Source organism: Nonlabens sp. Asnod3-A02, from assembly GCF_045063755.1.
Classification (GTDB): Bacteria; Bacteroidota; Bacteroidia; order Flavobacteriales; family Flavobacteriaceae; genus Nonlabens; species Nonlabens xylanidelens.
In genome coordinates this window covers 463,874-579,216 of sequence record NZ_JBEFOC010000008.1, presented here as the reverse complement: position 1 = coordinate 579,216, position 115,343 = coordinate 463,874, and the positions used below count along the sequence as shown (strand labels likewise).

The 115,343-nt window shown below is 34.8% G+C and carries 111 protein-coding genes (2 of these 111 running past the window's edge); 59 read left to right on the top strand and 52 right to left on the bottom strand.

Annotated elements, in window-relative coordinates; genetic code table 11:
- The 4 genes from ACJJVN_RS12620 to rnr form a co-directional block, all read right to left on the bottom strand.
- Nucleotides 1-89: the beginning of a LysE family translocator gene (locus ACJJVN_RS12620; RefSeq protein WP_405370114.1), read on the bottom strand. Its footprint begins 685 nt before the window's first position; 89 of the gene's 774 nt are visible here — the first part of the coding sequence; its start codon is at nt 87-89; its stop codon lies beyond the left edge, outside the window.
- 123 nt (nt 90-212) lie between these two features.
- Nucleotides 213-893, bottom strand: a complete 681-nt coding sequence (locus tag ACJJVN_RS12615) for a head GIN domain-containing protein (protein ID WP_104514219.1) — start codon at nt 891-893, stop codon at nt 213-215.
- 495 nt (nt 894-1,388) lie between these two features.
- Nucleotides 1,389-1,853 carry a DUF6265 family protein gene (locus ACJJVN_RS12610; RefSeq protein WP_405378475.1) on the bottom strand — a complete coding sequence of 155 codons (465 nt, stop codon included), beginning with the start codon at nt 1,851-1,853 and terminating at the stop codon, nt 1,389-1,391.
- Between the two features lie 90 nt (nt 1,854-1,943).
- Nucleotides 1,944-4,142: a ribonuclease R gene (gene rnr / locus ACJJVN_RS12605; RefSeq protein WP_405378473.1), complete on the bottom strand. Its 2,199-nt coding sequence runs from the start codon at nt 4,140-4,142 to the stop codon at nt 1,944-1,946.
- A gap of 155 nt (nt 4,143-4,297) precedes the next feature.
- On the opposite strand from rnr, the gene ACJJVN_RS12600 reads away from it, so the two are divergent.
- The 7 genes from ACJJVN_RS12600 to ACJJVN_RS12570 all read left to right on the top strand — a co-directional run bounded on the left by ACJJVN_RS12600 (nt 4,298) and on the right by ACJJVN_RS12570 (nt 7,824).
- Nucleotides 4,298-4,462, top strand: a complete 165-nt coding sequence (locus tag ACJJVN_RS12600; RefSeq protein ID WP_405378471.1) for a hypothetical protein — start codon at nt 4,298-4,300, stop codon at nt 4,460-4,462.
- Nucleotides 4,463-5,134: 672 nt separating this feature from the next.
- The gene (locus tag ACJJVN_RS12595; protein WP_405378469.1) at nt 5,135-5,566 is read left to right on the top strand and encodes an RpiB/LacA/LacB family sugar-phosphate isomerase; all 432 of its coding nucleotides are present in this window, start codon (nt 5,135-5,137) and stop codon (nt 5,564-5,566) included.
- A gap of 262 nt (nt 5,567-5,828) precedes the next feature.
- On the top strand, nt 5,829-6,110 hold the full coding sequence (locus ACJJVN_RS12590) for an acetyltransferase (protein ID WP_104514215.1): 282 nt from the start codon (nt 5,829-5,831) through the stop codon (nt 6,108-6,110).
- A gap of 105 nt (nt 6,111-6,215) precedes the next feature.
- Nucleotides 6,216-6,476: a hypothetical protein gene (locus ACJJVN_RS12585; RefSeq protein WP_405378467.1), complete on the top strand. Its 261-nt coding sequence runs from the start codon at nt 6,216-6,218 to the stop codon at nt 6,474-6,476.
- Nucleotides 6,477-6,478: 2 nt separating this feature from the next.
- The gene (locus ACJJVN_RS12580) at nt 6,479-6,919 is read left to right on the top strand and encodes a GNAT family N-acetyltransferase (protein ID WP_405378465.1); all 441 of its coding nucleotides are present in this window, start codon (nt 6,479-6,481) and stop codon (nt 6,917-6,919) included.
- Nucleotides 6,920-6,921: 2 nt separating this feature from the next.
- Nucleotides 6,922-7,545, top strand: coding sequence for a Crp/Fnr family transcriptional regulator (locus ACJJVN_RS12575; protein ID WP_405378463.1), 624 nt, complete (start codon nt 6,922-6,924; stop codon nt 7,543-7,545).
- A gap of 72 nt (nt 7,546-7,617) precedes the next feature.
- The gene (locus ACJJVN_RS12570; protein ID WP_405370122.1) at nt 7,618-7,824 is read left to right on the top strand and encodes a DUF2892 domain-containing protein; all 207 of its coding nucleotides are present in this window, start codon (nt 7,618-7,620) and stop codon (nt 7,822-7,824) included.
- 69 nt (nt 7,825-7,893) lie between these two features.
- Here the strand turns inward: ACJJVN_RS12570 and ACJJVN_RS12565 are convergent, their stop codons facing one another.
- Both ACJJVN_RS12565 and ACJJVN_RS12560 read right to left on the bottom strand, forming a co-directional pair.
- Nucleotides 7,894-10,104: a TonB-dependent receptor gene (locus ACJJVN_RS12565; RefSeq protein WP_405378461.1), complete on the bottom strand. Its 2,211-nt coding sequence runs from the start codon at nt 10,102-10,104 to the stop codon at nt 7,894-7,896.
- A 52-nt stretch (nt 10,105-10,156) separates the two neighbouring features.
- Nucleotides 10,157-10,489: a DUF6660 family protein gene (locus ACJJVN_RS12560; protein ID WP_405378459.1), complete on the bottom strand. Its 333-nt coding sequence runs from the start codon at nt 10,487-10,489 to the stop codon at nt 10,157-10,159.
- A 223-nt stretch (nt 10,490-10,712) separates the two neighbouring features.
- On the opposite strand from ACJJVN_RS12560, the gene ACJJVN_RS12555 reads away from it, so the two are divergent.
- Nucleotides 10,713-10,856, top strand: a complete 144-nt coding sequence (locus ACJJVN_RS12555; protein ID WP_405378457.1) for a hypothetical protein — start codon at nt 10,713-10,715, stop codon at nt 10,854-10,856.
- Nucleotides 10,857-10,979: 123 nt separating this feature from the next.
- Here the strand turns inward: ACJJVN_RS12555 and arsB are convergent, their stop codons facing one another.
- The 9 genes from arsB to ACJJVN_RS12510 all read right to left on the bottom strand — a co-directional run bounded on the left by arsB (nt 10,980) and on the right by ACJJVN_RS12510 (nt 19,486).
- Complete coding sequence (gene arsB / locus ACJJVN_RS12550) at nt 10,980-12,011, bottom strand: ACR3 family arsenite efflux transporter (protein WP_104514202.1); 1,032 nt, start codon at nt 12,009-12,011, stop codon at nt 10,980-10,982.
- A gap of 4 nt (nt 12,012-12,015) precedes the next feature.
- Nucleotides 12,016-12,627, bottom strand: a complete 612-nt coding sequence (locus tag ACJJVN_RS12545; protein WP_104514201.1) for a protein-tyrosine-phosphatase — start codon at nt 12,625-12,627, stop codon at nt 12,016-12,018.
- 17 nt (nt 12,628-12,644) lie between these two features.
- Nucleotides 12,645-13,118, bottom strand: a complete 474-nt coding sequence (locus ACJJVN_RS12540) for a DUF6428 family protein (protein ID WP_405378455.1) — start codon at nt 13,116-13,118, stop codon at nt 12,645-12,647.
- Nucleotides 13,119-13,170: 52 nt separating this feature from the next.
- Complete coding sequence (locus ACJJVN_RS12535; protein WP_405370126.1) at nt 13,171-13,503, bottom strand: ArsR/SmtB family transcription factor; 333 nt, start codon at nt 13,501-13,503, stop codon at nt 13,171-13,173.
- A gap of 58 nt (nt 13,504-13,561) precedes the next feature.
- On the bottom strand, nt 13,562-14,650 hold the full coding sequence (locus tag ACJJVN_RS12530) for an OmpA family protein (RefSeq protein WP_405370127.1): 1,089 nt from the start codon (nt 14,648-14,650) through the stop codon (nt 13,562-13,564).
- On the bottom strand, nt 14,650-16,293 hold the full coding sequence (locus tag ACJJVN_RS12525; RefSeq protein WP_405378453.1) for a S41 family peptidase: 1,644 nt from the start codon (nt 16,291-16,293) through the stop codon (nt 14,650-14,652). Before ACJJVN_RS12525 ends, ACJJVN_RS12530 begins: the two co-directional genes overlap by 1 nt.
- A 120-nt stretch (nt 16,294-16,413) precedes the next feature.
- Nucleotides 16,414-17,073 carry a hypothetical protein gene (locus ACJJVN_RS12520; RefSeq protein ID WP_405378451.1) on the bottom strand — a complete coding sequence of 220 codons (660 nt, stop codon included), beginning with the start codon at nt 17,071-17,073 and terminating at the stop codon, nt 16,414-16,416.
- Complete coding sequence (gene rnpA / locus ACJJVN_RS12515; protein WP_405378449.1) at nt 17,060-17,455, bottom strand: ribonuclease P protein component; 396 nt, start codon at nt 17,453-17,455, stop codon at nt 17,060-17,062. Before rnpA ends, ACJJVN_RS12520 begins: the two co-directional genes overlap by 14 nt.
- 168 nt (nt 17,456-17,623) lie before the next feature.
- Nucleotides 17,624-19,486: a M1 family aminopeptidase gene (locus ACJJVN_RS12510; RefSeq protein ID WP_405378447.1), complete on the bottom strand. Its 1,863-nt coding sequence runs from the start codon at nt 19,484-19,486 to the stop codon at nt 17,624-17,626.
- Between the two features lie 278 nt (nt 19,487-19,764).
- Here ACJJVN_RS12510 and ACJJVN_RS12505 point away from each other — a divergent pair, with 278 nt between their 5' ends.
- The 5 genes from ACJJVN_RS12505 (at nt 19,765) to ACJJVN_RS12485 (ending at nt 29,700) form a co-directional block, all read left to right on the top strand.
- Nucleotides 19,765-21,909: a TonB-dependent receptor gene (locus tag ACJJVN_RS12505; RefSeq protein ID WP_405378445.1), complete on the top strand. Its 2,145-nt coding sequence runs from the start codon at nt 19,765-19,767 to the stop codon at nt 21,907-21,909.
- A gap of 208 nt (nt 21,910-22,117) precedes the next feature.
- Nucleotides 22,118-22,732 carry a hypothetical protein gene (locus ACJJVN_RS12500; protein ID WP_405378443.1) on the top strand — a complete coding sequence of 205 codons (615 nt, stop codon included), beginning with the start codon at nt 22,118-22,120 and terminating at the stop codon, nt 22,730-22,732.
- 383 nt (nt 22,733-23,115) lie between these two features.
- Nucleotides 23,116-28,641: an alpha-2-macroglobulin family protein gene (locus tag ACJJVN_RS12495; protein WP_405378441.1), complete on the top strand. Its 5,526-nt coding sequence runs from the start codon at nt 23,116-23,118 to the stop codon at nt 28,639-28,641.
- 78 nt (nt 28,642-28,719) lie between these two features.
- Nucleotides 28,720-29,046, top strand: a complete 327-nt coding sequence (locus tag ACJJVN_RS12490; protein ID WP_405378439.1) for a hypothetical protein — start codon at nt 28,720-28,722, stop codon at nt 29,044-29,046.
- 351 nt (nt 29,047-29,397) lie between these two features.
- Nucleotides 29,398-29,700, top strand: a complete 303-nt coding sequence (locus ACJJVN_RS12485; protein ID WP_405378437.1) for an antibiotic biosynthesis monooxygenase family protein — start codon at nt 29,398-29,400, stop codon at nt 29,698-29,700.
- Between the two features lie 270 nt (nt 29,701-29,970).
- Here ACJJVN_RS12485 and ACJJVN_RS12480 read toward each other — a convergent pair whose 3' ends face one another.
- From ACJJVN_RS12480 to ACJJVN_RS12470, 3 genes are read right to left on the bottom strand one after another with little or no spacing between them, the layout of a single operon-like run.
- A complete protein-coding gene (locus ACJJVN_RS12480; protein ID WP_405378435.1) occupies nt 29,971-31,002 on the bottom strand; it encodes a glycosyltransferase family 9 protein in 1,032 nt (343 codons plus the stop codon).
- Between the two features lie 3 nt (nt 31,003-31,005).
- Entirely contained in the window at nt 31,006-31,614 is a 609-nt protein-coding gene (locus ACJJVN_RS12475) for a DUF4254 domain-containing protein (protein WP_405378433.1), read from the bottom strand.
- A 42-nt stretch (nt 31,615-31,656) separates the two neighbouring features.
- The gene (locus tag ACJJVN_RS12470) at nt 31,657-32,553 is read right to left on the bottom strand and encodes a hypothetical protein (RefSeq protein ID WP_405378431.1); all 897 of its coding nucleotides are present in this window, start codon (nt 32,551-32,553) and stop codon (nt 31,657-31,659) included.
- 46 nt (nt 32,554-32,599) lie between these two features.
- Between ACJJVN_RS12470 and ACJJVN_RS12465 the strand changes: the two genes are divergently transcribed.
- Nucleotides 32,600-32,821 (top strand): DUF6341 family protein, encoded by a 222-nt coding sequence (locus ACJJVN_RS12465; protein WP_104514717.1) that lies wholly within the window; start codon nt 32,600-32,602, stop codon nt 32,819-32,821.
- A gap of 11 nt (nt 32,822-32,832) precedes the next feature.
- On the opposite strand, the gene purD is transcribed toward ACJJVN_RS12465, so the two are convergent.
- On the bottom strand, nt 32,833-34,101 hold the full coding sequence (purD, locus tag ACJJVN_RS12460) for a phosphoribosylamine--glycine ligase (RefSeq protein WP_405378429.1): 1,269 nt from the start codon (nt 34,099-34,101) through the stop codon (nt 32,833-32,835).
- 64 nt (nt 34,102-34,165) lie between these two features.
- On the opposite strand from purD, the gene ACJJVN_RS12455 reads away from it, so the two are divergent.
- Complete coding sequence (locus tag ACJJVN_RS12455) at nt 34,166-35,461, top strand: phenylacetate--CoA ligase family protein (protein ID WP_405378427.1); 1,296 nt, start codon at nt 34,166-34,168, stop codon at nt 35,459-35,461.
- Nucleotides 35,462-35,526: 65 nt separating this feature from the next.
- A complete protein-coding gene (locus ACJJVN_RS12450; RefSeq protein ID WP_104514187.1) occupies nt 35,527-35,973 on the top strand; it encodes a hypothetical protein in 447 nt (148 codons plus the stop codon).
- A 1-nt stretch (nt 35,974) separates the two neighbouring features.
- Here the strand turns inward: ACJJVN_RS12450 and ACJJVN_RS12445 are convergent, their stop codons facing one another.
- The 5 genes from ACJJVN_RS12445 to ACJJVN_RS12425 form a co-directional block, all read right to left on the bottom strand.
- A complete protein-coding gene (locus ACJJVN_RS12445) occupies nt 35,975-36,766 on the bottom strand; it encodes a glycosyltransferase family 2 protein (RefSeq protein WP_405378425.1) in 792 nt (263 codons plus the stop codon).
- Complete coding sequence (locus tag ACJJVN_RS12440; RefSeq protein ID WP_405370141.1) at nt 36,767-38,158, bottom strand: undecaprenyl-phosphate glucose phosphotransferase; 1,392 nt, start codon at nt 38,156-38,158, stop codon at nt 36,767-36,769.
- Nucleotides 38,121-39,110, bottom strand: coding sequence for a UDP-glucuronic acid decarboxylase family protein (locus ACJJVN_RS12435; RefSeq protein ID WP_104514185.1), 990 nt, complete (start codon nt 39,108-39,110; stop codon nt 38,121-38,123). The genes ACJJVN_RS12440 and ACJJVN_RS12435 overlap by 38 nt, the downstream gene beginning before the upstream one ends.
- Before the next feature lie 107 nt (nt 39,111-39,217).
- A complete protein-coding gene (locus ACJJVN_RS12430) occupies nt 39,218-39,787 on the bottom strand; it encodes an SUKH-4 family immunity protein (protein ID WP_405378423.1) in 570 nt (189 codons plus the stop codon).
- The gene (locus tag ACJJVN_RS12425; RefSeq protein WP_405378421.1) at nt 39,787-40,434 is read right to left on the bottom strand and encodes a peptidoglycan DD-metalloendopeptidase family protein; all 648 of its coding nucleotides are present in this window, start codon (nt 40,432-40,434) and stop codon (nt 39,787-39,789) included. The genes ACJJVN_RS12430 and ACJJVN_RS12425 overlap by 1 nt, the downstream gene beginning before the upstream one ends.
- 115 nt (nt 40,435-40,549) lie before the next feature.
- On the opposite strand from ACJJVN_RS12425, the gene ACJJVN_RS12420 reads away from it, so the two are divergent.
- The 3 genes from ACJJVN_RS12420 (at nt 40,550) to ACJJVN_RS12410 (ending at nt 42,519) form a co-directional block, all read left to right on the top strand.
- Nucleotides 40,550-41,251, top strand: coding sequence for a CoA transferase subunit A (locus ACJJVN_RS12420; protein ID WP_405379254.1), 702 nt, complete (start codon nt 40,550-40,552; stop codon nt 41,249-41,251).
- A gap of 176 nt (nt 41,252-41,427) precedes the next feature.
- Nucleotides 41,428-42,081, top strand: a complete 654-nt coding sequence (locus ACJJVN_RS12415) for a CoA transferase subunit B (RefSeq protein ID WP_405378419.1) — start codon at nt 41,428-41,430, stop codon at nt 42,079-42,081.
- A gap of 57 nt (nt 42,082-42,138) precedes the next feature.
- Entirely contained in the window at nt 42,139-42,519 is a 381-nt protein-coding gene (locus tag ACJJVN_RS12410; protein WP_104514180.1) for a hypothetical protein, read from the top strand.
- Between the two features lie 200 nt (nt 42,520-42,719).
- Here the strand turns inward: ACJJVN_RS12410 and ACJJVN_RS12405 are convergent, their stop codons facing one another.
- Complete coding sequence (locus ACJJVN_RS12405) at nt 42,720-43,406, bottom strand: phytanoyl-CoA dioxygenase family protein (protein WP_405378417.1); 687 nt, start codon at nt 43,404-43,406, stop codon at nt 42,720-42,722.
- Nucleotides 43,407-43,549: 143 nt separating this feature from the next.
- Entirely contained in the window at nt 43,550-44,593 is a 1,044-nt protein-coding gene (locus ACJJVN_RS12400; protein ID WP_405378415.1) for a 2Fe-2S iron-sulfur cluster-binding protein, read from the bottom strand.
- A 90-nt stretch (nt 44,594-44,683) separates the two neighbouring features.
- Between ACJJVN_RS12400 and ACJJVN_RS12395 the strand changes: the two genes are divergently transcribed.
- From ACJJVN_RS12395 to ACJJVN_RS12380, 4 genes are all read left to right on the top strand, one after another.
- Nucleotides 44,684-46,162, top strand: a complete 1,479-nt coding sequence (locus ACJJVN_RS12395; protein ID WP_405378413.1) for a DUF5687 family protein — start codon at nt 44,684-44,686, stop codon at nt 46,160-46,162.
- Nucleotides 46,163-46,236: 74 nt separating this feature from the next.
- The gene (locus ACJJVN_RS12390; RefSeq protein ID WP_405370151.1) at nt 46,237-46,977 is read left to right on the top strand and encodes an ABC transporter ATP-binding protein; all 741 of its coding nucleotides are present in this window, start codon (nt 46,237-46,239) and stop codon (nt 46,975-46,977) included.
- A gap of 39 nt (nt 46,978-47,016) precedes the next feature.
- Nucleotides 47,017-47,247, top strand: a complete 231-nt coding sequence (locus ACJJVN_RS12385) for a hypothetical protein (protein WP_405378411.1) — start codon at nt 47,017-47,019, stop codon at nt 47,245-47,247.
- A gap of 24 nt (nt 47,248-47,271) precedes the next feature.
- Nucleotides 47,272-47,499, top strand: coding sequence for a hypothetical protein (locus tag ACJJVN_RS12380; protein ID WP_405378409.1), 228 nt, complete (start codon nt 47,272-47,274; stop codon nt 47,497-47,499).
- Nucleotides 47,500-47,503: 4 nt separating this feature from the next.
- Here ACJJVN_RS12380 and ACJJVN_RS12375 read toward each other — a convergent pair whose 3' ends face one another.
- A complete protein-coding gene (locus tag ACJJVN_RS12375) occupies nt 47,504-50,962 on the bottom strand; it encodes a TraB/GumN family protein (protein ID WP_405378407.1) in 3,459 nt (1,152 codons plus the stop codon).
- 237 nt (nt 50,963-51,199) lie between these two features.
- On the opposite strand from ACJJVN_RS12375, the gene ACJJVN_RS12370 reads away from it, so the two are divergent.
- The 12 genes from ACJJVN_RS12370 (at nt 51,200) to ACJJVN_RS12315 (ending at nt 62,119) form a co-directional block, all read left to right on the top strand.
- Nucleotides 51,200-53,809 (top strand): tetratricopeptide repeat protein, encoded by a 2,610-nt coding sequence (locus tag ACJJVN_RS12370; RefSeq protein WP_405378405.1) that lies wholly within the window; start codon nt 51,200-51,202, stop codon nt 53,807-53,809.
- A gap of 9 nt (nt 53,810-53,818) precedes the next feature.
- On the top strand, nt 53,819-54,220 hold the full coding sequence (locus ACJJVN_RS12365; RefSeq protein ID WP_104514171.1) for a polymer-forming cytoskeletal protein: 402 nt from the start codon (nt 53,819-53,821) through the stop codon (nt 54,218-54,220).
- Nucleotides 54,221-54,385: 165 nt separating this feature from the next.
- Entirely contained in the window at nt 54,386-54,751 is a 366-nt protein-coding gene (locus ACJJVN_RS12360; protein ID WP_104514170.1) for a hypothetical protein, read from the top strand.
- Between the two features lie 124 nt (nt 54,752-54,875).
- Nucleotides 54,876-56,066, top strand: a complete 1,191-nt coding sequence (gene atpB / locus ACJJVN_RS12355; protein WP_405378403.1) for a F0F1 ATP synthase subunit A — start codon at nt 54,876-54,878, stop codon at nt 56,064-56,066.
- A 31-nt stretch (nt 56,067-56,097) separates the two neighbouring features.
- Nucleotides 56,098-56,295, top strand: a complete 198-nt coding sequence (atpE, locus tag ACJJVN_RS12350; RefSeq protein ID WP_104514168.1) for an ATP synthase F0 subunit C — start codon at nt 56,098-56,100, stop codon at nt 56,293-56,295.
- A 99-nt stretch (nt 56,296-56,394) separates the two neighbouring features.
- On the top strand, nt 56,395-56,889 hold the full coding sequence (locus tag ACJJVN_RS12345; protein ID WP_104514167.1) for a F0F1 ATP synthase subunit B: 495 nt from the start codon (nt 56,395-56,397) through the stop codon (nt 56,887-56,889).
- 5 nt (nt 56,890-56,894) lie between these two features.
- On the top strand, nt 56,895-57,431 hold the full coding sequence (atpH, locus tag ACJJVN_RS12340) for an ATP synthase F1 subunit delta (RefSeq protein WP_405370154.1): 537 nt from the start codon (nt 56,895-56,897) through the stop codon (nt 57,429-57,431).
- A gap of 95 nt (nt 57,432-57,526) precedes the next feature.
- Entirely contained in the window at nt 57,527-59,101 is a 1,575-nt protein-coding gene (gene atpA / locus ACJJVN_RS12335; protein ID WP_104514165.1) for a F0F1 ATP synthase subunit alpha, read from the top strand.
- A gap of 69 nt (nt 59,102-59,170) precedes the next feature.
- Nucleotides 59,171-60,046, top strand: a complete 876-nt coding sequence (gene atpG / locus ACJJVN_RS12330) for an ATP synthase F1 subunit gamma (protein ID WP_104514164.1) — start codon at nt 59,171-59,173, stop codon at nt 60,044-60,046.
- 177 nt (nt 60,047-60,223) lie between these two features.
- Nucleotides 60,224-61,066, top strand: a complete 843-nt coding sequence (locus ACJJVN_RS12325) for an alpha/beta fold hydrolase (protein ID WP_405378401.1) — start codon at nt 60,224-60,226, stop codon at nt 61,064-61,066.
- Nucleotides 61,066-61,566, top strand: coding sequence for an RNA polymerase sigma factor (locus ACJJVN_RS12320; RefSeq protein ID WP_405370156.1), 501 nt, complete (start codon nt 61,066-61,068; stop codon nt 61,564-61,566). Before ACJJVN_RS12325 ends, ACJJVN_RS12320 begins: the two co-directional genes overlap by 1 nt.
- A complete protein-coding gene (locus ACJJVN_RS12315) occupies nt 61,553-62,119 on the top strand; it encodes a hypothetical protein (RefSeq protein ID WP_405378399.1) in 567 nt (188 codons plus the stop codon). The genes ACJJVN_RS12320 and ACJJVN_RS12315 overlap by 14 nt, the downstream gene beginning before the upstream one ends.
- A gap of 69 nt (nt 62,120-62,188) precedes the next feature.
- On the opposite strand, the gene ACJJVN_RS12310 is transcribed toward ACJJVN_RS12315, so the two are convergent.
- From ACJJVN_RS12310 to ACJJVN_RS12300, 3 genes are all read right to left on the bottom strand, one after another.
- The gene (locus ACJJVN_RS12310) at nt 62,189-63,934 is read right to left on the bottom strand and encodes a hypothetical protein (RefSeq protein ID WP_405378397.1); all 1,746 of its coding nucleotides are present in this window, start codon (nt 63,932-63,934) and stop codon (nt 62,189-62,191) included.
- Between the two features lie 12 nt (nt 63,935-63,946).
- Complete coding sequence (locus ACJJVN_RS12305) at nt 63,947-65,101, bottom strand: ATP-binding cassette domain-containing protein (RefSeq protein ID WP_405378395.1); 1,155 nt, start codon at nt 65,099-65,101, stop codon at nt 63,947-63,949.
- Nucleotides 65,102-65,245: 144 nt separating this feature from the next.
- On the bottom strand, nt 65,246-66,145 hold the full coding sequence (locus tag ACJJVN_RS12300; protein ID WP_405370160.1) for a hypothetical protein: 900 nt from the start codon (nt 66,143-66,145) through the stop codon (nt 65,246-65,248).
- Nucleotides 66,146-66,232: 87 nt separating this feature from the next.
- Here ACJJVN_RS12300 and ACJJVN_RS12295 point away from each other — a divergent pair, with 87 nt between their 5' ends.
- From ACJJVN_RS12295 to ACJJVN_RS12260, 8 genes are all read left to right on the top strand, one after another.
- Nucleotides 66,233-66,868: a thymidine kinase gene (locus ACJJVN_RS12295; protein ID WP_104514156.1), complete on the top strand. Its 636-nt coding sequence runs from the start codon at nt 66,233-66,235 to the stop codon at nt 66,866-66,868.
- 2 nt (nt 66,869-66,870) lie between these two features.
- The gene (gene alr / locus ACJJVN_RS12290; protein WP_405378393.1) at nt 66,871-67,980 is read left to right on the top strand and encodes an alanine racemase; all 1,110 of its coding nucleotides are present in this window, start codon (nt 66,871-66,873) and stop codon (nt 67,978-67,980) included.
- 122 nt (nt 67,981-68,102) lie between these two features.
- The gene (gene mscL / locus ACJJVN_RS12285) at nt 68,103-68,513 is read left to right on the top strand and encodes a large conductance mechanosensitive channel protein MscL (protein WP_348114173.1); all 411 of its coding nucleotides are present in this window, start codon (nt 68,103-68,105) and stop codon (nt 68,511-68,513) included.
- A 187-nt stretch (nt 68,514-68,700) separates the two neighbouring features.
- Entirely contained in the window at nt 68,701-69,690 is a 990-nt protein-coding gene (locus ACJJVN_RS12280) for an aspartate-semialdehyde dehydrogenase (protein ID WP_104514153.1), read from the top strand.
- Nucleotides 69,691-69,755: 65 nt separating this feature from the next.
- The gene (locus tag ACJJVN_RS12275) at nt 69,756-71,060 is read left to right on the top strand and encodes a T9SS type A sorting domain-containing protein (RefSeq protein ID WP_405378391.1); all 1,305 of its coding nucleotides are present in this window, start codon (nt 69,756-69,758) and stop codon (nt 71,058-71,060) included.
- Nucleotides 71,061-71,062: 2 nt separating this feature from the next.
- Nucleotides 71,063-73,225 carry a prolyl oligopeptidase family protein gene (locus ACJJVN_RS12270; protein ID WP_405378389.1) on the top strand — a complete coding sequence of 721 codons (2,163 nt, stop codon included), beginning with the start codon at nt 71,063-71,065 and terminating at the stop codon, nt 73,223-73,225.
- A gap of 136 nt (nt 73,226-73,361) precedes the next feature.
- Nucleotides 73,362-74,312: an ABC transporter ATP-binding protein gene (locus tag ACJJVN_RS12265; protein WP_405378387.1), complete on the top strand. Its 951-nt coding sequence runs from the start codon at nt 73,362-73,364 to the stop codon at nt 74,310-74,312.
- A gap of 111 nt (nt 74,313-74,423) precedes the next feature.
- Complete coding sequence (locus tag ACJJVN_RS12260; RefSeq protein WP_405378385.1) at nt 74,424-74,897, top strand: LEA type 2 family protein; 474 nt, start codon at nt 74,424-74,426, stop codon at nt 74,895-74,897.
- On the opposite strand, the gene truB is transcribed toward ACJJVN_RS12260, so the two are convergent.
- The 7 genes from truB to ACJJVN_RS12225 form a co-directional block, all read right to left on the bottom strand.
- Nucleotides 74,894-75,601 carry a tRNA pseudouridine(55) synthase TruB gene (gene truB, locus ACJJVN_RS12255; protein WP_405370166.1) on the bottom strand — a complete coding sequence of 236 codons (708 nt, stop codon included), beginning with the start codon at nt 75,599-75,601 and terminating at the stop codon, nt 74,894-74,896. The genes ACJJVN_RS12260 and truB overlap by 4 nt on opposite strands.
- Before the next feature lie 90 nt (nt 75,602-75,691).
- On the bottom strand, nt 75,692-76,408 hold the full coding sequence (locus tag ACJJVN_RS12250) for a TerB family tellurite resistance protein (protein WP_405378383.1): 717 nt from the start codon (nt 76,406-76,408) through the stop codon (nt 75,692-75,694).
- 112 nt (nt 76,409-76,520) lie between these two features.
- Nucleotides 76,521-77,030, bottom strand: coding sequence for a DUF2480 family protein (locus tag ACJJVN_RS12245; RefSeq protein WP_405370168.1), 510 nt, complete (start codon nt 77,028-77,030; stop codon nt 76,521-76,523).
- 1 nt (nt 77,031) lies between these two features.
- Nucleotides 77,032-77,352, bottom strand: a complete 321-nt coding sequence (locus tag ACJJVN_RS12240) for an iron-sulfur cluster assembly protein (protein ID WP_104514142.1) — start codon at nt 77,350-77,352, stop codon at nt 77,032-77,034.
- A gap of 1 nt (nt 77,353) precedes the next feature.
- On the bottom strand, nt 77,354-77,779 hold the full coding sequence (locus ACJJVN_RS12235; RefSeq protein WP_405378381.1) for a SufE family protein: 426 nt from the start codon (nt 77,777-77,779) through the stop codon (nt 77,354-77,356).
- The gene (locus ACJJVN_RS12230) at nt 77,779-78,183 is read right to left on the bottom strand and encodes an META domain-containing protein (RefSeq protein ID WP_405370169.1); all 405 of its coding nucleotides are present in this window, start codon (nt 78,181-78,183) and stop codon (nt 77,779-77,781) included. The genes ACJJVN_RS12235 and ACJJVN_RS12230 overlap by 1 nt, the downstream gene beginning before the upstream one ends.
- Nucleotides 78,184-78,210: 27 nt before the next feature.
- A complete protein-coding gene (locus ACJJVN_RS12225; protein WP_405378379.1) occupies nt 78,211-79,458 on the bottom strand; it encodes an aminotransferase class V-fold PLP-dependent enzyme in 1,248 nt (415 codons plus the stop codon).
- A 71-nt stretch (nt 79,459-79,529) separates the two neighbouring features.
- Here ACJJVN_RS12225 and ACJJVN_RS12220 point away from each other — a divergent pair, with 71 nt between their 5' ends.
- Nucleotides 79,530-81,164, top strand: a complete 1,635-nt coding sequence (locus tag ACJJVN_RS12220; RefSeq protein ID WP_405378377.1) for a S8 family serine peptidase — start codon at nt 79,530-79,532, stop codon at nt 81,162-81,164.
- A 78-nt stretch (nt 81,165-81,242) separates the two neighbouring features.
- On the opposite strand, the gene sufD is transcribed toward ACJJVN_RS12220, so the two are convergent.
- The 5 genes from sufD to ACJJVN_RS12195 all read right to left on the bottom strand — a co-directional run bounded on the left by sufD (nt 81,243) and on the right by ACJJVN_RS12195 (nt 85,682).
- Nucleotides 81,243-82,556, bottom strand: coding sequence for a Fe-S cluster assembly protein SufD (gene sufD / locus ACJJVN_RS12215; protein ID WP_104514139.1), 1,314 nt, complete (start codon nt 82,554-82,556; stop codon nt 81,243-81,245).
- A 73-nt stretch (nt 82,557-82,629) separates the two neighbouring features.
- Nucleotides 82,630-83,382: a Fe-S cluster assembly ATPase SufC gene (gene sufC, locus ACJJVN_RS12210; RefSeq protein WP_298954755.1), complete on the bottom strand. Its 753-nt coding sequence runs from the start codon at nt 83,380-83,382 to the stop codon at nt 82,630-82,632.
- Nucleotides 83,383-83,387: 5 nt separating this feature from the next.
- On the bottom strand, nt 83,388-83,825 hold the full coding sequence (locus ACJJVN_RS12205; protein ID WP_405370174.1) for a component of SufBCD complex: 438 nt from the start codon (nt 83,823-83,825) through the stop codon (nt 83,388-83,390).
- Between the two features lie 28 nt (nt 83,826-83,853).
- The gene (gene sufB / locus ACJJVN_RS12200; protein ID WP_405378375.1) at nt 83,854-85,302 is read right to left on the bottom strand and encodes a Fe-S cluster assembly protein SufB; all 1,449 of its coding nucleotides are present in this window, start codon (nt 85,300-85,302) and stop codon (nt 83,854-83,856) included.
- 50 nt (nt 85,303-85,352) lie between these two features.
- On the bottom strand, nt 85,353-85,682 hold the full coding sequence (locus ACJJVN_RS12195) for an iron-sulfur cluster assembly accessory protein (protein WP_104514713.1): 330 nt from the start codon (nt 85,680-85,682) through the stop codon (nt 85,353-85,355).
- 169 nt (nt 85,683-85,851) lie between these two features.
- On the opposite strand from ACJJVN_RS12195, the gene thiL reads away from it, so the two are divergent.
- Nucleotides 85,852-86,895 carry a thiamine-phosphate kinase gene (thiL, locus tag ACJJVN_RS12190; RefSeq protein WP_104514135.1) on the top strand — a complete coding sequence of 348 codons (1,044 nt, stop codon included), beginning with the start codon at nt 85,852-85,854 and terminating at the stop codon, nt 86,893-86,895.
- Here the strand turns inward: thiL and ACJJVN_RS12185 are convergent.
- Nucleotides 86,886-87,131, bottom strand: a complete 246-nt coding sequence (locus ACJJVN_RS12185) for a hypothetical protein (RefSeq protein ID WP_405378373.1) — start codon at nt 87,129-87,131, stop codon at nt 86,886-86,888. The genes thiL and ACJJVN_RS12185 overlap by 10 nt on opposite strands.
- Before the next feature lie 91 nt (nt 87,132-87,222).
- A complete protein-coding gene (locus ACJJVN_RS12180; protein WP_405378371.1) occupies nt 87,223-87,978 on the bottom strand; it encodes an alpha/beta hydrolase in 756 nt (251 codons plus the stop codon).
- 94 nt (nt 87,979-88,072) lie between these two features.
- Here ACJJVN_RS12180 and ACJJVN_RS12175 point away from each other — a divergent pair, with 94 nt between their 5' ends.
- From ACJJVN_RS12175 to ACJJVN_RS12145, 7 genes are all read left to right on the top strand, one after another.
- Nucleotides 88,073-89,419: a cytochrome-c peroxidase gene (locus tag ACJJVN_RS12175; protein WP_405378369.1), complete on the top strand. Its 1,347-nt coding sequence runs from the start codon at nt 88,073-88,075 to the stop codon at nt 89,417-89,419.
- 54 nt (nt 89,420-89,473) lie between these two features.
- Complete coding sequence (locus ACJJVN_RS12170; RefSeq protein WP_405378367.1) at nt 89,474-90,073, top strand: TetR/AcrR family transcriptional regulator; 600 nt, start codon at nt 89,474-89,476, stop codon at nt 90,071-90,073.
- A 226-nt stretch (nt 90,074-90,299) separates the two neighbouring features.
- Nucleotides 90,300-91,289 (top strand): endonuclease/exonuclease/phosphatase, encoded by a 990-nt coding sequence (locus tag ACJJVN_RS12165; protein WP_405370185.1) that lies wholly within the window; start codon nt 90,300-90,302, stop codon nt 91,287-91,289.
- A gap of 252 nt (nt 91,290-91,541) precedes the next feature.
- Nucleotides 91,542-92,456: a type IX secretion system membrane protein PorP/SprF gene (locus ACJJVN_RS12160; protein WP_170034476.1), complete on the top strand. Its 915-nt coding sequence runs from the start codon at nt 91,542-91,544 to the stop codon at nt 92,454-92,456.
- A gap of 23 nt (nt 92,457-92,479) precedes the next feature.
- A complete protein-coding gene (locus ACJJVN_RS12155; RefSeq protein ID WP_405378365.1) occupies nt 92,480-94,348 on the top strand; it encodes an OmpA family protein in 1,869 nt (622 codons plus the stop codon).
- A 122-nt stretch (nt 94,349-94,470) separates the two neighbouring features.
- Nucleotides 94,471-97,200: a PD-(D/E)XK nuclease family protein gene (locus ACJJVN_RS12150; RefSeq protein ID WP_405378363.1), complete on the top strand. Its 2,730-nt coding sequence runs from the start codon at nt 94,471-94,473 to the stop codon at nt 97,198-97,200.
- On the top strand, nt 97,197-98,027 hold the full coding sequence (locus ACJJVN_RS12145; RefSeq protein ID WP_405378361.1) for an alpha/beta hydrolase family protein: 831 nt from the start codon (nt 97,197-97,199) through the stop codon (nt 98,025-98,027). Before ACJJVN_RS12150 ends, ACJJVN_RS12145 begins: the two co-directional genes overlap by 4 nt.
- Nucleotides 98,028-98,297: 270 nt before the next feature.
- Here ACJJVN_RS12145 and ACJJVN_RS12140 read toward each other — a convergent pair whose 3' ends face one another.
- Genes ACJJVN_RS12140 through ACJJVN_RS12120 form a run of 5 tightly spaced genes read right to left on the bottom strand, consistent with a single transcriptional unit; the run spans nt 98,298 to nt 103,739 of the window.
- Nucleotides 98,298-98,651 carry a DUF6686 family protein gene (locus ACJJVN_RS12140; protein WP_405378359.1) on the bottom strand — a complete coding sequence of 118 codons (354 nt, stop codon included), beginning with the start codon at nt 98,649-98,651 and terminating at the stop codon, nt 98,298-98,300.
- A 12-nt stretch (nt 98,652-98,663) separates the two neighbouring features.
- Nucleotides 98,664-100,841, bottom strand: a complete 2,178-nt coding sequence (locus tag ACJJVN_RS12135) for a PepSY domain-containing protein (RefSeq protein WP_405378358.1) — start codon at nt 100,839-100,841, stop codon at nt 98,664-98,666.
- A 10-nt stretch (nt 100,842-100,851) separates the two neighbouring features.
- Nucleotides 100,852-101,340: a DUF2271 domain-containing protein gene (locus ACJJVN_RS12130; protein WP_405378356.1), complete on the bottom strand. Its 489-nt coding sequence runs from the start codon at nt 101,338-101,340 to the stop codon at nt 100,852-100,854.
- The gene (locus tag ACJJVN_RS12125) at nt 101,340-102,830 is read right to left on the bottom strand and encodes an ankyrin repeat domain-containing protein (RefSeq protein WP_405378354.1); all 1,491 of its coding nucleotides are present in this window, start codon (nt 102,828-102,830) and stop codon (nt 101,340-101,342) included. Before ACJJVN_RS12125 ends, ACJJVN_RS12130 begins: the two co-directional genes overlap by 1 nt.
- 6 nt (nt 102,831-102,836) lie before the next feature.
- The gene (locus ACJJVN_RS12120; protein WP_405378352.1) at nt 102,837-103,739 is read right to left on the bottom strand and encodes a DUF6607 family protein; all 903 of its coding nucleotides are present in this window, start codon (nt 103,737-103,739) and stop codon (nt 102,837-102,839) included.
- 110 nt (nt 103,740-103,849) lie between these two features.
- Between ACJJVN_RS12120 and ACJJVN_RS12115 the strand changes: the two genes are divergently transcribed.
- From ACJJVN_RS12115 to ACJJVN_RS12085, 7 genes are all read left to right on the top strand, one after another.
- Complete coding sequence (locus tag ACJJVN_RS12115) at nt 103,850-105,931, top strand: TonB-dependent receptor plug domain-containing protein (RefSeq protein WP_405378350.1); 2,082 nt, start codon at nt 103,850-103,852, stop codon at nt 105,929-105,931.
- A gap of 19 nt (nt 105,932-105,950) precedes the next feature.
- A complete protein-coding gene (locus ACJJVN_RS12110; RefSeq protein ID WP_405378348.1) occupies nt 105,951-106,565 on the top strand; it encodes an HmuY family protein in 615 nt (204 codons plus the stop codon).
- A 133-nt stretch (nt 106,566-106,698) separates the two neighbouring features.
- On the top strand, nt 106,699-107,151 hold the full coding sequence (locus ACJJVN_RS12105; protein WP_104514119.1) for a Fur family transcriptional regulator: 453 nt from the start codon (nt 106,699-106,701) through the stop codon (nt 107,149-107,151).
- A gap of 125 nt (nt 107,152-107,276) precedes the next feature.
- The gene (locus tag ACJJVN_RS12100; protein ID WP_104514118.1) at nt 107,277-107,525 is read left to right on the top strand and encodes a hypothetical protein; all 249 of its coding nucleotides are present in this window, start codon (nt 107,277-107,279) and stop codon (nt 107,523-107,525) included.
- A gap of 165 nt (nt 107,526-107,690) precedes the next feature.
- A complete protein-coding gene (locus ACJJVN_RS12095; protein WP_405378346.1) occupies nt 107,691-109,025 on the top strand; it encodes an MATE family efflux transporter in 1,335 nt (444 codons plus the stop codon).
- A 105-nt stretch (nt 109,026-109,130) separates the two neighbouring features.
- Complete coding sequence (locus ACJJVN_RS12090) at nt 109,131-109,265, top strand: hypothetical protein (protein ID WP_405378344.1); 135 nt, start codon at nt 109,131-109,133, stop codon at nt 109,263-109,265.
- Entirely contained in the window at nt 109,262-109,714 is a 453-nt protein-coding gene (locus tag ACJJVN_RS12085) for a 6-carboxytetrahydropterin synthase (protein WP_104514116.1), read from the top strand. Before ACJJVN_RS12090 ends, ACJJVN_RS12085 begins: the two co-directional genes overlap by 4 nt.
- Before the next feature lie 302 nt (nt 109,715-110,016).
- On the opposite strand, the gene ACJJVN_RS12080 is transcribed toward ACJJVN_RS12085, so the two are convergent.
- From ACJJVN_RS12080 to ACJJVN_RS12070, 3 genes are all read right to left on the bottom strand, one after another.
- On the bottom strand, nt 110,017-111,924 hold the full coding sequence (locus tag ACJJVN_RS12080; protein ID WP_405378342.1) for a CocE/NonD family hydrolase: 1,908 nt from the start codon (nt 111,922-111,924) through the stop codon (nt 110,017-110,019).
- Between the two features lie 90 nt (nt 111,925-112,014).
- The gene (locus ACJJVN_RS12075) at nt 112,015-114,081 is read right to left on the bottom strand and encodes a M13 family metallopeptidase (RefSeq protein WP_405378340.1); all 2,067 of its coding nucleotides are present in this window, start codon (nt 114,079-114,081) and stop codon (nt 112,015-112,017) included.
- 192 nt (nt 114,082-114,273) lie between these two features.
- On the bottom strand, nt 114,274-115,343 hold the 3' end of the coding sequence (locus ACJJVN_RS12070; protein WP_405378338.1) for a T9SS type A sorting domain-containing protein. It continues 2,281 nt past the right edge of the window; 1,070 of the gene's 3,351 nt are visible here — the last part of the coding sequence; the start codon falls outside the window, past its right edge; the stop codon is at nt 114,274-114,276.

The window sequence follows — 115,343 nt, the reverse complement described above, 5'->3', positions numbered from 1 at the left end:
CTAGTTTCAAGTAGAGCAAAGAAAACAGGTCCTATAAGAAAAGCCATAACAAGGCCTAATGGAATGGCCTTTAATATATCGTCAAGCATTCAGAATTGTGTTGAACCTCAAAGGTAGGAAAACACATAGGGATTTCAAATACAGAACTTGAAATGTTATTTATATGCTTTAGGAATTATATTGAAGCCTTAGAACGCTTTTAATAATTTTAATTAATCATTATCAACGATCTTAATTCTACCACCGAATAGAGTTTTTTTCTTCACATCTTTAGGGTTACCATAAACCACAACATCACCACCAGCTCTAACATTTATATCCACAGATTGTGTTGCAAAGATCTCTACTTCACCACCGGCCTGTACTTTTACTTTAGAATAATCAGATTTAAGTTTTTCGTTTTCTACTTTTCCACCGGTGTTAACAACTAGAATTTGATCTTCTACCTGACCGCTTAATCTTACAATACCGCCAGTAACCGCTCTTACATCAAGATTCTTAACAGTTAATCCTGCTGTTACCATAGCACCTTCTTGTACTTTTATTTCTAATCTGTCCTGTTCAATTAATTCATTAGATAAAACTCTAGCGCCTTCATTTGCGTCGATTATATCTAATTCTTTGTAGTATACATGTACAAACGTTTTTGTACCGTCAAAAGTCTTCTCTGAGCGCATACGGACTTTTAATAATCCATTTTTTTGAACGTACTCGACGTCATCTGCATCTTTTCCAGAAATGATGATCTTATTTTCTGATGATTTTACCAGATTAACTGTGACTAGATCAAAAACTTTAATGGTATCAAAATCTGAGATGGTCATTTCAATTGGGTTTTGTGCTATAGAAAAGGCACAAAAAAGTATAGTTACTATAGATAATAATCGATTCATGATAAGAGTATTTTTATAAAGACTTTATTTATTAGGTGATGTTACAGTCCACGATAGGTTAAACATGAAAAAACGATGCTTATTGCTAAACATCGTCTTTTACTAACCAACCAAAAAACTTTATGAAAATTACTACTAATAACCTTCTCTATATATTATTCAAATCGTGTGCCAAAGTAGGATAACAGCATATAATGATACGTTAAGAAAACATCTTAAACGAAGAAATCCTAAGTATCAAAGACGACAACTTAGGATTCCCTACTAACCAACCAAAAAACTATACTAATGTTTCAATTTACTTCTCAAAAACCTTACAATTGAGAAGCTTTATAAAAATGAAACTATTATGAAAAATTGAATTAAAGTTTCTCACGCTCTAATTACAGTACAAATATCTAGCTATACCATTAATAAATTAAAAATGAATATTTTATAATTCTAATTATAGATAATATGTATAATAAATACGTTGTATTACATAAAAAGAGCATTTTATTGCTTTATAAATTTGAAATCAATATGTAAACTATCATTAGAAACTAGCGCTTTAAGTGTATCATTTTTATAAGAATACCTAATATGTGTAGGAAATTCATTCTCTAAGTTAACCGCTGTAAAGCTATTTACAGTAGTGTCTTCAATATTAAAAATAGTAGGTTCTTCATTAACTCCAGTAACTATTAGAACCCATGAAGATTCTTTTCCTTTAGATAATTTACTTAAAGGTTTTATGGATAAAAATTCTTCAAATACCGTATCTTTTTTATGAAGAGTAAAACCATGTCCGTTGTAATTACCATTAATAGTTGGTATCCATTTTTCATATGTTTTATTCTCTCCTGCTTCTTCTACTCTACTCCATGATCCTGATAACCATGAAAAATTTGTGGTATCCCCAGTCTCATTTTTACAAGACAGAAATAATAATGCTACAACTATTAATAAAATACTTTTCATGATCGGACCTATTTATAATTTGAATTTAAGGTATAAAAAAACGATCCATTTTATAAAAAATGGATCGTTTATAATTTAAAATAGAATAGTTTATTTTTCTACTGCTTCTCTACTACCTATCATCCAGAAATCTAGATGTTTCTTAACAAGGTCTGCATTTTTTACTTTTACATAAACCTCGTCACCTAGCGTATAAGTGTTCTTAGTCTTGCGACCTACAACAGCAAACTCTTCTTCTACATATTCATAACTATCGTCATCTAGGTCTCCTAGTCTTATCATTCCTTCACACTTGTTAGAAATGATTTCTACATAAATACCCCAATCAGTAACCCCAGAAATCACACCTAAGAACTCTTCGTCAGAGTGATCTTTCATAAATTTAACTTGCATGTATTTAATAGAATCACGCTCTGCCTTAGAGGCTAGAATTTCCATTTCTGAAGAGTGTTCTGACTTTTCTTCATATAATTCTTCACTTACTGTTTTACCACCATCTAGGTAATGCTGTAATAATCTATGCACCATAACATCAGGATAACGACGTATAGGGCTAGTAAAATGAGAATAATAATCAAACGATAGACCATAATGACCTATGTTATTTGTAGAGTAAACAGCCTTAGACATGGTTCTTATCGCAAGCGTGTCTACCATATTTTGCTCTTTATTTCCTTTTACATCACTTAATAACTTATTAAGCGACTTAGTAACCGTTTTACGATCTCTTAAATCTAGAGTATGGCCAAATTTTACAACTATATTCTTAAGTGCTCCTAATTTCTCATCATTAGGCTCATCATGAATACGGTAAATAAATGTCTTTTTAGGTTGTTGTTTACCTATAAAACCAGCCACCTTTCTATTAGCCAGTAACATGAATTCTTCTATAAGTTTATTAGCATCCTTAGATGTTTTAAAATAAACTCCTACAGGTTCTGACTTATCATTAAGATTAAATTTCACCTCTGTTTTATCAAAACTTAAAGCTCCATCTTCCATACGCTGTCCACGCATGATCTTAGCTAGTTCATCTAACTTTAAAGTAGCTTCTACTATTGCAGGCTGTATGGTTGTTTGCTTTCGCGAAAGCGAGATATCACCAGGAATCACTCCATTTCTAGTTTCTATGATATGTTGTGCTTCTTCATAAGCAAATCGCTGGTCAGAGTGTATTACTGTACGACCGAACCACTCGTCATGAATCTTACTAGAATTATCCATTTCAAAAACGGCAGAAAAACACAATTTATCTTCATGTGGATTTAAAGAACACACACCATTAGAAAGTACTTCAGGTAACATAGGCACTACTCTATCTACAAGATATACAGACGTCGCACGTTCATAAGCCTCGTCATCAAGAACAGTTCCTTCTTTTACATAATGAGAAACGTCTGCAATGTGAATACCTACTTCATAATTACCATTTTCTAGAACCTTAAATGATAATGCATCATCAAAATCCTTTGCGTCTGCAGGATCTATGGTATAAGTAAGCGTGTCACGCATGTCACGACGCTTTTCTATTTCTTGAGAAGATATAGATTTATCCAGTTTTTCTGTGTATTCCTCCACCTCTGCAGGGAATTCATAAGGAAGACCGTATTGAGCAAGAATGGCATGTATTTCTGTATCATGTTCTCCAGGTTCTCCTAGAATATCCTTAACTCTACCGTTAGGAGAATCTTGTTTATCATTCCATTCTACAAATTCTACTAGAACGACCTGTCCATCTTTTGCTCCATTAATCTCTCGACCTGGAATAAAGAAATCTGTTTGAATCTTAGGATCTGTAACGTTTACAAAAGCAAATTTTTCATGCACCTGTATCTCACCTACAAATTCAGTTTTCTTACGTTTAATAACCTTAGTTATCTCACCTTCTGGCTGTGAGCCTCGTTTTCTATTATAAACATACACTTCTACCTCATCACCATTAAGCGCCTGGCCTAGTGATCTTTTAGGTATCATGATATCTTCTTCTAGTTCTTCGGTAATTACATAACCGGTACCACGTGTACTTACATCTATTCTACCAGTGTAATAGTCGATAGCCTTGATAATTTTAAATTTACCACGGTCTATCTCTTCTATCTTTCCTTTAGATTTGAGTTGGTGTAATTTTTTTATAACCTGATTGCGGCCACTAGAATCTGATATTCCTAGGTGTGCACAAATTTGCTTGTAATTGTAACTTTTATTCGGATCTTGCTTAATAGCACTGAGTACCGACTGACTCAAATTCTGAAACTTAGTCTTTGAGCTTCTTTTTTTCTTTTTATTCATATTACTTACAAAGTTAAACTTTTAAAGTTGCTGTATATTAAATACGTGTGAAAACCAGTAATATAACCCTCTAGATAACATTCATTAACATTAAATTAAGAAATAAAGTTATCTTTGTACAACTATTTCTTCATAGAAATCGTTAAAGCTGTCATATGCGTGTAAAAAAACCACTCTTATCTACATTGATTTTTGCAGGAATTCTTCTTGTCGGGATAGTGGTACTATACATTTTAGTTTCTAAAGCGCTAGACACTACTACAGATGTTACTAATGATGGTAACCATACTAAGACTATTAAAGTAGAGGCTACCGTTTAACTACCTACTGTAATAAACCACTCGTTTTACCTTATTCCTTTTTAAAAATTACACTTTTCTATTTTTAATAGAGAACAATTACTCTGTTTTCGTTTTTTAAACGATGCCCTATTTTATTTTAATTGAGAATACCATGAGCTTGTATAACTCCTTCTTTGTTTTTTAATATTTACTGTTATCAACACATATAAACAATATCATTTTTCTTTTTTAAAATTTAAATAAAATATGTTGCTTATTATATAGTGTTAATAGCGGTATAACTTTTTAAATAAAAATTAGGATTAGGTAGAAATGGTAACTTATCTACAGTTATACACATGTTATCCTAGCGTTAACTCATTGTAAAGTAAATTGATACTCATTAATGGTTATGGTTATTCACATTTGTTGACAACCGTTATCCACATATAAATGTAGAGAAAATGACCTCTTTTTCATTGTTTATTTCTCACCATATGGGTCTGAAAAGTCATTAGAAAATTGATGAGTTATATTTTGGTTTTCTCAATTAAAAGTGGGTATGGACTATTCAAATCAATATTCCTAATATAACTTTTGCAATTCTATTAACAGGTTATCCTTTGTTTATGAATAGTGTAAAACCATCGATGTTAATAACCCTAAAATACGGTTGAGTAAGTGTAAATTTGTATAACAAACACACAACACATGAAAATCTCAATAGGAAACGATCACGCAGGACCAGATTATAAACAAGCAGTAGTAAAAATGCTTAAAGAAAGAGGTCATGAAATTAATAATCACGGTACTGATACCTTTGATAGCGTAGATTACCCAGATTTTGCTCACAAAGTAGGTCAGGATGTTGATAAGGCCGTTACAGAAATAGGAATAGTTATTTGCGGTAGTGCACAAGGTGTCTCTATGACTGTTAATAAGTACCAGAATGTACGTGGTGCAGTATGCTGGACTAAGGAAATAGCTGGACTAGCACGTGAGCATAATAATGCAAATGTTATTTGTATTCCAGCACGTTTCACTTCTATACCACAAGTAATTGCTATGGTAGAGACTTTTCTAGATACAGAATTTGCTGGTGGACGTCATGCTACTCGTGTTAACAAGATAGCTTGTTCATAAGTACGCTTTCGCGAAAGCGGAACATATAAAAGGTTCTATATGATGCTATTATCTGGTGGTTCTTTACAAGATTATTTTATCCTTTTATTCTCAATTTTTATTTTACCTAGTGTACTGATTTATCTAATCGTTAGATATTTATTATTTAGTCATGTATTTATAAATTTGAGGAGTAAAAGAAAAAGATATTTTTTTAGTTTTATCTTTTATATTCTATCGTTAACATTCACATTTATACTCATATTTGTTTACATTTTTTATAATGAATCTTAATAAAAGACAACAGTATCTGGATTTAGGTAATCAATTACCTAATAAACATTTACACCTAGATTTTGATAATCATTGTTACTGGCGCATTGCGTTAGATAATACTTTGTTTGCAAGATGGAAAGATGTGGTACCAGCTCCTGCCTATAGAAATATAACAGAAGACCAACTGGATTATGTCATTCATTTATTAAAAAGCTATTTAAAAGATGAGCAATTATTAATGGAACATAATAGGATTTCATTAGCATATCGAGAGAAGAAATCATTGTAAATTTGATGTAGTAAAAAGATCAATATTTTTCTACTGCGGTAGTAAATAGACAATAAATTTAAATTAGGTGCAGGTTTCTTAATGATTCTCACCTGTGTGGAATTCATGAAAAAAGAAGCAAGTATTATTATCCACCAGTTAAGAACTGCGGTGCATCCAGAGAAAAAACTTATGGAAATATGGCGTGAGCTAGAGTTATATGAAGAAGATGAAAAAGAAGAAACTCTAGAAGACCTAGATACAAGACGTCAAGAATTAATGGCCGCTGGTGATGAAGAATTCGGTAACATGCTAGAAAAAATTATCACAGATATAAGAATAGGTATTAAACCACCACAACCTAAAAATGTTCCTAAACAATTTTAAATATGGAGGTTTTTATAAAATCATTTAATGATTATTCTACCCTAGAACTATATAACGTCATGCAATTACGGTCTGAAGTGTTTGTGGTAGAACAAGATTGTGTCTATCAAGATCTAGATGGTAAGGATAAAGAAGCCATGCATATTTTAGGGTATAAAGATCAAGAACTTGCTGCATATACACGCATCTTTAAACCTGGTGATTATTTTGAAAAAGCGAGTATAGGTCGTGTAGTAGTAAGTCCTAAAATGCGTGGTCTTGCTTATGGTCAGAAAATTATGACTGCCAGTATAGATTACTGTAAAGATCAAGGTTATCCTTCTATTCAAATATCTGCACAATGTTATTTACATAAGTTTTATACCGATTTAGGTTTTACCACTATAGGTGAAAAGTATCTAGAAGATGGTATACCTCATCAGGGTATGGTTTTAGATTTTTAATAATGTCACAAACTAATATTAGTTCACAATTTCCATTTTTTAATAAGACTCTAATAGACTTATTAAACAAAGAATGTGAAATTATTACTGTACCTACACAACAAGAAATACTGCGCAAGGGTCAGTATGTAAAAGTAATTCCAGTTGTTTTAAATGGTCTATTGCGTGTGTATACAACGCATGAAGATAAAGAACTGTTACTCTATCACATTAAATCTAGTGAGAGTTGTGTAATGTCATTTGCTGCAGGAATTAAGAACGGTACTAGTGAGATTTATGCACAGACTCTAGAAGAGACTGAAATTCTTCTATTACCAGCGCAAAGACTTAAAAAATGGCTAGAGCAATATCCAGAGTTGAATGTCCTTTTTAATTTACAATATGAAATGCGCTATGCAGACTTATTGCATACCATAGAAAACATGGTATTTCATAAAATGGATCAGCGTGTTTTAAGTCTACTGCATGATAAAGCAACTCTATCTAATACAAATATTATAAAGATATCTCATCAAGCACTAGCCGACGATCTAGCAACTTCTAGAGAAGTAATAAGCCGTATTTTAAAGAAGTTAGAGAACGAGAATAAGCTTGTTCTATCACATCAATCTATTAAAATTTTATAGTTGTGACTTTAGTCACTTTTTATAACGAGCTACTAGACTACTATTGTACCTCAATTTAAAAAGGTATAAGTCATGAAAAAAAATCTAGGAACCATCGATAGAATAATCAGAATATTATTTGCAGTAGTAGTATCTGTTTTATTTTTTACTAATGTTGTTACAGGTACATTAGGCGTTATTTTATTAATAGTAGGTGGAGTTTTATTAGCCACTAGTTTTATGAACTTTTGTCCATTATACGCTGTTTTAGGCATTAATAGCTGTCCTATTAAAAAGTAATCTTATTACATATAAAAAAGCTCGTTTTGATAATTTTATCAAAACGAGCTTTTTATTTTTAGAAATCACTTAATCATCATGATGTCCATGACCGTGGTGACTTTTATTACCGAATGGTTTCCATATCACACCAGCACTAAATATAAATCCATCTGTTGGAGCATAGATTTCATTAAAAGTAGGTGCACCACCAGCATCTATAGTTACCGTAGGTGAATAACGACTTTGTCTTCTATCTGTCAGGTTTTCAAAATTCATGTATAGATTTCCCCAGTCAAAGTTTTTCATAACCAGTAGCCCCATTAATAAATAATCTCTAGATTCTGTCCCATCAAATAGTAGTTGCTTTCCTGTATAATAGGTTTCATAACCTATGCGCCATTTTTCATTTTCATACATAATAACACTACCAGCATTATGTTTTGCAGTTAATGGTTTTTCAGGATTTCCATCTAAGTAATTAAGTTGTGTATCGATTAAGGCATAGTTTAAGAACCATTTAAAGTCTTTGTAGGTAAACTTTATATTAGTTTCTGCACCGCGACTTAAAGTTAGATCACTAGCATTACTATACTCAAAACTACCTGGACTAGTTGCGCTAGAATTAAGTAGTAAACCATTATCAATAGCCGTTAAATAAAACAGTTGATTTATTGAAAAATTAATCTGATCTGTAATAGCAAATCCATAGTCAAAATCTAGATTCATCCCATAAGAAGTCTCAGCCACCAGTTCATTTTTATCGATCGCTAGTACGTTTTGAAAATTTAATCGCTCAGCATCTTCCGTAAAAATATCTGGAATTTTATATCCTAGACCACCACCTAGACGACTGGTAAATCTACCATCAGATTTAAATAAAAGGGAAGCTCTAGGTAAAATAAAAGAACCCCAATCTGTAGTAAAATCTGTGCGTAAACCTGTTTCTAGTATCCAGTTATCACTTAAATCGGTCACGTTATTAACAAATAATCCGGCAGTAAGATCTTTTTGATCTCTTTGATTGATTACCGCATCTTCATCAAAGTCCGACGTGTATAAATTACCACCAAAAATCCAGTCCGTTTTATCCGTATTAGTTTTATAATTAGCCTCTGTAAACGTATTCACCTGACTTCCTTTAAAGTCCATACTAGGTATCAATAGTTCTCTATTAAAATAAGCAACACTATTTTTAAATTGAAAACTAGAATGGTCTGTTAAATTAGTTTCCCAAACTGCTTGTGTACTGAATCTTCTAGAAATATTTTCTTCGGTATATGCATTGCTTTCATCATTGATAGCATCTAGATTACCACCTTTACGCTGGTCATAAGTACCATTAAGACCTAGCCATACCGTAGTTTTATCACTAGGGTAATAAAAAACTTTGGGATTAAGAGATACGGTACGTGCTTGTGGTAAATTAGAAAAATTATCTCCATCAGGATCGTATTCCTTTTGAGAGTTTGCACTACCATATAGAGTTACTCCCCATTTTTCTTTACGAGCGCTATAAAATATATTTCCTGTAATACCTAGTGCCTGAGTTCCTACCAGCATTAAATCCAGTTCTTTTTCTTCTTCTGGTCTCTTGGATTGCATGTTAACTAGTCCTGCGATAGCACCACCACCATAAAGAGTAGAAGAACTACCTTTTATAATTTCAAATTGAGCAATATCTAGCGGCGGTATTTGCATAATACTTAATCCGCCAGCAAAACCTCCATAAAGCGGGAAACCATCCTTTAAAAGCTGTGTATAACGTCCATCTAGACCTTGAATGCGTATAGACTGGTTAGCACTACTTTGTGAGGTCTGTTGCATTTGTATTCCAGTACTTTCTCGCAACATCATAGCGATATTTGTACTGTTCATAGCGGTCTTTTCTACCAGCTCCTCTCCTCCTATTAATTCTATACGTGTAGGTGTACGTTTAAAAGTACGAGAAGAACGAGTGGACTGTATGACGATCTCGTCCAGTTCACCTTCTACTTCATGAAGATTAAAATTATAGTTTAATTGATCTGGTATAACTGCTGTTATCGTTTTACTTTCATGTCCTATGTAAGAAACAGTAAGTTCATAAGTACCAACCGGTACATCTTTTATAATTCCTTTACCATTAATGTCAGACATTGCCCCTTTTTTAAGGGTTTTGATAATAGCATTTGCCCCTAGTAAAGGTTCATTATCTTCTTCTGATACAACGGTTATGTTGATATCATAGGTTGTTTTAGATTGCGCTTTCGCGAAAGCGTAACACAGCAACAACACACTGCATAAAATGAGTTTTTTCATGTAATAAGTTTAAATAGTCTAAAAAAATGGAGCATAATACTCCCAATAAATTCTAGCTATTTAATTGTGGTGGCTGTAGAATAGAGCCATCATATCCATCATAAAATGGATTGATATAAGAAGAAATTTGTGAATTGATTTCAGGAATATCGGTCAATTCCTGCGTTTCAAAAAGGTAAGTTATTACGTGTACAGAGCAGCAATTGCACTGACAGAATGGTGAGCAATCATCTTCATCTTCATGATCATGATCTTGTTGATTATCAAAACCTCCAGTATCTACAACTTGTTCTACCTCATCATGAGACTGGCCTTCTACATCATTACATGGCATGATGTTGAGTCCCAAGAAGTAAAACGAAAAAAGGAATAGTATGAATTTCACGCGGTAAAGATAAGGATGGTCATTTGATTACTGAAACTTCTTTATCCCTAAACTTATAAAGTGAATCAAATAGAATATTATAAAACTAAGAGTTGGAATCACAAAAAAATAATGACCCATAATCTCTGGATAAGCATCTAACTTATAAATTAGTGGACTTAAAAGCAGTAAAAATGCTGTTATTTCCAATAGGACTTTTGTTGCGCAGCCTAATTTTATAAAAGTGAATAAACAACTAATAAATCCAACTGAACCGAGAACTGCAAACGTAAAATCTAGGCTTGAATCTGGATTAAATGGTACAAAAATTAACCATAAAATAAACGGTACAGGAATCATACTACCCATTAAAAAGATGCAGCAGTAAGATGCTAAGGCTATTATTTTGAAGTAAATTTTCAGTTTTAAATAGTAATTTATTCAACGCAAATATGCGGCAAATAAGGTTTTTATTCACCGCAAAATATGTTATCTAAATTTTAAAAAGCTTCTAATAATACTTCTTCTTTAACCAGAAAGCTACTCTAACTAGTAATATTAATGCTGGAACTTCTACTAGAGGCCCGATCACACCAGTAAATGCCTGACCAGAATTGAGTCCAAAAACAGCAATAGAAACAGCAATAGCAAGTTCAAAGTTATTACCTGCTGCGGTAAACGCTATGGCTGCATTTTCACTATAACTAGCACCGCGGTATTTACTAATAAAGAAACCTATCAAGAACATGACTATAAAGTAGATCATTAATGGAACAGCTATTAATAGTACGTCAAATGGTATTTGAACAATCAACTCGCCTTTTAATGAAAACATTAAAATGATGGTAAGCAATAATGCGATTAAGGTAATAGGTGAAATAGCTGGTATATATACATTTTCATACCAGTCTTTTCCTTTGGCTTTTACTAAAAAATAACGGCTTAGTACACCCATAAGAAACGGAATACCTAGGTAAATAGCAACACTCTCTGCAATGGTAGGTATTGAAATATCTACTATCGCACCATCAAAACCGAAATAAGGTGGCAATACGGTTATAAACAACCAGGCATAAAAGGAATAGGCAAATACTTGAAAAACGCTGTTTAAAGCTACTAATCCTGCTCCATACTCTGGAGAACCGTCTGCAAGATCATTCCATACCAGTACCATCGCTATACATCGCGCTAAACCTATTAAAATAAGACCTACCATATATTCTGGATAGTCATGCAAGAAGACTAATGCGAGTACAAACATTAAGACTGGACCTATAATCCAGTTGAGTAATAAAGAGATGCTTAGAACTTTAGTATTCTTAAATACTTTAGGCAACAATTTATAGTCTGCCTTTGCGAGTGGCGGATACATCATTAAGATGAGTCCTATCGCAATAGGAATATTAGTTGTTCCAGAACTCATAGAGTCTATAGAGCTCGCAATATCAGGAATGGCATATCCTAAACCTACTCCTATGGCCATGGCTAGAAAAATCCAAAGCGTTAAATACTGATTAAGAAAGCTTAATTTTTTAGCACTCATAACTTTACTTTATTTGAGAGAATACATATTTTAATTCTGTAGCAATCTCTAGACTTTTTAATCTATAGACTTCATCCTGTTGTGGTGTACCGTCAGAGTTTTTAGGATCTTCATAAGTAACTGCTACTCGTTGATTTGCTCCAGGTATAAAAGGACATCCTTCATTTGCACTATCGCAAGTCATAATCGCTGCAAAATCACTTTCTGGATTATCGACATCATCATATACTTTAGAAAAACAAATTACAGGATCGCAATCCTCATCAAAGTATACTGCATACAAAGGATTTTTTCCTTCTTCAATAACCTCTATTTGAAAACCTTGATTTTTCATGGTTTCCACAATTTTAGGGAAAACTGCAGTAGCTTCTGTCCCACCAGAGTAGGCTTTCAAGTTTTCTATTTTATAAAAGTTAGCTAGCGTTTGTGCCCATATCTGGCCTAGGTGACTTCTACGAGAATTATGAGTACAGATAAAGTTGAGGTTAATAGACTCTTTTTGATCTACTTTCTGCTGTATATATCCGGTTAATTTATCAAGAATTTGCTTGCGTTCTTCTGCAATACTTGCCGTATCTAACGTATCGATAGTATTTTCTATGGTAGTAAATGTCATGACTATTTTTTATGAATTTAGCAACATCCAGAACCAGGTGCGCAAGAATTTTGAGCGTCTGTCTGTACATCTATTAGTTTTAATTTTGGTTTTTCTTGTGGTATACCGCAGGCGTCTTTTGCAAGGCAGTCAGTTAGCTTATTAGTTAGTAAAAATGATGTACCATTAAAATCTATACCATATTTACCTATGGTACCAGCCTGGTACTCTACCTCTATTTCTGCATCTGGTAACCCCAGTTTGTTTTGAGAAAGGTCGATAATAGAAACTAGTTTTTCTGGGTGAAGTCTGTGGTCATAATCATTTGCTTCCCATAACTGAAAGTTAATTACAGTTTCTAATCGCTCTGTACCACCGCAGTCTATAAAATGCTTAATTACTTTACCTACCTCTGTCACATGAAAATGTGATGGAACTAGGCTACCATCTGGTAGTTGAAAACTAATAGTTTCTTGGGCTGCGAGTACTGTTTTAAATTCTGATATTTTCATGTTTTTAATTTTTATCTATTGTAATATTACGATTAATAATAGTAAATTTTTTTTAGCAACAACTATCTATAGATTTAGTATCTAAATCTAGAATAGTAGAAAGCATATTTTTCATTAATAACCAGTTATCGTGATGGATACAATAACATACACTCGTACCATCTACATTACCTTTTATTAAACCTACTGTTTTTAATTCTTTTAAATGTTGTGATATTGTGGGTTGTGCAAGACCTATTTCATTTACTATATCACCACACACACAAGAATCTATGGAGAATAGATATTCTAAAATAGCTATTCTAGCAGGGTGCGCAAGAGCTTTGGCCATACGCGCCACTTGATTTTGATGCTCGGTAAATTTTTCGGTTTTAGTAACTCCCATAATATTAATCGTAAAATTACGATATAAAAACTAATTAGATATAATTTATATTAAAAATTTACTGTTCGTCTATCTTAGTAATATATAATTCTACCCTACGGTCTAACTTATCGATACCGCCCAATGGCTTAGTACGACCGAATCCCTTGTACTTCATTCTATCATAAGAGACACCACTTTTCTTAAGAATAAAAAAGATAGCCTTTGCTCTATCATGAGATAGATTAGACTTTTTTGTGTCTCGATTATAGGCATCTTTATATACAGGGTTGATACAACATACATGACCGTGTATTTCAAAATGTATGTCTTTACGTGCAACAAGAATTTCTGCAACACGATCTAGAAGCGGTTGTGATTCTTCTAGGACAGTAGATCTACCTTTGTAAAATAAGATGTTTTCTAACCTAATAACTTGACCTTTTTTAAGGTTTTTACTTAGTAGGGATTTAAAAGGTTCTTGTGTATTATCCACCGGCGGATCTAGATTTGTAGGTATATCTAGATACTCATCATCTATACTTTCTGTAGGTTCTACCGGTGCAGTTTCTTTTACTTTTTCTTGAGGTGTTGTTTTAGAATTCTTTGATACAGGAATGGCAACGGTGCTTTTTTCATCTTTTAAGACAGCCTTTACCACTTTCTTTTCATAGGTCTTTATCTCTACTGCCTCACTAGTAGTAAGATCACTTTTATTTAATTTCTTTATTTCTAGGCGTTGCGTTATACTTTCTTTAAGCGAGAATATAATATCTACCCTGCGGTTTTGAGCACGCTCATCTTCTATGGATAACTCTTCAGAGCCTTCTTCTAGAGCTACCTCTCCACGACCTTCTATGGTTTTAGAAATATGTTCTATAGTAATAGAATGTTCTTGTAACCATTTAGAAACGGTCTCTACACGTCTATTAGATAGATCTAGGTTATATTCATAAGAACCACGATCGTCGCAATAACCTAATATTTTTACATCTAGGAGCGGTTTATATAACAGGTCATCAAAGAAGGAATTGAGTTGTTTTCCTTCGGTAAATGGAAACTGATCTTTATCTAGATCAAAGTATACAGAATGTGTTTCTGTAAGTTGGGCTGTACTTACTAGGGCAAGGAATAAAAAAAATGGAGTTACTAGTTTTCTAAAATTCATTATTTGAGTATGCGATTGTATTTTCCCTCATCATTAAGGACTTCTATGGCTGCTCTTATTTCTGGATTGTATTTGATCTGGTAATTGTAAAGGCCTTCTTTATAGAAGTATCTCTTCACAATCTCGTCGGTAAGTAGACTTTTAATTTCGGCTTTTTTATCTACTACTTCTTTCTTTTTTGCTGTCTTGATGTTTTCTAGCATGATCTCATAAGAGTTCTTAATATCATCATCTAGTTCTTCATTTGCTGCTGTTTGGTACGCTTTCGCGAAAGCGGACTCTGTAACCGTCTCAAATTCAAAACCACGTTTTTCTATCCATGTTACAAACTCTTGAAAATCTGCATCTGTGAACTGAATCTCGTCCATAGAATTAAATTGATGCTTATAATAATACTCTGTAGCATAATCAAATATGGAATTTTCTTTAAGAAGTGCTGTTGTAATAGGTGAATACACTGCAGACTCTATATTAATGTCTGGTTCTACACCACCACCATCATAAACTGTACGGCCGCTGTTTACGGTCTTAAAGGCTTTATAATCTTCTTTTTTAGTTCGTACAGCATCTCCATTTTCATCACGATTCCAGTAGTCTAGTGCCTGTATGCAACGACCACTAGGTGTGTAATATCTAGAAATGGTAATCTTAACCTGTGTACCATAAGAAAGTGGTTTAGGACGTTGTACAAGTCCTTTACCAAAACTTCTTGCACCTATAACCACACCACGATCATAATCTTGTATACTACCACTTACTATCTCACTGGCACTGGCACTACGACCATTAATAAGTACGGCTACTTTCATACCTTCAAATTCTTCACTGCGCTTAGTAAGATATGTTCTATTATATTTAGAAACAACAGATTGTGTGCTGGTGATTAGTTTCCCTTTGGGAATAAAAAGGTTAGAAACATTTACAGCCTCACTTAATAATCCACCTGGATTACCTCTTAAATCAAGAATAACTTTAGTAGCACCTTTTTCTTTTAATTCTTTTATAGCAGCCTTAGTCTCTCTAGATGCTTTTTCATTAAACTTAGATAAGACCACATAGCCTATTTCTGGTGTTGCCATTTCATAAAACGGTACGGCATTTACCTCTACACCTTCTCTTTTAAGTGTTGTGGTTTTATTTTTTCCCTGGCGTGTGTAGGTAATACTAAGCTCTGTCCCGGCAGATCCTTTTAACAAATCACCAGCGTTTTCTTTATAATCTTTAATCTTTACACCATCTATTTCTATGATGTCATCACCTGCTTTAAGTCCAGCTTTATCTGCTGGATAGTCTTTCCAAGGCTCAATGATGGTAATTTTATCTTCTTTAGTACGCACGTTTGCACCTATACCGGTGTAAGAACCACGGCGGTTTATTTTTGATTTTTCTACCTCTTGCTCTGTCCAGTATACGGTATATGGATCTAGTCCTTCTAACATTCCTTCTATGGCATTATCCATAAGGTCTGCTGGATTTGTGTCATCCACATAGTTCATATTGAGTTGTTTATACATTTCTGTAAAAATCTCAATCTGCTTTGCGATTTCAAAAAAATCGTTTTGAAAACTAGCTGTAGTAAATAATAATCCAGCTGCAGCGATAGGTAGCAGGATCTGTCTTTTTATATTAATCTTTTGACTCATCTTCTTTATTTGTGGCTCAAGTAAGGTGCATTAAATATAGGATAAATAGTAAGAAACACCATAATAGTTACTAACGACACTTATTTTAAACAATTGTACGCAAGGTTAGTGCCATCAATATTAGGGAATAAAATGCTGTGAGTTAAGTAATATGTAAGGAGAGCTTATTACTTTTTTATTCCATAAAACTCCACTCCAGATAGTAATAAGCCCAACTAACATAAGCCCAATATTTCCTGCATTGAATTGATCTTTACTAACTATTTTAAAGACTAATATTACCAGGAATAAAACAGTCAATACAATAGCAAAATAGAATCCCCATTTTGTTTCAAAAAACGATTTTTTTCTAATGACACCTTCAAATTTTTCTAGTTTAGAATCAACCTCATGGCAAAGAGTAACAAATGCATTAGAATCACAGAAATTATCATTGCAACTCAATCGTATTACTTTTCCGCTTTTTAGTTTAAATTTTATCCCAGCTCCTTTCATCCAGTGGATTTTGTAATATTTGATGTCTTTAAATTCAACAATGTTTTTATCCCATTCCAAACTTTTACTTGTTAATTTGAAATGAGATTTTTTCACAATGAATTTCTTATTAATAAGAATCAAATAGGATATAGCAAATATGCATGCGATAAGCACAGATGATTTTACATCACTTATAAATTGAGATAAAATGAAAAGGAGCCCTAAAAGCACAAGTGCAGTAGAGATGAATAGAAGTATTATTTCTAAGGTTTTAGTGTATTTTACATTTTCATGTAGTTGCATCACCCATACTTAGGTTAGTAATCTTTTTATTCAACTCTTTTAAAAGCTTTTTAGTTAATTGCTCAACATATTCATAATCAGGCATTTTACCAGATTGAAATATAAACATAGCCTTTAAATGGACACCATTTGTTACAGGTAATAACTCTTGATGCAGTCTATAAGATTCACGCATTAATCGTTTTACACGATTACGGTCTACGGCACTTTTAAAGAAACGTTTTCCTACGCTCACTCCTACTTGATGTTGTGTTGCAGTGGTAGGCTCTATGAAATAAACGACACGCAAAGGCCCTTTTCTCAATGATTTTCCATCACTGAAAATTAAATCTGTAGCCTTTTTGCTTTTTAATTTTTTATTTCTGCCTAGGGTTAATTTCATAGCGCTGCAAATATAGTCTTTGAGTTTGTTAATGGGTGAATGGATAAGATGGTTTACCTACTCTAGCCATAAAAGATGCGTATACCGCGAGTGTTTAGAATAATAGGAAACAAAATAGGCAGCCTTTAAAAAGACTGCCTATTGAAAACTGCGACTGTTAACTGAAATCTATTCTTCTAGTTGCCAGGTATTATTTTCTTTATTCACATCGGCCATCATTCCTTTAGGGTCTATGGTGACACTTCTTATGTTTTTCATATCAACACCGTCTAATTCTAGATCATAGGTTGGGTATGCCCAAGCCCAGTCTGCAACAGTAGTTACATTTCTAGCTACTTTCTTCTCACCACGCATCTCAGATAATGGTATGTAATACATTTTTTTACTACCGTCATTCATAGTTACCTCTACATCTAGTGGCATAGGCATTAATCCATTTCTTTTAAAAGTAATGACATCTACACCATCTAGTGTACTCATGTTTTCTACAGAGTAATCGATAGTATTTGTAGTCATAGTCCAGTCTCTTAAGTACCATTCTAGGTCAAAACCACTTACACGCTCTGCAACTCTTTTAAAGTCATTAGGATCTGGATGCTTAAATTTCCATGTATTGTAATATTCTTTGATAATATCATCACGTACATCATCACCTACTACATAACCTAATTGTGCCATAAAAACAGCACCTTTAGAATAAGCTGTTGTACCGTATGCTGCGTTATATGCATAACGATCTGCATGAGTAGTTTGTGGTTGCTCTTTACCAGAATTTGCAAGACCTATATAACCTCTATAAGAACCAGAGTTAGGATTTTCTTTACCTTCATTAAAAACAGCATTCATTGCATAGTTAGAAATATAAGTAGTAAAACCTTCGTCCATCCACTCGTCTTTAGACTCGTTAGTTGCAAGAATATGGTTGAACCATGAGTGTGCAAATTCATGAGCTGTAACACCAGCAAGACTACCAAAACTGCGCTCTCCTGTAATTAAAGTACACATAGCATACTCCATACCACCATCACCACCTTGTATAACAGAATATTGCTTGTAAGGATAATCACCTACATGCTCATTAAAATACTTTAAGAACTCGTTAGTCTTAGGTTGTAATTTTTTCCAATTCTCTTTGATCGCTTCATTATCCTTGTAGAAAAAATGAAGATCTACTCCATTTGCTCCTTTATAGATATCGTGTATAAAATCTTTATCTGCTCCCCATGCAAAGTCATGTACTTGTGGTGCTTTAAAGTGCCATTTTAATTTTCCATCTTTACTTTTTGCAGGACCAGAATTTGCCTTGTCATAACCATGACCTATTTCTTTAGCATTTTGTAAGTAACCAGTTCCACCTACGGTATAATCTTTATCGATAGTAAGTTCTACATCAAAATCTCCCCAAACACCGTGAAATTCACGACCTATATAAGGACTGGTATTCCAACCGTATTTATCAAATTCGGCCATTTTAGGATACCACTGTGTCATAGAAAGCGCAACACCTTCTTTATTATTACGTCCACTTCTTCTTACTTGTACAGGAACCTGACCATTAAAATCTAATTCTAGTGTAGTAGACTCACCTGGAGCAAGAGACTTTGCTAGTTTTACAACCAGTACAGTTCCTTCTTCGTCTGCAAGTACAGCCTGACCATCTTGTGTCATGTTGCTTACATGTAAATAACCTATTTCATTAGGTTCTAATGCCGCAATGCGAGAACCTACTCTTCTATCAGGGTCTGCAATAGTGCGAGAACGTACATCCATCTCACTACCTGGCTGGAAAGCGTTAAAAAATAAATGATAATACACACGATCTAGTGTCTCTGGAGAATTGTTAGTATAAACCAGTTTTTGCTTACCAGTATATTGATAACGGTCCACATCCATATTTACATCCATGTCATAATTAACATGTTGCTGCCAGTACGTACCAGAACTAGCGTCCTGACTAGAGACTACATTTTTAGAAGAACTACAACCTGCTAGTGCAATAGCAGCTGTAAGAATCAAAGCTATTTTTTTCATGAGATAATTTTAATGTTGCTAAGATAAGGATAACGTAACTGAACTCGAATTGGAAGTTTAAAAATGATTAACGACAGCATATTTTTGATTTGATTGCTCTGTTGTAAAATACATAGTTTCATTTTCATGATAGATTGAAGCAGTGCTGCTATCTAGAACAATGACCTGTTTACTTCAACTTCCTTTTTACAACCCATTCTCAAAATTCTACAATTCAGTCATCCTTAATTTTAAAAAGCCTTGATCGGTCGCAAGTTTGTTTTATCAAACCACAAGATATGAAAACGCTTTTCTCGATTATTTGTCTATTAATTGCCTCTTTTACTTTTGCGCAAACTACTGTTTCAGGTATTGTACTAGATGAAGAAAAACAACCTGTTATGGGTGTAAATGTTTACCTAGAAGGTACTTATGACGGTACTACTACAGACATCGAAGGAAAATTCTCATTTTCTACAGAAGAAACTTCAACAGGAATATTAATTGCCAGCTATATAGGTTATGAAGATTATAGATTAGAAGCTCTTATAGTAGATATGGTGGGTTTAAAATTACGCTTTCGCGAAAGCTTAAACGCATTAAACACCGTAGTCCTAAGCGCAGGAAGTTTCAGTGCAGGAGATAGTTCTAAGGCCAGTGTTTTAAAACCGTTAGATATAGTTACTACGGCTGGTGCGGTGGGCGATTTTGTAGGTGCATTACAGACCCTACCGGGAACATCTAATAATGCAGAAGACGGCCGCCTTTTTGTACGTGGTGGTAGTGCAGAAGAAACCCAAATTTTTATCGATGGTGCTCGTGTTTTCAGACCCTTTACACCTACTACTGGTAACATTCCTACACGTGGTCGTTTCTCACCGTTCTTATTTGACGGTATTTCATTTTCTACCGGTGGTTATAGCGCAGAGTATGGGGACGCGCTTTCTAGTGTATTACTCTTAAATACAAACGATGTGCCCAAAGAAGAAAAAACCGAAATAGGAATCATGAGTTTAGGAGCTAATTTGGGCAACACAAAAATTTGGGGTAAAAACAGCATTAGTTTAAATGCCCAATACATTAACCTAGCTCCGTATAATGAGTTGGTTCCCCAGAATAATCAATTTGAAAAACCCTATCAGTCTCTTAATGCCGAAGCTGTTTTTAGACATCAATTTGATAAAGGACTTTTTAAAGCATACAGTGCATATTCCTATAGTGATCTAGCATTGATTCAAGAAGATGTAGATGTAGAAGAAGGCTTCTATTTTGGATTAAGAAATAGAAATTATTATGGTAATTTAAATTATAACGGTTATTTATCAGATAGTTGGAATATAGAAACAAGTTTAAGTCTAGCACATGATAATAATGACATGACCATAGAAACCACAAAAATAGATGCTGCAGAAAATGCACTGCATGCTAAATTTAAATTGCAAAAACGATACAATAATTACTTTAAAATCAACATGGGTGTAGAACAGTTTCTTATTAATTATAAGGAAGATGTGTTAATGGAAAACGACACTTTTGAAACCGGTATTAATCATGGAATAACCGGTGCTTTTACAGAGGCTGAGGTTTTTGTTTCTAAAGATCTCGCCTTTAAAGCAGGTTTACGTGGCGACTATTATGGAGCCAGTGATCAATTTAAAGTGTCACCAAGATTAAGCGCTGCGGTGAGTATCAATCCATCTTCACAATTCTCACTAGCATATGGTAATTTTTATCAATCTGCTCAAAATAATGTGCAGCAGTATGACAAAGAACTCCAGCCAGAAAACGCCCAACATTATATCGCAAACTTTCTTTTTAAAAAGAACGATCGCATGTTTAGAGCAGAGGCTTATTATAAAAAATACGATCAGCTATTAACATACGACACGACTCGTGTACAATTTGATAGCGATTTAAGTAACGATGGTGACGGTTATGCCGCTGGATTAGATCTATTCTGGAGAGATGAGAAATCTATTAAAAATCTAGATTATTGGTTAAGTTACTCTTATTTAGATACGCAACGACAGTTCCGTAATTATCCTGTAGAGGCGACACCTAATTTTGCTACAGACCATAACTTCAGTCTGGTGACTAAATACTGGATAGAAGACCTACAATCTCAAATAGGAGCCACCTTTAATTATTCCAGCGGCCGTCCATTTACTAATGCAAATAAGACAGGTTTCTTAAACGATAAAACCAGCTCGTTCCAAAGCCTTAATTTTAATTGGGCCTACCTTATTGATCAACAAAAGATTTTATACTTCTCAGTTTCAAATGTGTTGGGTAGAGATAACGTTTTTGGTTATCAATATAGTAATACTGCAGATGTTCAAGGACAGTTTAACCGTCGTACGATAGGCCAGGCAGCAGACCGTTTCTTCTTTGTAGGTTTCTTTTGGACCATAGGCGGTAGCGATAATCAGTTGGATAACCTTTAAGAATTAACGAAATCAGTATTTACAAATCACAAACACCCAATTCTTATTTTCCCTCGAGGGAAATGCCGATAGGCAAAGGGTGTTTGCGGTGGAATAAAATTGTCAAAACAACAATTCAGATACTAGTTTTTACAGTTGGGTTTGTTCCGCTTTCGCGAAAGCGAGATCACCATTATCATTGTATCATAAATCAAGTAAATTATTTATTATGAGAACTATAGCTACTACTTTAATTTTGTTTTTCACATTAACTCTTACCGCACAATCTGGATATGAAAAAGCCATGAAAAAAGGACTGGAATTAATGCAAACAGATTTACAGGCAGCATCACAACAATTTGAACGTGTCGCAAAAGCCGAAAAAGAAAACTGGTTGCCATCATACTATGCAGCGCTATGTAATATCAATGGTTCTTGGGGTAATAATCCTAAAGAGCAAACTTTATTAACCATGAACAAGGCGCAAGAATTTATAAATGATGCAGAGTTGTTATCTGAAAACAACCCAGAAATAATGGTCTTACAAGGTATGTTAAACACCTGTTGGATTCAATACGACAGCCGTGTTTATGGTATGAAACTGTCTGGTGAGACTAATGCGATTTATGAAAAAGCGATTCAAATAGCTCCAGAAAACCCAAGAGTAATAAGTAATAGAGCGCGATGGTTAATGGGTAGTGCAAAATTCTTCGGTAAAGATATTACTCCTTATTGCGGTGAGATTGATAAAGCCATCACATTATTTGAAAATGAAAAGCCAACTGGTTTTAACCCTAGCTGGGGTAGAAGCGGTGCACTAGATGCAAAAAAGGAATGTGAGTAAGTACCTAAAAATTTATTGAATCTATTTTAAAATGCCAAGTGTTCCTCTTGGCATTTTTCTTTTTTAAATAGGTTTCACAGGCATTGTTAGTCTCAGCGATATTCAGAGACGGTACTTTTTAATCTTATCGCCTTAGCTCTATATTCAGGCTTTCCCTCGAGGGAAATGTCCGCAGGACAAAGGGTGTTTGCGGTTGAGTAAAAAAATCAAAAATCAGATATCGCTAATCAATTCCCGCTTTCGCGAAAGCGAATCTCTACTAAATCAATTTATTAGTTAGAAAACAAAATATTTTAAAATTACTGTGCGTTATCTAGTTGCACCTCAATTAGTTTCTATAATTTTATAGAAATTCTCAACTAACCACTAATTACCAACCTATTTTGATCAAAAAAGCATTTCTATTCCTGTTTTCGTTGCTTATTCTAGCTTCTTGTAACACAAAAACTGACGAAGAAAAACTCCAAGAACAACAAAATGAATTGTTCAAATTTAGGGAATACGTCAGTCAGGTTTCTGATCATGTAATTTCTACTAGAGAACCTATCGTTATCAAATTAACCGAACCTGTAGAAGGGTGGACTGTAGGCAAAGAATTAGATGCTAGTTGGGTGAAATTAAATCCTAGTACTTCTGGTAAATTAACGGTTCTAGATGCACAAACGGTATCTTTTTTACCAGAAAAACCTTTAAAAGAAGATACGGAATATGAGGTGAAGTTTAAGCTGGATAAAGTAAGAGAGGTAAGTGACGATTTAAAAGAGTTTACTTTTAATTTTAAAACCATTGCTCAAGACTTTATTGTAGGTACAGATCCTGTAGGAAGTTATCAAAGCGATTATCAATATATCAATGGAACCATACGCTCTAGTGATATCATGGATTTAGAAAATGCAAAGAAGTTAGTTACTGCAACATTAAATGGTAAAAATCTAGCGGTAAAATTTCCTAACTCAACGGCACTCGGTAAATATTTTGAATTTAAAATAGATAGTATACAACGACCTGTAGAAGATGGTGAAGTAGAAATTTCATGGAATGGAAATAGTATAGGCGTCGCCGATAAAGGTAATAACACGATTACACTACCTGGTAAAAACAGTTTTTCTGTAACCGATATTGAACTAGTTAATGGAGATGTACAGTACATTTTAATCAACTTTTCTGATCCTATAAAAAAGGGACAAAATCTAGATGGAATGATCCAGATAGAAGGTGTTGATAAAATGAAATTTGAAAGTAATGGTAATGAACTAAAGGTATACCCTTCAAAAACGGTTACTGGTTCTAAAAAGGTTGAGGTTTTTACAGGTATTTCTAGCGTGGCTGGTTATAAACTTAAAAATGGCTTTTCTAGCTTCATTGCTTTTGAACAAGTAAATCCAGAAGTAAAACTAGTGAGATCGGGAACAATTTTACCGTCTTCTCAAAATTCAAAAATTAATTTTAAGGCGGTTAATCTTAATGCAGTAGACGTTTGGGTTTATAAAGTATTTAATAATAACGTACTTCAGTTTTTACAGAACAATAATATAGGTTCTACAGGTAATCTACGTAATGTAGGTAGACCAGTTGCTCGCAAAGTAATAGATATTAAAGCAACAGGTAACGATGTAAATAAATGGAATACATATTCTGTAGACCTTAGTGAGGTGATCGCTCCAGATCCTGGAGCTATTTATAGAGTAGAGTTTAAATATAAGCTAGCATACAGTGCTTATAAATGTGAATACACGGCAGAGAATCAACCAGAAGTAGAAGAAATAGATTACGACGATTCCTTTGAGGCTAGCAGTTGGGATAGTGCACAAAACTATTATTATGATGACGAGTACGGTTATTATGATTATAACTGGAGAGATCGTGAAGATCCATGCTCTCATTCTTTCTATAGAAATAAATCAGTTAGTACAAATGTCCTAGCAAGTGATTTAGGTATAACCGTTAAAAAAGGAGATGATAACAGTTATTTAATAGCAGTAAATGATATTATTACTACCAGACCTTTAGGTGGTGCACAGGTAAAATTATATAACTTTCAACAACAAGAGATAGCTAGTTCACGCACAGATAATCAAGGGTTATTAGACATAAGACTAGATAAACCAGCATACTTTGCACAGGTTACTTATAATAATCAATATGGTTATGTAAAACTGGATGACGGTCATGCACTGTCGGTAAGTAAATTTGATACTTCTGGTAAAAAATTAAGTAAAGGAATTAAAGGTTACATCTATGGAGAAAGAGGCGTGTGGCGCCCTGGTGATAATATTTACCTCACCTTTATGCTTAATGATGCCGATAATAAATTACCTAACGGTCATCCTATAAAATTAGAATTAAGAGATCCTAATGGTAAAATCACGCATAGTGATGTGCAAAAAAATGGATTAAATAACTTCTACCAGTTTGACTTAAAAACAGATGATAATGCGCCGACAGGAAACTGGAATGCAAAAGTTGAGGTAGGTGGTGTTACTTTTAATAAAACATTTAAAATAGAAACCATTAAACCCAACCGTTTAAAGGTGAAACTATTTTTTGATCAAGAAATAATTAAGTCCGGAGATAATGTATACGGTTCTTTAAATGGTATGTGGTTGCACGGTGCTATTGCCAAAGGTCTTAAAGCAAATGTAACAGGAAAGTATTATGCAACTACCACAAGTTTCAAAAAGTATGAGAGCTATGTTTTTGATGATCCATCAAGATATTTTGATCTTCAAGAATCAGAGATTTTTGATGGTCAGTTAGATCAAAGTGGTAACGCTAGTTTTGATTTTGAACCTAACATGGATTCTCAAGCTCCAGGAATGTTAAAAGCGAGTTTCCTTACTAAGGTGTATGAAAACGGTGGAGACTTCAGTACAAATGTGACTACTAAAACCTATTCTCCTTATGATACTTATGTAGGTATCGATGTGCCACCAGGAGACAAGCAAAGAGGAATGCTACTTACAGATACAGATCATAAATTTGATGTAGTAACTGTAGATCAAAGCGGTAACCCTAAGGCGACTCAAAATCTTGAGGTAAAAGTTTATAAAGTAAACTGGCGCTGGTGGTGGCAATCTCAGTCAGGTAGCCTTTCTAGATATGAAGCTCAGGAATACCGAGAAGAAGTGTATAACAACACGATAAATACCAACTCTAGCGGTAAAGGAACCTTTAAATTCTCACTTAAATATCCAGAATGGGGAAGATATTTAGTGCGCGTTTATGATCCAGAATCAGGACATTCTACCGGTAAAATTATTTATGTAGACTGGCCAGGTTGGGCAGGAAAAAGCCGTAAAGTAGATCCAGAAATGGCATCTATGTTAATATTTAATGCAGATAAGAAAACCTATAAAGTAGGAGAGAACGCAAAAATCACATTCCCGTCTACCGCAGGTGGTCGTGCATTAATCACCGTAGAGAATGGAACCGAAGTTCTAGACGCACAATGGGCAGAAACTAAAGACAAACAAACAGAGGTAAGCATACCGCTCAATAATCTGTATGTTCCTAATGTGTACGTCCATATTACTTACCTACAACCGCATGAACAAACGGCAAACGATCTTCCATTGAGAATGTATGGTGTCATACCATTATTAGTAGAAAATGCGGCAACGCATCTAGAACCACAAATTAAGATGCCTAAAGAACTAGCGCCTAAAACTAGCGCTAAGGTTACTGTAAGTGAGAAAAATAACAAAGCAATGACCTATACACTGGCTGTTGTAGATGAAGGATTACTAGATTTAACTAACTTTAAAACACCTAACGCATGGGACACGTTCTTTGCACGTGAGGCGCTAGGAGTAAAGACTTGGGACATCTTTGACGATGTTATCGGTGCTTATGGTGGTCGTATAGATGCGGCATTTGCCATAGGTGGTGATGGTAGCGCAGCAGCTTCTAAGGCTAAGAAAGCAAATAGATTTAAACCTATGGTCATTCACTTAGGACCATTTACACTTCAACCAGGCGAGAAAAAAACGCACACTATTAACATACCTCAATATGTAGGTTCTGTTCGCACGATGGTAGTAGCTGGTAATGACCGTACTGAAGCCTACGGTAGTGCCGAGGTTGCGACTCCAGTAAAGAAACCATTAATGATGCTGGCATCGCTTCCGCGAAAGCTGTCACCTGGAGAAACAGTAAAATTACCGGTTACCATTTTTGCAATGGATGATAAGGTAAAAGACGTAAAAGTGACCTTAGAAAACTCACCATTCTTTGAGTTATTAAATGGCAATACACAGCAATTAAAATTTACAGAAACTGGTGATCAAATCGCTTATTTTGATGTAAAAGTTAAGAATGCATCTGGAATAGCTAAATTAAAACTCTCTGCTAGAGGAAATGGAGAGACGGCTGCTTATGAGACAGAAATAGATGTGGTCAACCCAAATCCATACAGTACGATTTCAGAAAAAGCAATCCTTAAAGTAGGAGAAACAGCTACTATTGCAGTAAAACCTTTTGGAACTAAAGGAAGCAACGCTTCTACTATCTCGTTCTCTAGTTTACCAGCTATGAATATAGGTAAACGATTAAATTACTTAATACGTTATCCACATGGTTGTGTAGAGCAAACGACTAGTGCAGCATTTCCACAACTGCACCTTGCCAGCGTGATTGATTTAAATAGCAATCAGCAAAAAGAAATCAGTTCTAATATAAAGGCAGCGATAAATAAATTAGGTTACTACCAAAAAGCAAACGGTGGTTTCTCTTACTGGCCAGGCAGTGGTAGTGTAAATGACTGGGGTACAACCTATGCAGGACACTTCATTATCGAGGCCGAAAAAGCTGGTTATACAGTTCCTATTTCGTTCAAATCTAACTGGATTGCTTATCAAAAAAGAGTGGCAAAACAATGGCGTTATAACAATCACAATGACTTGTACCAAGCCTATAGATTATACACTCTAGCAGTAGCAGGAGCACCAGATTTATCTTCTATGAACCGCTTACGCGAAAACGCAAACCTTTCTAACGATAGTAAGTTGAGACTAGCTGCAGCATATGCATTAGTAGGTCAGAACAAGGCTGCTGAAGAGCTTCTTTCAAAGAGTAATATAGATTTTCAACCTAAGAAATACGATTATAGAACCTATGGATCTCCACAACGTAATCGTGCAATGGCGTTAGAAACCTATACGATCATGAAAAAGGATGAGCGTGCCAGAAAACTTATGGAAGAAATGGCTAGAAACTTAGATTCTGACCGTTATTATAACACGCAAGCACTAGCTTATAGTTTTATTGCTATCAGTAAATATGCAAACCACATAGGTGGTAAAGGCGTTAACGTAGAATATACTTTTAAGGGAAAAACCAATTCAGTTTCTAGTATAAAAAGCATAGCAAATCGCAATCTAGATATAGACGAAAATCAAACAACCGTTACCGTAAAAAACACCGGTAGTAACACGATTTTCATCACCAATGCTATGACAGGTAAATTACCAGTTGGGACTGAAAAAACAGCACAAAGTAATTTAAAAGCTACCATTACCTATACCGATAAAGATGGAAATACGGTAGATGTAAGTAAGGTGACTCAAGGAACAGAAATTACTGCAGTAACTACTATTACTAACACCACCGGTTCTAGAATAGAAGATGTAGCACTTACTCAGATTTTACCATCTGGTTGGGAAATTGTGAATACTCGATTTACAGATTATGGAGCACAAGAAACTAACAGCAGTATAGATTACACAGACATAAGAGATGATCGTGTCAATTATTACTTTGATTTAAAAGGTAAAGAAACTCTCACTTTTAAAACCACTATCAATGCAAGTTACTTAGGTAAGTACTATCTACCAGGCTTACAATGTGAAGCGATGTATGACGCAGATTATATAGTCCGTAATAAAGGGCAGTGGATTGAAGTAGTGAGGTAATGTATCTAGTAAAAGCAAACCCCAAAGGCTTTTAAAACCTTTGGGGTTTGATAAAATAAAGTATATCAATTAAAAAAGATGTGGAGTCCTATTACAAGAAAAGAAATAGATGATGAGATTCTAAAATCTATTTCAATATTAAATTCTCAAAAATTAGAATTTTGGAATGAAATTAAGATAAAGCCAGAGAAATGGCAAGAAATAGAATGTGGAGAGAAAGGAAATGGTTTTTGGGTTGTTGCAATTCATAGAAAACATATCATTTGGTATAATGACATAGAAGAAGGGTTTAATATCTCTAAATACGTCTCAAATGGAATCATAGATGAATACACATGTGATCAAGATGACTTATGGGTTGCAATAAATAAACTATTAAATTTAATTATTCATTTGTCAGTCTGAGCTTTGTCGAAGACGAGTTTAAATCTCGATTTCTAAACCAACTTCGACAAGCTGGTACTGAGTTTATCGAAGTTCTCAGTTTGACAACCATTTTTTACATTTGACATGCCAAGTATTTTTCTCGGCATTGTCTAAATAATATCGAGAAGCTTATGAAAAAATATAAAATCATTTTACTGATAGCTCTGGTGACTATTTTGTTATCTCTAATCAGTTTCTTTTATATATTCAGTTTAAGCTCCTGTAGACATGGATGTGTACCGGTTTTATCAATACTGTTCTTTTTTATTGGAATTATATTATTAATAATAGGTGTTTTCTCTTTCTTTAAAAGTAAAAATTAATAAAAAAATGACTCCATACTACGCCGTAATCTTTACTTCCACAAAAAAGAACAACGATCCAGCCTATAATCAAATGGCAAAACTTATGGAATCACTTGCTATACAACAAGATGGTTACATGCATCATGATGCGGCAAGAAACGAGATAGGAATTACGGTTTCTTATTGGAAATCTCTTGAATCGATTTCTAAATGGAAATCACAAATAGATCATCAAACAGCTCAAAAACTAGGTAGAGATAACTGGTACGAGTGGTATAATGTGAGAATTTGTAAAGTGGAACGTGAGTATGAGTTTGGGAAGAAATAATTCTTCTCGACCATATTAAAAACTCCTCGCCTTAGAAAAGGCGAGGACAGATTAGCTAGCTTTGCTAGCAATCAGGAGTGGTTGAAAAGTATTTTTTTGATTTTATAAAGCTATTTAGTTAAAACCAGCATTTTTCATCCTTTCCGACCAAAGCTCGTTTCACTCACTTTGCCCACCTTTCCTTTTCTAAGGAAAGGAGTTTTTAAATTATTGTAGGTAATTCCGCTGCATAGCAGAATCGCTTGGAAAATTTTCGGTGATTGTTGAATATTAAGACTCTAATACGATCTTTAGCCGTTCCACAACTTGTTTTACTTTAATAGAACTAGTCGCTTTTTTATAACCTTTCACCACTTTATTCCCAAAAATAGAAGTAGGTACTAGAGGGAATTTATCTCTATTTGCGGTTAATTGATTTTCTTCTGGTTGTGCATAAGGTGCAAAACCTGCATAAGGATGTGTGTTACCCCATAATGTAATAACAGGAACGCCATATAAAGCCGCTAGATGGCCGTTACCGCTATCCATAGCAATCATAGCATCTAGTTGAGACATAACGCTTAATTCGTTCTCAAATGAAGTAATGCCTGCCATATTAATAACATTTGAGGTGGTACCTGCTATAATTTGCAGTTGTTCTTGTTCTTTCTTCCCACCACCGAATAGAAGTATCGTTATCTGATCATCTTGAGAGATAGCCTTTACGAGTTTCTTTGCTTTTTTTATAGTTACCGCTTTGGTTTCATGTGCAGCAAATGGTGCAAAACCTACCCATTTTGATGTTTTTCTACCTATTTGATCATGAATTTGAGGTAAAACGGCTTCTTTGGGTAAAAACTCGTTTCCTTTTAATTCGACTTTAAAACCTAACTCACGCAGCACGTTTGCATAGCGCTCTGTACTGTGTGTTAAGGGTTTAAAAAAAGTAGGATCGTTGATTAATTTCTTTTTTTCAGCGCGTCCTTTATCAATTTTAGATTTAGGAATACCTCTTAAAAAAGTACGTAATATTTTACTGCGCAGCACATTATGAAAATCTGCTACGGCATCTATTTTGAGAGCCTTAATTTCTTTAGAAAATCGGTAGAGTCCAGATACACCTTTGTGTCTATTATCTACATCGGCTTCTATAAACGTGATGTCTGGAATATGCTCTAGGATGGAACGGAATCGCTTTCGCGAAAGCGCAACTATCTCAACACTAGGATAATCTCTTTTTAAGGCTAATAAAACAGGAACGCACATGGCAATATCGCCCATAGCGCTTAGTCTAATGACGAGTATGCGTTGAGGTAGCGGCATGATTTATTTTAGAGCTCTGAGGACTGGATTAAGTTCGTCATCATTATACATTTTCATCTGTTTGTAGACTTTCATATACTTGTCACCACTAGAGATATCTTCTAACAGTTGGTCTAGTGCCGTCGATAAATCTACACGTTGTTCTAGAAGAATGTCTAGTTTTTTACTACAAGCATCTAGGTGATCTTGAGAAGCATCGGTACGAGTAGCTTCTTCATTCATGTGGTATATTTTTAACGCAAGAATGGACATACGGTCTACAGCCCATGCAGGACTCTCTGTATTGATAGTCGCATTATCATTAACCGTTACATCGCTATAAAGGTCTAAAAAATAACCATCTACATACTCTACCATGTCGGTACGATCTTGATTACTAGCATCTATCTTACGTTTAAGAGTAAGTGCAGCAACTGGATCTATTTGTGGATCTCTGATAATGTCTTCATAATGCCATTGTACAGTATCTATCCAGCACTTGCGATATAATAAATGCTCTATAAGGTTAGAATTACGGTCGTATGGGTTTTCAAAATCTTGATCTACCGTATTCACTACGTGATAGGTATCGATAACAGTTTGAAAAATTTTATTGGCTTTATCTGAAAACATATTCATTTTTTAAAAGTGCAAATATAAAGATTTAAGAACGCTCTAGAATCTAAGAATAAATAGAACTATCATAGTTATAAATGGAATCCATAATAGACTTTCTTTAACGATCTTATTTTCGGTTTCTTGTACCATTCTTGCGATAAATATAGACAGTAATGGTATTAATAGTAGGGCGCTACCGTTCATTACAAAAAATAAAAAGCCGCAAATACCAGAAAATCCTAGTACAGAAAATCGAGATCTAGCACTTATGGATATTTTAGGAAACCCAAATAAAAGCGCGATAGACATGATGAGACCTAGACTACTTACTATAGAAGAAACAGCAAATAATACATCTATCTCAAAGTTTATGTAGTAAAAACTTAGATCAAATTTATTAAATATTCTAAGGAAGAAATTTGTGCCTATATATTGATCTAGAGTAAATGTAAGTATAGATACACAAGCAATTGCGATAAAAGGTAGGATCCAATAATTAATATTTTTAAAAGCATAAATGACGATACTTAAAAATATAACGATAAAGAATAATGCACTCCAAGAGTGAAATACGGTTGCTAGAGAAACCCATAAGGAAGCATCAAATATTTTTCTAACCAGCCCTCTTCTAGTACGCATACTAAGCAATCTCCTTAATGCGAGTAAGATACAGTTGTATGCTATAAATATTTGCATATCAGAGAAGTATACTAATCCTATGACGAGTAAACAGCTGTAAATCCATAAGGAAAATGAGTTGTTATGAGTAAGCTCATTTTTAAGTGTTATAAACTGAAAAATAGCTATGGATGCCATGGCTAGAACAGAAATCCAAATGTATTTCCAACCTAGAAAAGGATGGTCTATTACAAAATAACCTACCATAATTGCCACCATCAAAAATGTGATGATGTAATGAATGGGTTTACTAGTTTTAAAAAAACTGGAAAGCATAGAGATTTTTAACTATTTTTGCAGTCGTAACAAGCAATTTACAGCAATGGAAACTTTATTAGACGCAATAGTAAGCTTATTTGAACTTATTTTAATTCCTTTTGATGCCTTGAGAGAGCTAGAAAACTCTAGTTGGTTTCTTGCAAACACTGTATCATGGATCGCAATAGCTATCCTAGTGGTTGCTTTTGTTTACTGGATGAAGCAACTTAAAGAGTACGATAAGGATGAGGATAAAACTCAAACTGGTCACTCTTTCTTAGGATAAGAAATCACTTTTTATAGGTCAAAACCTATATCAGTTCTATAATACATCTTATCAAAACTTAGTTTATCTAGGTTTTGGTAAGATTTTTTTAGTGCCTGTTTGAAATCAGGTCCAAAACTAGTTACCGCCATAACGCGACCACCGTTAGTCACTATTTTTCCATCTTTAAGAGCAGTACCGGCATGAAAGACCATGCTGTCTTCTACATTTTCTAGTCCAGATATTTCCATTCCCTTTTCATAGGCTTCTGGATATCCACCTGCCACACACATTACTGTTGTCGCACTTCTAGAATCTAGGATTAGGTTTTCTTTGTGTAGTTCCGCTTTCGCGAAAGCGTGTAAATGAGCCAATAAATCGCTAGAAATACGAGGTAAGACTACTTCTGTCTCTGGGTCTCCCATTCTCACGTTGTACTCAATTACTTCTGGTTCTCCATCTACGATCATTAAACCTATGAATACAAATCCTTTATAAACGATGTTCTCTTTTACAAAACCGTTAATAGTAGGTTTTATAACGCGTTCTTCTATTTTTTGCATCAACACATCGTCTGCAAATGGAACTGGAGATACAGCGCCCATTCCACCAGTATTAAGACCAGTGTCGCCTTCTCCTATACGTTTATAATCCTTTGCAGTAGGCATTACTTTATAAGAAGTACCGTCTGTCATTACAAAAATACTCATCTCGATACCGTCTAGAAATTCTTCTATCACGACTTTATTAGATGCCGCACCAAATTTGCCACCTACCAGCATTTCTTCTAGAGATTCTTTTGCCTCGTCTGCATGCTCGATAATAAGAACACCTTTACCGCCAGCAAGACCATCTGCTTTAAGAACATATGGAGGTTTAAGACTGTCTATAAAAGACATTCCTTCTTTAAGATTATCCTTAGTAAAACTTTTATAAGCTGCTGTAGGCACGTTGTTACGTTCCATGAATTCTTTGGCAAATTCTTTAGAACCTTCTAGAACTGCACCTTGTTTAGATGGACCTATAACGTTTACATGTTTCAACTCTTCTGTCTGGAAATAGTCATAAACACCTTCTACTAGTGGTGCCTCTGGACCTACTATTACCATAGTAACATCGTTATCAAGGACAAATTTCTTTATTGCAGGAAAATCTGTGATGCCTAGGTCTACATTAGTTGCTATTTCATGAGTACCTGCATTTCCTGGAGCTACGTATAGCTGGTTAAGAAGTGAACTTTTAATAATCGATTGTGCAAAAGCGTGCTCGCGGCCACCGCTTCCTAAAATGAGAACATTCATGAGTTGTGTTTATGGAATGCAAAAATAAGTTTTACCTTGCTCAATGATAGCTTGATTTATCAAAATGCCACTAAAACTTTTTGACAACATATTAAAACTACAAGGTTTTGAGATCAATAGAGCTCGTAAAGAGTTTGATAACTTGGTTTCTAACGGTAATGTAGGTTTGCAAAATCGCAAAGAATCTATAGTAAAACACCATCTTACTAACAATCATTTTTACAATAGTTTAGTTGTGAATAAAGAGGTGTTATGGAAAGATTTACCTGTTTTAAGTAAACGTAATTTACAACAGCCGCTGCACGAGCGACTAAGTAAAAGTTATACCGTAAAGAACATTTTTAAAGGTAAAACGAGTGGTTCTAGTGGGCACCCATTTACTTATGGTAAAAATAAGTATGCACACGCTATGACTTGGGCAGCATTTCACCATGTTTATGAGCAGCATGGGATTAATTTAAACACTTCTTTACAAGCTCGTTTTTATGGTATTCCTTTAAGCGGTAAAGGAAAATACCTTGAGCTTATTAAAGATTTTGTGAGCTATCGCAAGCGCTTTCCTATTTTTAATATGAATGATGCGGTTCTAGAAAGCTTTCTCAACAAGTTCAAGAAAAATAAATTTGAATACTTAAATGGTTATACGAGCAGTATTGTATTACTAGCTAAGTATTGCGAGCAGAAAAATACGGTTCTTAAAGATATTTGCCCAACTCTTAAAATTTGTATTGTAACAAGCGAAATGCTTTTTCTAGATGACAGATTATTGTTAGAGAAATGGCTAGGAATTCCTGTTATAAATGAATATGGAGCAAGCGAAGTAGGATTAATAGCTATGCAAAATACTCAAGGAAACTTTGAGGTGAATCAGCAAAATCTGTATGTAGAAGTAGTTGATAATGACAACCAGCCAGTTCCTGACGGAACGATAGGTAGAATTCTAGTTACAGATCTCTATAATCTAGCACACCCTATGACACGTTATGAAATAGGAGATTTGGGTAGTTTAGAAACTTTAGAAAATGGTACTAGAATATTAAAAGATCTACAAGGTCGTACTAGTGATATAGCAATACTGCCTAGTGGTAAAATAGTACCAGGACTGACTTTTTATTATGTTACTAAAACAGTCATAAAAGAAGATGTGAACATTCTTGAATTTATAGTCATTCAGAAAAAACCAGATGCTTTTGAAATCCAGTACGTGAGCAAAAGGGAGATAAATACATCTATAAAAGAGAGTATTCAAAACGCTATGGATGAATATCTAGAACCAGGATTATCTTTAAAATTTACCAGACTCAAAGTTCTTGATAGGAGCAAACGTGGCAAATTGAAACAGTTTATGAGTGAGGTTTAAGATTTTAAAACTTTTTCAACGCAACCTATTAGATGTAACAGCATCTTACTAGTAAACTAAACCAAATGAAAAAGATTATTCTATTTTTATTCGTCTCAATAGTATTTGTGAGTTGTAATTCTGATGATGATTCTACTTCAGTGCCAATTACTTTAATTTCAGAAAACAGTTTACACGGTAATGGACAAGAAGGTATTATTGAACAAAATAGGGTTATAACTGACAGTGTTACTTGGAATAACTTGATAGCCTCAATGGATTCTGTAAATATGGTATCAGATCAATTTACAGAGACTATTATAGATTTTAACACATATACAGTTATCGCTGTTTTTGATGAGGTGAGACCTTCTAGTGCATACGATCTAGAAGTTCATATCTTCCAAAACACCTCTAATATTATTGTGGATGTAAATAATATCAACTTTGGTGAAAACGAATTTAACATAGTTCAACAACCGTTTTACATAGTGAAAATTGAAAATAGTAACTTACCTATTGTTTTTCAATAAATTATTCGCTTTTTAAGAAATCGACTTTTATTTTCATCCTATTCTTCACAATAAACTGCTCATAAAAGAATCGCAACATCATCCAGCTGCTTTTAATAGTAGAATATCCCAAATGCGATCTATACACGGCATAGTTATACTTGATAAGGTCCAGTTTATTTGAGGATAAACCATCTCCTAAACGGTAACTAGCTATGGGTTCTTGAATACCTATGGCACTACCTGCTTTTTTAACGATATCTAACCACATCGCCCAGTCTTGTCGTTTACGTAAATTAGGAACTGCTATTTTACCTAGAACAGCAGCGTTATAAATACCGGTTAGATTACCTAGGTAATTACTTTTATGTAGTTTTTGATACGTTAGCTTTTCAAATACCTTGTGGATAGCTATAGGCTTTTCTGGTATGGTTTTAAAAATCTCATAAGCACCATAACAGACTAGCGCATCTTGAGATTTCATAGCGTTAATTTGCGTTTCTAGCTTATGTGGTTTCCATAAATCGTCTGCATCTAAGAAAGCGATGTAGGTGCCAGTTGCAGCATCTATGCCTTTGTTACGTGTTATTCCAGCTCCAGAATTAGTGGTGTTCTTTAAGGTAATAAAAGTTATTTCTTGAGAAGAGTTTTTTGCTGCATACGCTTTCGCGAAAGCGTAACTACCATCAACACTACAGTCGTCTATAGTAATAATTTCTAGCGGTCTATGAGTTTGCGATATAATGCTGTCTAGAGATTCTTGAACCGTTGCCATGCTGTTATAAGTAGGCATTATGATAGAAACGAGGCTCATCTAGTAGGCTTTTTCTTCACCCTGAAAAACATTTGCAATGGTTTTAAAGATGATTTTTATGTCTACAGCAATATTCCAGTTTTCTATATAATAGATATCATTGCGCACGCGTCCTTTTATATCTTCTTCAGTTTCTACCTCGCCTCGATATCCACTTACTTGAGCGAGTCCCGTAATGCCTGGTTTCACAAAATGACGCACCATAAACTTATCGATACGCTCTGCATACATGTGTGTATGGCTTACCATATGTGGTCGCGGTCCTACCACACTCATATCTCCTAGAAGTACATTAAAGAACTGTGGCAACTCGTCTATACTGGTCTTGCGTAAAAATCTTCCAATTTTAGTAATTCTAAGATCACCACGTGTTACCTGATGTAAATGTGCGGTCTTATTAGGGACCATAGATCTAAATTTATAACAAGTAAACTCTTTGTAATCTAGTCCATTACGTGCTTGTTTAAAAAAGACAGAGCCTTTAGATTCTAACTTTATGATGATAGCAACTATAGGTGTTAACCAGGACATAACAAATAAAATAACAAATAGGGAAAAGATAATATCAAAGGCTCTTTTACCAAATTTATTTGCGACGTCATCCAGTGGTATTTCTCTTAAAGAAAGCACAGGTGTCAGGCCGTAATAGTCATAATGCAACTGCTTAGAAAGTACAGCCTCGGTGTCTGGTATAAATTTGAGAGTTCTCAAATTATTATCTGCAAAGTCAGTTAGTTCTACTAGTTGATCATTATTCAACTCTTTAACAGAGCAAAAAATCTCGTCTATTTGATGTTCTACGACCCATTCTAGAAAACTGTTTATGGAGAACGCAGGAGAATGCACATCGACTACTTTTTTAGAACGATAACCATAATCTGTATGTATCTCAAAGAACTCATTTAAACGCTCTGTTTCTTCATTTACACCTAGTATGGCAACATTTCTATAATTACCACCTAGAACACTTCTATAATTCTTAAGAATGAAAAACAGACTTATTTTAATGATAGAGATGCTAGCTACTGTGGCAGCTATATAATTAAAGATAAGAGTAGACTCTCTATTTAAATCATAGTAATAACCAAAAAAGGCAAATACCACAAAACCAAAAAAGACAGATTGCTTTGCAAGGCGCATGAGTAAAGTGGTCAACTTTGTATTCCTGCGTATCTTGTAAAAGTCTAGTTGCATAGATACGATAATCCAGCAGATACCTATAAAAATGCTATAAGTGAGTAGGTCAAAATTTTCTACAAAAAAATAAGACGCAGCAAGAATGATCAAACCTAAATCTACAACGTAAGAAAGAGGTCTTATAAAACCAGAAAACCGGCCATTACGATAGGCTATACTATCTGCGGATATGTTTTGTAAAGTCTTTGTGGTCACGTTTGTTTAATTCTGCAGTAGATAACGATTTGAAATAATCATAAGTTAACTTCATTCCTTCTTCTCGACCTACCTTAGGTTCCCAATCTAGAATTTTCTTTGCAAGTGAGATATCTGGACGTCTTTTGAGTGGATCGTCTTGAGGTAAATCTCTATAAACTACTTTCTGGTCAGTTCCAGTCATGGATATAATTTCCTCAGCAAAATCACCTATAGTAATCTCATTAGGGTTACCTATGTTTACAGGGTCAGAATAATCACTAAGTAGCAACCTATAAATTCCTTCTACCTGGTCATCTACATAACAAAAAGATCTGGTTTGTGACCCATCACCAAAAACGGTAATGTCCTCACCTCTCAACGCTTGCCCCATAAAAGCAGGAATTACACGACCATCGTTAAGTCGCATTCTAGGACCATAAGTATTAAAAATACGTACGATTCTAGTTTCTAGACCATGAAATCTATGATAAGCCATAGTCATCGATTCTTGAAAACGTTTTGCCTCATCATAAACACCACGCGGTCCTATAGTATTTACATTACCATAATAACTCTCATCTTGAGGGTGCACAAGTGGATCTCCATAAATCTCACTAGTTGAAGCGATTAATAGGCGTGCATTTTTAGCTTTGGCAAGACCTAGTAAATTATGCGTTCCTAGAGAACCTACCTTTAAAGTCTGTATAGGTATTTTTAAATAATCAATAGGACTTGCTGGACTGGCAAAATGCAAGATATAATCCACATCACCAGCAACATGCACGTAGTTAGATACATCGTGATTATAGAATTCAAAATCTTCATGAGGGAAAAGATGTTCTATATTTTTAAGATCACCAGTAATAAGGTTATCCATTGCTACCACACGGTAACCTTCTTTAATAAAACGATCACAAAGGTGTGAGCCTAAAAATCCAGCCGCACCAGTAATAAGAACTCTTTTTTTCATTTAATAGATAATTGAATAAGATCGTAAAGATAGCAAAATTGAAAGGGTAGTAAAGCCGCTTTCTTTGGAATCATAAAAGCGATGGCATTAATGAATAATATTCATATTCATTTTCTGTCTTTACGTTCTTCATCTCTTTCCCATTTTAAACTGTCTAACATAATATTCCAGTGATTTGTTTTAAGAGAGAAAACCCTAGGGTCTATTTCTTTAAGTTCAGATAAAAGTAATTCATAACTTTGATCAGTAAATTCATTTTCAAAAATTGAATTAGGTTCTAATTTAATTAAATTATTTAAGAAGGAATCGATTTTAAGGACACACTGTGCAAAGCATGAGAGGTTAGAATTAATTAATATTTCTTCAAAAAAATTATCGTGATTAAAATAAATTAATTCTTCTGTAGCTATATTTATAGCTATAGGATCACCTGATCCATTAGAACCTATTGATAAGAAATTATCGTAGTTAATATCTTGTAATTTCCACAGATAATTGACTGTCTTAAGGTTCTTTTCTTTTAAATTTTCAAAAGAAAATTCCCAACATTCTGATGGCATTCCTATTTCTCTCAAGAAATCAAAATTGACTGAATTATAGTTATTACTTTTATTGTCAAAGTATAGAATTTCACTTGCTATAGTATTCCATTTTCTCAACTGATCTTTCTTTAGCATTATAATATCTTTTCAAAAATAAACTCATTAGGATCTAAAATAACACCATCATAGTTATCGAGTTTTTCTCGCGCTGCAACACCTGGAAAATCACCTTTGTAATCTTGCATATCTGTCATGATCTGGAAATGAAGATGTGGTGAATAACCGCCGTTTTCTCCTGGTTTTCCTAGAGTTGCTATGGTCTCGCTTTCGCGAAAGCGGAATCCAACAACCCATTTATCCATATCACTTATAGAGAGATGTCCATAAAGTGTGTAGAGTTTTTTACCATTAAAATCATGTTCTAAGATCAAGGTAGGTCCATAATTCCCTGCATCATCGTTGTGCGCATAACTATGTACCACGCCATCCATAAAAGCATGAACGGTTGTGCCGGCTGGAGCCCAAAGATCTATTCCCATATGGATGTCGCGTACCACACCAGCCTGGAATCTAGCCGATTTTCTATACAAGGCGCGTTGTTCTAGATAGCCACCATGAGCGATGTATTTGCCGGTTAGGGTACGCTTTTCTTCTAGGTATTTTTCAAATGTAGAGATGTCACTCACATCGTTCTTATCCCAAAAAGTATTATTAACCGACAGGTCGATTGGGAAATAATCATTTTTACTGTATTTAGAATCAATGAGATGTTTAAAAGACATGAGGAGAATACTTAATTAAGAGCTAGCAATTTAACAAAATAACAAAGCTTGTGTTATGGATAAGCGCTTTAAATCTTCAATAAATTGCCGTATTTTTAAACCAAAGAATTTTGATATGATCAATAGAACGGTAAAAGGTGTGGAAGAGGCACTGGAAGGCGTTAAAAGCGATATGACTTTAATGGTAGGTGGTTTTGGACTGTCTGGTATTCCAGAAAATAGCATCGCGCAGCTAGTAAAATCTGGTGTAAAGAATCTGACTTGTATTTCTAATAATGCTGGTGTGGACGATTTTGGACTTGGGTTATTACTTCAAGGAAAACAAATCAAGAAAATGATCTCTTCTTATGTAGGAGAAAATGACGAGTTTGAACGACAGATGTTGAGTGGAGAGCTGGAAGTCGATCTTATCCCTCAAGGAACTCTAGCCGAAAGATGTCGCGCTGCACAATCTGGTATTCCTGCATTCTTTACTCCAGCTGGTTATGGTACTGAAGTAGCCGAAGGTAAAGAGGTACGAGACTTTAATGGAAAACCACATATTCTAGAACATGCCTTTAATGCAGATTTTGCTTTTGTGAAAGCATGGAAAGGTGATGCCGCAGGAAATTTAATATTTAAAGGTACAGCACGTAATTTTAATCCAGTTATGTGTGGTGCTGCAACCATTACTGTTGCTGAGGTAGAAGAACTAGTCCCTGCAGGAGAATTAGACCCAAATGAAATTCATATTCCGGGAATTTTTGTGAAGCGTATTTTTCAAGGTGAGAAGTATGAGAAACGTATTGAGCAAAGGACTGTTAGGAAGAGAGAATAAAAATGCTGAAACCTTTCCCTAACCCTAAAGGGTAGGTTTCTTAATAATACTATTGTTTAAAAGCTTTTGTTTCCGCACCCTTTAGGGTTGGGGAACGGAAACTATAAAATATAAGTTTGAGCGATTGAGAATTGTTTAAAACCTCTAACGCCAGGACGTTTACCAAAGAAAAAATCATGTTAGATAAAATAGGAATAGCAAAGAGAATAGCACAAGAAGTAAAAAACGGATACTATGTGAACCTAGGAATAGGAATTCCTACACTGGTAGCAAACTATGTCCCTGATGGAATGGAAGTAGAGTTTCAGTCAGAGAATGGTGTTTTAGGAATGGGACCTTTTCCATTTGAAGGAGAAGAAGATGCAGACGTTATTAACGCTGGTAAACAAACCATTACTACCATGCCTGGAGCTAGCTTTTTTGATAGCGCAACAAGTTTTGGGATGATACGTGGACAGCATGTAGATCTTACTATATTGGGAGCTATGGAAGTGGCAGAAAATGGAGACATTGCTAACTGGAAAATACCAGGTAAAATGGTAAAAGGAATGGGCGGTGCTATGGATCTTGTAGCCAGTGCAGAGAATATTATAGTAGCTATGATGCATACTAATCGTGCTGGAGCATCAAAACTGCTTAAAAAATGTTCTTTACCACTTACTGGTGTGAACTGTATCAATAAAGTAGTTACTAACCTTGCTGTCCTTGAAGTAACAGAAAAAGGTTTTAAACTCTTAGAACGTGCGCCTGGTGTAAGCATAGAAGATATTCAAAACGCTACCGAAGGAACACTGATTATCGATGGAGATATTCCTGAGATGAGTATTTAAAACTTTTTACTTCCCAAGGGTAGAATTAATTCTACCCTTGGAAATCAAATCATAAGTATGGATTACAATATCCTAAAAAAGTCACTTCAAATGGTGGCAGATTTTGCTCAAAATACTCATAGTATAAATACGGTTTCTGAGTTTTTAATTGTTCATGAAAGAAACCTAAAAATGTTACATCACTATGTCGTGGAGCATAATGATGATTTTGTAAAAGAATTATTGACTTCTATACCACAAATCTCACCTACTGAAGTGAAACAATATATAGAACATGATCGTGGTCTTGCAACTAATAAAAGAGGTGGGCTATACACTTTAATAAAACTGTTTATGAATAACGGTAAAGAAGATATCGAAGTCCTTAAAGAGAAATTTGACTTTATAGCAAATCGCAATAATACCATCATTATGATTTTGAATAATAGTGGTTTTTAACTAAGCTTAAAACAGCTTTTTAGAAACCAACACGCCAAGTATTTGTCTTGGCATGTTTGGTTAAAGTAGATAAGTTAAAAATATTGATCTTCATTCTATTATCGAGAATGAATTTAGACTATGCCAACACGTATAGTTGGCATGTCAAATTTTAAAAACTTTATTATTTCTGTTTGATACATTTATGGAATAGCAAAAAGTTAGTATTCCAACCATTCTAATTCTCCATCGAGTTCTTGATTACAAAACTCTAGATGAATAACTCTTCGATCAGAGTTGCTTGTTGATTTATGAGAAGCATGAAGCAATAAAGGCTTCATAAGCATGTATTCACTTTTGTTTAGTTTACAAATTAATTCATCGTCTGTATTGATCCGATTTATTTGTTCTCTTTTTAAAATACCGTTAGAATGCGAGTTTTTAATAACTCGTAAAGCGCCGTTTTCTTCATTAGTGTCATCTAGATGGATACGTACAGTTATTGTGTTTTCTAAAATACGTTTTGGAGGTATTACACCGTGTTGTTCTTTTTTAAATGTCCATCCTTTATATCCCTCGGTATCGATTTTTTCTTTTACACCAATACTTAAGTCTTGATGATAAGGAACAAACCAGTTAGACATTGCTGGTTTATTGAAGTAGATAGATTTAGTTAGAGAGTATTGTTCTTTAATTAAATACTTTAAAATAGGAATCTCAAAAAGAATATTTAAGTCTGGAAGTCTTTTAATTAATTGTCTAATAGCATATTTATCTGCCTGAGAATTATTTTCAAAATAAGCATTTAAGTTACTTTCAATTTTTTGAATAATAGAGTTGTCAATAGATTGATCATTAAATGAAAAACCATCTTTATGAAGCTTTTGAAATGTGTCTGAAATCATCATACTTCTAAACTATTTAACTCATTAAAAATGTATTACTATACTTATTATTTTTCCTTTTAAAATTTTTATTTAAACGGTTTTATCATATCAAAAAGGGTGGAATTAATTCCACCCTTTTTGATATTTGAGTCTAAAACTTTCTCTTAAACCTCATCAAAATTCACCACAACCTTTGCACTAGTTGCATAAGCTTGACATGCTAGTGAGAGTCCAGCTGCAACTTCCTTATCGGTTAAGATCGCATTTTTTGCCATTTGTGCACTACCTTCTTCTATCTGGCATATACAAGAGCTGCAAATACCGCCCTGACAACTGTACGGTGCATCGATGTCATTTTTAAGCATGGCATCTAGTAAAATCTCGTCTCTTTTTACAGTAAGTGTGTGCGTCTCATCATCGAGTATTACCGTAAGCTCAGTTAAATGACTGTCTTCTGATATTTCTATTTTATTCTCTTTGGCAGCAAAAAGTTCGAACTTGATGTTCTCCTTTGTAAGAACCTCTTTTTCTACCAGATTATCTGTCGCCATAGAAATCATCTCTTCTGGTCCACATAGGTATGCTTTTGCAAAAGTGAGATCGGCAACTTCTTGTTTCAAGAAAAAGTTGAGGTTAGATTTACTCACACGTCCGAATAATGCCTCATCACGCTCCTCACGAGAGAAACAATATTTAAGGAAAAAACGACCTCCATATTGATCCTTAAGATCATTGAACTGCTCGTAGTAAATAGTTTGTGCTACCGACTGATTTCCATAAATCAAGGCCACTTTGCTTTCTGGCTCATTCGTAAGTACTTCCTTGATAATAGAAGTAATAGGAGTAATACCACTACCTGCTGCTATCATCAAATAATTTTGAGCGGTTTCACTTTTTTCATGAATAAAAAGACCGTCTGGTGTAGCAACTTCTAGCTGGTCACCTGCACGCAATGTCATGGCATAGTTAGAAAAAACACCTTTTTCTACTGCTTTAATAACCACTTTTAAATCATTTTCATGCGGCGCGCTGGATAGAGAGTAAGCACGACGTACTTCTTCTCCATTTATGGTAGCTTTGAGCGTTAAGTACTGACCAGAGATGTAGTTAAAATCTGCTGTGAGGGCTTGAGGTATATCAAATATAATCTCTACTGCCTGAGAAGTAACTTTGGTAACTTGTTTTATAGTAAGATGATGAAAAATCATGTGGTATATTTAAAGCTGCAAAAGTAATAAAGGAAATCGAGCTGTAACATTTTTAACAAAATGATTACTTATAAATCAAATCACACCAAAATGATCAAACAATTTATCAACCTTGAGTGGAAGAGCTTTTTTAGAAGTGCAGCTTTTAAAAAGAATCTAGCCTTTAAAATCTTTCTTGGATTTTTTGCATTGTTATTGATTCTAGAATTTGCAGGAGCAGGAGCAGTAAGTTTCTTCTTAATCGAAGACGGGATAGAAGATGGTACAATTACAGGGACAGACCCTTTTCAAGTAGTAAATAGGTTTCTTATCTACTGGTTGGCTGCAGATTTAGGTTACCGTTATATGTTACAAAAGATGCCAGTGGCAAACATAAGACCACTACTTTATTTGCCATTTTCAAAAAGTAACATTGTAAAATATGCTTTAGGTAAAACTCTACTATCATTTTTTAATATTTTACCAGCTTTCTTTTTTGTGCCATTCAGTATAGTATTGTTGGTACAAGGTTATAATCCAGTAGGTGTTATAAGCTGGCATCTTGCTGCCGTTTTTATCACTTTAAGTATCAATTTCTTAAATATTTTCATGAATAATATGGATAAAGTTTTTTATCCTATGCTAGTTATTCTGGTAGGACTAGGTATTCTACAGCGATATGAGATTTATGATATTACACAGCACACAGAACCTGTTTTCAGCTTCTTTTATAATCAACCATGGAGTTTTGTAATTCCATTGTTAATTGCTGCATCTCTAGCTTATTTTGCTTACGGTTATTTTTTAAAGCAACTGTACTTAGATACAGGACTTAAGTCTAAAGCCAAAGAAGCTACAACAGAAGATTTGAGTTTCTTAAATCGTTTTGGCTCTATTTCTACTTATTTAAAAAATGACATCAAATTAATAAAACGTAATAAAAGAGCCAAAATGACTTTTATAATGGGTTTCTTAATTGTTTTCTATGGTTTGTTTTTTATGTCAGGTCAGTTTGGTAACTACGGAAAAGTATTTGCAGGAATATTTGCCACAGGTGGATTCTTATTCAGCTTTGGTGGTCTAGTACCTTCTTGGGATAGTAGTTACTATAAACTCATGATGTCGCAAAACATCCCTTACCGCGATTTTTTAATGAGTAAATGGTGGTTAATGGTTATAGCAACTGCAGTAAGTACGGTATTAGCTACTTTCTATTTATACTTTGGTTGGGACTGGTGGTTTGCTATTCTAGCAGGTGCAGCTTATAACATAGGTTTTAATAGCTCTGTAGTACTTTTAGGCGGTGCTTATGTAAAAACACCTATAGATTTAATGAGTTCTAAAAAAGCTTTTGGAGATTCTAAAGCCTTTAATGCAAAAACCTTTTTATTGATTATTCCTAAAATGCTTTTACCGGTAGGTATTTATGCCTTATTTGGTGAGACACTGGGTTCTAATTATGGTTTTATAGCCATTGCAGTAACAGGGGTTCTGGGTCTATTGTTTAGAAATAAGATCTTTACTTTAATAGAAAAAATCTATAAAACAGAGAAGTACGACACGATAGCAGCTTATGCTCAAAAGGATTAACTGGTCTGTGAGGACTGTTTAGATTCCGCTTTCGCGAAAGCGAAATAATAACCAACTTTTAATACAACAAGATTATGATTTCAATAACAAACCTTTCAAAAGTATATAACGGCGTTTCTGTTCTAAATATTGAAGAGCTAAAAATCGAAAAAGGCCAAGCGATAGGTCTAGTAGGAAATAATGGTGCAGGAAAAACAACTTTATTTTCTTTGCTACTCGATTTGATCCAGCCTACGACTGGTTATATTTTGAGCAATGATATTAAAATAAGTGAGAGCGAGGACTGGAAACCTTTTACGAGCGCTTTTGTAGACGAAAGTTTCTTAATAGGTTATCTAACACCTGAAGAATATTTTTACTTTATAGGTGAATTAAGAGGGCAGAATAAAGCAGATATCGACGCACTGATTGCTTCTTATTCTGACTTTTTTAATGGTGAAGCCGTGGGACAGAAAAAGTACTTGCGTGATCTTTCTAAAGGAAACCAAAAGAAAGTAGGAATAATTGCTTCTTTAATAGGTAATCCGGAAGTGGTAATTCTCGATGAGCCGTTTGCAAATCTGGACCCTTCTACTCAAATACGTTTAAAGAAAATTATTAAAGGACTTGCTGACGATCCTAACACTACTGTTTTAGTCTCTAGTCACGATTTACAACATGTTACTGAGGTAGCACAAAGAGTTGTGTTGTTAGAAAAAGGAAAAGTAATGATGGATAAAGTAAAAACATCTGGAACTTTTGCAGAGTTAGAAGGTTATTTTAAAGGGATCTCTGAGAGTTATGCTCCTACTGCAGCGATAAGCGAGGAAGAGTAAAACTATGTTGAATTTCAATACTAATTTAAATAATTTAATATGAGTCCAAGATTTAAAATGTTAGGAATTCACGTGATTATTTTTTTGAGTGTTTTTTTACTGGTGAGATATATTATGATGCAGTTTATTGTAGATCCTACGTTTTGGACAACTTTAATCCCTGTAGGGGTGGCCTGGTTAATTGCACCCAGACCTCATGTTACTCAATTGCAGTCTGGTAAGGAGTATGGGCTTAAATTCCTTTTTGGTAAGAAGGTAATGAAGATGTAGGTATCTTTGAAGAAAATAATTATCATGAGCCCTAAAATTAAATCATTCCTTATTTATGGTATTTCGTTTACTGTATTATTCTTGATTTCTAGATATATAGTCATGTTGTTAATGGAGCCTGGTATGTTAACTACATTTATACCATTAGGTGTAGCTATGGTTGTAGCACCTAAACCACACATGGAAGAAACCCAAAACGGTAGAGAGTACGGTTTAAAGTCTATCTTTTTTAAGAAGCCGTTTAAGATGTAATTTCTTATTGTACTCTCCAGCGGCCCTGGTGTTTTAGTTCTTTTACTATTTCTTTTATGGCATCGGCTTTTTCTTTATCTGTTTCATAACGTTTACCATTACTATAGGACTTAGAATAAGTTTTAGTTACTAGAGTGTTTTTTTGACCTAGTTTAAAAGCCACGTACCTAATATATGTTTGCTCCTGGTAACTTCCTTTCTTTTTAAATTCAAAGAGGTATAAGGCTACTTTATCATCTTTGTCTGTGGTGATTACTTTCTTTTCTATGAGACTTAGTTGTTCTTCATTCTTATCAAACAATTTTGCAGTAAGTGCAATACTCCTTGCTAGTTCTTCTTGAGTTACTTGTGGAGAGAGCATTACATCTCTCTTAGAAGCAGTGATAACTACTTGCGCTTTAAGAGAATTATCTTCTTCTATAAGTTCTTGTAATCGCAGTGGTATAGATTCTTCATTCTGTTTTAATAGCGTAAAATACTCTGCTAGGGCTTCTTTTTTACCGCTATCTAATAATTTAGTAAAAAAGTCTTGTGCGTTTTTATCTTTTCTAAATGGAAAAATCAATTTCACATAACTAGTAAGCAAGCCATTTGAGTTATAACTATAACTAGATTTGCGTGCACTCAATGTTCTTTTAATCTCTATTTTTCCATCTGTAATTATTTGTTTACGGTATTTTTTATAAACCTTCTTTTTTACATAATTAGAATCCTTTACTCGTGCTAGCAGCTCATAAACAGGTTCTTTATATTCACTTATAGATGCATAGGTAAGTAAGTCTGGAAATAATCTAGAGGATAATTTTAAAGAATCTCCATATCTATTTAAAGCACTAGAGATGCCAGACTGTTTTAAAGGAAGATCTTTTTCTAGTAACTCCAGTACCTTATCATGATCTGTAGTGGTCTTATTTCTTAATAACTCTTTAAGTATAATAAGTTGTACATCAGGATCATTATAAGAAGTCTCGTATAAATTTGTGATGTATGGAAGTACTCTTGAATCCTCTAACTTCATTAATTCTCCTAGAGTGTATTCTTTAATGTCTTTAAGACTCTTATCATTTATATCTACCGTATTGATTAAATTAATCATCTGTGGGATATCCTTTGCCTTAAATTTTATCTTTCCACTTGCTTCAAAGACTATGGTGTCTTTTGCAGCTACATTTTTAAAGAATATTTCTGTTTTATCGCTAAAAACATCCTTACCCAATAAGGTGTCGCTAGGTGTAAAACTGTCGTAGAATTGGCTTACAAATGGAGATGTTTGTGCCGTGCTATCTATTACCGTTTTAAGATGATAAATGCGTCCTTTATAATACATACTTTTTGCCAGTATATGCTTAGCACTTAGACTGTCTTTAAAAGTTCTTTCATAGATAAAGAGACTGTCCTTTTGAGTTTTTTTCTTGTTTTTTGCACGCATATTATTGCGATATAACTTCATGGTAGACCAGTCTTCTGTATCTACCTCTTTCCATAGATCATTAGGTTTATGAAACATTTGTAAATCATGAAACTTTTCCATTTTCACCTCTATTTGCTCATTTGCAGCTGTGGTATAGTAAGTTGTTTTCTTACTCGCTTCATAAGGTTTAATCTCATCACGAGAGTATCTGTTTCTTGCAGTAGGAGCTATAACAGGGCTTTTAACGTTAAAGAATAGAGCAGTGTCTTGTACAGTTTCAAATTCTTTATAGTCTATTTTATTAAAAGATAGAGAATTGAAAAAAGCATCGGCATTTTTTTGATCAGTTCCTGTATAGCCTAATAAATAATAACTACCGTCCTTTACTATTGCTTTAAGTTGGATTTTAGAGTCGGTAATAGTGTCCATGACAGCTGTCGCACGATAACTGTAATAAGGTGTTTTTTCTGTAGAGCCGCTCTCTTTCTTATAATCTAGATCTTCTAGAAATTCATCTATTATAAATTGTGCTTCAAATTTATCCTCTTCGATATAATCGGTATCAAAAACTGGAGATTCTTGTAGAAAATAAAAAGAGTCTCCATCAGTTCCTTGTAAAAATGTTTTACCAGGGTTATCGATATTGGTACCTACTATATGTTCAGGAAATAGAACCTCATACTTGTTGTAAGGGGCAATAAACTTTTTTAACTTTTTACTGACAGGTGATAAGGTGATAGAATCAAATATGGATTTTTCATATCGTTTTACATAATCCAGTTTACCACCCAATTTTACAACCACTAATTCTAATGGAGTTTTATAAATATGGTATTTCTGGTAATCCCCTTTTTTAGTTTTATTGAGAATAGAAAAGCCAGGGTAAGGAAGTGTAAACTCTTTCTTTTCAATAATTTCTCCTGGTATATCTTCAAAAAGCACATTGTTTAAAAATTCTAAATCAATAATTTTTTTATTGGTGTGTAAATAATCGAGAGTGTTGATTCTAGAAATAGTTAAGAATGCACCATTAGTCATCTCTGGCATCATATAAAATGACTGATTACTGATGCTAAATTCGCGTAGATTATCAAATGTATTTAAAGAAATGGATTGATCAGGGGTACGCTTTCGCGAAAGCGTAGGAGCAACAAAACTCTCGTCCAGATTTTTCTTCTCTCTTTTAGCTAACTCAGTTTGTTTAGAGGTTAATGCTTTTACAGTATAGCCTTTACGTTGCAGCATTTGTATCATCCCTTTTTTACCAGGTAAATGTGCGGCGCCTACACCTGCAAATATTGATTTTGAGCTCATGATAGAATCCATAACCTGTACCATGTTCTCATTGCGATCATAAAGCATGTTCTTTCTATAATACTCTGTATTAGTTGCCGCACCTATAGAGTCTAGTAGAGAAATATTGCGATCTCGATATACATTTTCTTGTATGTCATATCGATTTTCTTTTTCTAGACGCTCTAGCAACCATTTATCAATATCTTTTTTTCCAGGATTAGTCGCGGCTTTTGAAGTTAGGTATTGAGATTCTTTAAAATCTTCTAGACTTATTATGGGTTTTCCAGCCTTTTTTCCAGCCTGAAATATGAACATATCTAGATAAGTCTCTTCTTCAAAGTTATCTGACTCGCTGCTTTTACGATATAGATAACCGTTTAATGCTCTATCATTCATCCTTATACTAGATCTAACCATTTGAGGATCTGGATGCTCTAGTTTAAAGATACTTTTGTAAAAAGAAGATCTATAGGACATGGATGGGTTTTGAACTGAGAGTATTTGTTCTTTGTAGTATTCTCCCATCCATTGTGTTGGGTCAGATTCTAGTGCGATAGCATCTACTTTATTTAAAGAAGTAAAAAACACATCGTCTAGTCTAAAAGCTACTTTACTACTTACATGCATGGTACCATATAAATATGACGGTTTTTCTAAACCATTTCCACTAATTTCCCATAACAGGCTGTTATCTGTTTGTGATTTTGAGAAGGAAGAAAATAAAACGACTGTTATAAATAAAAGATAATATTTCATATAAAATGATAAAGTAAATAAGCTATCAAAAATGATACCTAGTATAGATGTCTAAAAGTAGGGCAAAGACATTTTGAAATCAAACGTTTAACGATCTGTTTTTATATTCACCTTTCTATAAAATTAATTAGTTGCAAGATCTAAACATCACAGAAAGTAAAAAATCCTTATTTTTACCATCTTTCACAATATCAACGCGGTATTTGGAGTTATGGACGTTAGTTTAAAACCTATTTTTTGAAACAGTTTTTCTACAATATTTGTATCGCATTTCTACTCATAGCTATTATTACCGGCTGTAGTAGGAAAAACAATTCTTTTATAAGTCGTAATCTTCATGCTGTTGGGACAGAGTATAATGTTCTTTATAACGGTAACCTTGCTTTACAGGCTGGTCTCGATGGACTAGAACAAACTTATAAAGATAATTACTGGGATATTCTCCCGGTAGAACGCATGACTTTAAAAGATCAAGTATTCTTGCCAGGTGAAAAACCAGCAGATCCTAACTTTGAACGTGCCGAAGAAAAAGCAGTAAAAGCAGTGCAAAAGCACTCCATGCTCATAAATGAAACAGAATATAATCCACAAGTGGACGAGGCTTACATGCTATTAGGTAAGGCTAGATATTATGACCAGCGTTTTATACCTGCGTTAGAGGCATTTAATTACATATTGCAATTTATGCCAGAGAGCGACCAGATCAACCAGGCCAAAGTATGGCGTGAGAGAACTCATATGAGACTGGATAATAATGAAATAGCAATTAAAAATTTAAGTAAATTACTTAAAGAAGAAAAAGGCGACATAGAACAAGAAGATCTCGCTATTGCAAACGCAACTCTGTCTCAAGCTTTTTTAAACATAGAACAAGTAGATAGTGCGTTACTTTACATGAATCGTGCAGAGCGACAGACTAAAAATAGAGAAACACAGGCTAGATATAAATTTATAACAGCACAACTTTTTGCAAAACAAGGGCAGCGCGATAGTGCATTTGCACATTATGATGAAATTATAGACATGCATCGCAAGATCCCACGTCGTTATTATATCAACGCCTACATTGAAAAAATAAAAAACTTTGACGACTCTCAAGATTCTAAAGTAGAACTGCTAGAGACCATAACAGATCTAGAAGAGAATAGAGAAAACAGACCATGGTTAGACGCTATCTACTCTCGTAAAGCTATTTATTATGAGAATGAAGACAGTATAGAAGGTGCAAAGGAATATTATAACAAATCCTTGCGTGCAAGAAACGGTCAGGACAGATATTTGAGAGGTAACAATTATTCTGCTTTGGGTAAAATCAGTTTTGACGAGGCTAAGTTTGTAAACGCAGGTAAATATTATGATAGTGCTGTTGCAAATTATGTAGAACGTACAAAAGAACACAGACTAGTTACTAAAAAAAGAAACAATCTAGAAGATGTTATTTTCTATGAAGGTAGACGTCGCAGTGCCGATAGTATTTTTAAAGTGCTAGCAATGACGCCGCAAGAGCAAGCGGTATATTACCAAGAGTACATAGACGACCTTAAGGCAGAAGAAGAGCGCATAGCACAAGCCGCTGAGGTAGAAGCTGCAAAAGAAGCGCAAAATCAGAATGCATTTCAGACTATTAAAGGTGTAACAAAACGTAGCAAAACGGGCCCGTCATTTTCTACACCTGGATCATCGATAGGTACTTTAAAAAACACTGGTAGTTCTTTTTATTTTTATAACCAGCAAACTGTTGCCCGCGGTAAGGTAGACTTTAGAAGAAAATGGGGTAAACGTGATCTTAAAGATAACTGGAGACGTAAAAACAAAAAAGAAGAACTAGAGACCGAGGTGATAGATGAGCAAATCACAGAGGTAGAAGAAGTGAGACCAGAATTTAAAACAGAATTCTACACAAGCACTTTGCCAGAAGGTAAAATCATGCTAGACAGCATCGCGCAATCTAGAAATTTTGCTTACTATCAATTAGGAGTGATATATAAGGAGAAGTTTAAGCGCAATGATCTTGCTATTAATCGTTTTGACACCTTATTAACTCACGATCCTGAAGAGAAATTATTGTTGCCAGCACTTTATAACTTGTATTTAATTTATAAAGAAGATGGAGGTAGTAACGCTTTCGCGAAAGCGGAACAATTAAAAAACAAAATCATATCTAACTATCCAGATACACGATATGCTCAAATATTAAGGAATCCAGAGGCAAAACTAGATGATAGTGCTAGTCCACTAGCTGTTTATAATAGACTTTACAAAGAGTATGAAAAGGAGAATTATGAAGTAGTTATATCTAGTGCAGAGAATTATGCAAATCGTTTTAGTGGTGATGACATAGTACCGCGTCTAGAATTATTAAAGGCATTTGCAGCTGGTAGACTTTATGGTTTTGAAGAGTATAAAAAAGGTCTGGACTACGTGGCTTTAAACTTTCCAAATACAGAAGTAGGTAAAAGCGCTCAAAAACTAGCCTCAGATGCTGAGACTATTAAAATTGCAGAGGCTTTCCAGCCAGAAAATAATTTAAAAGACTTTAAGCTAGTTTATAGATTTAATACTACAGACGCCATAGCAATGGAGAATCTAAAGAATAAGTTATTAGAGGTGTTTAAAAACGAAAATTATAACTTTAGAGTCTCTGTAGATGTATATAATAAGGACGAGAAACTAGTAGTAGTTCATGGTTTAAACTCAAAACTAGGCGCAAGAGGTCTAGGTGATCTTATGGCAAAACCAGAGAATAATTATAACATAACAAAATCATTCTTTGCTATAGCGTCAGAAAATTATAAGATTATTCAGGTCTATAAGAATCTAGATAAGTACCAAAAAGAAATGCTTTAACGCAATCATATGTTTAACGATAAAAAAAATAAGAAATCTTCTATGGAAGCAGGTAAATCACAAAATAGAATAGGTCATGGAACAACAATCAATGGCGATGTAGTAAGTGATGGAGGTTTTAGAATAGATGGTGTTATAAACGGTACACTTAAAACGCCTGGTAAAGTAGTGATAGGTAAGGATGGTAAGATAGATGGTACTCTAGAGTGCGCAAATGCAGACGTAGAAGGTGTGTTTTCTGGAACATTAGTGGTTAACGGTCTTCTTAGTTTAAAGTCCACAGCAAATATTCAAGGAGATGTCTCTACTCAAAAACTGGCCGTAGAGCCTGGAGCTACTTTTAATGCAAGTTGTAAAATGGATGCTCCAGTAAAATCTATTACCGCTGGTAAAAGAGGGAAAACAGCCTAGGCATTCATTTTTTAATATTTATGTTATAACGATTACTACCTGTAGTTAATTACTATCGTATAGTCGGTAATTAAAATTTGCACTAGAGATGGTAGTCATCACCAGTTTTAGGGTTTTCTTTGTTGCATATTAAAGTCATACTATTATTTACCTTAAAATCATCCAGTGAATTTTTATCTTAAAACATTTCTTGTAGTCTTATTATTAACAGCCGTTTTTTATGGTGCACATTACCTTATAGTAGAAGACCCTGCGATTTCTTTAATTAAAACCTATTCATTTTTAGGTGCAGCGACGTTTATAACGGTGAGTGCGTTGAAATATGTTTTTGGTTTAGTGCCTGATAAATTAGGCTTTTCATTCTTAGCTCTAGTGTTTGTAAAGTTCGGTGTAGTGTTTCTTTTATTCCCTGAATTATTGAGTGATGATCCTAAATTATCTAAGGTAGAGTTACTAGGCTTTCTAGTACCATACTTTATCTTTTTATTTATGGAAGCGGCAATTGTTATTAAGTGGCTTAATAAGAATTAATTGGCGGTTAAAAACCTCTTTAAAAATCGTGAAAAAATTAACTTTTAAAAGCTATGTTTTTACACGTTTTTTTGTCATACATTTGCAGCCGAATTAAAAGACCTAACTTTTTAAGGTGATTTACATGTTTACAGCGTACTTAAAAACAGCTTTTTTTGCTTTAATCCTAACAGCTTTTGCAACAGCACAAGCACAGGATAACCATGGTGATGTTGATCATCATGAACAGGTGGTTGCCGATGGTGGAAAAGTGAATACAAAAGAAGAGATCAAGTCTTATATAGAACATCACTTACAAGACTCTCACGATTTTCATTTATTTTCTTACACAAATGATGCAAATGAGCGCAAGCACATAGGTTTCCCTTTACCAGTTATGGTATGGTCTAGTGCAGGTCCTAAATTTTTCTTATCATCAAAATTTCATCATGATGATAATGCTCAGGTTCTTGTAAAAGAAGGTGATGCTACATTCTTTAAACTACACAGTAAGATTTATGAATTAGAATCTGGTGCTGCAGCGGTAAGTTATGATGGTGATCACCATCCTTCAAATGCTCACAAGGTGTTTGATTTTTCTATTACTAAATCTGTTTTTGGTTTACTAGCAGTAGGTTTAATTATTTTCTTGTTATTCCGTTCTCTAGCGAGACAGTACAAGACTAGAAGTATTCCTACAGGTGTAGGTCGTGTTTTAGAACCTTTAGTTCTTTATGTAAGAGATGAGATTGCTCGTCCTAACATAGGAGAGAACAAGTACAAAAAATTCATGCCTTATTTATTAACGGTATTTTTCTTAATCTGGATTTCTAACCTTTTAGGTCTTACACCATTCGGTTTTAACATTACAGGTCAGATCGCTATTACTTCTTGTTTAGCTTTATTTACCTTCTTTATTGTACAATTTAGTGCAAACAAAGATTACTGGAAACACATTTTCTGGATGCCAGATGTGCCAGTTTTAATGAAGATAGTTTTAATTCCTATAGAGTTATTAGGGATTTTCACAAAACCATTTTCACTATTGATACGTCTTTTTGCAAACATAACTGCAGGTCACTTTGTTGTGATGAGTCTTATCGCATTAATGATTACACTTAAAGCTCAGTTTGGAGCAGTAGGTTCTACAGGATTATCTGTTGTGCTTACCTTATTTATATCAGTAATAGAAGTATTAGTTGCTTTTCTACAAGCGTTTATCTTTACCATGTTGTCATCACTATTTATAGGTATGGCAGTTGCAGAGCATGATCACCATGAGCATGCAGGTACAGAAGAAGATGATGTAGATGAAGTAAGAGAACGTTTTATTTAATTTTTTTGTTTAATTTTTAATTTCAATAATCATGGAGGGAACTCTTAATTTAGTTGGTGCAGGTCTTATCGTAATCGGTGGAGGTCTTGGTCTTGGTCAAATTGGTGGAAAAGCAATGGAAGCTATTGCTCGTCAACCAGAAGCAGCAGGAAAAATCCAAACAGCAATGATCATCATTGGAGCACTTCTTGAAGGGCTTGCATTTGGAGCACTTATCTTAGGTAGTTAATATCTAACGATAACATTTTACAAAAAGAACACTTACCTGTAACGGTTGGTTACAGGTAGTGTTTTTAAAAATTAAAAATTAGTATTTTAAAGTAGAATAATGAATTTATTAGAAGATTTTTCACCTGGCTTGTTTTTTATGCAAGCGATCATTTTGATCATTCTTATTGTATTGCTAGGTAAATTTGCCTGGAAACCTATTCTTAGTGCTTTAAGTGAGCGTGAAGAAGGTATAGAAAGCGCTCTTAAAGCTGCTGAAAATGCAAAGCTAGAAATGGCAAGATTAGAAGCTTCTAATGAAGCTGCTGCTCAAGATGCTCGTGCTCAAAGAGATGAGATGCTTAAAGATGCACGTGAGATTAAAGAGCAAATGATAGCAGATGCTGCTGGTCAGGCTCAAGAAAAAGCAGATAAGATTATTGCTAGTGCTCAAGAAGCTATAGAATCTGAGAAAAAAGCTGCTCTTGCAGATATTAAATCTCAAGTAGCTGACCTTTCTCTAGATATTGCTGAGAAAGTAACTCGTAAAGAGCTTTCTGAGAAAGACGCACAATTAGCACTTATCGATAAAATGCTTGCTGAAGCAAATATTTAGAAACTATGAAATTATCAAGAGCTGCATCACGTTACTCAAAGGCCATTCTATCACTAGCTGTCGATAAGAATGAGGCTGCTGCTGTTAATGAAGATATGAAAAGCATCCTTGTGACTGTTTCTAAAAACAAGGAATTACGTAACTTTTTAGTGAGTCCTATCATAAAAGATGTTCAAAAACGAGATGGTTTACGTCAGGTATTTAAAGATACTGGTGCGATAACCATGAGTACTTTTGACCTTTTAGTAAGAAACAAACGTGCTGATATTCTTCTAGATGTAGCAACAAGTTATATATTACGTTTTGAAGAAATGAATAAACGTGAGATTGCAACGGTAACTACTGCTGTAGAAATCAGTGCAGATCTGGAGAATAAAGTACTAGCTAAGGCTAAGGAACTTGCAGGAAAAGAAGTAACACTTGAAAAAGTTATCGATCCATCTATATTAGGAGGTTTTGTCCTTAGGGTAGGTGATAGAGAGATAAACGCAAGTGTACAGAATAAATTTGGTGAACTTAAAAGAACATTTGCTACTAACTAGTAAGGTTTAAAAGTTTTCCGCTTTCGCGAAAGCGATATCATAACAAACAATACGATCTGTAAAAAGATCATTGAAACAAGTATAAAAATAAGAACATGGCAGAAGTAAATCCAGCAGAAGTATCTGCAATACTTAAGCAACAATTATCAGGTTTTGATGCAACTGCATCTCTTGATGAAGTGGGAACCGTACTTACCGTAGGTGATGGTATCGCACGTGTTTACGGTCTTTCTAACGCACAATATGGAGAACTTGTTTCTTTTGAAAGTGGACTAGAAGGAATCGTTCTTAACCTTGAAGAAGATAACGTAGGTGTTGTACTTCTAGGTAAATCTACAAGTATCAAAGAAGGTGATACTGTAAAACGTACTGAGCGTATTGCTTCCCTTAAAGTAGGTGAAGGAATCGTAGGTCGTGTAGTTAATACACTAGGAGAGCCTATCGATGGTAAAGGTCCTATAGAAGGAGATCTTTATGAAATGCCTCTTGAGCGTAAAGCACCTGGAGTAGTATATCGTGAGCCAGTTACAGAACCTATGCAAACTGGTATCAAATCTATTGATGCAATGATTCCTGTAGGTCGTGGACAGCGTGAGCTTGTAATCGGTGACCGTCAGACTGGTAAATCTACCGTTTGTATCGATACGATTATCAACCAAAAAGAATTTTATGATGCTGGGGAACCAGTATATTGTATATATGTTGCGATAGGACAAAAAGCGTCTAACGTGGCACTTATTTCTAAAGTACTAGAAGAGGCTGGAGCACTTGCTTATACAACTATTGTTGCTGCAAATGCATCTGATCCTGCACCGATGCAAGTATATGCACCGTTTGCTGGAGCAGCGATAGGTGAGTATTTCCGTGATACTGGTCGTCCTGCACTTATTATTTATGATGATTTATCAAAGCAAGCAGTTGCTTACCGTGAGGTATCTCTTTTACTACGTCGTCCACCAGGACGTGAGGCGTATCCTGGAGATGTATTCTTCTTACACTCTAGATTATTAGAGCGTGCTGCAAAGGTTATCAATAATGATGAAATTGCTGCAAGTATGAATGATTTACCGGAGAGTTTAAAGCCTATCGTAAAAGGTGGTGGATCTCTTACGGCACTTCCTATTATTGAAACGCAAGCTGGTGATGTATCTGCATATATCCCAACTAACGTTATTTCTATTACAGATGGACAGATTTTCTTAGATGGTGATTTGTTTAACTCTGGTGTACGTCCAGCAATTAACGTAGGTATCTCGGTATCTCGTGTAGGTGGTAATGCACAAATCAAATCGATGAAAAAAGTATCTGGTACTTTAAAGCTAGATCAAGCAGCTTATCGTGAATTAGAAGCATTTGCAAAATTTGGTTCTGATCTAGATGCAGCTACTTTAAGTATTATCGAAAAAGGTAAGAGAAACGTAGAGATCCTTAAACAAGGTCAAAACAATCCTTACCCTGTTGAAAATCAAATCGCAATTATCTATGCAGGTTCAAAGAACTTGTTAAGAAATGTGCCTATTGAGAAAGTAAAAGAATTTGAAAGAGACTACCTAGAACTTCTTAATGCAAAGCATAGAGGTACTCTAGATACTCTTAAAGCTGGAAAGCTTACTGACGAGGTGATTGATACACTTACAGCAGTAGCAAAAGATCTTTCTAGTAGATACTAAGAACTTAGAAGTTAGAGATGAGAAATTTGTTTCTCATCTCTAACCCTAAAATCTAACTTCTAACAAATTATGGCAAACCTTAAGGAAATAAGAAACAGAATATCGTCAGTATCATCTACCATGCAGATTACATCTGCAATGAAGATGGTGAGTGCGGCAAAGCTTAAAAAAGCACAAGATGCTATTACTGCAATGCGTCCTTATTCTGATAAGCTTACTGAAATTCTTCAAAGTCTTAGTTCGACTATGGAAGGCGATGCAGGTAGTAAATTTGCAGAACAACGTGAGGTAAATAAAGCACTAGTAGTTGCTATTACTTCTAACCGTGGTCTTGCAGGTGCTTTTAACTCTAACATCATTAAAGAACTGACTCGTTTAAATCAGGAAGAATTAAAAGGTGTTGCAGTTTCTTATATGGCTATAGGAAAAAAAGCAAATGATTTTGTAAGTAAAGCATCTCCTGTTCAATCTAATAAAAGTGATTTATTTGATGACATATCTTATGATAATGTTGCAGTAATCGCTGAAGAGTTGATGGAATTATTTGTTACTGGAGAGTTTGATAAAATCGTTATCGTTTATAACAGTTTTAAAAATGCTGCTACTCAAATAGTAAGAACTGAAGATTTCTTACCTCTTAAGCCAGTAGCTAAGGATGAAGAAGCGATTCAAGAACAAAAGGAACTGGACTATATTTTTGAGCCTTCTAAGGAAGAAATCATTGAAGAGTTAATTCCTAAGTCATTAAAGATGCAATTGTACAAAGGAGTGCGTGATTCTTGGGCTAGTGAGCACGGTGCACGTATGACAGCTATGCACAAAGCAACTGATAATGCAACAGAATTGAGAGATCAATTAAAACTAACGTATAACAAAGCACGTCAGGCAGCTATTACTAACGAGATCCTTGAGATCGTAGGTGGTGCTGAAGCATTGAATAACTAATTAATTCCTACTAAAGCAGGAATCTCTATAAACGGAGTGACATAAATAAACCCTTTCAGAATATGATTCTGAAAGGGTTTTTTAATGGCTGGAATTTTAAATAGTAAAATAATGTAGATATTGATGTAACATTTTGGTGATTTTGTATCTAAAGGATAAATCATTAAAATACCAATCATGAAATTTTTATTTAAACTATCATTAATCGCTGTTTTATTATTTGTTCAACAAGTTAGTGCACAATTAGAGAGTGTAAGTCCTACCGTTACTGGTAGTGGGAATCCAGTACTATTTCTTCCTGGATTTGCAAGTAATGCATCTGTATGGGACGCAACAGTAACTCAATTTTCTAAAACAAACCAATGTCATATCATTGATTATGCTGGTTTTGGAAAAGTCGAGCCTATAGACTTTCCATGGTTGCCTACCATATTAGAAGATTTAAAAGCCTATGTACATTCCATTGATAATGATCAACTAGTAATAGTAGGTCATAGTATGGGTGGTACTATTGCAACATGGCTCGCCTCGCAGTCAGATTTAAAAATCAAAGAAATTATTATAGTAGATGGTTTACCTTGTACTGGAGCATTAATGTTTCCTAATTTCTCACCAGAAAGCATGACCTATGATAATCCTTATAATCAAAACATGCTGTCTATGGAAGATGCTGCTTTTGAGCAAATGGCTATGGGTATGGCACAAGGAATGGTCACCTCTTCTCAACACCAACTTGAAATTAAGCAGAGCATACTTAATTGTGATCGCAAAACTTATGTATATGGTTTTACAGATTATTTAAAACTAGATGTGAGACCCCTATTAAACAAGATCACTGTACCAGTCACTATTCTTGGAGCAGGTAAATTATATGGAGTAGAAGGAGCAACTCAAACTTATAAAAACCAATATAAGAATCTAAGTAGTTATAATTTAATTGTTAATAAGGATGCGATGCACTTTATAATGTTAGATGCTCCTATCTGGTTTCAAAAGCAACTCCAACTTATATTAGTCTAATGAATAAAAATTCTAAAATAGATTTTGAAAAACTGTATCGAGAGCAGTATAATAAAGTGCTGCGGCTATGCATGGGTTATGTACAGGGTGACGAGCATGTAGCAAAAGATTTGCTGCAAGAGGTATTTATCAAAGTATGGCAGCATTGGGATAGTTTCAAAGGTGGTTCACAAAGATCTACATGGCTATACCGCATAACAGTAAATACTTGTTTACAACAATTACGTACTCACCAGAAATATATTAAAACCTCCATAGAAATATTAGATAAAGAAACTACTGTATCTGAATCAATAGATAAAGAACAGCAGTTTAAAAGCCTTTATTCTTGTATTTACCAATTAACCAAAGAAAATCAATCGATTATTTTACTTGAGTTAGAAGGAATCCCTCAGAAGGAAATCGCTCTAATTATAGGAATAGAACATAATGCTCTTAGAACACGATTAAATCGTATTAAGACACAACTAACTAAATGCGTAAATAATGAAAACATTTGAAGAAATACAAAACTCTTGGTCACAGAATAAAGAACCTATAGATGAGGCTCTATTGCCAACTATATCTAATCGCGTCAATCGCTTAAAAAACAAAAATAGAATCACTATAGCGGTTTTAATAGCTACGGTTGCTGTTCTTGTTGCATACCTTATTTGGGTAGGTTATACAGCGCCTATGAGCTTTTATGTAGGTTTGTTTTTAATGGTAGGATCAATAGCTTATCGAGTGATTGCTGAACTTTTCTCTACACAAAAATTAGCAAAAATAGCACTAGATAATTCTTATAACAATTATAAGAGCGCAATTGAAAAATACTACAGGTCTAGGTTAATATTACACAAAGTGTTGACTCCTATTATTCTTGTTGTTTATTGGCTAGGTTTTATAATGCTTATACCTACGTTTAAAGAAAACTTATCTCATTTTTGGTTCAATTACACATGGATATCCAGTATTCCCATTGCGATAGCGATGCTGTTTTTTATTAGATATCATATCAAAAAAGAACAAGTTATTCTCGATAAATTATATAAAGAAACTTCTATCTCATAGGTGTAAATTGAGTGTATAGTTGATAATAGTTCCGCTTTCGCGAAAGCGGAACCATCATCTTACTTTTCTCTACCCATCTGGTTGTGCGCGCCATTTTAAAATATTCTTACAGTATAAGAATATAAATAATACTCCAGCTGCTAGTAATGCATAGCTCCAGTAGATATCTAAATAGTCCATAATGGTTAGGCATGGATCGACAGTATTGTATTGTTCATAACGATCATAATAATGATAGTCACACCAGTCATTTTGATGTGTATCTATAATTATTAATATCAAAAAGATATAAGGTACAAACCCTACTATGGTAATGTTCATAAAGATAGAACCTATCAATTTATTTACTTTAGAAAGTCCTAAAAAGGCTACTGTAAGTATCAACGTACCTAGTATTAAGGTAAAATACATAACAAAATACTGTATCATCGAGCTGTAATCAACTACAAACCCAAAAAATGCTGCTATCAGACCTATTAATATCACGAGTAATACACTGGCTACTATAGAAAACAGTAAAGATTTTAAACTGGTCGTTCTGAAAATAAAGACAATACAAGCAAAGAAAAATGCCATCCATAAAAAGATATGGATGGTACCTTCAAATATGTTAGTCGTTTTTATCTCATCTATGTTTTTAAGAGCTTGCTTTAAAGAATTACTGTCTAGGTAATAGGTGCGCGATCTTAAAGAATTTTCATATATAACAAAGTCGTTTTCTTCTTGATAAGAAACGCTATGTTTATAAGGATATGAGCCATCATATATTATTTTCTTAACCTCATAAGGACTGCTTGTATAAGCTATGTCTAGCCAAGACTTTGTCGTTAGGTTATGCGATATACTGTAATCACTTGCTAGTTCTATAAAATCACCTAATAATTTATTATAGGCTTCCTTATCATGTTGGGTAATAAAAGCTTGGTGGTTTTCTATGAAGTCTTTTTGCTTCTTTGTAATCTTAGTAAATGGATTATAGTCATCTCTATATTGATAGTCATAAGAACTATACTCATCTTCTTCACCGTTATAAAATAACTTATTGTAATTGTAATAACTAGGCGCGCTGGTTTTTACATAACGATTCACATCTATGACTTCATCTTTAAAATAAAAGATTTGTTTATCGTCTTTAGTTTCATTGAGTATGTTACCAGTAACGTCATTAGGGTTAACAAATTTGTCTATAGGGTAAACCTCGTTTCTAAGACTGTAGAACTGATAGTAATTATTTTTAAAGTCAAAATAAGGTTGATCTATATCTACCGTACTGACTGCGGTAGCACAGTATAATTTATCAAAAGGATTAGGATTTCTTAATTGGTCCAGTTCATAACGAGAGAGATCGTGAGTGAAGAACGGTGCAGCAGCGTTAGTAAGTGCTATATCCTTTTCCATGCGCACATCATTATACGTTAATGTGACATAGGTTTGCATACCTAGTGTATAGGAATAGTAAAAGGTAGTTGCCGCTAGAAAAATAATAAAATAGCTGGCAAACTGTTTAAACAATTTAATCCTGTTATTGGGATAGAAATTCTTAAAAGCATTATTTCTAAATAATGAAATGAGCCATAGCACAAGCAGTAATATGCTTACCATTACAGATATAAGAATAACCCCATTACTAAAGAAGTTTTCTATCGCACTATATCTCTGTAAAGACTCAGGATTCATGAGCGCCACACAACCTAGTAAATAGAACAAGATGTGTAAAATAAGAGAAATGGCTAGCATCCATACTATTTTAGTATTCCATAGCGTAGGATGGTTTTCTAAAAGCGCTTGGTTTTTTGCAGTTATAAATTTTTTCATGATTTGGCTGGATTAGGAAACAAAGAATCTTCTAGTAGAACTCGATATGTTACGTATGTAAGTAACCTCTATTTGGGCAGCACCTAGAGCATAGAGTACACGATAAAATTGTGTGTCACCAGCAAAATAAGCTAGGTAAACACCACCGTTATAAACTAGCTTTTCAATAGGTAAATTTTCAAAGGCTTTTTTAATCGCTTCTCTATCGCTGGTACTATCTATTTCTATAATTAATTGATCGAGAGTCTCACCTTTAAAACTAGCATTGTTATCTGTATACTGACCATTTTTAAGGTAAATCACTTTATCAGATACTTTTTCTACTTCATACAACTGCTGTGAACTTAAAATTAAAGCAATAGGATTTACTACCGAGTTGCATATAGATTTTAAATCCTCTAGAACTACCTGTTGGGCTAGTACATCTAGATTTGCCAGTGGCTCATCTAATAGCATGACCTCTGGTTTGCGTAGTAACGTTCTAGCCAGTTCAAATCGCATTTTATAACCAGAAGAGAGTTCACTCCATTTAAGCTGTTTGTAATTCCATAGGCCTAATCTAGCAATCATCATGAGTACACGAGTCTCATTTTCCTCTGGAGCAACGCCGTAATTAGAAAGAACAAATTTGAGATTATCCTTAAGGCTACCGTACCAGGTTGCTGTGCGTTGCGGTATGTAAACTAATTTTGCACGCAGGTCATAGTCAGAGGCAATATCTTCTTTAAATACATAGTTTAATGAACCGCTTGTATTGCTTAGTTCTCTAGCTAGAATACGTAATAAAGTAGTTTTACCATTACCGTTTTCTCCTACCAGTCCATAAATATGTCCTTTTTTAATATCTATAGAAACCGGTCCTAGTTGAAAACCGCTTCTACCATAAGTTTTAGTAATATCACTAGCTGTTATTACAGGACGCTGTGTAGATGCAGGTTCTACCTTTTTAGTTTGTAACAGACTCAAAACCTCCATAGATCTAGAGATTAATCCGGTCTCATTATTTACATGTTGTTCTTTCCAGTCGGTAAGAGCAATCATTTTTTTATAGACGTCCATATCTTGAGTGTCCATCGCGCAATCCATAAGCTTGCGATAGCCTAGAACAGTATCTTTATTATCAAAGAAGCTTTTCACCTCTTCCAGTCTTTGTAGGTATAATGACATAATTATGGTTGATTTAATTATATGTAACTCAATTTAAGTAAGTTATGATATAATATTTAATGGTTGTCTCGCTTTCGCGAAAGCGGAATCCAAAAAAAAGCAAGACCTCAATCCTGCTTTTATAAATTTAAATATTTTTAAGGGCTAGTAATTCCTTTCTACTAATTCTAGAAAACGGTCTGCATAGGCATCTTTTCCTTCCCAATTATTGTAATCTGGTTTCACCATAGTGTCTATAAAACTGTATGCATCGTTAAAAGTAGTCATGGTATTTAATTGTGATATCACGCGATTAAAATCCTGGTCGCTACCGTTAAAAAGGTGCTTAATAAAACCTAGACGGTCATTCATACCTATTTTAAGACCGCGATTTAAACGGTCATTAAGAGATAGAGGTTTATCGCTTGCATTAGTGTCATTTACTTTACGCTCAAAAACGGGCATAGTTTGAAAATCTGCAGTGATTTCTTCTAGATCGTTCTTTGTATATTTCTTTACATCTGGAATTACTATTTTTTCATCTACTACAGGTTTTACTTCTTCTGTCTTCTCTACCTCTGGTGTTTCTACTTTTATAGGTTCTGGTTCAGGTGTTTTAATTTCTGGAATTTCAATTTGAGCACTAGTTTCAGGAACTTCATCAGGCATTTCTACCACCATTTTTTGTATGGTAGATATTCCAGGTAATTCTATTTCTTCTCTAGTATCCTCACCATTAGGCATGAAAAGTTCACTTAGATCATTGTTTGCAAAAGCATCTTCTACCTCTTCTTGTGTGTCTTCCATTACTTGCTCTACCTCTCCAGTAATAGAATCTACGTCTTCTTGTGCCTCGGTAAATGCATTTGAGAGTCTGCGTTCTATTTCTGCATCACCAGCAGTGGGCTGCACATCGGCAAAATGTTTTTCTGTAAAGGCAAGAACGGTAAGCTTTTCATATAATTCTTTGGCAATGGCTTGTAGCTCATTCACATCGTCCTTTTTCTTCAGTTGTAGAATACGGTGTGCTAGGCTAGTAAGATCTGCTGCTATTTTCTTTTTCATATTGGGATTATTGCCGCTGGTTTATTTGTATTTTTGAATTCTCAAAATGGGAAATGCATCCCACTTTTAACGCCTGTAAATTACAAAATGTTTCTAGAAAATACCGTTAATCATGAAGAGCAATTCGGCTGGATCGAGGTAATTTGTGGATCTATGTTCTCTGGTAAGACAGAAGAACTTATAAGACGTTTAAAACGAGCACAGTTTGCGCAACAAAAAGTAGAAATTTTTAAACCTGCTATAGATGTGCGATATGATGAGGAGATGGTGGTATCTCACGATTCTAATGAGATTCAAAGTACACCAGTTCCTGCAGCAGCAAATATTCCTTTACTAGCAAATGACTGCCAGGTAGTAGGAATAGATGAGGCTCAATTCTTTGACGACGAGATAGTAGCGGTGTGCAATGCACTGGCTAATCGTGGTATAAGAGTGATCGTTGCTGGACTAGATATGGATTTTAAAGGAAATCCATTCGGTCCTATGCCGGCACTTATGGCAACAGCAGAGTATGTTACCAAAGTGCATGCAGTATGCACCAGAACAGGTAACCTCGCTCAATATTCTTACCGTAAAACTGCAGACGAAGATGTGGTCATGCTAGGTGAACAACAGGAATATGAACCATTAAGTCGCGCAGCATATTATAAAGCGATGATAGCAAATAAGGTGAAGGATATGGATGTGGATGTAGAAGAAGTAAACGATAAAAATTTATCATAAAAATGCAACCAAAGGGTACGAGGCTAGAAGTGAATCTTAATGCCTTAGAGCATAATTACCATTATTTACGCAGCAAATTAGACCACGGCACAAAATTTATATCGGTCGTTAAGGCAAACGCCTATGGTCATGGTATTGTAGAAGTAGCACAAAAATTACAAGATTTAGGTACAGATTATTTTGCCACTGCTTATGTAGAAGAAGCGGTAGAGTTAAGAAATAATAAGATTGTTAAACCTATTTTAGTTTTACATGCACAACAGCACAATTTAGAGATATGTATAGATCGCTGTCTAGAACCAGTTATTTATAGTGTAGAAATGCTGGATGCTTTTACCGCTTTCGCGAAAGCGAAAAACCAACAGTCTTATCCCATACATATAGAGTTTAACACAGGATTGAACCGTATAGGAATAGATGCGGTAGATCTAGATAAAGTGCTAGATAAAATAAAGTCCTCTCCAGAAATAAAAGTAAGAGGACTACAGTCGCATCTTGCAGCTAGTGAAGATTTAGATGAAGAGGCGTTTACTAATAAACAAATCTTGCTCTTTGAAAAACTAGCAGATAGAATGCAAGATGAACTAGGCTATGAAATTCTCAAACATGAATCAAATACCAGTGGCATACTCAATTTTAAGAGTGCGCATTTTAGTATGGTAAGATCTGGGATAGGGCTTTATGGTTTTGGTAATGATTTAAAATTTGATAAGCATTTAAAACCTATAGGTACTTTAATCTCTAACATCTCACAAATTAGAACCATCGAAGCTGGAGAAACGGTGAGTTATAACCGCATGTTTGTGGCAAAGGATCGTACTACTTATGCAGTAATAGCTATAGGTCATGGTGACGGTATTAACCGTATTTATGGTTATGGAAAATTAAAAGTTCAAGTTAATGGGCATGCAGCACCTACATTAGGTATTATATGTATGGACATGTTAATGATAGATATTACTGGTATAGAAGCAAGCGTAGGTGACGAGGTTGTCATTTTTGATCCACAAGTACATACTTCAAGACAAATGGCTGAAGATGCTGGTACAATATCATATGAATTACTTACCGGAATCCAGAAAAGAGTAAAACGTGTTTATTTAAGTAATTAATCGATAATAGATGTATAACGTCTGATTTTTGTTTCTGAGTGCAACCATTTTTTCTTAAGTTTTTGTTAACAGGTTTAAATAAATTAAATTTGCAGTATCATTTTAACTAAATAATCAAAAAGATGCTTAAAGAATTTAAAGATTTTATCATGACAGGTAATGTTGTGGACCTTGCCATAGCAGTTATACTTGCAGGTGCAGTTAGTGCTGTAGTAAAAGGATTTGTAAACTTAATCATGATGCCTATTATAGGTCATTTCTCTGGTGGAGTAGACTTCAAAGATATGAAGGTAGTACTTGCTGAAGCAATAGTAGGAGCAGATGGTGTAGTTACTAAACCAGAAAATGCAATATTATATGGTGCATGGATAAACACTATTATCTCTTTAGTAATCGTAGGATTTGTACTGTTCTTAATCGTTAAAGCATACAACAAAGCAAGAAAGCCTAAAGAAGCTCCAGCACCAGCAGGACCTTCAGCTGAAGAAAAATTACTTGCAGAGATACGTGATGCTATCAAAACGCAAAAATAATATATAGGTTTTAACCTACTTATTAAACCGCCTTATTGTAAGATAAGGCGGTTTTTTTGTGCTTAATAAGTATGTTGTTAAGCCACATTTGTTAATTATTAAACAATTTGTGCAAAATTGAAAATATTGGATAATTGTATGGTTAAGAAGGTCTGACTATATACTTTTACTTCCTAAATTTAAAATAATGAAAATAGCTGTAGTAGGTGTTACCGGTATGGTAGGCCAGGTCATGCTGCGTATCCTTGAAGAACGCAACCTAAATGTTTCAACTCTTATACCAGTTGCCTCAGAAAAATCTGTTGGTACTGAGGTTACCTTTAAGAATAAACAGTATAAGGTAGTAAGTATGAAACAGGCTATTGAGATGAAACCAGATATAGCTCTGTTTTCTGCTGGTGGTTCTGTGAGTTTAGAATTTGCTCCACAGTTTGCTGCAGTAGGAACAACCGTTATAGATAATTCTAGTGCTTTTAGAATGGATGCAGATAAGAAACTTATCGTTCCAGAAATAAATGCTGCTTCTCTTACTAAGGAAGATAAAATTATAGCAAATCCTAATTGTTCTACTATCCAGATGGTGGCTACTATGTCGCCACTTCATAAGAAATACGGTATAAAAAGATTAGTTATCTCTACATATCAATCCATCACAGGTACTGGAGTAAAGGCAGTAGAACAACTAGAAAATGAATTTCAAGGTAAAAAAGGTCCTATGGCTTATCCTTACCAGATTCATAAAAATGCCATTCCTCACTGTGACGTATTTGAAGAAAACGGATACACAAAAGAAGAGATGAAACTGGTTAATGAAACTCAAAAAATCTTAGACGATAGAACCATCGCTGTTACTGCAACTGCAGTACGTATTCCTGTGGTAGGTGGGCATTCAGAGAGTGTGAATGTAGAATTTAGAAATGAATTTGATGAGTCTGCTGTTAGAAAATTATTGTCAGATACACCTGGTATTACAGTACAAGATAATGTAGATGTTAATGTATATCCTATGCCTTTAATGGCACATGGAAAAGATGACGTCTTTGTAGGCCGTATAAGAAGAGATTATTCTCAAGAAAATACCGTTAATATGTGGATCGTGTCAGATAACCTTAGAAAAGGTGCTGCTACTAACGCTGTTCAAATCGCAGAATACCTTATAGCGAATGATTTAGTTTAAAAAGACATCCTTTAACAAGCCAGTGAGTATTTTTATCTAACTTTACGTATCTAACGTTATAAGTTATGTTTAAAAAAATACTCACTGGTTTTTTAGTATCCTTTTGTTTTGTAGTTCATGCACAATTCTGGACAGAAAACTCTTCTGGATTTACGAATAACCTAACCGGTTTAAATAGATTTCATGTAGTTGATGAAAATGTAGCATGGGCCATTGCTTATGATGGTGTGAATACTATAAATAATGTACAACAGTTTTCTAAAACAGATGACTCTGGTAATACTTGGAGTGCAGGTTCCTTTGACCTAGGAGATACCGGTTTAGGTATTTCTGATGTGAGTGGTGTAGATGGCACTACAGCTTTTGTAGCTGCTCATCCTAGGCAAGCAGGACAACAAGGTGGTATTTGGAAAACTATAGACGCAGGTATGACATGGACACAACAGACAGGCGCAGCTTTTAATTCGGCTACGAGTTTTCCTAATGTAGTTCATTATTTTGATGCAAATAATGGTCTTGCAATAGGAGACCCAGCAAATGGATACTGGGAGATTTACAGCTCTAATGATGGAGGTGCCACTTATACCAGAATTCCTTCTTCAAGCTTACCGAGTCCGTTGAGTAATGAGACAGGATTTTTAGCACAATTTGCCTATTCAGGAAATAGTATATGGTTTACCACCAGCGCAGGACGTATCGTTCATTCTGCAGATAGAGGTGTGAGTTGGAGTGTGTATCAATCTCCTCTAAGCAATTTTGGCGGGACAGCTATTTCTGGAGATATTTCTTTTGCAACCGCAACTAGAGGTGTTATTCAAGATAATTCAGGAAATTTATACCGATCTATAGATGCAGGAGCAAACTGGACGACTATAGTCTTATCAGGTACCGGCGCACCTTATGGTGGTGCCATTACCTACATTCCTAATACTACTAGTATGGTGAGTACAGGTGGTGAAGTGAGTTTTGCAGGTAGTTCTTACTCTCGTGATGATGGTGTTACATGGATTAATATCGATACAGATCAACATGTGGATAATGTCTTTTTTAATACCACAGTAGGTTATAGCGGTAGTTTTAGTAACGCAACTACTGGTCAAGGTGTATTTAAATATATAGGAAACGTCTTGAGTGAAAATTCACTAGAAGATAGATTTGACTTGATTTTAGTTCATAATACTGTTCAAGAACAGCTAGAAATCACCACAGATCAAAATATATTGAGTACCGATATATATGATTTACATGGTCGCTTGATAACTACTTCTACAAGTGCTATCATAAACACTAATCAATTGAAGTCTGGAATCTATTTGGCTCAAATCACTACAGATTTAGGTAAAAGAACTTCTAAATTTATAAAACAATAGTTATGAAAAAATGGCTTTATGGAGTAGCAGCTCTAGCAACATTAATCTCTTGTGAAGAAGAAAAGAAAGAACAAAAAAGTATGGCAATGACTTATCCGCAAACTAAAAAAGTGGATACCGTAGACGTATATCACGGTACAGAAGTAGCAGATCCTTATAGATGGTTAGAAGATGACCGTAGTGAAGAAACTGGTAACTGGGTAAAAGATCAAAATAAAACTACTCAAGGCTTCTTATCTCAAATTAAATATAGAGATGAGATTAAAGAAAGACTTACTGAGCTGTGGAACTATGAGAAAGTTGGCGCTCCATTTATAGAAGGAGATTATGCTTATTTCTATAAGAACGATGGTTTACAAAATCAGTACGTTATTTATAGATATATGAAAGATAGCGATCCAGAAACTGCTGAAGTATTTCTAGATCCCAATACATTTAGTGAAAAAGGAACCACTTCTTTAGGTGGTACTAGTTTTACAAAAGACGGTTCTTTATTTGCCTATTCTATAAGTGAAGGTGGTAGTGACTGGAGAAAGGTAATCGTTATGGATGTAAAGTCCATGAAGCAAGTGGGAGATACCATCATAGATGTAAAATTCTCAGGTATGTCATGGAAAGGAAATGACGGTTTCTTCTATTCTAGTTATGATAAACCAGATGGTAGTGAGTTAAGTGCTATGACAGATCAGCATAAGCTATACTATCATAAATTAGGAACTCCACAAAGTGAAGATAAAGTCATTTTTGGAGGTACACCAGACCAGAAATACAGATATGTAGGCGGTGGTGTTACAAAAGATCAAAAATTCTTAGTCATCTCAGGTAGCACCTCTACTAACGGTGGTAAAATGTGGATGCAAGAATTAAATAAACCTAATGCTCCTCTAGTTGCTGTTGTAGATAATTTTGATACCAATACGTACTTACTTCATAATGAAGGGACAAAACTCTGGTTAGTTACCGACTACAACGCACCTAATAAAAGAATAGTAATGACAGACTTTTCAAATCCTACACAGGACACTTGGAAAGATGTCATTCCAGAAACAGAGCATGTACTATCTCCATCTACTGCTGGTGGATATATTTTTACAGAATATATGGTAGATGCGGTTTCTCAAGTAAAACAATACCGTTATGATGGTACTTTAGTAAGAGAAGTAAAACTACCAGGAATAGGTAACGTAGGTGGTTTTGGAGCAAAAGAAAAAGACGCAACTTTATATTATAGTTTTACTAACTATACAACTCCAGGTAGTACTTATTTATACAACATAGAAAAAGGAACATCAGAGTTATATCGCAAGCCAGAAATTAAGTTCAATAGCGACAACTTTGAGAGTAAACAAGTTTTCTATGCATCTAAAGATGGTACAAAAATACCTATGATCATATCTTACAAAAAAGGGATGGTTTTAGATGGTAAGAATCCAACGATTCTATATGGTTATGGAGGCTTTAATGTTTCTCTTAATCCTGGTTTTTCAGTTACTAGAGCAGCATGGATGGAAATGGGTGGCGTTTATGCCGTTGCAAACCTACGTGGTGGTGGAGAGTATGGTAAAAAATGGCACGACCAAGGAACTAAAATGCAAAAACAAAACGTATTTGACGATTTTATAGCCGCAGGAGAATGGCTCAAAGAAAATAAATATACCGACACAAAACACCTTGCTATTCAAGGTGGTTCTAATGGTGGTTTATTAGTAGGAGCTACTATGACACAACGTCCAGACCTAGCAGGAGTTGCTTTTCCTGCAGTAGGAGTTCTAGACATGTTGCGTTATAATAAATTCACAGCAGGTGCTGGTTGGGCATACGATTATGGAACTGCCGAGGATAATCCAGAAATGTTTGAATACCTTAAAGGATATTCTCCACTGCATAATATTAAAGAAGGCGTTTCTTATCCAGCAACTATGGTAACTACAGGAGATCATGATGATCGTGTAGTGCCAGCACATTCCTTTAAATTTGCGGCAGAGCTGCAGTCTAAGCAAGCAGGTGATGCGCCTACTCTAATAAGAATAGAAACAGACGCTGGGCATGGCGCAGGAAAATCTACCGAGCAACAGATTCAAGAATGGACAGATATCTATGGTTTCGGTCTATTTAATATGGGATATGAAACTTTACCAGAGGTAAAATCTCAAGTGAAAATGTAATCGTACGTATTATAGAATATAGAAAACCCATGTCTCAAGACATGGGTTTTTTTATGCCTTTTGTTTTTATCAAATCAACGAGTTCTTTTTATAAAAAATTAGTAAGATCTGAATTATCGGTAGTTATCTTTGTTAGATGCTGCAATTGATTGATATAAGTTTCGCTTTCGCGAAAGCGGAAACCCTAAAAAACATTTCTCTAGACATAAAACAAGGTACTCATGTTGCCGTGATAGGAGAGAGCGGTTGTGGAAAAAGTACTTTGCTAGACATAACCTATGGTTTATTACAGGCAAAAAAGGGACAAATATTGTGGGATGATGAAGAACTTACTGGTCCAGACCATCATCTAGTGCCAGGACACCCCATGATGAAGTACGTGCCGCAAGAATTTGACCTCATGCCTTTTACTAGTGTATTTGAGAATGTGGGAGAACACCTTTCTTTACAAAAAGATGATCGAGTAAGTCGCATTCTAGAATTACTCGATGTAGTAGATATGAGCGACCTCAAGGATCGCAAGGTAAAAACTCTTTCTGGCGGGCAGAAACAACGTGTAGCGATAGCAAAAGCACTTGCTCAAGAGCCTCAACTCTTATTGTTAGATGAGCCTTTCTCGCATATAGATAACTTCAGGAAAAATGCATTGCGTAGGAAGTTGTTTGACTACCTAACGATTAATAATATCAGTTGTCTCGTTGCTACTCACGATCGCGATGATGTACTATCATTTTGTGATAAAACGATTATCATGCAAGAAGGTGCCATTATCGATTATAGAACTACCGCACAAGTTTATGAAAAACCATTAAGTGTTTATACGGCATCTTTGTTCGACGAAGTAAACCTTATACCTAAAGAATGGTTGAATTCTGAAAAGGATTTAATTTTATATCCGCATCAATTAAAAATATCTGAAACAGGATTTAAGGTTGAGGTGCAACAGTCCTTTTTTCAAGGTGCAGATTTTCTTATAGTTGCTCAAAAAGATGGAAAACAAGTGTTTTTTAAATCAAAACAAGCTATTTCAAATGAAAAGCAGCTGTTTTTAAATGTCTTCCCAGAAAATTTGGCTCTCAGAAATTGAATTTAAACTATTAGCTTGTTCCAAATTTATCAGGGATCGGCTCGTTCTATCTCGATTGATTATTAATTTCAAACTCTTTACATCTTTCTATCTTTGCACAAATATCGCTCCATGAAAAAGCTTTTTATTCTTCTAGTATTTATATTTCTAAGTTCTTGTGGTAATCCATATGAAGACATCGTCTTTGTAGAGATTAAAGATGCTCAATTAGAAAAAGCAACGGCTAGTCAGCTAGATGTAGTTGCAACATGTGTTCTTTATAATCCTAACAGCGTCGGTCTTAATCTTAAAGAGGCAGACTTTGATGTTTATATTAATGGTAAGAAAACAGCGGTTGTAAATCAGCATGAAGATGTGGTAATGCCTGCAAATTCAGAATTTGAATTTCCTATACGCACTTCTATTAACCCTAAAGAAGTTTATGGAGAAAAAGGAAAAGGATTTCTAGGCGCAGCATTACAAATACTTGCAAGTCAAAAGGTAGACGTGAAGTATCAAGGTAGTATAAAAGTAGGGAAAGGAGCGGTTAACTTTACTGTACCAGTGGTGGACAGTTTAAGTGTTCCCGTAAAATTTAATTTCTAGTCTCCAGCATCTGTTTTAACCAGCTGTTCAAAACCTTCTATAGTCATCGCATTTTCTACTCGATAATTACCTATGGCTGTTCTTCTAAGAGCAGATAAGTGACCACCATTATTTAACGCAGCACCAAAGTCATGTGCTATAGATCTAATGTAGGTTCCTTTACTACAAGAGATTCTAAAATCTACTTCTGGCAACTCAATTCTTGTGATTTCAAATTCGTGAATGGTAACTGCTCTAGAGGCTATCTCCGTGGTTTCTCCAGCTCGTGCTAGTTCATAAAGACGTTTTCCATCCTTTTTAATAGCAGAGAAAATAGGCGGTTTTTGCTGAATCTCTCCAGTAAATTGTGCGGTAGTTTCTTTAATTAACTCGTCAGTAAGTTGATCTATTGGAAAGGTTTGATCTATCTCAGTTTCCATATCATAACTAGGTCTGGTACTACCTAGTGTTATCGTACCGGTATATTCTTTTTCTTGTGCCTGGTAAGTGTTTATGTTCTTAGTTTCTTTACCTGTACATATAATAAGAAGCCCACTAGCTAGCGGATCTAATGTGCCTGCGTGACCTACTTTTATTTTCTTAATCTTATATTCTTTTCTTATCAACCAGCGCAACTTGTTGACCACCTGAAAAGAAGACCATTCTAGTGGTTTATCGATTAATAATACTTGGCCTTTTAAATATGGATTATCTAGATCTTGCATAGGTTGCAAAGGAAAGAAATTTGTAATGAAAAAGGATTAGACCAGGCATTTGATTTATGATTTAAGTAAATTTTAAACTTAAACTTAAACTTAACTCATGCCACGTTCCTTGCGTATGGTTTCATAAGCATCTTGCACCTTGCGAAATTTTTCTCCAGCGCCTTTGCGATAAGCCTCATCCATATCCATTAATTTATCTGGATGGTATTTTTTTGCCATAGTCCTGTAGGCTTTTTTTACCTCATGATCTGGTACGGATTTATCTATTTCTAGAATCTTGTACGCATTATCTTGATCTTGAACAAACATGGCTTTTATAGAAATAAAATCACGCTCTGTAAGTCTTAAATGACCAGCTATTTGTTGTATAACACGTATCTCGTCTGTACTTACATGACCATCGGCCTTTGCAATACCGAATAAGAAATGAAGAATTTGCAACCTAGACTCATATCTAGTTCTTGCGTTGAGGTAATTACATATTCTAGCAGCACTTACTTCTCGTTTTTTAACAACGTCGTTAAATACTCTAAAAATGGCATTTGCCTTTTCTTTACCATAAGAACTCACAAAGTACTGTCTTACATAATCTAGCTCAGTTTGTGTCACCTTACCATCTGCCTTAATGACCAGTGAGGTTAAAGAAAGTAAGTTCAATTCAAAATCTTGCGGACTTACTGTAGTGCTTCTTTGATATGGATTACCTGAGTAAGTTGTTCTTCTTTGTGAAGAGCTTCCATCACTTAAAAAAGTGTTGTAAAGCCATCTAAGAACAAAAAATATAGCGATATAGCTTAAAATTTGCATATGGTAGGGTGCTGGTTGTAATTACGAGAACACTCTCGTTTCTAGCATATTCTTTTCAAGGAATGTGCCATTAACAAATGTCTATTATAGCGTGACAAAATGGCGATCGCAGTTATTTTTTACGTTTATAAACTGGTACAGAAGAGCAGGCCTCACCATACATAATAGAACGAGCAACGGTCTGTAACTTTTCAGTAATCATACCATAGGCAGCAACAGGAACAGGTTTATTAGAGCAACCTTTTACTATAACCGGTGCGTCTTTAAACTCGCTTACATCTAGGTTTTGAATCACCTCTCTGTAAATTTCAGTTTCTAACTGTTCTAGAGAACCGTAAACTACTTTCTTTGCGATTCCTTGTAAATGACTTTGTACTAACATCCACGCCCATTGTGGTACAATAGCGTCTGTGCTACATATTATAGCAACGTAATGTTCATTATAAACTGTAAAGTCTGTTGTGTTTAAGCTTTCGCGAAAGCGGGATTCTATCAAAACCATTCCTTCTAACAGCCATTGAGAAATATCAATAACTGTACGAGAACCTGGCGCGTAGAAATCTTCTAAGTCAAAGTTCTTTAACTTAGAGTTTGCTACGCGATTAATGATTTCTTCTTGCATTTTAAAGCATTCCTAGTTCAAGTTTTGCCTCTTCACTCATCAATTCTTTGCTCCATGGTGGGTCAAAAGTGATCTCTACCTCAGCATCAGTTACCTCTTTAAGTGACTTTACTTTTTCTTCTATTTCTACAGGTAGCGTTTCGGCAACTGGGCAGTTAGGAGATGTTAGAGTCATGAGTATTTTTACTTCGGCATCGCTGCTTACCATAACGTCATAGATCAAACCTAGTTCATAGATATCTACAGGTATTTCTGGATCATATATAGTTTTAAGTACTTTTACTACTTTCTCTCCTAGTTCTTGTCCGTTTACTTCTTCCATCTTAATTTACTTGAGTTTGATATGCAACCGCATACATTTTTAATTGTTTAATCATAGACACGAGACCATTTGCACGTGTAGGAGAAAGGTGTTCTTTAAGGCCTATCTCATCTATGAAATCTGTGTTTGCAGCAATAATATCTGCAGGTTTCTGTCCCGACCATGCTCTTATAAGAATGGCGATAATACCTTTTGTGATAATAGCATCACTGTCTGCAGTAAAAGCGATTTTACTATCTATAAGCTCAGCATTTACCCATACTTTAGACTGGCAACCTTTAATGATACGGTCTTCAGTCTTAAGACTCTCATCTATTAATGGAAGACTTTTTCCTAAATCGATCATATATTCATAACGCTGCATCCAGTCGTCAAACATAGAAAAGTCCTCTACGATTTCTTCTTGTATTTCTTGAATACTTGCCATTACTTAGTTTCTTTTTTTACTGCAACTATGATTACCTCACCATCTTTGTTAAGTAAGTCTAGTCCAGTCTTAGTTTTATTTACAGCAGTTACTAGAGATAGATGATTTAAATAATCTTTTTCTACGGCTGCAGTTTCTTTACAGTACATTTTTGTGCCTGCCATCATTCCCATTTCTACTTGATTATCTTCAGGGTTTTTAAAAGTACCGAAGTATCCATTACAAGCAGATTTACCAGAAATCTTATTTTCTTTTCCCATTTCTATAGTCATGGTAATATCGTGAGCAGAGTAGTCGTTGCTACCTACCATTGTGATATCATAATCACCATTAATAGCATCTATATCTTTACAGCTGGTAACCATAAGGGTCATTAAAACGAGTATTGCAGTAGTTAGTTTCATATAATTTGTTTTAAATTATCTTAAAAGTTAAGATAACATATTTACAGCACGTTGCAAAGCTTGTACCATAACATCTATTTCTTCTTTAGTATTATAAAATGCAAAACTAGCTCTTATGGTTCCAGGTATTTGATAACGCTCCATAACTGGTTGTGCACAGTGGTGTCCAGTTCTTACAGCAACACCTAGTTTATCTACTATGGTACCTATGTCATAAGGATGTAGACTAGCAACGTTAAAACTTATTACGGCAGCTTTGTCAGTCACATCTCCAAAGATCTTTGCTCCTGGAATGGTTTTAATTTGCTCTGTTCCATAAATAAGCAACTCATTTTCATAGGCAGCGATGTCATCCATGCCTATTTCATTTAAGTAATCTATAGCTGCGCCTAAGGCAATACCACCAGCTATGTTAGGTGTTCCTGCTTCAAATTTATGTGGTAAACCAGCATAGGTAGTTTTTTCAAAACTTACCTGGTCTATCATCTCACCACCGCCTTGATAAGGAGGCAATGCGTTTAATGCTTCTTCTTTACCGTATAAAATCCCTATTCCTGTAGGACCACACATTTTGTGACCAGCCATGGTATAGAAATCTGCATTGAGAGCTTGTACATCTATCTTCATGTGTCCACAAGATTGTGCACCATCAATAAGTGTCTTTGCTCCATGCTCGTGTGCTGCATCTATAATTTCTTTAACTGGATTAGTAACTCCTAGCGCATTAGAAATGTGATTTACAACTACAAAAGCTGTTTTAGAATTAAGTAATTGATGGTAAGTTGCCATGTCCAGCTCTCCATTATCAAGTACAGGTATAACTTTTATAGTTGCTCCTACACGTTCACATAACATTTGCCATGGAACGATATTAGAATGATGTTCTACAGCACTAAGGATTACTTCATCCCCTTTTTTTACAAAGGCATGAGCGCCGTTTGCTACAGCATTTATAGAATGTGTGTTACCTGAAGTAAAGATGACTTGCTTAGTATGAGCAATATTAAAAAAGGCTCTTACCTTCTCGCGGCTTTCTTCAAATAAATCTGTTGCTTCCTGACTTAATGCGTGTACACCACGGTGTATGTTTGCATTATATAATGTATAATACTCAACGATTTTATCAATAACCTGTTGTGGTTTTTGAGAAGTCGCAGCATTATCAAAATAGATTAATGAATGTCCATTTACCTTGCGGTTTAGGATAGGAAAGTCAGCTCTTATTTTCTTGATGTCTAGCATACCTGCAAAGGTACGATCTAGTCGTGAAGGCATTGTTAAATACTTGCTAGAAAATATGTCTTGTATAAGATAGTATGATTATTATTACTGTATAATTCAAGCTAATGAAAACTAAGTCTTTTTTGATTATTGTCTTAATCACGTTTTGTTTTTCTTGTAAAACAATCTATTCTCACAATCCTATCATTAACCCAACAACCATACTGCAAAAAAACGATTCAATCGATTTAAAAAACTGGCATTTTAAAGATATCATTTTAGATACATTACCAGGAATAAGTTTAAATAGAGCTTATGATAGTATCTTGATCAATAAAAAAGGTAAAGAAATCACAGTTGCTGTAATTGATAGTGAAATAGACCTATCACATGAGGATCTTGTAAATCATATTTGGGAAAATATTGATGAGATTTCTAATAATCAAATTGATGATGATAAAAACGGTTATATAGATGACCTACATGGTTGGAATTTTCTGGGTAATAAATATAATGAAAACACTGAATTTGTCAATCTGGAAGAGACGAGGCTTCTAAGGAAGTATAAGAATTATTTTAAAGATAATAATATATCTAGGCTTTATCAGAAGGACTCTTTGGCTTATATTGATTATATAAATGTAGAAACTGAATTTAATAACTTAGTTCAATACTACAATTCAAAAAGAAAACTACATTTTGTTAACGATTCGCTTTTTCCGTTATCAACTCAACGTGTATCATCTATGTTTAAAGGGCAAAAATATGATATTAAGGATATTGACAGTATTTTAACAACAAGTATTTCTAGAGATAAAATGATTGATTTGGGCTTCATGAGATATTCGTTAAAAGAAAATTTGACTAAAACATATTTTGAACAACAACTAGAGTATTATGATAATACATTAGACAAATTAGTTAATGTTGATTTCAATGACAGACAGATTCAAGGAGATGATGAGCATGATTTAAGTGATACAGATTACGGGAATAATTTATTTGGGAATAAAAATAAATTAGATCATGGAACCCAAATGGGTGGTCTGATTAGTAATATTGGTTGGAAAGATGAGATTAAGTTAATGTCTTTAGCTATATCAGCTTATGGTGATGAGCATGATAAGGATATTGCCCTTGCTATAAGGTACGCAGTAGATAATGGTGCTAAAGTCATTAATATGAGTTTCTATAAAGAACGAACTCTTTATCCAAAATGGGTTCTAGAGGCTATAAATTATGCAAATTCAAAAGATGTATTAATCATTACCATATCTGGAAATGAAGGTTTTGATCTAAATGAAACTGATAAATATCCTAATGATCGTCTACAAAGTGGTGCTGAGGTTTCTGATAATTTTCTAGTTGTCGGAGCTACTGGTAAATTTGAGGATCAGAATTTAAAACCAGAATTTTCAAGTTTTGGTTCTCGTGATGTCGATTTATTTGCTCCAGGCACAAACATCTCTACGATAATTCCAGATAATAAATATGAAGAAAATGTTTCAGGCACCTCTTGTGCAGCAGCAATCACCTCAGGAGTAGCCGCATTAATACGTTCTTACTATCCAGATCTTACAGCATCACAAGTAAAACATATTTTAATGGATTCTGGCATAGAATACACCATACCAGTAGCTACTCCTACAGAAGAAAATCCTGATAAAATGGCACCTTTTAATCAACTGTCTAAATCTGGGAAAGTGGTAAACGCTTATAATGCCCTTATAATGGCAGAGCGTATTTCTAATGGAAATTAATTATTAGTAAAATCTCTCTATAAAAAATGCCTCATCTTTTGATGAGGCATTTTTTAATATATAAGTAATTAGTCTCTCTTACAAATCAAAACCGATCTCTACGCCTAGTTTAGTTGCAATAAGCTTAGTGATGCGAGATTTAATCTCTGGTATCTTAACTGTTTCTAATACACTATTTGCAAAAGCAAACATCAATAGCGCACGAGCTTCTTTTTTAGGGATTCCACGAGCTTGCATGTAGAACAATGCTTCGTCATCTAGTTGACCTATAGTACAACCGTGAGAACATCTTACATCATCTGCAAAGATCTCTAATTGAGGTTTTGCATTAATAGTAGAAGTATCGCTTACTAATATGTTATTGTTTTGTTGATAAGCGTTGATCTTTTGAGCAATCTTATCTACAAGAACTTTACCATTAAAAACTCCTACAGCACGCTCGTCAAAGATTTGCTTGTACTCTTGGAAACTCTCACAATTAGGCGCTGTGTGGTGTACTAGTGTAGAGTGATCTACATGTTGTTTACCTTCTATAATAGTAACACCGTTAAGTACAGAGTTACAGTGCTCACCACGCTGATAAAAACTCAAGTTATTACGAGTTATTTTACCACCGAATGAGAACGTGTGAATACGCACCTCAGAGTTGTCTTTTTGCTCTGCAAATGTGTGATCTATTAAAGATGCACTCAATTTATCATTCTGGATTTTGTACCAGTCTACAAGAGCACGCTTTGCAGCATATATTTCTGTAACACAGTTAGTAAGTACAGCGTTATCGCTTAGGCTTTGATGTCTCTCTATAACTTGTACTTGAGAATTTTCTCCTACTACTACTAGATTACGAGGTTGCGTCATCATCTCTGCCTCATTACCTGTAGAGAAATAAACGATCTCGATAGGCTTTTCTACCGCTATGTTTTTTCCTATGTGTATGTAAGCACCTTCTTTTGCAAACGCTGCATTTAAAGAGGTAAGTCCATCCTTAGTCGCTAGTTTGTTATAATAATTCTCAATTACAGATGCGTATTTAGGATTATTTAATGCGCTAGACATTAAACAAACGTCAAATTTATCATGCGTAGTTTGAGAAAGATGCGAACTATAAATACCGTCTATAAATATAATGCGATAAGCATCAATTTGATGGATAAGGTATTTTTTAATATCTCCATAATCGATAGATGTTTCCTTTTTAGGGAATAGGCTATAGTCTTTATTAAATAAAGATTTTAATGAAGTGTATTTGTATGCTTCTTCTTTACGCTGTGGAATTCCTAGATTTTCAAAATCTTTCAATGCCTCACCACGTAGTTTATGCACGTAGTTATTAGTTTCTACCTCATTTTCTAAGGCGATAAAAGAAGAAAGAATATGGTCTTTAAAACTCATAATTGTTGTTGTTTAAAGAGTTGGATGTTGTTTCCGCTTTCGCGAAAGCGAGATCATCACAATCCTATTAAATTTATGCTTCTACTTCTTCTTTGATCCAGTCATAACCACGCTTCTCTAATTCTAAAGCTAGTTCTTTACCACCAGATTTTACAATACGTCCATTATATAGTACGTGTACAAAATCAGGAACGATATAGTCTAGAAGTCTCTGGTAGTGTGTGATAACTATAGTTGCGTTATCCTTGTTTTTCAACTTATTTACACCGTTTGCAACGATGCGTAGTGCGTCGATGTCTAGTCCAGAATCAGTCTCATCAAGAATAGCAAGTTTAGGCTCTAACATGGCCATTTGAAAAATCTCGTTACGCTTTTTCTCTCCACCAGAAAACCCTTCATTCAATGAACGAGAAAGGAATTTACGGTCTATTTCTAAAAGCTCTGACTTCTCACGTATCATCTTTAACATGTCCTTTGCAGTCATGTCATCTTTACCTTGAGCCTTGCGAGTCTCGTTGATAGCGGTTTTCATAAAGTTAGTTACAGAAACACCAGGAATCTCTACTGGATACTGAAATGAAAGAAAAACACCTCTGTGAGCTCTTTCTTCAGGATCTAATTCTGCAATGTCTTCACCTTCTAGAGATATTTCTCCACCAGTAACTTCGTATTCTTCACGACCAGCGATAATATTTGCTAGTGTAGATTTACCAGCACCATTAGGTCCCATTATTGCGTGAACTTCTCCTGGGTTTACCTCTAGGTTGATTCCATTAAGGATTTCTTTTCCCTCTATAGTTGCTTTAAGGTCTTTAATCTTTAACATATCTGTTATTTAACTTCTTTAATATCTAACGTTTTTCCAGTCTTAATCACGTTTGCACTTGTTGCTGGAGTTACTTCTATAATCTTTGTGATGGACACCATTTGATCCCATCCTTCACCTATTTCAGCTTTTACTGGATTAGGTTGTATTGTTCCATGTATAACGACATTTACCATGTCAAATTCCGTTTTTTTCAATGCTTTTGCCACCTCATTGAGTTCGTGCATTTTATCATTGATCTCTACGGCATAGATCTCGTTTCTTGTAGTAAGAACAGCAGCGTCTTTTAGGTAAATAAATTCACCTCTATAGAGTTGTTCTCCTTCTGGAAGTGCGTTTTCTGTCACTTCTTTTGTTACTACAGTTTCTTCAGTAGACTGGCTCTCATTTTTACAAGAGGCAATACTTAATACTAAAAAACTAAAAACGATTAATCGTTTCATATTTAATAAATTAATTGGTTATCGGTCTCTATCCTACAGATCCTTCTAGACTAATTTCTAGTAGTTTTTGCGCTTCTACCGCAAATTCCATAGGTAATTTATTCAGTACTTCTTTAGAAAAACCATTTACGATAAGTGCAATTGCTTTTTCTGTATCAATACCACGCTGGTTACAATAGAAAATCTGGTCTTCACCTATTTTACTAGTTGTTGCCTCGTGTTCTACTTTTGACGTGCTGTTACTATTCTCTATGTATGGAAATGTATGTGCGCCACATTCATTACCCATTAATAAACTATCGCACTGTGAGAAGTTACGAGCGTTAATTGCTCTAGGTCCTATTTTTACAAGACCACGATAAGAGTTTTGAGATTTACCAGCACTTATTCCTTTAGAGATAATAGTACTTTTAGTATTTTTCCCTAAGTGAATCATCTTTGTACCGGTGTCTGCTTGCTGGTAATTATTAGTTACAGCGATAGAATAAAATTCTCCTACAGAGTTGTCACCTTTAAGAATACAACTTGGGTATTTCCAGGTTACAGCACTACCAGTTTCTACTTGTGTCCATGAGATTTTTGAATTTTTCTCACAAAGTCCACGTTTAGTCACAAAGTTAAATACACCACCTTTTCCTTCGGCATTACCAGGGTACCAGTTTTGCACGGTAGAGTATTTGATCTCTGCGTCGTCCATAGCGATTAATTCTACTACAGCAGCGTGCAGTTGATTTTCATCACGTGATGGTGCCGTACAACCTTCTAGGTAAGAGACAAAGCTGCCCTCGTCTGCAACAACTAGTGTTCTCTCAAACTGTCCAGTACCACCTTCATTAATACGGAAGTATGTAGAAAGTTCCATAGGACATTTTACACCTTTAGGAATGTAACAAAAAGAACCGTCAGAAAATACCGCGCTGTTAAGAGCTGCATAATAGTTGTCTTTTTGAGGAACTACGGTACCGAGATGTTTTTTAACTAATTCTGGGTGATCTTGTATCGCTTCAGAAATAGGGCAGAAAATAATTCCTTTTTCGGCTAGAGTTTCTTTAAATGTAGTCGCTACAGAAACTGAATCTATCACAATATCCATCGCTACACCAGCAAGTTTCTTTTGCTCGTCGATAGATATCCCTAATTTTTTAAATGTCTCTAGTAATTCTGGATCTACTTCGTCTAGGCTGTCGTATTTAGGTTTAGAATTAGGAGCAGAGTAATAAGAGATAGCTTGTAAATCTGGTTTATCATAATTTACGTTTGCCCATTCTGGCTCTTCCATCTCGATAAATACACGATAGGCTTGTAATCTCCAGTCTAGCATCCATTGTGGTTCATTTTTCTTTGCAGAAATAATGCGTATCACATCTTCACTTAAACCTATAGGAATAGTATCTGATTCCATTTCGGTATAGAATCCGTACTCATATTCCTTATTCTGAAGCTCTTTTTCTAATTGTTCTTCTGTATACTTTGACATATATTTTCTTTTAATTCCGCTTTCGCGAAAGCGTCACTACCTACTGTTTTTTATAGAGAAAATGATTCTCCACAACCACAAGTTCTTTGTGCATTTGGGTTGTTAAATACAAAACCTTTACCATTAAGACCGCCACTAAATTCAAGTGTAGTACCTACTAGGTAAAGAAAACTCTTCTTATCTACGACTATCTTTACATCGTTTGCTTCAAAAACCTTATCGGTTTCTGTAGTTGCCTTATCAAAATTTAAATCATAAGAAAGTCCACTACATCCACCACTCTTAACACCTACGCGTACAAAGTCCTGACCTATAGTAAAACCTTCTTCACTCATTAATTGAGTAAGTTTAATCTTTGCAGTTTCTGATACACTTATCATATAAATTGCTTGTTTAAAATGCATACAAATATACGACACTAAGAACGGTAAACATTGGAGAGTCATGATATTCTCATATAGTGATATACAATCTGTTTATTGCTAGCTATATTTTAAAGATTAGGTTCTTTTTATGCTGTCATTGTGGGCTATATCGTAATTTTGCAACATGATAGAAGATAAAAATCCACAACGTACTCCTGTAGAGAACCTAGGCGAGTTTGGCCTTATTGATTTTATAACTAAGAATTTTGAGATCACTCATTCTTCTACGGTTACAGGTATAGGTGATGATGCCGCTGTATTAAATCATGCTAAATCTACTGTAGTTACTACAGACATGCTGGTAGAAGGTGTTCATTTTGACCTAAGTTATGCTCCTTTAAAGCATTTAGGGTATAAAGCGATTATGGTAAATTTATCTGATGTTTATGCCATGAATGCAGTTGCTACTCAGGTGACTGTTTCTATTGCTATTTCTAACAGATTCCCTGTAGAGGCTGTAAAAGAACTGTACGAAGGCATAGAAATGGCATGTAAAACTTATAATGTAGATTTAATAGGTGGTGATACAACAGCTTCTAGAAGTGGGCTTGTTATATCGGTAACGGCTATAGGTGAGCAAGATGCAGATAAGATAGTGCGTAGAAAAGGAGCTGCTGATGGTGATTTATTAGTGGTTTCTGGTGATATAGGTGCTGCTTATATGGGACTTCAAATTCTTGAAAGAGAAAAAGCTGTTTTTAAAGCAAATCCACAAAACCAGCCAGATATCGATGCGTATAGCTATTTATTAGAACGCCAGTTAAAACCTGAGGCAAGAAAGGATATTCCTAAATTGTTAGAAGAGTTAGATGTTCTACCTACTAGTATGATAGACCTATCTGATGGTTTAAGTTCTGAAATTATACATTTATGTAAACATAGTGATGTAGGAATTACTATCTATGAGGATAAAATACCTCTAGATCCTACAGTAATTACTGCTTGTGAAGAGTTTAATCTAGATAGTACAACTATTGCTTTAAGCGGTGGTGAAGACTATGAGTTATTGTTCACTGTAAAGCAGGAAGATTTTCCTAAAATTAAAGCAAATCCTAGTCTCTCTATAATCGGGCATGTGGTAGATGCATCTCTAGGCAGTAATCTAGTGACGCGTGGTGGTGAGCAAATCCCAATAAGAGCTATGGGATGGAATAGTTTTCAAGAATAAGAAACGACTAACCCTGCTTTTTGTCTTTTACGAGCCACGTCGTTTAACGCTTCATTTATTTGTAAATGTAAGTCGTTAAGCGGTACGACTTCTCCATAAATAGTATTAGTGATTTGTTTACCGCACTTTGAACAACACATTTCTTGTACGCGTTCATTAACTACATGAGAAACTTGGTAGTTGTGCTTTGTAATGGAGCATCTTGCGGCCTTAATTGGGGAATATTTTTTACGCATCGATAGGGAGAATTAGAGTAATAGTATTCTGGTTAGAATTAAGCCAACTAATATAAGTCAAATTGTTAATAAAATTTGTCTAAACGCATAATTATTCGATAAAATGCATTTTTTTAAGGATGTCTTCAGCATTTGTTAACAATGACATGTGACCACAATCCATCTTTGATGCTTTGCAATTAAGGTAGTTAGCTTCTTTTTCTATGCGATCAGTTGTGATTATCTGGTCTTTTGTGCCGTAGACGTAATTCACTGCTACTAGAGCGTTTTGTAAATCCATAAGATGGTCTTTTCTATCACGCATACATACCAGTGCATGTACAATACTCTTAATAGTAATGGAATGTGCTTGCTCTTTCATGAGTTCTATGCGATCACTATATAATGCTCTTTCTGTAGTAGTGAAAAGATTGCCTATTGCCATGTTTACATAAGCTTCTTGGTGTTTTTCTATGAGATTAATAGATCGGTCTCTCATTATCTTCCTCTCTTTTAAATCTTCTCCAGCTATACTATTTAATAAGGTAAGAGAAGATGTTTTTTGAGGTCTCGCTTTCGCGAAAGCGGAACCCAAATATCCTCCCATACTATGACCTAGAATAGCTACTTTTTCAATTTTTTCTTTTATCAGTATGTGGTCTATTAATAAGGTAAGCGATTCTAAAGTGTATGGAGATGTGAACTCTGGGCTATTACCATGACCTGGGAGATCGATTTTTAAAAGGGAATAATGTTTAGATAGTCCATTTTCAAGATAATCCCATTGTTCCATACTGCCTAAAAAGCCATGTATTAAAAGTAAAACAGGTCTCTGGTTCTTTATATATTCATAGTGTAATCTATCCATGTGGCAAAGGTAGTCTCTGGAACGAGTCTTAAATATCACAAAAATATCACGACTGTGAAATTTTAGTTAAATTAGCCGTCAAAACCAGCCTACAATGAAGAATTTTTATCTATTAAGTATAATATTTCTACTTCTTATATCTTGTGATGATACGGACGATTATGAAATAGCTAGGTCAGAATTAGATATACGATTAGATGATTTATTAGAAGAACGTGCAAATGGTGAGGGAAAAGGATTTTTTATTTTACCAGAAAGTGATGATTTTAACGCCATACCTCAAGATCCTTTAAATCCATTAAATACGTATAAGGTTGCATTGGGGCAATTTTTAGTTCATGAAACAGCTGCTGGAGGTGTTCCTAAAATGGAGCAAATGGAAGGAACTTATTCTTGTGCGTCCTGTCATCCTGTGGCTTCTAGTTTTTATGCAGGTGTGAGACAAGGTGTAGGGGAATCAGGTATTGGTTTTGGATTTGCAGGAGAAGGTAGACGCATAGATCTAACTATGCCGTTAGATTCTGTAGACTTACAACCGGTGCGACCACCGACTTTGTTAAATGTAGCTTATCAAGAAACAGCTTTATGGAATGGTATGCTGGGTGCAACAGGACCTAATGTAGGTACAGAATCTAGATGGGCAGCTGCAGGTATACCAGAAAATAACTTAGGTTTTCAAGGAGTAGAAATGCAAGGTTTAATAGGGCAAACAACACACAGGCTTAAAATAGACGAAGAGTTCATTAATAATAATGGTTATAGATGGTTGTTTAATAAGGCCTTTGAAGATGTTGCAGAGGCAGATAGATACACACCGCAAAATGCAGCGCTTGCTATTGCAGCATTTAATAGAACCCTGCTAGCTAGCCGTTCTAGATGGCAGTTTTATTTAAAAGGTGATTATACAGCACTTACTGATAAAGAGAAAAGAGGTGCGATAGTATTTGCAGATAAAGGGCAGTGTATGAACTGTCATACTGGTCCTGCTTTAAAAGACCAGGAATTCCATGCATTCGGTTTTGGTCATTTTGATGATTCTATTGATGCTGTTGTGTTAGATGACGCTGGTTTTGATGATGTAAAGAAAGGAAGAGGCGGTTTTACTGGTAACAGTGCCGATGATTATAAATTTAAAACACCAACTTTATATAATTTAAAAGATGCAGGATTCTATGGACATGGCTCTACATTTAATACTATAGAAGAAGTAATACGTTATAAGAATGGTGCTTCACTTCAAGATAATAATGCGATTAATAACATAGCTGTAGAAAAAGGTACGCTTAATTTAACTGAAGAAGAGATTTCTGACCTAGTATTCTTTGTAGAGAACAGTCTTTATGATCCAGAGTTATCGCGTTATGTGCCGGAGTCTGTTAAGTCAGGAAATTGTTTTCCTAATGCAGACGACCAGAGTAAATTAGATCTAGGCTGTGATTAAATAACCTAAGAAAAGCTAGTTGCATATTAAAATACCAAGCGGTATCTTTATGCCATGAGAAATCCAAAGCATACTAAAGCAACGATTTTAAAAGAAAGCGCAAACCTATTTAATGTGCAAGGTTATAAAGCCACATCTTTAAGTGATATCACTACAGCGACTGGTTTAACTAAAGGTGCTATTTACAAACACTTTAAGAACAAAGAAGACCTTGAGCAGCAAGCGTTGAGGAGTTTAGGGCGTCAAATGTTTGATATACTTAATAAAGAAATTAAAGACGCGACTAGTTATGAGTCTAAGATAGAGGTGTTTTTTACTTTTTTTAAAAATTATCTAGTGAATCCGCCATATGCTGGTGGCTGTCCTTTACTTAATAGCGCAGTAGAAAGTGATGATGCAAACCCAGTTTTAAGGCAGCAATCCTTCGGCATGCTGGTTACTTTTAAATCTACATTGCGCAGGATAATGGAAAGTGCAAAAAAACGAAATCACATTAAAGAAAATACAGATGTGGATCAGATGGTCCACGTTTATATTGCCACGCTTGAAGGTGCTATGATGATGAGCAAATTAGAGCGCAATAATGATGCAATTAATACATGTATAGATTTTTTAAGAAATTTAAATCAAAGCATTTTAGTTGCTGTAAAGTAACCAGAGAATAGAATAAACTCAATAATTTAATTAACTCTCAAAGTAATACACTAGCTTAACGATCAAGTAATTGATGAGGTAAAATATGTAGTTTTCATTGTGTTTTAAAATATATACTTAGTTATCAGTATTATTTTTTTAAGAACATAGTATTCTTTAAATTACTTTATGAATCATTTTAAAAGCTTGTTAGATAGATTACATTTGAAAACTAAAATATCTTCAGTTGTCCATACCATCACAGTCATTTGAACAGTACACGATTGCTTTTTATAACGTAGAAAACCTATTTGATGTAATTAACGATCCTTCTATTATGGATCAAGAATTCACAGAATTTGGTCGCAAGCAATGGACAGAAAGTAGGTATCAAAAAAAACTAGTAAGAATAAGTGATGCTATTAGTAGAATAGGTTATGAACAAACCGGTAAACTACCTGCGATAATAGGACTGGCAGAGGTGGAGAACAAAAAGGTGCTTAACGATCTAGTCTCGCAACCCAAACTGGCCAATCATAATTACGATTACATACACTATAACAGTCCAGATGAGCGAGGTATCGATGTAGCTTTATTGTATGATACTACTGTTTTTAAGCCCACACATTCAGAACCAGTAAATATTCATCTAGAAGATGAGCAAGGTGTCATAGATACTACTAGAGATATACTTTATATAGAAGGTGTTCTAGCTGGCACACCTGTGCGTATCTATGTGAATCACTGGCCGTCCAGACGTGACGGTGCAGAAACTACCGACCATAAAAGAGTAGAAGTAGCAAAACAATTAATGCATCACATAACAACTAAGGATGTGGAGTCTAAAAGACTTAAAAGCGATCTAGAAATAGAGGCGTCTCATCATGTCATTATTATGGGAGATTTTAATGATGACCCTGAAAATAATAGTATTAGAGAAGGAATATTACCTAACGGATTTGATAACGTCACTGCGCCATTAAAGAAATTTCATCGCGGTTCTTTAAATCATCAATTTAAGTGGAATCTTTTTGATCAGATTATGGTTAGTGATAGTTTACATAACGACGTACCAGATTCCCTTTACTTTTATAAGGCAGATATTTTTGATGATATCATGTTAAGACAGTGGAAAGGAAAATACCGTGGACAGCCTGCAAGAACATTTGTAGGTCGCAATTATAAAGGTGGATATAGTGACCATTTTCCTGTTTTTGCGATATTCAGACGTAATTAAACGTTATTTGACTATGAAATGCAACCCTTAATCTATTATGAAATTGTTAAATAGAACTAGGCTTAGATTTTTTATATATTCACCATTCTAGATATATGACTGGTATCTTTTAAACAGAATTTTATTGTTAGATTGTAGTTTCGCTTTCGCGAAAGCAAAAATAAGAACAGTAGAAGTCCTTTAATTGGAATAATTCAGACTATATTTAGCCAGACAAAACTATAACACAACCTTAAAACTAACTTTGTGAGAATGAAAAAATTACTTGCAATGGGGCTCTTTTTCTCTATCGCTGCTACAAGCGTAGTGCACGCACAACAAGATCCTCAGTACACACAGTACATGTACAATCAGAATGTTATCAATCCAGCCTATGCTGGTACACAAGATGGCCTAAATATAACCGCATTATACAGGCAGCAATGGTCTGGTGTTAATGGAGCACCAGAGACTATTACAGTGTCAGGTAGTTCACCTATAGGTGAGCGCACAGGTTTAGGTCTATCTGTAATTTCTGATAATGTAGGCCCGGTTCACGAGACTAATGCCTATGGAGACTTTTCATACAGACTTCAAGTTGGTAAAGAAACTACTCTAGCCTTAGGTCTTAAAGCAGGACTTACCTTTTTTGATGTAAATTTAAATACCGTACAGACTACGGTACCAGGTGATCCACTTTTTGCCGAAGAACTTAATGAGACTTATCTTAATTTAGGTGCAGGTGCATTTTTATATGGATCTAACTGGTATGCTGGTTTTTCTGTTCCTAACATGTTAAAAAGTACTCACTTAGATGAGGACGGTTTAGAATTCGGAAGTGAAACACAACATTACTTTGTAACAGGTGGATATGTATTTGATGTTGCAGACAATATTAAATTAAAGCCACACGTATTAGTAAAAGGTGCATTTGACTCTCCAGTTAGTTTTGATTTAAACACAAACGTGTTATTCAATGAAAAATTTGAAGTAGGTGTTTCTTATCGTCTGGAAGATTCATTTAGTGGTTTAATAGGAATGAATGTTACTGATAATGTAAAAGTAGGATATGCTTATGATCGTGTAGTGTCAGATATCTCTGTGGTATCTAACAGTTCTCACGAGGTATTTGTAACCTTCGGTTTAGCTTTCCCTCGTAAAGTGATGCAGTCTCCACGTTTCTTCTAATTCAAACAGCAAAGAATACAACCATGAAAAAACTATATATACTCTTAATTTTATGCGTTGGTTTTGCGATGAGCGCGCAAGCCCAAAGTGATAAAACTGCAAAAGCAGATAAATTATACGAGCAACTACGTTATGTAGATGCTGCCGAAGCTTATGAAAAGCTTATTAGCAACGGTGTAAGAACACAACATGTTTATACTAAACTAGCTGATTCTTATTATTTCAATAGTGATTTTAAAAATGCAGAAAGAAATTATGCAAGAGCTATAAAGCGTGATCCTAAAGCAGAGTCGCTTTACAGATATGCACAGTCTTTAAAAGCATCTCAAAAATACGACCTTTCTAACACGATTATGAATCAGTTTGCAAGTCTTGCACCTGGCGATGATCGTGCAAAAGAATACAAGTCTAATCCTAACTATATTCAAGATATACAAGGGATGAAAGATGCATTTACTACTCAGGCTCATAAATTTAATACAGAAGCAAGTGACTTCTCAGCACTTCAAATAGGTAACAAATTATATTTCTCTAGTGCTCGTAATGAGAGTAGAGGTAAATATGGATGGAACAAAGAACCTTATTTAGATATCTATGAGGCTACTATCGATGACGCTGGTGTTGTTGGTAAACCAGCGCTTTTAGAAGGTGATGTAAATACAAAGTATCATGAAGGTACTATGGATATCACACCAGATGGTAAATACATGTTCTTTACTAGAGTAGATTACCTAAAAGGTGATTATGAAAAAGCTACAGATGGTGAGAGTAAATTAAATATTTACCGTGCTATTAAAGCTGACGGTGAGTGGAGAGATGTAGCAACTACTTCTTTAGAATCACAAGAATATGGTGTAGGTCACCCTTCTATTACTAAAGATGGTTCAACTATTTACTTTGCTAGTGAAGCACCAGGTGGATTAGGTGGAACTGATATCTATAAAGCAGATCTTAAAAATGGAAAAATTTCTAACCCAGTAAATTTAGGTCCTACAGTTAATACATCTGGAGATGATTCTTTCCCACATGTTGCAGACGATGGTACTCTTTACTTCTCAAGTAATGGTCACTTAGGTCTAGGTGGACTAGATGTATTTAAATTTATGGATGGTAAAGTAACTAACATGGGTGCGCCTATCAATAGTTCTTTAGACGATTTTGGATTCACGTATTCTAATGAAACAGGTAAAGGTTATGTATCTTCTAACCGCGCAGGTGGTAAAGGTGGTGATGATATCTACGGTGTAGAAAGAATTGAAATCTGTGAAGTTGCTGTAACAGTTAAAGCAGTAGACAAAGAAACAGGAAAAGCTATTCCAGGTGCTATAGTATCTTTACAAGATGCTGCAGGAAACAGTATGCCAGGACAGACTACAGATGCTAACGGTGTTGCTGTATTTACTACAGACTGTAACCTAGAGCTTACTGCACGTGGTGCAAAAGATAAATATGAAAGTGGTGAAGCTACTCTAACAGTTGCTGAAGAAGAAGCTGCTATGGTAGAAGTAATGATGGCTCCAGAACCAGAAATTGTTGAGGATAAAATTATCTTGAATAAGATATACTTTGATCTTGCAAAATCTAACATACGTCCAGATGCTGCACTTGAGTTAGATAGACTAGTAGGTCTTATGAAAAAATACCCTACTCTAGAAGTTCTTGCAGAAACATATGCAGATATTAGAGGTTCTGACTCTTATAACCTTGCTCTTACAGAAAGACGTGCAAATAGCATTATCAAGTATGTAGAGTCTCAAGGAATTGACGGTTCTAGATTAACTGCTGCAGGTCGTGGAGAAGCTAATCCAGTTGTGGATTGTGGATCTAAAAAATGTACGGCAGACGAATATGAATTATCTCGTAGATCTGAATTTACGATCACAAAAAGATAAAAAGTATTACTAACCAGCCAATGCTTTTAAAAGTCCATTTGCAATTGCAAATGGACTTTTTTTATTTCTAAAAGCTATGCAAATTTGTTCTCTTAAATGAGCATATTAATTATCTTAACCAGATGAATTCATTTTTAGAAAAAGTCCTTGCAGACTTAGAGAATAACAATATAGATGTCATAACAGCAACTTATGTCGTGCCGTCTAGACGTGTCGGTATTTTTTTGAGTAGGTATCTTGCACAACGCATAGAACAGCCTGTTTTTTTACCTAAAATCTATAGCGTTACAGAGTATATTGAACAATTAGGCCAGGTAGAAATAGTTAATGATCTAGATTTATTACCACTTTTTTATAAGGCTTATAAAAGTGTAGAAACAGAAGGAAATGTAGATAGCTTTGATGAATTCATAGGTTGGGCAACAACTATACTCAAAGATTTTAATGAAATGGATCGTTATCTCGTAGATCCGGAACAGTTTTTTAATTATCTAGGTAGTGTAAAAGAGATGGATCACTGGGCTTTAAATCAAAACCCAACTTTGATGGTGTCTAAGTATTTGAGGTTTTGGAAAAAACTCCACTTGTACTATAATGCTTTCCAACAATTATGTCTAGAAAATGAAACGGTGTATCAAGGGATGGCTTATAGGTTAGCTTTCGCGAAAGCGGAACAATTATCCAATAACTCTACCACTAAAAATAAGACCATTTTCTTAGGGCTCAACGCACTCAACACTGCCGAGTCTAATATTATACAAAAACTCCTTGAGGAAGATCAGGCGTGTATTTACTGGGATATAGATCAATACCTTATGGAATTGCCTTATCATGAATCTGGTAAATTTATACGCAAGTTTAAAAAAGACTGGAAGTATTATGATAAGAACGAGCTTAAAATATATGGTAATGAATACCAGTCCAATAAGAAAATAGATATTCATGGCGCAGCTGGTAATTTAAGTATGATCCAGGTTGCGGTAAAGTTAATGGAGCAAATACCTCAAGAAGAGCTAGAAGATACTGCAATTATTCTCGCAGACGAGAGATTGCTTTTGCCATTACTAGACGCTATACCTGATAATATTGCACACTTTAATGTGACTATGGGACTGTCTCTAGACCAGTTACCACTATCTGCATTTGTATATGATATTATTAAAATGCATACCGAGGCTACTGAAGATGGCTATTATTACAAAGGAGTAGTAAATATTCTAGAGTCTTCATTTGCATTTGTTTTAATAGACAGCGACTCTCGTAAATTAGTGAAATATATTAAAGAGAATAACTTAATCTATGTGACTCCATCTAGTTTTGATGAGGTGATAGAAGGTACTATTCTCAATAAAATCATGGCACCTATTCAAAACGTAGGTGAGCTTATCAAGTTAATAGAAAACGTTCTACTAGAGCTTAAAACGAAGTTGTTGCAAGAGGAGAATAGAAGGTTAGAAATAGAGCAGTTATTAGGTATTACAGAGGTAGTACAGAATTTATCTACCATAGTAGATAATAATGAAGAGATAAAGGATCTTAAAACAGTGGCTTATTTATACAAGCAACTTGTTCCTTTAAAAAATCTGGATTTTATAGGAGAACCAGTACGAGGCTTGCAAATAATGGGGCTTTTAGAAACCAGAGCATTAGATTATAAAAATACCATAATGTTATCGGTAAATGAGGGGATTTTACCAGCTGGAAAATCTACAGCCTCTTATATCTCTAACGATATGAAGTATCAGTTTGCACTGCCTACCTATTCAGAGAAAGATAGTGTCTATGCTTACCACTTCTATAGATTATTGCACAGAGTAAATCATGCAGCATTTATTTACAATACAGAAGGCGATACACTAGGCGGTGGTGAGAAAAGTAGGTTCTTAACACAATTAGAAACAGATCCTAATTCTAAACATATAGTCTCTCACCAGCATTATATTTTTAAAAATAGTGCGGTAAAAGAAGAATTAATGGTGGTCGAGAAAGAACCATCTTATTTTGAAAGATTACAGCAAATAGCGAGCAGCGGTTTCAGTCCGTCGGCCTTAACGAGTTATGTGCGCAATCCTATAGATTTTTATGCGAGTAAGATTTTGCGCATTTCTCAAATGGAAGATGTAGAAGAAAATATAGCAGCAAATACCATGGGTTCTATCATACATGAGGCGCTGGATAAACTCTATCAGCCCTATGTAAATAAGATTTTAATCAAAGAAGATTTTGATAAAATTAAAAAACAGATAAAACCAGAGCTAGATGTAGCCTATCAAGAATGTTATAAGTCAGATTCTACACCGCTAGGAAAGAATAAAATCATTTATGAAGTATCACTACATTATATAAAAATGATGGTGCAAAGCGATTTAGATCTAGTTGCTAGCGGTAGCGAACTAATTATTAAAAGTGTAGAGCGCAAACTAGAAGCTGTAATTGATGTTCCTGAAATAGGAAAGGTGAAAATACATGGTATGGTAGACCGTATCGATCAGTTAGACGGTAAGTTGCGTATTATAGACTATAAATCTGGTGCAACGGCTAAGGGTAATGTAGGTATCGATCCAGAGAACTTTGATATCATAATCGATGATTATGGAAAAGCTAAGGCATTTCAAGTACTCATGTACACATACTTATACAGCCATAATGAGCCTTTTACAGAAGCAAGTGCTGGTATAATAAGTTTTAAGAATTTTGATCAGGGCTACATACCTTTTGGTTTTAAAGCCGGTAGATCTTATAAAGAAAAAATGATCGATGTCGCAGTACTTCAGGATTTTGAACAAGTACTTTTTGTGTTGATCAAAGAACTATTTAATAAAAATATTCCTCTAACAGAAAAGCCCGTATGATAACTAGTAATAATAACATAGTAAAAGGAGAGAACAACCGTGATATACTGTTAGACTATGAATATTTAGAATCTGGTACACCTTTGCCTGTCGTAGTTTTTTGTCATGGATATAAAGGATATAAAGATTGGGGTGCATGGAGTTTGATGGGTTCGGCTTTCGCCAAAGCGGGATTTCTATTCATAAAATTCAACTATTCACACAATGGCGGCACGGTAGAGCAACCTATAGATTTTCCAGATCTCGATGCCTTCGGAAATAATAATTATAGTAAAGAAGTACGTGATACTGTTACAGTACTGGACTGGATAGAGAACTCTCAGTTGCCTATAGATAGCACTCAAATCAATTTATTAGGACACTCTAGAGCTGGAGGAATCACCACAATTGTCACCGCAAAAGACAATAGGGTTTCAAAACTGATTACACTTGCTGCAGTAGCTAATTATGCAGAGCGTTTTCCTAGCGGTAAAGCACTAGAAGACTGGAAAGAAAATGAAGTGATGTACATCAAAAATGGCCGTACAAAGCAAGAAATGCCACTTTTCTATCAGTTTTATCAAGATTTTGTTCAAAATGAAGAAGCATTAACCATTCTCAAACAAGCCGAAAAAATAAAGCAGCCGCACCTTATTTTACATGGGGAGAATGATGAAACCGTTCTAGTAAAAGACGCTTTGGCTATCCATAAAGCCAGTCCTAACTCTCAATTAAAGTTAATAAGAGAGGCTAACCATACTCTAGGAGCATCGCATCCTTGGGAATCTAGTTTGTTGCCTACTCATTTAAGAGAAGCAGTGCAGTGTATGGTGAATTTTTTAAGATGATTTCTAACATAATTCTATAAAACAAAAAAGCCAAGGATGGAGCTCCTCAGCTTTTTCTAGTAGTCCAACATAACAATATAAAGGACTCTTTTCTATAAATGTCTTTTCTCTCTATTTATCGTTAGAGAAATGCAGCAAGTAAAAGTTAATTTAACTAGTTTAATATTGCTGGGGCGCAAATATAGTTCTTAAAGTTACTAGTTATAGCTATTTTGTAGAGATATTTAATAGGTGGTTGTAATAATTGCGATCCCACTTGGAGACTGCTTCTTAATTTAAGAACAAGGTGTAATCAATATCGGTAATAGTGAGTGTCTCCATAGGTTTAACCGTTTCTTCATTAAGGAGTGATTTAAGCAGCACGATTTCATGTTTATCAAACATCATGGTAAGATTTTGTTGAGTAGATGGTATGGGTATTTTACGTTTCATAGGCATGCGGTCGTGCTTTATTTCCCAGTATTCTACCTCTATCTCGTTTACATAAGCTCTTAAATTTCTAAACTGTTTAGGATACAACTCAAAATTTAGATTATTAAAGATAAGTTTATAGACTTTGCATCCAGTGCAGTAGGACAGCTGTCCTTGTTTGTTTTTGGCAAGTGTTTTTACTTTATTACACATAAGTCTATCGTTTTAATAACAGTCGGTAAGTACTTGTCCTCTTTGTTCAAAAACACTTAAAGGTTTACCCAGTTGTTCTATGGTTATTTTTTCTATTGTTGCTAGCACATCATTCATCATTGCAAGAGATCCACAAATCATAATGGGACTACCGTTAGATAGTAGAATTGCTATTTCTACCCTTTGATCCCATATTTTGTGTTGTATATACCTTTTATCCATTTCTCTAGAATAGGCCAGTCGTAGACTAGATAAAGATGTCTGTTTGAGATAAGGCTGGTATAAATCAAAACTACCTGTACTACGACCACCCCAATATAGATGTAGTTCTCTTTTTTTACTTTTCTTCTCATTAATCATTCCTAAGAATGGTGCGATACCAGTACCATTAGAAATCATAATAACTGATCGTTCTTTTTTAGGAAGATGGAATCTTTCATTCTGTTTTATGTAAGCCTCTATTTGATCACCAATTTTTAATTCATTGAGATAAGTAGAGCATAAACCGCGATCGTGCTTTTTAATACTTAATATTATGTAATTGTCTATTCTAGCGATAGAATAAGCACGTGGCTTAGTTTCATCTGGTGGCAAAATGTATAATATATCTCCAGACTTATATTTTAATTTTTTATGAGGCTGGATGCACAATAAAAAGGTGTCGTCTAGATTTAATACGGAGCATTCTAATACCTTGAATGTAGAATATGTAGGTTCTTTAAAATCGGCGTTTTTTAAAGTTATACCAGTCTGTCTTTTATATTTTTCTAACCACTTTTCAATTTCTTGAGCATCGTTACTATTAATTTTATCTAGTGGTAACATAGGTGTGAAACCAGCTCGTTCTTGTAAAGCTGTGTCTACCTCTACGGCATATTTACAAAAGTGATCATAATCTCTAGAGCCAAATCCTAAGACTGCAAATCGTATAGGATTAGGTTGTTCTATAACAGTTAATTTTTGTAGAAAATGCCTCGCATTAGTAGGTGCGTCACCATCGCCATAGGTGGCTGTGAATATGATAAATTGGGTAGCTTTCTCATAGATGCTGTATTCGTTCAGAGAGCTTAAGTAAACTTTTTTCCCTTGTTCAGATAATTGATTTGATATCGCTTTCGCGAAAGCGAACGTACTACCACCTTCTGATCCCACAAGAATTACTATTTCTGCATCTTCTTTATTTGCTAGAGCTATAGTTTTTACAGCTTTTTTGCGTCTTTTTAGGTACATCGCAATACCAGAGAAGATGAAAAATAAAATACTAGCACTAGAGATAAGTAAAATTACAGACCAGATGATGCTGCCGCTTCCTGTGTGCAATGTCATACTCCACGAGGATAGAACATGTGCAAAAGGATGCGATACTTCACTTATGATCTCACCAGAATATTGATCTACTAGAAGATCACAATCATGTAAGGTAATCTCAAAATAATCCAACTGGTCCTCAGAAAAAGGGAAACTAAGTTGGTCTATTTGCGACATTTTTAATTCCTGAAAAAACGGAATGTCGATTAACTCACCACTAGATAGTTCTATCGATGGTTCTTTACTCCAGTCATGTTCTATGGAGAAACTAGGCGTTAGATCAAACTTCTCTGCAGACAGGTAGACGCCTGTTACTGCTATTATTAGAATAGGAAATAACAACCACCTACCTAATATGATATGATAACGCTGGTTAAAATCACGTTCTTTAATCTTTCCATATAATTTAAGAAAACCGCCCTGACGTTGTATTAATAATAAAATACCAGTGAAGGCGATAAAGCAAAGAAGTAAAGAGACGATACCTACAAAAATGCGCCCTATACTTTTTAAGAACAAAGATCTATGTAGATTAGTGGTCCATCTATAGATAGGCGCTCTCTCTATTACTAACCCTAATGATGTTCCAGTTTCTGGATGTATATAAACATCTTGACTCGTCCCATCTAGTGTAATAACTGACGCTATCACATAGGAATCTGCAGTTACTTTTATAGATAATACCTCTTCATTGTTTTTTTTTAATTGTGTAAGAGTTCTTGCTAGAGAAACATCTTCTAGATCTACAACATGATAATTTTGCGTAGCATTAGAAATAGGTTCCAGGGCAAGTACCACACCAGTAACTGATGCGACTATTAAAAACAAAGAAGAAAATAATGCGAGGAGTAAGTGACTATATCTCCATAAAGAAAGCGTCATAAAATATAGGTTACTGTGGCAATAGTCGTATGTAACGTATAAAACCGGTTCCTTCTTTTTTACCTTTTAAGTTTGCTGTAGTAAGTTCAAATTGAAGATCTTGAGCATAGTATTCTTGATCTTCTACTGCAGTTTCAAAACGGATGCTGTATCCTTTATCTATTTTATCTTTAGGCAAGTTAATAACGCTTACAGTGCGCTCTCCACCACTTATAGTGGCACCAGATATAGCATCTATATCTGGACGGTGTTTACCATAGAATTTCCACCACTGTCCTAGCTCGCTGTACCACTCACTATCTTTACCTTGTACATAGATGGTCTCTTCATATTCTCCTGCTGGATTAAGAAGAGAGATAACTACATAAGCACCTTCTCCAGTATAATTCTTTAACTGGATCATACATTTATAGCTGGCTTTTTCTACTGGTGATATAAAACTGATTAATAAAAAAGAGCTTAATATAAAAACTGGTAATACTTTGAAAAGTGTCTTCATTATTTAAGGAAGTTTAAAGAGGTGTTATTCTTTTGAAGAATTTCATTTTCCATTGCTAGATCATAAACAGATTCTTCAAAATCTGTAGTAAGTTTTGTGTCTGCGCCTTTATCGATAAGGTATTTAATGACCTTATCATCTTTTGCTTTCATTGCTGCGATGTGTAAGGCAGTTAGACCTTCTTCATTCTTTTTATTAATGTCTATTTTGAGACCTTCAAGCAACTGTATTAACTTTAAATCATTCTCACCTGCAGCAATATGATATAAAGTATTACCGCCAGATTGTGTTGCAGTCATAGACACTTTTTTACTTTGCAATAATTTCATTTTTGTTTTAAAGTCTTCTACATTTCTAGAATTATAAGAATGGACTAAATAATAAGCCAGGTTATTTCCTTTATTATCTGTTACCTGTGCATTTGCTTTATGAGCTAATAAAAACTCAACAACTGCTGCATTATTTCTACTTACCGCCATAGAAAGTGCCGTGTTACCAGCGCTATTATGCGCGTTTATATCGGTTACTTTTTCAGATAAAAACTGTACAACCTTTAAGTTATTACTTGCTGCAGCATTCATGAAAGGAGAATTCCCATTATTATCTTTTAGGTTAACATCTACACCGTGGTCTAAGAAATAAGTAAAAAGATCTAGATCTTTGTTTCTATAAGCGATACTGTGCAATGGATTGCGATCGTTATCACCTACTATATTTACCTTAATTCCTAGATTTTCTAAAAACTCATACACATCTTGAGTATTTTGATAGTTACGTGCACCACGACTAGCCATAAGAATAGCATTACCACCATTCTTATTAGTTGCTTTAAAGTCTACACCTTTATCTATAAGCACTTGTAAAAAAGAAAGATTTCCTTGTTTTACAGCATAATGAAAGAGGTTGTTACCATCATTATCTACTGTTTCTAGCTTTAAACCGTATGATAAAAAAGTAGACAGTTCTTTCTCATTTTCTAAATGTGGAGCAAGGGCTAGTAAGATAGTGGCTCCTTGTTCATTTTTCTCATTTACTAAGTCTACTCCATGATTTTTAAAAGCGTCATAGATAGCAGGATCCTTAGTGCCGGCATTTGCGGCAAATAAAAGAGGTGTGTTTCCGTGACTGTCTGGCTGTGTTACAGAAGATCCTAGCTTTAATAATTGCTTCACGATAGTTACATTACCAGAATAGGCAGCCCAATGTAAATAATTACGGCTGTCATGAGTTTTCTTGTTAGGTATGTTTCCTTCTATAGAAAGAAGGTGTTCTATAACATCATTATTTGCATGACGTATAATCGCATATACTGTTGCGTCAAAACCGTTCTGATTCATCGACACAGGATCATTTCCTTTTTCTATTAGCGATTTCACCTCATTGAGGCTAGGATTTGTTTTCCAGAAATCACCGGAATAGAAAGTATTTTGTTGAGCAATTGAGCTATAGCCTATCAGCAAGAAGGCTAGTTGCATAAAAATATTTTTCATGGTGATTTATTTTTTTACAAATGATTCAATAATTGGGTCTATTTGTTCCTTTTCAGTCACCGTGTCATCAAAAAGATGCTTGTAAAGAACTTTGTTATCCACTTTTTCTTCCAGAGTTAGGTCTTTATTGCGAGCATAGACATTATCCCATTTAGCTCTTACCAGTTCCCACTTTGCTGTGTTTTCTTTCCACCAGTTTGCGGCAGCTTTACAGCGGCTGTCATCCACTTTTACATAAGTGTTATAACCTTTTTCTTTGGCTAGAAGGACATCTTCTTTTCCTTCTTCTTTGATTATTTTATGGTTATCCTGATCGTGTAACCAGCCATAATCTGTAATTTCTTGTCTGTTACCTCTTAAAAGAACATTATAGTCACTACGTGTGGTGTATTCTCTTCTTGCCAGTGGTGCTGGAGTTGTGTTTTCCCAATAACTCTTGCCATCTACATGCACCCACGTAGAACTACCCTCATATCTCGGGCTGTCATCTACTTGATATACCTTTTGTGTCCACTGTCCTGCAACATCATTTTTTGCTTTATGCTCATAAACCCATTTGTTATTTACATCAAACGTGTATAGATCTTGATTTTCAAACAGCCAGTCCTGTCTCCAGTGTTTAATAATCATCGGCTCTGCAGGGTTACCTACTTGTAATAAATGCTGTATTTGAATTTTATCCTCTTCATCAGTTACTAACTGTGCCCATTCTAGCGCTTTATCCACTTTAGTTGCAGACGGTTTATAAAGAGAGTCGTTAGAATAATTAAAGGTCTCTGTAAAATTAAAAGTCACTTCATAACAACCACACATGTCTTTAATGGCTGTTTGGTCTTGTTGTTTCTTGTCTTGTGCAGTGGCAAACAAGACGGTAATAAAAGTAAGTAGGGTAAGATAGCTAGTTTTCATTTCGGATTTTTTTGAAAATTATTCTCCTGCAAAAATACTTATATTTATTTATTCTAAATAATAATAAATGATATATTTGCACTTTATTAAGAATGATTCTAAGTAGCGATATGTGTAAATATTTGTTTATAAGTGTATTGAGTTTTATCGCTTTCGCGAAAGCGGTAGCCCAACAAACTGTAATCGACTCTACAGCAACAGAAAAGCTAGAAGAAATAGTCCTTACAGCAACACGTACAGAAAGACAATTATCTTCACTACCATTACCAGTGACTCTTATTTCTAAAAAGAACATTTTACAGTCAGGAACTATACGACTAGATGAAATTCTTAACGAGCAAACAGGTATCATAACGGTGTCTGATGAGAGTGGTTTTGAAGGTGTACAAATACAAGGAATATCGTCAGACTATATTCTTATTCTAGTAGACGGTGTACCACTAGTAGGACGCAGTGCAGGTAATTTTGACCTTAGTAGAATTACAGTAGGTAATATCAAACAAATAGAAGTGGTTAAAGGTCCGGCGAGTAGTCTTTATGGTAGTGAAGCGCTGGGTGGAGTCATCAATATTATTACTGAAAAGCCTAAAACTGAAAAACTAAATGGAAACGTTTCTTATAGATTGGGCAGTTTTACACAACAAGACATTAATCTAGATGTAAAAAAACGTTTTGATAAACTGAGAATAGGCTTTTTTGCAAATCGTTTTTCTAGCAATGGTTATGATTTGAGTCCAGAAACTGGCGGGCAAACCGTTAATCCTTTTGAGAATTACACTTTTAACACTCGTTTATATTATGATTTTAACGAGAGTATATCTCTATTTACTTCGGCTCGATATTATGACCAGACTCAAGATGCAGGTTTTACTTTTGAGGATATAGAATATCAAGGCGATAGCAATGAAAAGGAATGGAACGCACACGCACGATTAGATCATAAATGGGATGAGAAGCTCTCTACTTCTTATGAGTTTTATTATACTAATTATCGTGCAAACGAGCGACTAGAAGACCCTATTGAAGAAAATGCTTTTACCGATAGTGATTTTAACCAGACCTTGATACGTCCTGAGATAAGAGCAAACTATAAGTTAGAATCGGCTGGTACGCTAACAGCTGGTGTAGGATATCAACTAGAATCGCTGGATAGAACTTATTTTGACCAACGTGTAGATTTTAATTCGCAATACGTTTATGGACAGTATGATGTGAATCCTACAGAAAAATTAAATGTTATTGCAGGTGCTAGATTTGATAACCATTCAGAGTACAGTAATCAATTTAGTCCTAAGCTGGCTGCTAGATACCAACTTAGTGAATCTATAGCCATAAAGGCATCTGTAGGTTATGGGTTTAAAGCTCCAGATTTTAGACAGTTGTATTTTGATTTTACAAACTCGGCGGTAGGATATACGGTTTTAGGATATAATGTTGCGGTAGATAAATTAAATGAGTTGCAACAACAAGGTCAGATTCTAGATGTGGTTGTGCCACTTAATGAGTTAGATGATCCACTAGAGGCAGAAAGTAGTATAGGTTATAATCTAAGCATGACCTTTAAAAAAGGAAAATGGAATTCAGAGCTTAATTTTTACCGCAATGATTTTAAAAACTTAATAGATACTAGAATTATAGCGCGCAAGAATAACGGACAGAATGTTTTTAGTTACGTGAATTTTGATGAGATATATACTACTGGATTAGAAGTGAATACTAGTTATAAAGTATCAGACGCCATAAAATTAAGTGCTGGTTATCAGTTACTGTACGCATTTGATAAAACTCAAGAAAAAGCTGTTGAAGATGGAAATGTATTTGTGCGCGATGCACAGACTAATCAGACCGTGGCGATTGATCGATCAGAATATTTTGGGCTTGTTAATCGCTCGAGACACAACGGTAATTTGAAAATCTTTTATGATTTAAAAAAATATAAGGCAAACGTAAATCTGAGATTGCTATACCGTAGTAAATATGCCCAATTTGATACCAATGGAAACGGACTCATAGACAGCTATGATACAAGTTTTATAGATGGTTATGTAACTGCTAACATTGCTGCAAATAAAACTTTTTACCAAGACTTTAATCTTCAAGTAGGAGCAAATAACCTACTGGATTATACAGATAACAATATCCCTACACAGCCAGGGATTCAAGGATACATAAAACTTAACTATCAATTTTAACTATAAACAATTACCCAAAATGAAAACAGTCAACACACTTAAAACTATTGCTATCGCCATTCTTTTTTTAGGATTTGCATCTTGTAGCAGCGATGACGATGTATCGCCAGCAGCTATAGAATCTAACACAGTTTCTAATTTACCAGCACCACAAACTGGTGGTCAGGGACAAGAAATAGGAGGTGACTTTACCAAATTTGATTTTTCAACAGGATTAGAAACTACTAGTGATATAGAATGGGATATTGCTTTTAGAGGTACTACCATTGCTATTAATGGTGGAGTATCTACTGGTACTGCAGACGAGCCTGAAAGAAATGGCGACGCAGCAGCAGCTATTGCTACAGGAACATTTGCTAGTGTTGTTACAGCAGAAGGGTTAATTTTTAATCAAGATAGCAGTGAAGGATACGCAATTCCAGCAGGTAGCGATAATGGATGGTACAATTATAACTTCATGACTAACGTAATTTCTGCTATTCCAGGAAAAGTATTAGTTATAAGAACTAGAGATGGTAGGTATGCAAAAGTAGAAATCTTAAGTTATTATGAAAATCAAGATACCACGGCTAGCAGTCGTTTCTACACTTTTAATTATGTGTATAATCCTAATTTAGGAGATACCTCTTTATAGATTTTAGTTTGATTAGTTCTTTAAAAGGCTCTTCTATGTAATGTTTGAGGAGTCTTTTAATTAAAATCTGATCATTCCTATTGTTTTAATACCTATTAGCTTCCTAAATTCTCACCCTTCTCAATAAATCAACATGGCTTGTATTAGTAGTTTTAATATTATTAAAGATAGATTTACCGTCTTTCTAGAAGAAAACGGTCATCGCAAAACCCCAGAACGATATGCTATTCTAGAACAGATATATAAATCTGAAGAGCACTTAAATGTGGATACACTTTTCTCAAAAATGATAGAGGAGAATTATAGAGTAAGTAGAGCAACACTTTATAATACCCTAGATATCTTAATAGAATCTCGTTTAGTACGCAGGCATCAATTCGGTGATAATGTGGCCTATTATGAGAAATCTTTTTTTGATGGTAAACACGATCATATTATCATGACAGACACTGGCGAGGTATTAGAATTTTCTGACCCTATGGTTCAAGAAATCAAAAAAACAATAGAAGAGGTTTTTGATGTTTCCATAGATACTCACTCTTTATATTTCTATGCTACAAAAAATGAGAAATCTGATAATGAATAGTATCTTAGAAGTAAATAGTTCATTTTATTTTTAAGTAGTCTAAATATAAACTCTTTTATATCAAGTATTTATATTGTTTCTAATCCTGCCTGAGATTATATTTGGTTAACTTAAAATCGAATATTATGTCTATAAGAATAGGAAACAGTTGTGTGAATTGTGAGAATTTAATGGAGAATGAAAATTGTAAAATTCACGGTGTTAAGGTAAGTACGAGTTACACCTGCGATAGTTTTGAAATGAAAGCAGCATTAAAAAACGATCCTAATTGTACATCATGTGCTAGGTATGAAGGACCTACTTGTGCAAACCCACAGAAAGCAGCTCCAGGAATGTTATGTTCTCACTGGGCTCCACAAAATGCGCAAGCATGAAAATAAAATTCAATACTTATAAAAACAGTAGCTGGTTCATTCAGTTGCTGTTATTATTTGTTTCCATTTTTTAAGTTTCATAAGAGTATGAACAACTTAGGGTAGAAACCGGATAAATTTAAAAAGCCATCTAGTCATATTTAAGAGATTATCTTTGCAATCTCGATGGCTATTCAAATCAATACTTCTCAAATACTTAAACTGGCAATACCAGCTATAATTGCAGGTATAGCAGAGCCTCTTATAAGCATCACAGATCTTGCAATTATCGGTAAGATGGATGGTGATACTACAAATGCGCTTGCTGCCATAGGTCTAGTAGGTACATTTTTAAGTGCCATAATCTGGACACTGGCACAAACTAAAACCTCTATCTCTTCTATAGTTTCTAATACGCTAGGAGCAAATCAGCTAGAAAAAATCAATGATTTGATACCACAAGTGGTGTGGTTAAATATTGTTCTAGGTACTTGTATCTATCTAGTCACCGCACCTATGGCTAGTTATATATTCACACTTTATAAAGCTCAGGACGAGGTGCTTTCTATAGCATCTAGTTATTACCAAATAAGAGCGATAGGTTTTCCCATGACGTTGTGTGCTTTTGCTATTTTCGGAATATTTAGAGGACTTCAAAACACCTCTTGGGCCATGATAGCAAGTCTGTCTGGCGCAGTAGTAAACATAGGTTTAAACTTTATACTTGTTTACGGTATTAAGGGTTTTGTCCCAGCTTATGGTATTATGGGTGCTGCATATGCTAGTCTCGCCGCACAGTTAGTCATGTTATTGATAGCTATCTTCTTTCTGTATAAAAAGACCATTTTTAGCATGAAGTTGACCCTATGGCAACCTCATGAAAAATTGAAGAAACATATAGGTCTTACTGCAAATTTCTTTTTGCGTACCGTAGCCATTAATGTAGCGATTTACTTTTCTTATCGATTTGCAAATAGTTATGGGGTAGAAGAGGCGGCAGCACACGCTGTTCTTATGAATGTATGGTTGTTCTTCTCATTTCTAGTAGATGGTTTTGCAAATGCTGGTAACGCAATAGGTGGTAAGTTATTTGGGTCTAAAGATGCCGATTCTCTCAAATATCTAGCAAATAAAACTTCTCTTTATGGTGTTGTTATGGCGGCTATTCTAGCTGTTATTTGCACCATATTATATCCTTATCTGGGAACACGTTTTACAGACGATCCTGAGGTGCTAGAGATTATTGCAAACTCCTTCTGGATCGTGCTACTCATGCAACCTATAAATGCGGTCGCTTTTGTTTATGATGGCATTTTTAAAGGTTGGGGCGAGGCTTCTTACCTGCGCAATCTATTGTGGATTCTTACAGCATTAGTGTTTTTACCTGTTTTATTTATTCTAGACTATTTTAATGATAACCTTCATGCCGTCTGGTTTGCTTTCTTTGCTTGGATGATAGGACGAGCGGCCGTTTTGTACTTTAAATTTAAAAGTAAGGTGGCTGCCATGGTAATAGAATAGATTCTTTTTAAAGGAAATATAGTTGGTGTTAATTCCGCTTTCGCGAAAGCGTACACCACACAATCCTCACATAATCTCATTATCTTTGCACCTTAATTATAGCATATGCAAGCGTTACTTATAGAGGACAATACGTTCTTAGATATCATAGGGTTTTTAGGCGGCTCAGGACTTTTTCTAGTATTGGGTGTACTTCTCATTATTATAGTGATTTACAATAGATACAAACGCAAAGGATGAGAAAAGTACGTATAACAAAAGAATTTACATTTGAAACTGGTCATGCACTTTATGGGTATGACGGTAAGTGTCGCAATGTACACGGGCATAGTTATAAACTAGCCGTTACAGTAATCGGGACACCTATAGATGAGTTAGGTCATGTGAAGCATGGAATGGTGATCGATTTTGGTGATTTAAAGAAAATTATCAAAGAAGAGATTGTGGATCCATTTGATCATGCGACAGTGTTTAATAAAAACACACCGCATGTGGAACTAGCCAAAGAACTTTCTGACCGTGGTCACGATGTAATTCTAGTAGATTATCAACCGACTAGCGAGATGATGATTATAGACTTTGCAGATAAGATCAAAAGACGTTTACCTAGTAATATCGCCTTGCACACATTACGATTAAGAGAAACAGAAACCAGCTATGCCGAGTGGCATGCCGCAGATCAGGTTTAATTACGGGATAAAGAAACTTTTAAAAAGAAAAGAAAGTCTTAGCAATTAGTTTTATTAATCCAGTGATTAATTTATAAGTTGCAACTATGGTATTAGGCTTTTTTTCTTCTAAGTAATTTGCTTCCATAATACTGTTTTTTAAGAGGATTGCGAATATGTGAATTATTCTCTTATCACAGCTGAAAAGCGTTAATTATTCGACAAAATACTCTATTTGATATATTTTACTATATGTTGAGTATAAAAAAAGCTCCTTAAATCAATTGGATTTAAGGAGCTTTTTGTTGATGTTTTATTAAAACTTACTTCTTCATTTTAGGTAACATTTTTTCAATACCGTCATTTTCTCCTACGGTTACTTTACTGCTTCCTAGTATGGTTACTTGACCTACTGTAAAATCACTTTCTGTTGCTTCAAAGATGTTGTCCACATACTTCTGTGGGTTGCGATCTATGTAAGGAAACCAGGTGCTGTGAATTTGTATCATTACTCTATGTCCTTTTTTAAAGGTATGTAAGATGTCTTGTAAAGGGAAATTCACTTTAGTTTTCTTTCCTTCTTTAAAAGGTTCTGGTTTAGAAAAGTCATTTCTAAATCTACCTCTGAAGGTTTCTGCACGCACGAGTTGCTGGTAACCTGCTAGAGATATGTCTTTAGGAGTATACGCACCATTAGGCTCGTCATCTGGATATACGTCTATTATTTTTACTATAAAGTCTGCGTCTGTAATGTTATTTAAGATCACTTCTAGATTTGCCTTTATCTCTCCGGCAAGACGCATGTCGTTATCTAACACTTCTGTCTGAAAAGTAAGTACGTCTGGTCTTCTAGATGCATGACGCTGGTCGTCTGTCATGTAAGCTCTAGGTGTAAATGTTACTGGTGTTATCTCGCTTCTAAAAGGTACTGGTTTCATAGGATCACTCGTATAAGTGAATTCCTGTTTTTTATCGCCAGCCTTGTTGATCAATAACTCACCGTTTTTTCCAAAACCAAAAGAAATTTGTTCTTGTTGTGGTGGCCAGTGTGTAAATTGTTCCCATTTTTTTGCGCCAGTATCAAACATGTATGCCTCTGGTAATTGTGGGTTTTTCTTTCCTTTTAAATGATGCTCAAAGAAAGGAGTTTCAATGTTTTTCTGGTAAAAAGTAGAAATACTATCACCGAAGTGAATGTGATTCACCATTTGCTTACCACGTTCTCTAGCCCAGTTGCCATGGCTCCATGGTCCCATAACTATGGTGTTATTCTTATTATTAGGGTTCTTACTTTCTACACTTTTATAGATGTTAAGTGGCCCATAAAGATCCTCTGCATCAAACCAGCCACCTACAGTCATTACGGCATGGTTTACATCATCAAAATGATTGATTATAGCACGTTTTTGCCAGAATTCGTCATAATTAGGATGCTCTGTAACTTGTTTCCAGAAGAAGTTTTCTGGAAATATGTTCTCAGTAACATTTTTAAGTGGTCCTATTTTCAGGTTGAAATCATAACCATCTTTCATGTTTCCTGCTGCACGTAATTTGTCCCATTTATCATTATACCAGCTCTCTGAGGTAGGCTCTGACTGATAACCGAATAATGGATAAGCCATTAAATAACTTTGTAATGTTGCTCCCATGTGATGAAAGTCGTCAAAGAAAAAGTCTGCAATGGGTGCTTGTGGTGAAGATGCTGCTAGTGATGGGTGAGCTTCTGGTAATGCAGCTGCGGTGTAATGTCCAGGATAAGAAATTCCCCACTGACCTACTTTTTTATTATTGTTAGACAGGTTGTTTACCAGCCAGTCTATAGTGTCATAGGTATCACTACTCTCGTCTATATCTTTTTTATTATTTACATCATTACCAGGTATGTGTGGTCTCATGTTGTCAAAGTCTCCTTCACTCATCCATCTACCACGCACATCTTGATATACAAAGATGTAACCTTCTTCCATCATGAATTTGTTAGGTCCTAGAGATGTTTTGTACTCACCTTCTCCATAAGGTCTTACACTATATGGTGTACGTTGCATCATGATAGGATATTCCTTTGAGGTATCCTTAGGTGCATAGATTACGGTATATAATTTAACACCATCTCTCATAGAGATATATTCTACCGTTTTTGTGTAATTTTCTTTTACGTAGTTGGATTTAGATTGCGCTTTCGCGAAAGCGAAACTAAAAACAGCCACAACAATAAGAATGTAATTTTTCATGTTTTATATTTAAGAGATGCTAAATATAGCAGTTAGGTACAAAAAAAGGCTTTCTGTTAAGAAAGCCTTAATATAATTTATGTGTTAATCTTACCAGATCAATACGCGATCTTCTGGTGCGATGTACATTCCATCTTCTTCTTTAATATCAAAAGCATCATAAAAAGCTTGAATGTTTTGAAGTGGTACATAACCACGGTACATACCTGGTGAGTGTGTATCACCTTTGATACGTTGCTTTAAAGCCTCGTCTCTCATCTTTGTGCGCCATACGGTTGCCCAGCTTAAAAAGAAACGTTGTTGTTGTGTGTAACCATCTATGTTTGCAACTTCTCCTTTATCTTCTAGCCACATATTAAGACCGTCATAAGCAGCGTTTACACCACCTAAATCTCCTATGTTTTCTCCTAGTGTATAAGCACCGTTTATGTTCACTCCAGGAAGAACTTCTATAGCACTGTATTGAGCAGCAAGCTCGCCACCTAGTTCTTCAAATTGCTTAATGTCATCTTCTGTCCACCAGTTAACCATGTTACCGTTTGCTGCAAATTTTGCACCGCTATCATCAAAACCATGAGAGATTTCATGACCTATAACAGCTCCCATACCACCGAAGTTTACAGCAGCGTCTGCCTCATAATTATAGAAAGGTGGTTGTAAAATAGCTGCAGGAAAAACAATCTCGTTGTAATAAGGATTGTAATAAGCATTTACAGTTTGTGGAGACATGAACCATTCTGATTTGTCCACTTTCTCACCTAGTTTACTCATGTTATCCATGTAATTGTATTCTTGTACAGCTAGCATGTTGTCAAATAAAGTACCACCATCTTTAGGGCTTTTTATTTGCATTTCAGAATAATCTTTCCACGTATCAGGATAACCTATTTTAATGGTCATACCGTTTAATTTCTCGATAGCTTTGGCCTTAGTTTCTGGACTCATCCATTCTAGTCCATTGATACGTACTTCATATGCTTTCTTTACATACTCAATCATTTCCTTTGCCTTAGCTTTTGCAGCAGGTGGGAACTTCTCATCAACATACAGTTGACCTAACGCTTCTCCTAACGTACCGTTAACAGTAGCTAGAGCACGTTCATTTTGAGCTTTTTGTTCTTTTGCACCACGCATGGTCTTGCTATAGAAATCAAAATTTGCATCTTCTAATTCTGTAGAAAGCATGTTAGAAGCATCGTTAATCATGCTCCATCTCATGTACTTTTTCATGATCTCTAGGTTAGATGTTTTCCACATAGAGTTTAATGCCTTGATATAATCTGGCTGACTTACAATAAGGTTATCAAAGTCCTTCATTCCGGCTTCTTTGAAATAAGTTTTCCAGTTTACAGCAGGAGCAATTTTTTGAAGACCACTTACTGCCATAGGGTTGTAAGTTTTTTTTGGGTCTCTTCTAGTTACCTTGTCTAATCTAGGTACAGCCATTGATTTTTCAAAAGCAACGATTTCACTTGCAGTAGCAGTAGCTTTTTCTTGCTCCATACCGGTCATAGCTAGCATTCTAGCGATGTGCATCTCATATTTTGCAAGCTTCTCTTTACTGTCAGCATCTTCTCCTACATAATATTCACGAGCCATACCTAGAGAACCATTGCCTAGTTGTGCTACATTCATATCAGTATCCATAGCATCTGCTCCTACACCTACAGAGAAAAATGCGTTTAGTCCTTTTTTACCTAGTTCTGCTTTTACAGTAAGTAATTCTTCTAATGAATGGATACCATCTATTTTTTCTAAATAAGGTACTATAGGTTGGTAACCTGCTTTATTACGAGAGTCATTATCCATAATACTCTGAAAAACATAAACGGCCTTTGCTTGGTCAGATGTAGGATCTAAGTCCTTATCGTTCATTGCTCTATCTAGAATAGCAAGCACGTCTGCATCTGTGTCTTTTCTCAATTTATTAAAACCACCCCATACGGTCTGGTCTGCAGGAATTTCTGTAGAATCTATCCACACACCGTTTACAAAACGATAAAAGTCATCTTTAGGAGATACATTTTTATCCATGTAACCTAGCTCTAAGCCAGGTTGTTCTTTTGCTTCAACAGCGGTAGTTGTAGGCGTGTCCTTACACGATACCATGGTTACCATAGCTGTTGCAGCTATTAGTAAAGAGGATTTAATTTTCATTTTTTTAAGTTTAGTTATTTTAATTCCTTGGAATGAAATTAGTAAAGCAAAATATCAAAATTATATCTTCTAATTGTTAAGTATTTGGTAATGAATTAAGATGGTTGTTGTTCTCGCTTTCGCGAAAGCGGAAACAAAAAAAAGACTTTTCTTAAATAGAAAAGTCTTTTTAAATGAAAGTGTTTTTATTCCTTACTTTACTATTAGTTTTTTAGTTACCGAGCCTGATGTGGTGGTGATTTTAATAAAGTACATACCTATGGCCACACCAGATAGATCTACATTATGTGATGTCCCAGTATTGTTTTTACGAGCAGTAATTCTTTTACCACTTACATCGTACACATCATAATCAAAATCTTGTGCATCATTCCAGTTGATGTTAAACATGCCTGAAGACGGATTAGGATATATGGAGAACATGTCTTCTATAGATGTAGCGTCGTTACTTAAAATACCATTGATTACAAAATTATCAATTACAGCACCTTCTCCAGTTACAGACTGATCTGTTCTAAGTACATATCTAAATACTACCTGAGGAAAACGGCGTAAGAAGTTAAGTGATATATCATAATTATTTAATGTTGCTGAGGAGCCTGTCCATTGTGCACCTACACAGTTAAAGCAGTCATTTCCATCAGGAAATCTACTCGAGTTATACCAGTTAGGACTACTGGCAGTACCTAGGGTATTCCAGTTGTTACCACTATCTGTAGAGTATTCCATGTAAAGTAAATCCCAGTTGTTTTCTAGATCATATGCTAGATCAAAAGAAAGTACAGGATTTTGAATACCAGTCAGATCATAACATCCCGAATATAAATAGCTAGTAGAATTATTACCGTATTGCCCAGAAAGATTAGTTCCATAAACATTTGAAGATCCTGCTGTTGCACTGCCTAAAATTGTTCCATTTGCGGAACCACGTTCCCATAAAGAAGAAGCACTACCAGAATTAGAAACTAGAAATTCTCTATTTTCAAACTGGTGTAGATCGTTTATTACACCACTAGAGTTGCTTAGAATCTCAATAGATTGATTATTGTTATTGATAAAAAAATCGTTAGGGGTATTTACAGTAATATTAATAGCATGCGTGCCTGGACTTAGGTTAATACCGGATAAGGCTATAGAAGTCTGTCCTTGAGGAGCAATAGAGACCGTCATTTGTTGTGAAACAGTAGTTCCGCGATCTATGATATAGCTTATATCTACGGAGTTAATATCATTGAGACCTGTGTTTTTTACAACCACCATAA

Coding starts and splice junctions, on each gene's coding strand:
- ACJJVN_RS12615 (WP_104514219.1), bottom strand. CDS start 893: ATGAATCGATTATTATCTATAGTAACTATACTTTTTTGTGCCTTTTCT.
- ACJJVN_RS12610 (WP_405378475.1), bottom strand. CDS start 1,853: ATGAAAAGTATTTTATTAATAGTTGTAGCATTATTATTTCTGTCTTGT.
- rnr (WP_405378473.1), bottom strand. CDS start 4,142: ATGAATAAAAAGAAAAAAAGAAGCTCAAAGACTAAGTTTCAGAATTTG.
- ACJJVN_RS12600 (WP_405378471.1), top strand. CDS start 4,298: ATGCGTGTAAAAAAACCACTCTTATCTACATTGATTTTTGCAGGAATT.
- ACJJVN_RS12595 (WP_405378469.1), top strand. CDS start 5,135: ATGAAAATCTCAATAGGAAACGATCACGCAGGACCAGATTATAAACAA.
- ACJJVN_RS12590 (WP_104514215.1), top strand. CDS start 5,829: ATGAATCTTAATAAAAGACAACAGTATCTGGATTTAGGTAATCAATTA.
- ACJJVN_RS12585 (WP_405378467.1), top strand. CDS start 6,216: ATGAAAAAAGAAGCAAGTATTATTATCCACCAGTTAAGAACTGCGGTG.
- ACJJVN_RS12580 (WP_405378465.1), top strand. CDS start 6,479: ATGGAGGTTTTTATAAAATCATTTAATGATTATTCTACCCTAGAACTA.
- ACJJVN_RS12575 (WP_405378463.1), top strand. CDS start 6,922: ATGTCACAAACTAATATTAGTTCACAATTTCCATTTTTTAATAAGACT.
- ACJJVN_RS12570 (WP_405370122.1), top strand. CDS start 7,618: ATGAAAAAAAATCTAGGAACCATCGATAGAATAATCAGAATATTATTT.
- ACJJVN_RS12565 (WP_405378461.1), bottom strand. CDS start 10,104: ATGAAAAAACTCATTTTATGCAGTGTGTTGTTGCTGTGTTACGCTTTC.
- arsB (WP_104514202.1), bottom strand. CDS start 12,011: ATGAGTGCTAAAAAATTAAGCTTTCTTAATCAGTATTTAACGCTTTGG.
- ACJJVN_RS12545 (WP_104514201.1), bottom strand. CDS start 12,627: ATGACATTTACTACCATAGAAAATACTATCGATACGTTAGATACGGCA.
- ACJJVN_RS12540 (WP_405378455.1), bottom strand. CDS start 13,118: ATGAAAATATCAGAATTTAAAACAGTACTCGCAGCCCAAGAAACTATT.
- ACJJVN_RS12535 (WP_405370126.1), bottom strand. CDS start 13,503: ATGGGAGTTACTAAAACCGAAAAATTTACCGAGCATCAAAATCAAGTG.
- ACJJVN_RS12530 (WP_405370127.1), bottom strand. CDS start 14,650: ATGAATTTTAGAAAACTAGTAACTCCATTTTTTTTATTCCTTGCCCTA.
- ACJJVN_RS12525 (WP_405378453.1), bottom strand. CDS start 16,293: ATGAGTCAAAAGATTAATATAAAAAGACAGATCCTGCTACCTATCGCT.
- ACJJVN_RS12520 (WP_405378451.1), bottom strand. CDS start 17,073: ATGCAACTACATGAAAATGTAAAATACACTAAAACCTTAGAAATAATA.
- rnpA (WP_405378449.1), bottom strand. CDS start 17,455: ATGAAATTAACCCTAGGCAGAAATAAAAAATTAAAAAGCAAAAAGGCT.
- ACJJVN_RS12510 (WP_405378447.1), bottom strand. CDS start 19,486: ATGAAAAAAATAGCTTTGATTCTTACAGCTGCTATTGCACTAGCAGGT.
- ACJJVN_RS12505 (WP_405378445.1), top strand. CDS start 19,765: ATGAAAACGCTTTTCTCGATTATTTGTCTATTAATTGCCTCTTTTACT.
- ACJJVN_RS12500 (WP_405378443.1), top strand. CDS start 22,118: ATGAGAACTATAGCTACTACTTTAATTTTGTTTTTCACATTAACTCTT.
- ACJJVN_RS12490 (WP_405378439.1), top strand. CDS start 28,720: ATGTGGAGTCCTATTACAAGAAAAGAAATAGATGATGAGATTCTAAAA.
- ACJJVN_RS12485 (WP_405378437.1), top strand. CDS start 29,398: ATGACTCCATACTACGCCGTAATCTTTACTTCCACAAAAAAGAACAAC.
- ACJJVN_RS12480 (WP_405378435.1), bottom strand. CDS start 31,002: ATGCCGCTACCTCAACGCATACTCGTCATTAGACTAAGCGCTATGGGC.
- ACJJVN_RS12475 (WP_405378433.1), bottom strand. CDS start 31,614: ATGTTTTCAGATAAAGCCAATAAAATTTTTCAAACTGTTATCGATACC.
- ACJJVN_RS12470 (WP_405378431.1), bottom strand. CDS start 32,553: ATGCTTTCCAGTTTTTTTAAAACTAGTAAACCCATTCATTACATCATC.
- ACJJVN_RS12465 (WP_104514717.1), top strand. CDS start 32,600: ATGGAAACTTTATTAGACGCAATAGTAAGCTTATTTGAACTTATTTTA.
- purD (WP_405378429.1), bottom strand. CDS start 34,101: ATGAATGTTCTCATTTTAGGAAGCGGTGGCCGCGAGCACGCTTTTGCA.
- ACJJVN_RS12455 (WP_405378427.1), top strand. CDS start 34,166: ATGCCACTAAAACTTTTTGACAACATATTAAAACTACAAGGTTTTGAG.
- ACJJVN_RS12450 (WP_104514187.1), top strand. CDS start 35,527: ATGAAAAAGATTATTCTATTTTTATTCGTCTCAATAGTATTTGTGAGT.
- ACJJVN_RS12445 (WP_405378425.1), bottom strand. CDS start 36,766: ATGAGCCTCGTTTCTATCATAATGCCTACTTATAACAGCATGGCAACG.
- ACJJVN_RS12435 (WP_104514185.1), bottom strand. CDS start 39,110: ATGAAAAAAAGAGTTCTTATTACTGGTGCGGCTGGATTTTTAGGCTCA.
- ACJJVN_RS12430 (WP_405378423.1), bottom strand. CDS start 39,787: ATGCTAAAGAAAGATCAGTTGAGAAAATGGAATACTATAGCAAGTGAA.
- ACJJVN_RS12425 (WP_405378421.1), bottom strand. CDS start 40,434: ATGTCTTTTAAACATCTCATTGATTCTAAATACAGTAAAAATGATTAT.
- ACJJVN_RS12420 (WP_405379254.1), top strand. CDS start 40,550: ATGATCAATAGAACGGTAAAAGGTGTGGAAGAGGCACTGGAAGGCGTT.
- ACJJVN_RS12415 (WP_405378419.1), top strand. CDS start 41,428: ATGTTAGATAAAATAGGAATAGCAAAGAGAATAGCACAAGAAGTAAAA.
- ACJJVN_RS12410 (WP_104514180.1), top strand. CDS start 42,139: ATGGATTACAATATCCTAAAAAAGTCACTTCAAATGGTGGCAGATTTT.
- ACJJVN_RS12405 (WP_405378417.1), bottom strand. CDS start 43,406: ATGATGATTTCAGACACATTTCAAAAGCTTCATAAAGATGGTTTTTCA.
- ACJJVN_RS12400 (WP_405378415.1), bottom strand. CDS start 44,593: ATGATTTTTCATCATCTTACTATAAAACAAGTTACCAAAGTTACTTCT.
- ACJJVN_RS12395 (WP_405378413.1), top strand. CDS start 44,684: ATGATCAAACAATTTATCAACCTTGAGTGGAAGAGCTTTTTTAGAAGT.
- ACJJVN_RS12390 (WP_405370151.1), top strand. CDS start 46,237: ATGATTTCAATAACAAACCTTTCAAAAGTATATAACGGCGTTTCTGTT.
- ACJJVN_RS12385 (WP_405378411.1), top strand. CDS start 47,017: ATGAGTCCAAGATTTAAAATGTTAGGAATTCACGTGATTATTTTTTTG.
- ACJJVN_RS12380 (WP_405378409.1), top strand. CDS start 47,272: ATGAGCCCTAAAATTAAATCATTCCTTATTTATGGTATTTCGTTTACT.
- ACJJVN_RS12375 (WP_405378407.1), bottom strand. CDS start 50,962: ATGAAATATTATCTTTTATTTATAACAGTCGTTTTATTTTCTTCCTTC.
- ACJJVN_RS12365 (WP_104514171.1), top strand. CDS start 53,819: ATGTTTAACGATAAAAAAAATAAGAAATCTTCTATGGAAGCAGGTAAA.
- atpB (WP_405378403.1), top strand. CDS start 54,876: ATGTTTACAGCGTACTTAAAAACAGCTTTTTTTGCTTTAATCCTAACA.
- atpE (WP_104514168.1), top strand. CDS start 56,098: ATGGAGGGAACTCTTAATTTAGTTGGTGCAGGTCTTATCGTAATCGGT.
- ACJJVN_RS12345 (WP_104514167.1), top strand. CDS start 56,395: ATGAATTTATTAGAAGATTTTTCACCTGGCTTGTTTTTTATGCAAGCG.
- atpH (WP_405370154.1), top strand. CDS start 56,895: ATGAAATTATCAAGAGCTGCATCACGTTACTCAAAGGCCATTCTATCA.
- atpA (WP_104514165.1), top strand. CDS start 57,527: ATGGCAGAAGTAAATCCAGCAGAAGTATCTGCAATACTTAAGCAACAA.
- atpG (WP_104514164.1), top strand. CDS start 59,171: ATGGCAAACCTTAAGGAAATAAGAAACAGAATATCGTCAGTATCATCT.
- ACJJVN_RS12325 (WP_405378401.1), top strand. CDS start 60,224: ATGAAATTTTTATTTAAACTATCATTAATCGCTGTTTTATTATTTGTT.
- ACJJVN_RS12320 (WP_405370156.1), top strand. CDS start 61,066: ATGAATAAAAATTCTAAAATAGATTTTGAAAAACTGTATCGAGAGCAG.
- ACJJVN_RS12315 (WP_405378399.1), top strand. CDS start 61,553: ATGAAAACATTTGAAGAAATACAAAACTCTTGGTCACAGAATAAAGAA.
- ACJJVN_RS12310 (WP_405378397.1), bottom strand. CDS start 63,934: ATGAAAAAATTTATAACTGCAAAAAACCAAGCGCTTTTAGAAAACCAT.
- ACJJVN_RS12305 (WP_405378395.1), bottom strand. CDS start 65,101: ATGTCATTATACCTACAAAGACTGGAAGAGGTGAAAAGCTTCTTTGAT.
- ACJJVN_RS12300 (WP_405370160.1), bottom strand. CDS start 66,145: ATGAAAAAGAAAATAGCAGCAGATCTTACTAGCCTAGCACACCGTATT.
- ACJJVN_RS12295 (WP_104514156.1), top strand. CDS start 66,233: ATGTTTCTAGAAAATACCGTTAATCATGAAGAGCAATTCGGCTGGATC.
- alr (WP_405378393.1), top strand. CDS start 66,871: ATGCAACCAAAGGGTACGAGGCTAGAAGTGAATCTTAATGCCTTAGAG.
- mscL (WP_348114173.1), top strand. CDS start 68,103: ATGCTTAAAGAATTTAAAGATTTTATCATGACAGGTAATGTTGTGGAC.
- ACJJVN_RS12280 (WP_104514153.1), top strand. CDS start 68,701: ATGAAAATAGCTGTAGTAGGTGTTACCGGTATGGTAGGCCAGGTCATG.
- ACJJVN_RS12275 (WP_405378391.1), top strand. CDS start 69,756: ATGTTTAAAAAAATACTCACTGGTTTTTTAGTATCCTTTTGTTTTGTA.
- ACJJVN_RS12270 (WP_405378389.1), top strand. CDS start 71,063: ATGAAAAAATGGCTTTATGGAGTAGCAGCTCTAGCAACATTAATCTCT.
- ACJJVN_RS12265 (WP_405378387.1), top strand. CDS start 73,362: ATGCTGCAATTGATTGATATAAGTTTCGCTTTCGCGAAAGCGGAAACC.
- ACJJVN_RS12260 (WP_405378385.1), top strand. CDS start 74,424: ATGAAAAAGCTTTTTATTCTTCTAGTATTTATATTTCTAAGTTCTTGT.
- truB (WP_405370166.1), bottom strand. CDS start 75,601: ATGCAAGATCTAGATAATCCATATTTAAAAGGCCAAGTATTATTAATC.
- ACJJVN_RS12250 (WP_405378383.1), bottom strand. CDS start 76,408: ATGCAAATTTTAAGCTATATCGCTATATTTTTTGTTCTTAGATGGCTT.
- ACJJVN_RS12245 (WP_405370168.1), bottom strand. CDS start 77,030: ATGCAAGAAGAAATCATTAATCGCGTAGCAAACTCTAAGTTAAAGAAC.
- ACJJVN_RS12240 (WP_104514142.1), bottom strand. CDS start 77,352: ATGGAAGAAGTAAACGGACAAGAACTAGGAGAGAAAGTAGTAAAAGTA.
- ACJJVN_RS12235 (WP_405378381.1), bottom strand. CDS start 77,779: ATGGCAAGTATTCAAGAAATACAAGAAGAAATCGTAGAGGACTTTTCT.
- ACJJVN_RS12230 (WP_405370169.1), bottom strand. CDS start 78,183: ATGAAACTAACTACTGCAATACTCGTTTTAATGACCCTTATGGTTACC.
- ACJJVN_RS12225 (WP_405378379.1), bottom strand. CDS start 79,458: ATGCCTTCACGACTAGATCGTACCTTTGCAGGTATGCTAGACATCAAG.
- ACJJVN_RS12220 (WP_405378377.1), top strand. CDS start 79,530: ATGAAAACTAAGTCTTTTTTGATTATTGTCTTAATCACGTTTTGTTTT.
- sufD (WP_104514139.1), bottom strand. CDS start 82,556: ATGAGTTTTAAAGACCATATTCTTTCTTCTTTTATCGCCTTAGAAAAT.
- sufC (WP_298954755.1), bottom strand. CDS start 83,382: ATGTTAAAGATTAAAGACCTTAAAGCAACTATAGAGGGAAAAGAAATC.
- ACJJVN_RS12205 (WP_405370174.1), bottom strand. CDS start 83,825: ATGAAACGATTAATCGTTTTTAGTTTTTTAGTATTAAGTATTGCCTCT.
- sufB (WP_405378375.1), bottom strand. CDS start 85,302: ATGTCAAAGTATACAGAAGAACAATTAGAAAAAGAGCTTCAGAATAAG.
- ACJJVN_RS12195 (WP_104514713.1), bottom strand. CDS start 85,682: ATGATAAGTGTATCAGAAACTGCAAAGATTAAACTTACTCAATTAATG.
- thiL (WP_104514135.1), top strand. CDS start 85,852: ATGATAGAAGATAAAAATCCACAACGTACTCCTGTAGAGAACCTAGGC.
- ACJJVN_RS12185 (WP_405378373.1), bottom strand. CDS start 87,131: ATGCGTAAAAAATATTCCCCAATTAAGGCCGCAAGATGCTCCATTACA.
- ACJJVN_RS12180 (WP_405378371.1), bottom strand. CDS start 87,978: ATGGATAGATTACACTATGAATATATAAAGAACCAGAGACCTGTTTTA.
- ACJJVN_RS12175 (WP_405378369.1), top strand. CDS start 88,073: ATGAAGAATTTTTATCTATTAAGTATAATATTTCTACTTCTTATATCT.
- ACJJVN_RS12170 (WP_405378367.1), top strand. CDS start 89,474: ATGAGAAATCCAAAGCATACTAAAGCAACGATTTTAAAAGAAAGCGCA.
- ACJJVN_RS12160 (WP_170034476.1), top strand. CDS start 91,542: ATGAAAAAATTACTTGCAATGGGGCTCTTTTTCTCTATCGCTGCTACA.
- ACJJVN_RS12155 (WP_405378365.1), top strand. CDS start 92,480: ATGAAAAAACTATATATACTCTTAATTTTATGCGTTGGTTTTGCGATG.
- ACJJVN_RS12150 (WP_405378363.1), top strand. CDS start 94,471: ATGAATTCATTTTTAGAAAAAGTCCTTGCAGACTTAGAGAATAACAAT.
- ACJJVN_RS12145 (WP_405378361.1), top strand. CDS start 97,197: ATGATAACTAGTAATAATAACATAGTAAAAGGAGAGAACAACCGTGAT.
- ACJJVN_RS12140 (WP_405378359.1), bottom strand. CDS start 98,651: ATGTGTAATAAAGTAAAAACACTTGCCAAAAACAAACAAGGACAGCTG.
- ACJJVN_RS12135 (WP_405378358.1), bottom strand. CDS start 100,841: ATGACGCTTTCTTTATGGAGATATAGTCACTTACTCCTCGCATTATTT.
- ACJJVN_RS12130 (WP_405378356.1), bottom strand. CDS start 101,340: ATGAAGACACTTTTCAAAGTATTACCAGTTTTTATATTAAGCTCTTTT.
- ACJJVN_RS12125 (WP_405378354.1), bottom strand. CDS start 102,830: ATGAAAAATATTTTTATGCAACTAGCCTTCTTGCTGATAGGCTATAGC.
- ACJJVN_RS12120 (WP_405378352.1), bottom strand. CDS start 103,739: ATGAAAACTAGCTATCTTACCCTACTTACTTTTATTACCGTCTTGTTT.
- ACJJVN_RS12115 (WP_405378350.1), top strand. CDS start 103,850: ATGTGTAAATATTTGTTTATAAGTGTATTGAGTTTTATCGCTTTCGCG.
- ACJJVN_RS12110 (WP_405378348.1), top strand. CDS start 105,951: ATGAAAACAGTCAACACACTTAAAACTATTGCTATCGCCATTCTTTTT.
- ACJJVN_RS12105 (WP_104514119.1), top strand. CDS start 106,699: ATGGCTTGTATTAGTAGTTTTAATATTATTAAAGATAGATTTACCGTC.
- ACJJVN_RS12100 (WP_104514118.1), top strand. CDS start 107,277: ATGTCTATAAGAATAGGAAACAGTTGTGTGAATTGTGAGAATTTAATG.
- ACJJVN_RS12095 (WP_405378346.1), top strand. CDS start 107,691: ATGGCTATTCAAATCAATACTTCTCAAATACTTAAACTGGCAATACCA.
- ACJJVN_RS12090 (WP_405378344.1), top strand. CDS start 109,131: ATGCAAGCGTTACTTATAGAGGACAATACGTTCTTAGATATCATAGGG.
- ACJJVN_RS12085 (WP_104514116.1), top strand. CDS start 109,262: ATGAGAAAAGTACGTATAACAAAAGAATTTACATTTGAAACTGGTCAT.
- ACJJVN_RS12080 (WP_405378342.1), bottom strand. CDS start 111,924: ATGAAAAATTACATTCTTATTGTTGTGGCTGTTTTTAGTTTCGCTTTC.
- ACJJVN_RS12075 (WP_405378340.1), bottom strand. CDS start 114,081: ATGAAAATTAAATCCTCTTTACTAATAGCTGCAACAGCTATGGTAACC.